Here is an 83,444-nt window from a genome sequence, read left to right on the forward strand (position 1 = left end):
CGTTGGTCAAAATGGTTGTTTTTACAGTAGCGCTAACAGGAGGCCGCCGGGTGCGTCGCGGGCGCCCTGGAGGGCGTCCGGGCGGTCCTCGGCGCCGACGGGACGCGCCGCGTGTTCCGCGCCGTGCTCACCGACAACGGCCCCGAGTTCTCCGACGAGGGCGCGATCGCCGCGCTGCTCGGCGAGGGGCGGGGCGAGACGAGGCTGTTCTACTGCGACCCTAGGCGCAGCGACCAGAAGGGCGCCTGCGAGCGCAACCACGTCGAGATCAGGAAGCTGCTGCCCAAGGGCCGCGGCCTCAGGTTCGACCGGCTCGCCCCGGCCGACCTGGCGCTGGCCATGTCGCACGTGAACTCCGAGCCCCGCGGCGCGCTCGGCTTCGCGACGCCCGCCCGCGCCTTCCGGGCGATGCTCGGCGGCGACGCGGCGGCGCTGCTCGAGGCGTACGGCGTGGAGGACGTGCCCGTCGAGGAGCTCGACCTGACGCCGGGGCTCATCGAGCGGGCGCGCGCGGAAAGGGGCGATGCCCCGCTGTCCTAGCCTAGAAGGAAAAACGGAATAGACGGACCGACCGTCCGGCTGAGTCTGGGAAGAGGCGCCGGGCGGCGGGCGGAGCATGGCCACCGGACCCATCGAAACACATCTCCACCGTTCCTTCAACTGGGAAAATGCCGCCCCCGGACCCCGGGAGGGGCCGCGGGGGCGTTCGGCTAACTGCGGGAATGGGCTATTTGCTCAATGTGTTCGGCTGAGATCGGAAATCAACCCCGTCCATACGAAGGTCGCCCTTCTCAATCAAAACGCACGCTGGCAGATGCGCTCAACCTGCTCCATGGAATGCGACACGAACAAAACCGTCACGTCACCGCTCTGGATAAAGTGCTGAATACGGGCCTCGCACTTTTGCTGGAAGAACACGTCGCCGACGGAAAGCATCTCATCGACGATCAGGATATCGGGCTCGGTAATGGTGGCGATTGCAAAAGCAATGCGCGCAACCATACCCGAAGAGAAGTTCTTGAGCGGCATGTCGACAAAGTTCTGCAGCTCAACGAACTCGATAATGCCATCAAAGTCGACATCGATAAATTCCTTGGTATAGCCGACTAGCGCAACGTTCAAATAAATGTTCTCGCGTGCCGTCAGCTCGGGATCAAAGCCAGCTCCATGCTCAATCAGAGGTGCAATGTTGCCATGAACCTTAACGCTGCCCTCGCTAGGCTCGAGCACACCAGCGATAATCTTGGGCATCGTGGACTTGCCGGAACCATTAGTACCGACCAAGCCCACGACCTCACCGCGGTGAATATCAAACGAGATGTGCTTAAGCGCCCTAAACTCCTCAAAGAACAACTCATGCTTAGCGAGCTTAATAAAACATTCTTTGAGGCTGGTCAGCGAGTCAGACGCCATGTTAAAGATCATGGTGGTGGCGTCGGCCTCGACAGCCAGAAGCTGCTCGTTGTAATCAACAACAGATTCAGTCATCACAGCATTCCTTTAGATGTAGAAGATGAATTTGCGCTCGGACTTGTGGAAGACGGCTACATCTCAGGATGCCAGGGCCAAACGGCTATACTTTCTACGTTTGAATATCAAAGGAGCATTGAGTGAATTCTGAATCTATTGCCGTCATTATCCCCTGCTACAACGAAGCCCTTACGATCGGCAAAGTCATTGACGACTTCCACCGCGAGCTTCCGCAGGCGACGGTCTATGTATACGATAACAACTCGTCAGACGATACCTCGCGCATCGCAACGGAACACGGCGCCACAGTGCGCTTTGAGCCCCGACAGGGAAAGGGCAATGTCTGCCGTCAGATGTTCCGCGATATCGATGCTGCTTGTTACCTAATGGTCGATGGCGACGACACCTATCCCGCCGAGGAAGCCAAAGCCCTCTGCGAGCCCATCCTCAACGGCATGGCGGACATGACTGTGGGCGATCGCCTGTCCAACGGCACCTATGCCGAAGAAAACAAGCGTGCGTTCCACGACTTTGGCAACAACCTAGTTCGTGCCATGATCAAGTGGATCTATGGCTACAGTTTCGACGACGTTATGACAGGTTATCGCGCCATGAACCGTCCCTTTGTCAAAACGTTCCCCGTGCTTTCCGAGGGCTTTCAGATTGAAACAGAACTTTCCATCCACGCCGTCGACCACCGCTGGCGCATCAAGGATGTGCCTATTGAGTACCGCGATCGCCCCGAAGGATCCGAATCTAAGCTTAATACCGTCAGCGACGGCATTAAGGTCGTCGCCATGATTGGCACGCTGTTCAAGGACTACCGCCCGCTCAAATTCTTCAGCCTCGTTGCGCTCCTGTTTGCAATAATCGGTCTTGCCCTGGGCATTCCCATCATTGTCGAGTATTTCCAGACCGGTCTTGTTCCGCGCTTCCCAACCGCCCTGCTCGCCGCATCGTTTATGTTCCTGTGTGGCTTAAGTCTCGCGACTGGTTTTATCCTCGACTCCGTGGCAAAGGTCGAAAAAAAGCAGTGGGAAGTCAATGTGTATAGCAAATACGCCTTCGGTGACTATCGCAACGACAACCCGAACGCAAGGTAAACCGCCATACCGCGCATTTCCATCGTCGTGCCGTGCTACAACGAGTAGGAATCGCTACCGACCTTCCTTTAGGAACTCACCCTGGGCGCATAGCGCCCAGGGTGACAGGCGAGGCAGGTTCACGCACCTGTTATAGAAAAGAGCATGTAAAGAGATTGTCCGCCGCCTGCGTGCGGTCCAGGAGTTGCCCGCATGGAAACTGAAGCCCCCACCACCATAGCCGCGAACGCCGGCCCCACCACCGGCGCGCTCATACTCATCCTTTTCGCCGCCGCGGCATAGCAGGTATGGCAGTTCTGGCGCCACCGCCGCATAGAGGTCACCACCCTTCTGTGGCAGGTTCCGTTCGTGGGTCTGCTTGGGTTCATCATCTATTGGACCGGACAAGGTTTTGTGGAAGATTGGACCGCCGATACGGGCAACACCAGCGCCACGACGGGCCTCGCCTGCGCCGCGGGCACCTGTGGCCTCGTACCGCTGCTGCGTGGACCCCTCGCCCGCCTTATAGATGCAACCAAGGCGCCAATGCGCCTGCTCGCATGCACCCTGCGCGATGCGGTGTGCATCCTCGTGGCGGCCACGCTCTCCTTCCGCGCGCTCGAGGTTGCGTGGAACAACAACGTGGGTCTGCTGCCGTGGTCGTCCGTGACGTTCTCCGTAGCGCTCATCGCCGCGTTCATGGCCGTGGCCTACTTCGCATTCCTGCGCCGCGGCGCCGGCCCCGCGCTCGCGGCCGTAGCGTGCGCCGGCGTGGGCATAGCGCAGAGCTTCATCTGGGCGTTCAAGGGAGTGGCAATTCTGCCAAGCGACCTGCTCGCCCTGGGTACGGCCGCCGCCGTATCCGCCGGCTACGACTACGTGCTCACGCCGGCGATGTTGGATGCGCTGGGGCTGCTGTGCATAGCGCTCGCGATACTGTCGTTGACACGCCCGCCGAAACTGCCGGTGGGCGGCAACATGTCAACTGAAGCAAGTTCAGTTGACATGCCGAAGGATCTCAAGGCGGGTAGCAACGCCCGCGAAGATTCTTCGACTACGGACGCTGCGCGTCCTTCGCTCAGAATGACAATCGGTTCCCTTATCAACCGTGACGCGTGTCCCTCCTCCAATACGGCGATGGGGGCGCACACCGCACTCGGTAGCCACCCTTCGCTCGAATCGAGCGCCAGGTCCGCCCTCACGCTCGCGTCACGCCGGCGTTGGAACATCGTGGCCGCTACCGCATCTGTCGTGCTCGCGGTCGTATACGGGAACAGCATTCAGGGCTGGTTCAACAACAACCAAGTCACTGATGCACTCGAGCTCGACAACACCGAAAGCCTCTACGCCGCCACGATGGACAAGTGGCGCCGCACGCAATACCTGGAGTTCGCCGAGCGCGTCTCATAACCAGTACTCCGGATGTGACCCAGAATGGCGGAAAGGCAAAGCCGCAACCGCCATTCTGGGTCACATCGAGGCGGCACATAACGATGTGTAGCCCGCTCGAGACCACAATCTGCGCAGCCTCGGGGTCGTCCCATATGTTGAACTCGGCGTACACGGTCGCGTTTCCGCCAACCGTGGTGCCGCCCATGAGGACGATGTGGTCGATACGATCGGCACGCCCCGAGTACGTACGTAGGAACAGCGTGATGTTCGTCAAGGGACCGGTTGGAACAAGCGTCATCTTGGTATCGTCGGGCAACCCGGAAATAGAGCGGGCCATCTCCACGATTGCCGGCTCATCGGACAGCTTGCGGTCGGTCGCCCCCCCTCAAGCACGGCCTCGCCCAACCCCGACACACCATGCACTCTCCTATCAGTCCGAGTATAGGACGAGCACGCCTCACGGGGGCAATCTACTTCGTGCGCTCGGAGATCAGGCCTCGAATGAGGTCGACGGTAGCCTCATAGGAATGCGGGCGGTCGAACTGTGCCGCCGCGAGCTCGCGCGCCACGCGACCCATGCGCGCGCGTCCCGCCTCGTCCTCGACAAGCTCGCAGATCACCCTGGCGAGCCCTTCGGCGTCACCCGGCACAACATTCACGCCAAAGCCGTCACGCACGACCTTCTCGCGAAACTCAACGTTCATGGACGTGTTAATCATGGGGCGTCCCGAGGCCAGGTAATCGCCTATCTTGGTGGGCACGCTCTGGGGCGCGTTCGCAACCAGCGAGTTGACCACCATGTCGGACGCCTTGAGCCAAGCCGCCATGACACGGTACGGCATGTAGCCCAAAAGCCCAGCAGGCGCCCCGGTTCGCTCAACCGCCGCCTCAACGGATGCGCGTTCGGGGCCATCGCCAAGAATCTTGAGTCTGAGCTCGGGATGCGCCTTGGCAGCTATCGCCACAGCCTCGACGAGCGTCTCCAAGTCGTATAGTGCCGAGATATTACCCGCGTAAGTAACCCAGACCTCGCCCTCGGGCTTTTCCACGGAGCCGACGTTCTCAGCGGCGCCCGCGTCGAACTCCTCGAGGTCGTTACCCACGTACACCACGAGCTTGGGGATATCCTCGGCGCGGTCGCGGAAAGGGCGCGCGGCGTACTCGTCGGACGTACCCACCACGGCGTCCGCCAACGCGTACGCGCGACGAGCTTGGCGCTCGAACGGAGCGAAGGCTATGTCGGACAGCACCGGAACGTCGAGCGCGATACGGAAGGCCTCAGGCCACAGGTCGTTCACGTCGACCACGAAGGGGATGCCGTAGCGTTTCGCGGACCGTCCCACGGCGAGCGTCACATCGTTGGGCGGAATCTGGCAGTAGATGAGGTCGTAGTCGTGGTCCACATCGAAGTACGCCGTCACGCGCTTGGCCATCACATGGTGCGCCCAGATGCGCTGGGGGCACATGTTGGCGGGATAGCTCGGCTCGGCAATGAACTTCACGTTGAACGCGTGCATGCTCGTGTCGAACGTCGCCAAATCACGCTGGCGCTTCTCCCAGTGCTGGAAGCCGCTCGTGATAAAGTCGACATTGAAGCCACGCTCCACGAGAAGCGTCGCGAGGAACGTGTAGCGCGTGGCACCCTTGACCTCATGGCCAAGCTTGGCGTCGGCGCTGAATATGGCTATTCGCGGTTTGCGGCTCATGAATCATCCCTTGGTAGCGTGCTAGTGACGGCGCTTGGAGACCAAGCGCTTGATGGAGTTGTACGAGAAGCTCAAGCGGTTGAGGAGCGTGGCCATACGGTATCGCTGCTCGCCGCGCGCCCACTGGTCTATGTCCGCACACCTCAGCTCGCGTCGAAACGCCTTGGCGCGCGCACGCCCACGGCTGCGATCCTCATCGAACAGCAACGCGATGTTGTAGTGCGTGTCCACGATGAGGTGGACCTTCTCGCGCACGTAGTAGACGGACTCATCCGAAAGCCTCTCCCCGCTCGCGGCGCATACCTCGCCATGCTCGCAGCGCTCAAGGTAGTCCAGGAGCTCCATGACCACGCGGTCGTGATCGTCCCAGCGGCGCACGTAGTTCGCCTGGCTCACGGACTGGTTCTCGTTGCCCACCAGGTACTGGTACACCTCGATATCGAGGTAGCAGATGGTAGAGGCGGGCACGCTTGCCTTGACCACGTACTCATAGTCCTCGTAGAAGGTGTGCTCGAGCAGGCTGATGCCGATACCGCGTAGGTAGTCCGTACGCGCTGTGAGCGTGTGGATCATGATCTGGAACACGGTGTCGCCGTTGGTGAGAACGCTGGAGAAGTCGAGCGCACGACCCGTGACAACGCCCTTGGCGAGCGGGAACGGACGCTCCTCGCCAGAAGTCATGTCAATCTCGCGCTTCTTGTCTACCACAAGGTCGCAATCGAGGTCGGCAAGACGCTCGAGCAGCTCGGCCATACCGTCCGTGTTCACCCAGTCGTCGCCGTCCACCACGCGGAAATAGCGCCCGCGCGCCTCGGCCAGGCCAGCGTTCACGGCCGAGCCGTGGCCTCCGTTCTTCTTGGAGATGACGCGGATCACGCCATGGCTGCGCGCGGCGAACTCCTCCGCAAGCGCACGGGTGCCGTCGGTAGAGCCATCGTCCACCACGACGACCTCGAGCTTGCCCACGAATCGCGGGTCGAGGTAGGACTCAAGACCTCGAGCGAGGTAGCTCTCGACGTTGTAAGCAGGGACAGCGACGGTAAGCTGCAGCGCGCTTCCGCCCCGACTCTCAACATCACTCATGCATACACCCCTCTCGCGGCTGACAGACCGCGCAACATCCTATCCAACCGTCTTCACGCTCGCGTATGCGCGCGAAGACCTTCCCCGCACCACATGCACGCAGCGACCCGCGGCGAGCATGAGGTGCGGATTGCCCCTGGCGAGCAGGGCATGGAGTGCGCGCGAAACGCGTCCCGACCTCGCCGGAGCCTCGACGATGAGTTCACGATACAGAGGGTCTGCCGTGAGCTCGGCGCAAAACGCACGGCGGGCCGCCGCGTCCATGCCCGCCCGCTCGTCGAACGTGCGCTCGATGGCGCTCAGCACGTACCGCGCAAACCTAAAGCCCAAGCGCGAACGAGCGTCGGTACTGTCCAGGCCCCAACCGCGCAGCAGCTCGAACAACTCCGCCACGCGCCTGCGGTGCACCTCGTAATAGCGCGGCACGAATTTGTTCGTAAGGTTTACATTCTCGCGTTTCTGATAGCGATAAAGCGGACGACATATCACGGCGGCCGAACCCACACGACGCGCAACCTCGATATTGAAGCAGACGTCCTCGATGAGCGGTACATCCTCGAACGAGAGGCCATCGAGCACCTCTCGGCGATAGACCTTGTTCCAAGCGTACCCAAAGAGCGTGAGCTCCTCGAGGACGAGAATGCTCGAGCGGTATTCGTCGCGATCCAGCAGAAACGCGCTTCGCCCCGCGGCAAGCTCGATAGCCGCAGGAGAATCCGCTGCAACGACGTGACACGTGGGGGCATCGAGGTCATCCATGCTGAAGACTGCGCCATCCAGCGCCGGCACAAGCTCTCGCGTACCCGTAACGGCCCCGTTGTCAGCGCGGTATTCCTCGCGACAACCAAACACGACGACATCGCACGGGGTATTCGGGCGAAGCGGAAAGCTCGCAGGATCGACGACGCCTCCCATAGGAACACCAGCACCCATGGCTATGGCCGCGCGACACTCCTCGAGAAGCTCGGGGTCGTACGTGTCGTCTGGGTCGGGCATCCATACGTAGGAGCCGCGTGCCGCCGCGATGCCGGTATTGCGCGCGCCGGACAGGCCTTGGTTCTCCTTGTGGCGCACAAGACGAATACGCGCGTCTTGTGCAGCGGCCGCCTCCACGATCCTAGCCACGTTATCGGGAGAGGCGTCGTCAACGCAGATGAGCTCCCAGTCCGCACACGTTTGAGCACGGACGCACGCTATGGCATCGGGCAGGTAAGCCGCCACGCCATAGCAGGGCATGATAATGGAAAAGAAGGGGCGGCGCTCGCTCGCGGCCGCCTCGTCGCACGCGCCGGACATATTAGTCGAACTGCGCCTTGTAAGCCGCGCAGACCTCGTCCACTGGGCCGATCATGCGCTCGTGGCCCTTCTCGATCCACACAGCGGAGGTGCAGATGCGCTCCACCTGCCCGATAGAATGGCTCACGAACAGCACAGTCACGTTACCGGAATCTATGAAGCTCTGGATGCGGCGCTCGCACTTCTCCTGGAAAAACACGTCGCCCACGGAGAGCGTCTCATCGACAATGAGTATGTCGGGCTCCACCACGGTGGCGATGGCGAACGCGATACGCGCGACCATACCAGATGAGTAGTTCTTCATAGGCATGTCGAGAAAGTCGCGCAGCTCGGCGAAGTCCACGATCTCGTTCAGGTGCTCCTCCATGAACTGCTTGGAGTAACCCAAAAGCGCACCGTTGAGGAAGATGTTCTCACGCGCCGTGAGCTCAAGATCGAAACCAGCGCCCAGCTCGATGAGGGGCGCGATGTTGCCACGAACCGTCACGGTGCCCTTCGTGGGTTCGAGCACGCCGGCGATAATCTTGAGCATGGTGGACTTACCGGAACCGTTGGTTCCCACCAGGCCGATGACCTCGCCCTTCTTAACCTTGAAGCTCACGTGCTCCAGAGCATGGAATTCCTTGAAGAACAACTCGTGGCGCACGAGCTTGATGAAGTACTCCTTGAGGGAGTTGAGCTGCTCGCTGGCCATGTTGAAGACCATCGTGACATCGTCGACCTCGATGGCGTATTCGGTGTTGGTAGCGTCTGCCATGGTGCCGCCTTAGACGTAGAGAATGAACTTGTGCTCGGTCTTCTTGAACACGAAGATACCGATGATGAGCGCGATGATGGCCCACGCGATGCACATGAGGAGCACCGTGGGCGTGGGGTTCTGCTGCCACAGGAAGATGTCACGCATGAACTCGAGGTAGTTGTACATGGGGTTAATCTTCACCAGCATGATGATCCAGTGCGGGGCGCCCTTGTCGATAAGCAAGGAGAGGTCCCAGAAGATGGGCGTGAGGTAGGTCCACGCGATGATGACGACGCTCCACAGATGGATGATGTCGCGGAAGAAGACGGAGAGCGCGCCGATGGCCATGCCCACGCCGATGCAAAAGAGCATCAGCAAGAACAGGCACAGGGGCAGCCAGATGAAGTGCCACGTGGGCATAACCTGAAAGAACAGCATGACGATAGCCACGGCGATGAGCGAGAAAGCGAAGTTTACGAGCGCGAACAAGACCTTCTGCACCGGGAAGATGTACCGGTTGACCTTTACCTTCTTGAGCAGGGGCGCGGCGTTGATGATACTCGTAAGTGCCGCGTTGGTGGAGTCGCTCATGAGCGAGAACGTGACGTTGCCCACGATGAGGTAGAGCGGGAAGTTAGGGACGTTGCTGCCAAACATGTAAGAAAACACGATGGACATGACGATCATCATGAGCAACGGGTTGAGAACGCTCCACAACACGCCGAGGAAACTACGGCGGTATTTGAGCTTGAAGTCCTTGGTGACGAGCTGCTCGAGGATGAGCAAGTCCTTCTTATACGGACGCGGGGCTTTTTCGGTTGCGAGAGTCTGTGAGGACACCGACGACGCCTCCCTATTGATTGCACGTTAGCGGCAGATGCCGCCCTTGCCGAACAACGTATGATAACACAGGGGCGCTTGCGCGATTTCTCACCTCGACGAGCTGCATACAATCAGGAGAGTCGGTTGCGCGCTTATGGACAGGCGGCGCTGGCGTAGCAGTCGGCGGTCGACACCGGCACGACCTTCCCGCCGTTGCCGTTAGCGGCCTCGAAGACAGCGCGGGCGATGTCGGACCAGCTCCTCACGGCGCCCGAGCCGGTGCAGCCGTAGGTGCCGTAGGGGGCCTTCGCGTCCAGCACGTGGAAGATGGCCGCGGCCATGTCGCGCGTGAAGGTCAGGCGGCCCAGATTGTCGTCCGCGACCGTAATCTGGGTAAGTTTATTCTCCGGGTCGGCGACGCGGTCGGACAGACCCTTCATGGTTTTGACGAAGTTGTGTCCCTCACCGATGACCCAACTGGAGCGCATGATGTAGTAGCGCGGGCAGCCGGCCACGGCGATGTCACCCGCTCTCTTGTTCTGGCCGTAGACGAACAGCGGGCTAAAGGGCTCCCCATCGTCGTGCGCCTCGGCCGTGCCGTCGAACACCAGCAGTCTCATGAACCGGTACCGTCAGCCAAACATCTAGCACATTGGAGACCCTCCCCTTATCTCCAGCCAGACAGCGCCGGCTACGATTCCACTCGCGATCGCACCCGGCGCACCCCGCCGCAAAATCGAATCGATTGAACAAGACGCCATGCACCCGTTGCCGGCACCGCGAGACAAGCTGAAAACCGCATAACGGCACGCAGTGTTTACGTCGATATCCATAGGGGCGTAAACCGTTGATTAAGCTAATATAAACTGCAAGTCAACAGGGCGCGGGGAGTGCAAGGAATGAATGGGACTGAAATAAACACCGAGATACGAATCGAGCCGCAAGCTGAAGCTCACAGGCATCCTCCGATTCACGAAATATCAGAAGAACCCCACAGCGTTACAATCACAAGATCGGGTATTTTGCATCAGCAAGCCAACCAGCGAGGGAAATCGGGGCTCCGTCGAGTTCTTACCTATGGTACTTTCGACCTCTTGCATTATGGTCATATTCGCTTGCTTCAACAGGCGGCTGCCCTTGGAGACTACCTCGTTGTTGCCCTTTCCACCGACGAATTCAACGCACTAAAGGGAAAGAAAAGCTTCTATTCGTATAATGTGCGAAAGGAAATGCTCGAAGCGATACGCTACGTTGACCTTGTAATCCCTGAAAATAGCTGGGAACAAAAAGCAACAGACGTAGAGACCTTTCAGATTGATACAGTCTGCATGGGAAGTGACTGGGAAAACGATCCGCGTTTTGAATCGCTGAGGGATATCTGCCAGGTTCAATACCTAAATCGAACGCCCGGTATTTCTACCAGCGACATTAAGACGAGTCTTAAAGGATAAGCAGTGAACATTCTTGATCTACTCCCATCGACACGGCGCGCAGTGCGAAACACGAGGGATTCAATAGAATCACTCAAAGACTCGATCGAATCCCTCAGGGATTCGATCGAGTCTTTGAAATGCGAAACAACGGCCCAATATGACCGCGTTTTTTCTAGAACCGAACAAGCAGACATCGGCATTAACGGACATCTTGCCTGTGAATTCGAACGGCTTGAAAAGGCGATTAAAGCCCACGATTCGAAGACCGTCATCATGCTATGGGAACTCTACAGGAAAGACGGAGAGCTGCCAGAAGATGCTCGAAAACGTTTCTTCAAAAGCATTCCGCCCGCCACAGGCCCATTACGGCTACATCAACTAGGCTGCGCACAATTATTGTCAGAATTCAATGAGCTCTGTAAAGCACACAATCTTGACTACTGGATTGCTTTTGGAACTCTCCTGGGCGCTGTCAGACACGGAGGTTTCATTCCATGGGACGATGATACAGACCTCGGGATGACTCGAGCAGATATTAAAAAATTGGTAGAAATAGTTGAGGACGATTCACGCTACTCAGTTTCCGTCGTTTACGATGCATTTGCCTTCTGCCGACAGATTCGCTTCAAATACTCCAACGAGAATATTCCCTGTTTCCTTGACCTTTTTCTCTTTGACGAGGTCAGCGACGTCACACATGCAACGTTTGAGAAGCAGGCTGCCCTGAGAGGCGAAATGATCGAACATTTCATCTCTCAGGATTGGTATCAAGAGTGGCAAGCAGCGGGGTATGTTTCCGAAAATTCAATATTAGGAGAAAAGGCCGCAGCCATCTTTGATGCCTATTTAAACCAAGCGGAAGATGATGGAATCATCTCCGCCAACGGCAGTGGGCTCATTTGGGGAATCGACAATCTGACCGATCTCAATGGATATGATTGGATATGCTCGAAAGGCGACGTTCTTCCAACTCAACGCATCGCGTTTGAAGGTGCGCCATGTGAAGCACCGGCAAATATTGAAAAGTTATTAACTGAAGTGTATGGGAACATCTACTCATTACCTGACGATATCTCAACGCACTTTGCTCACGTCGATTTAACTGACAGCAATTTGGAATCTCTTCATCTTGAGAATCCAGATACCGTTTAGCCAATGAAATACCCGTCTTTCTCATAGGACAACAAACGAGCTAGAAGAAACACGGAGGCTCCGTCAGATCCTGACGGAGCCTCCGATTGCCGCAGCCTCACAGCCAAAGAGATACGGCCTGGTACCTGATACGCTACTTCTCCGACTCAACATTCCCTAGCTCAATACGTAGAAGCTCGATAGAGTTCAGAAGCGCGACGCTTTCCTTCTGGACAAATTCTGATTCAAGATGACGTAGCGCGACAGTCCGAGACGACGGAGGAAAAATCCGACCCGCCATCTGGCGCATCTTAAGAACAGCGCCCAATGAAGCGAGCCTCTCTCGACCCCGTCGCAAAAAGTCAATGGGATTATTCCTAAGAGTTCCAAGATAGAACATCATCTTTCGACGTGGTCCAAATAGGCGACGTCGATCGATTAGTATCGCACGAGCCATCGCACCGTACTCTCTATCATGGAGGAGCGCTTTTAATTGAACGTCCGAAAAGTACGTCTCCAAGATCGACTTTAGAAAATTGGCGAGCATTGTCCTATCCTGAACAGGAGCTGTCATGACATCCATGAACACAAACTCACCAATTAAACTGAGCAATTGAGATCCAAAGCGCTCAGCATTCCCAGACTGTTTCCAATCCGAGCATATACGATCCGAGATTCGTAGATGGTCATATATCCTCAAGACCTTATCGTCATTTCTGGTTGCCATAAGGGAATCGGCTCGATTCACCCGATAGTCATACAGTTTGTCAGACAGAAACACGGTTTTCCGAGACCGAGGATAAGCCATGTAATGAAATAACTTGTCCTCTCCAAACCGAAGTTCCTCATCAAACCACAGTCGCTCTTCAATTAGAAATTCGCGACGACAAGCCGTTCTCCAAGCGAACGGCTCAGCAGCCTCGAGAGCAAAAAGAGACGGATCGAATGACGCATACATTGTGTCGCGAGGAGAAAGTACTTTATCCAGCCACCAATTAGAAAGGAATTGAGGATACACGCGCCCACCGAACGTAATCAAATCAGCATGCGTGGAATCAAAGGCGTCAGTTATACGCTTTGCAGCCGTCTTGTCCAAGAAGTCGTCAGAATCAACAAAGCAAACAATGTCACCCGTGGCACAGCGAATACCAGCGTTGCGCGCGGAAGACAGCCCCCCGTTCTCTTTACTGATGATTCGCATTCTAGGTTCGACCTTCGAATACATCTCCAGAATGTTCGAAGATCTATCGGTTGACCCATCATCGACACAGATTATTTCGATATCCCTAAATGTCTGGTTTCGAATAGAATCAAGGCAGACAGGGAGATACCGTTCAACGTTATAGACGGGAACAATGATACTCAGCTTGGTCATTCACTTCTCCGGAATTAGTTAGTGGGTCAATCGGAACAAAGCCAATCGAATTGCAGACAGCAATCCCCCCGCCCGCATCAGCCTAACAAAGCGCTCTTTTCGAGTACGTGAGCCATCCGAAGACCGAAGCACTCCATACAACTTGGAATCGTGAAGCAGAAGAATTAGATTAAGCCGCTTGGAGGGCTCGAAAATGTTGAGATCACTATAGCCTTGCTGTAGATCAGAATTCACATCCTCAACCATCCGAGGAACAAATTGCTCTCGAAGCTCAGGAGACAGCCGGTCATAGTTCCACTCATAGCTATCGAAGCGCATTTTTGCTAGGACGGATCGCAGATATATCCTGGCCTGACAATGCGAATCGAGGTATCGATGCATCTCCTCGTATTCGTCGCAGACGCAGAAAACCTTGCCAGGAGAATTGACCGAGGACTTTTCATTATCCTGGCGATAGTGTAGGAAGGCCTCATTAAGCAAGACCGCGTTATCGCACGAAGCCCATACCTTGAAGTTAAAGCCAGCATCTTGATACGAAGCGCCCGGCGAAGGCAGGAACGAAATATCGTTCTTCTCCAAGAAATCCCTTCGATAGATAGCCGACCATATCGATGGCTTTCGATAAAACACCTCTCGCTCCACTTGGGGGTTCACATGGCCTTCAAGAAGCGCATCGACCCAGCCGAACTTCTCATTGCGCTCTTCGGGAAGAGACCAGTACAGATAAAAGTCGCACTTAACCACCTGGGCGTCGCATTGCTTGGCTGCTCGATACATTGTTTCCAATGCACCTGAGTCCAAGAAATCGTCCGACTCAAGAATGCCGACGTACTCACCGGTGCACATCGAGAGACCCTTGTTCATGGAGTCGCCATAGCCAGAATTAGGCTTGTCAAGAACTCGGAAGCGAGGATCGGCTTCGACATATTCATTGATGATATCGAGGGAGCTATCCGTCGACCCATCGTTTATGCATATAATCTCGATGTTCGAAAGTGATTGTTCGCGAGCCGACTCAAGGCACTGGCGAAGATACTTTTCGACATTACAAATTGGAACCAACAATGAGACTGCAGGGGCTTCAGCCATTCAAACGACCATCCTTTAATCTGAACCAACGTATTTATGTTAGCAGGAATATAAGCACTCGGCGCCACTTCTCGCATTTCAAGTGCCGCGCATAAGCGACCTTCGCAACAATAACATCGATATCTTATCGAAGCCCCGGCCCGTGCGCGGTGAGCTTCCCCGGGGGTCATCCCCAGGTCCGCAAGGGCGCGCACGGGCCGAGAAGGCGTCTCTCGTACTCGGGCACCGCGAGTGGTTCGCAACGGCGCCCTCAATCAGTGGTAACTTACTGGCCCTGGGCCTTGTAGCGTGCCTCGGTAGCGGCCTTGACGGGCTCCCACCAGGCGCGGTTCTCGGTGTACCAGGCGATGGTCTGGTCGAGCCCCTCGGAGAAGTCCGTGTGCTTGGGCTCCCAGCCCAGCTCGCGGCGGAGCTTGGTGGAGTCGATGGCGTAGCGGCGGTCGTGGCCGGGGCGGTCGCGCACCCAGTCGAAGTCGTCGGCCGGCTTTCCCAAGCGCGTGAGTATCGCGCGCAGCACGTCGATGTTGGAGCGCTCGCCGTCGGCGCCGATGAGGTAGGTCTCCCCCATCTCGCCCTTGGTGAGGATGGTCCACACGGCGCTCGAGTGGTCGTCGGTGTGGATCCAGTCGCGCACGTTGCGGCCGTCGCCGTAGAGCTTGGGGCGCACGCCGTCCAGGATGTTGGTGATCTGGCGCGGGATGAACTTCTCCACGTGCTGGTAGGGGCCGTAGTTGTTGGAGCAGTTGGAGATGGTCGCCCTCACGCCGAAGGTGCGGTGCCAGGCGCGCACCAGGTGGTCGGAGGCCGCCTTGGTGGAGCTGTAGGGGGAGCTGGGGCGGTAGGGCGTCTCCTCGGTGAAGCGCGCGGGGTCGTCCAAGGCCAGGTCGCCGTAGACCTCGTCGGTGGAGACGTGGTGGTAGCGCACGCCGAACTTGCGCGCGGCCTGCAGCAGGCAGAAGGTGCCCTCCACGTTGGTGCGCAGGAACGGCGTGGGGTCGTCGATGGAGTTGTCGTTGTGGCTCTCGGCGGCGTAGTGGACGATCGCGTCGTGGCCGGGGACGAGCTCGTCCAGCAGCGCGGCATCGCAGATGTCACCCACCACGAGCTCCACGCGGTCGGCGGGCAGCCCGGCGATGTTCTCGGGGTTGCCGGCGTAGGTCAGCTTGTCCAGGACGGCGACGCGCACGTCGGGGTGGTTGTTCACGACGTAGTGCACGAAGTTGCTGCCGATGAAGCCGCAGCCGCCCGTGACGATGATGTTGGTGGGTTCGAAGTTCTCGGACAAGGTACGCCTTTCCCTATCGCCCGAGCTTATAACGAGACTTAGACTTTCCTTGTTTGCGAAATGAAATCAAACAAGACATAGCATCTGAGCCACACCATAGAACACGGACGGACATGTGCTCACCAGAGCGCCATAACGATCGGGAGACAACAAGATCCAAAACCCCAAGAGGATTGTCAGTCCGATAAGTGCAACCGTAATCCTAAAAATCACACCTTTACCTTCCACAAAACCAGGAGTCTGAAGCAGCACTCCAAACACAAGCAAAATCAATAACCATGAGAAGTCACTGAAGTACCGCATTGTAATACTCGCAATCTGGAAATCCGCAAAAAGGATTACCGATGCGACAATGAGCGAAAAGATGATGGCAGCCTTCTGACTCTGCTTACTCTTGGATAACACGGGCGGAATGCAAGCAAGGCCCACGAGCAAGAACGGAGCGATGGGCAGCAATCCTCCAAGATAAGGCTCATAAAACCAATAGCCCTGGAAATCAACAGCCATGTCTACACCGAAAACATACGGGTACCGTGCGCAAATACTCAAAGGCTGAACCAAATACTGGAACAAAGCGGGAAGGGACCGCGATAGGTCAATTCCTCGCGAAGTCATATCGCTACCAGTCAGGTTGTATGCGGCGCCAAAATCAAAGACCGATCCAAACCTCATGCCGTTATACAGCATGACGGGAATTGCAACGAGAATAAATGGCGCAATTACCGACACCGTGTTGCCAACGCCCTTTTTTGAGAAAAACAGACGTTCCCGAAATATCGCATTCCAAAAAATCGGGAAGGCAAGCAAAGAGACCAGCACGTATTGGGGCCGGCAGCCCAATGACAGGGCAATCAGAAATGAACCAAGGATGAGGTAGCTCTTCTTGAAGCCCCCGTGGTCTCCATCCAAACGCTCCGCAGATATCCAACACGACAAGCCCAAGAACACAACAATTAAGCCAGATAAAATAGGGACAGAATAAATCTGTGGGAGAAAAACAAGGTACAGCAGTCCACTCGCAACAAAAAATGACACTGAAGAAAGTGCGAACAGACCAAGGGAGACATCTTGTCGATAGCGCTTTGCCAAGCAATACAGCAACGCATTGAAAGCGCAAATGAAGATCACCCCCAAAGCGAGAACGACTTGATCCGTTCTAAGATCACGGCCAGTTAACAACTTGAAGGGAACAAACGCAACCAATGCCGGAAGCGCACCGAAATACGAGTAGTAATGCCCGTTATAAAAAGCATAGTCGAGGTAGTAATACTCACCAGCCTGAGATAATTCCTGAGCTCGAGCTGAAGTATCGTACGGGTTTTCCATATCAGAGAGAACGGCGGACACGGGAAGGTCTAAGGAAACCTTGCCCGACAAAAACGCTTCCGCAAGATGATTGTATTGATTGAAGTCAAATGCAACCGGCCCGCTAATTGTTGGACCGTTAGCTGGATTGTCAACAACCCCAGACAATCGGCTGACAACAACAGATCCCGCCATCTCAACGGTCATTAACGCGACAATGCATCCGATAACAACAGGGCGAATTGGAAACAATCTAGTCCTGTAAAGACTAGATGAGGGTCGGAAAGCAAGGAGCGCACAAGCCAATAATGCAACAATCCCAAATCGGATGAGCTCGAAGCAAAACGGCCTCATGGCATTAATAGACGCGCCTCGAAAATCAAAGCTGAACCCCGATTCTTCTTGAATAAGCACCCGCATCTTATGTGAAACCCCAGAAAGATGCAGGCGAAGGTATTTCGAGCTTTCCATACCGCCGCAGTAATTGTAAGAAGGAAGTTCAAAGAAAGATGAGTTCGCTTCGTCAGTAGCAAGAACCTTTATTGCTAAATAAGGGCCAGTCGACGTTCTCCATGACGAAGATGTCCAGCCTGGAACAGCGATATCAAGGTAAAGATTCTCGACACGACATCCATCGGCATCGAATTCAATATAGGCGGTTTCGGGATCTACGACCTTAATCGTCCTGTCATCCTGAATCTCCAATCCAGGACCAAGGCTCCAATCCACTTCTTTCGCGTTCCCAAATAGCAAAGATTCCCAGAACGGGAAATTGAATACGAGAATCTCCAAGGCCATTGCAATCATAAGTGAAATAGCAAAATACCGAAGAATCTTCTGCAAAATGCTGGAACCATCGTGGCTAACAGGCTCAATGTTATTTCTCGCGCACTCTATAGGAGTCATCAAGTTCTCCAAACTAAACTATGCGGACTTCGCACGTCTGGCCGGATAAAACAAACCAGACAGGAAAGGCGGCAAACAATAAACCACGCCAGCGAACAGCCCCGTGCACGCAACCTGCATCAACACCATAAGAACCCATGCATGCGGAATCTGAGACATGATCTCCCAAATCAGATCCCACCGAATCACATCTAACTCAACGAGATGCATGCAGAAAAAGGCAAGAGAGTTCTTTCCCACGAACTTTAACATGCTGGACAAGACGGGAATTTTAGAAATGTATACCTCAGAAAACTTTAGGAGGCAGATGGAGCCACACACTCCACCAATAACATCCATTGCCCCTGCAGCATACGTGTTGGAAACCATGTACAGAACACCATGGTATCTAGCGCAATACAACCAAATACAGAAGGAAAAGCCCCATAGAATTGGAGACATGCCACCCCGCCTCAAAAGAGACGATTCCTTGATCTTGAACCCAATATATAAGAACAGAACGGCGCACATTGCGGGCTGAACAGCCAAGGGCAACCAGATGGAGTCCGCAGAACCAATGCCAACGATAAAGAGGGCGAGGCATACCAAGGCTGGATAGTCAGTCTTCAACGCCGCATTTAGCAACAACCGCGACCAGAATAACGCAAGTAGAAACCAAATAGCCCCAATAGCCATTACCCCTTCTGGCATAGAGTCAAGAACAGCCCCGGATCCGTATAAAGCCGCCACGGTCCAGGAGCGGACAGTTTCGACAACTAGCCCACCGTCAAATATGGTTCTAAATACCATTAAAACAATCAGGATGAGGCTTGTCCCCAGATATGGAACTAGCAACCCACTCACACTCTTCCGAAGCAGGGCTCTCTCGTCTTCCTGCTGTTTAAAAAAGTAGCCGCTCACAATAAAGAACAGCGGCATGTGAAAGGAGTAGCACGCTTTTACAACGCCTTGGGGCACACCGGCAAAGCTGCAGTGCCCAACGACAACTGCAATCAAAGCGACCGCCTTCGCGATATCAAAAGAGGTAAGTCGTTTCGCCATATCATTCACCAACGTTCTCGCTCAAACCAGGATCAACCATTCTAAAAATTAATTTCGCTTCCGCATCGGCGACTTCATCATCATGACCGCTCTTCCCAGAATTCGCCATCCCGAGAACCCAAGGCAGCGCCAACAACAACGGCGTAGCGTATACCGGGGTTGCCATGTAACGAGGTAACGCAATTGGACCTGCGAGCAGAGACAAGTACACAGCAATAACCGGCGCAAAAGAGAGGAGGACCTCCAGAGGAGATCGCTCAGTCGTCATTCTTGCTCTAGACATGCAGTAGCAGAGCACGATTATTGGAATATACAAGGCATACGTAACCTTATGAAATAGCAGTGGAACCAGCTCGGCGATCTTGAGGTAAAGGTTATCAAAAATGTCGGAAATTCGAGCAACTACCGGAATACGGAACGAGCCGGCGAACAAAGAATCCATATCGCTCGCGGAAGCCGAACCGCCAGAATAAGACTGGATAGCCCCCACTAGCCCCGGATCCCCGGTAGCGGCCGACGCAAGGTTATCTCGATAGAAAATGAAGCTCTCATCACCCTCGGTAACCCCATCTGGATAGAACAGGGGAAGCATTGTTGCCAGAGCACCATCGAGAAATGTCTTCGGATGCTTGAGCGCCGTCCTGAAATACCAACTTAGAAATTCAATCTTTGTCTCAGTGGTCGACGACCCTTTCCAGTACATCTTCGTTGCATCAGCACGCGCAGGCTGATACACAGTCCCAAGTACTTCGGGTGAAGCATAAACGCCTTCAAGAACCCGCCAGTCATCCTGCGTCACTTCGTCCGAATATCTAGACAGGTAATACCCCACCTGCTGCGATGGAATCGACATCATCTCAGCAGAGCTGCCTTTCACAACGCCCCAAGCAGGCAGTGCGATGTTAGTCCAAACAAAAAACAGGCACACCACGGAACCCGTGAGCAGAAGAAGCCGAGCCTTATTAGCCCGACAGATAAGAATCAGGGGCACCAGAGAAAGCGCGAGCAAATATATTCCGGTCTTTTTCGTAAGCACAATAAGACCCAAGAGCAAAAACCCACCAGCAACCACACGAAAGTTCTTAAGCACTTCCCCCTTTGTGCGAACGGTCTCAAAGTAGAACAGAAGGAAAAGAACCCAAACCGCAGCAAATAACGTGTCCTTCGCCATTGTTTGTGCAAACATTGGGAAAAACGGGAGAAGAGACACGAGTGCAACAATACCCCTCCGCAAAATACTGTGTACTTCCAGCCATCTAAAATAACAAAAACAGACAGCAAACGAAATCGCAGTGAGCACAGCCTGCGACACAGAATACGCCAAGAGCGAGAAGGCATGACTGCCAAAAACATCCCCGATAGACCAAAAAAGGCCAAACAAGACAGTGTCAAACCAAGGATGGTGATCGCTTGTCAAAGCGAGGCCTCGGGTCTGGAGGAGCTGCCAAAACGTATCCGGATCTATATTTCCAGGAAAACGAATGAGCATGACCGGGAGCCAGCATGCCAGCACAATTAAAGAGTAACGAAGCAAGTTTGCTTTAAGTACACAAGAAAACGAAGAGCGACCGCGAACCTCGTCCTCATCCAGAGATTTTCCTGAGTGAGCGTCGACCCAAGTAAAGACGCAAACGATCAAGACATATAGAGCAAGGACGAGCAAGGACATCACGATAATGCAAAAGACGATAGAGCCGACACCCTGAATCAAGGACTCATTTAAATATACGGAATGATAGACCTGAAGCCCGACAACAAAGCAAACTGCAATCAGAAACGCTGCAACCAACGCAGCAACATCGATTTCGCGAATGCGCTCCTTAAAAAACATAAGCCTCCACATGCATATAGAACTTCTTGATGTCAGACACAGTCGCATCCGACGATCAGCCCTTTCATTCATTATGACGAAGTCTCCAGAATTATAATCCAGCTCGGATTCACATCATCATGGAACAAGACCGAGAGGCGTGACGTAATTACGCAGATAGCATGCAAGGCGAAATACCGGTATATTCTTAAGCAGGTTTGTTCCACTCTGAAAGGTACCTCCTTGACTATCTCTATCGACGCATCACGCGTTGCCGTCATCATCCCCTGTTATAACGAAGCCGTCACTATCGCTAAGGTAGTAGCCGACTTCCGCTCCGCATTGCCAGGCGCACCCATCTACGTCTACGACAACAACTCAAGCGATGAAACCGCAAAACTTGCGAAGGAATCGGGCGCAATCGTTCGCCACGAACCCAGGCAAGGCAAGGGCAACGTCGTGAGGCAGATGTTCCGCGATATTGACGCAGATTGCTACCTCATGGTCGATGGGGATGACACCTATCCGGCGGAAGCTGCCGCAGCGCTCGCCGCCCCAATCCTCTCTGGTGAAGCGGATATGACCGTGGGCGATCGACTCTCTAACGGTACCTACGCAGAGCAGAACAAACGCGCCTTTCATGGCTTTGGTAACGACCTCGTCCGCACAATGATTCGCTGGATCTATGGTTATTCCTTCGACGATGTCATGACCGGCTACCGGGCCATGTCTCGCCCCTTCGTAAAGACTTTCCCAGTCCTCTCCGAAGGCTTTCAGATTGAGACGGAACTCTCCATTCATGCGGTCGATCGACGCTGGAGGATTGCCGACGTCCCCATCGATTATCGCGACCGCCCAGAAGGTTCGGAGTCCAAGCTCGATACCGTTGGAGATGGTGTAAAAGTTGTGTGTGCCATCGCCAGCCTATTTAAGAACTATCGTCCTCTCAAGTTTTTCAGCCTTATCGCATTGGTACTCGCTCTCGTTGGCCTGATTCTCGGCCTTCCAGTCATTGGAGAATTCTTCGCAACCGGTCTTGTTCCACGGCTCCCCACTGCAGTGCTTGCGGTAGCCTTCATGTTCCTGTGCGGGCTCTCGCTTGCTACCGGCCTCATCCTTGACAACGTCGCCAAAACTGAGCGAAAAGAATGGGAGCTTCAGGTCTACCGAGTATTCCAAGAGGGCAGAAAAAATTAACCGTTCAATTAAGAATAGGAAAAGGCCTGAAACCAGATGGTTTCAGGCCTTTTCATTTACCCCTCTACACAAACGAACGCGCAACAGCCAGGATGGATACCACTTGCTGACATACCAATCTCTCCTAAGCTTGCGGATATATGATAATTGGAGACGTAGCCAATTACATTGGCGTTCAAATAACAGGCTAGTTGCCCAAATACTGATTTGCCTTCGCAACAAGCCAATTGACGTCTGTTCCGGCGGGGCAACTTGTTGATGAATACCACTTATGTATCCCAACGTTATCTCCCATCGTCAAATGTCTCCAACCCTTAGATCTTGCAAGTGCAGCCATGAGCTGTGCACTTGTATCAAGGGTAGCATACGAAGGCGGATTTGCCGTAGTTCCCACATGCTCGATAGACACCGAGCGTTTATTCCACTCCCAGTCGCCAACGGCCCAAGCCGTGTCATTGAGACCGACATACTGGTGAATCTGCCCTGGTGCCACGCCATAATGAGCCGAGGCTTCGCGTGTACCCCAAAAAGTATTATCAATCTGGGAAAGCGCTGTGCACTCAGAGATGTGAATCACAATCACGCTCCAGTCTTCGCCGTAGCGAGACGACGAATAATGGGCACAACCCTTCCATTGAACTCCAGTTAAAGCAGGTGGAATATAGGTAGCCTTTTCAAAGGCAAAACGCTGATTGGCGGTACCATTATCTTCAGAAAGGGCAAGCGCGCCGCCAGAAGAAGCCAAGACAAGTCCACTGGTCGACCGAATCGTATAGCCCTCTCCCCTGTTGTAAACCAAATTCCATTTTTGAGCGTTGCCTTCGTTACGGGTCCAAATTTGGACACCATTACCAGCCGACTGATTGCCGCCCTTGATATCGAGAGGCTTGCAGGATTTAGCGCTAGATATCTCATATGTTCCATCGGAATTCTTGCGAACATCCCAAATCTGAGCCGCCGTTCCGTTCGAACCATAAAATCCAACTGACGTTCCGGTAGCCGTTGATCCACCAGACACATCGAATACATACGACCGGTTCGCCATAAGCTGGATGGTATATGACCCCTCAGAAAGAACCCCGACGCTCTTTACGTTAAATCGAACACCGGGCAGCTCCAACGAATCAACCACGCCCAATGTCGAGGAAGAGCCCGAAACACAGAGATACTAACCTGTAGCTGCATTTTGCAACGCAACCTTGCCGCCAGACAGCGCACTGTGCCACCGCTGAGAATCGGCGCCGCTTGATGTCTGCTGGACAAGCTTCCCGTCATCAGCAAGGGAGAGAACCTTCGCAGAGCCGATGCACTCAATCTCAAACGTGTTGTCCAACCCTGCCACTTTGCTTACATACCATTTTTGCGCAAGCGTATCGTTCGATGTATATAGCTGGACCGGAGCGCCGTCCTCCACGGATCCGCCAGCAACATCCAAGACTTTCGAGGCCGTGGCCGACTCAAAGGAAAAAGCACCTTCACTCAAAAACTCTGTAACCTGATGAAGCGTAAACTTTTGAGCAGCGCTTCCATTGGGGAGATATGCGTCCAAATTCGCCTGAACACTGTCAGAAGCTCCAACAATATCCAAAAACAGGCCAGTCGCCTTATTAATAAAAGAGAGCGTCCCATCGCCGTTGTCGACTACAGAAAACAACTGATTAGCATTGGCCGAATCACATTCCCACTGTTGGACATTAGTGCCCGGAACGAGCTTGCCGCCATCCACGTCAAGCGCTTTTTGAGACTTTACATTACGGATTACATAGTAACCGTCGTGATATTCAAAGCTAAACAGCTGAGCAAGCGTACCGTTGCTACTGTAAAGCTGGACATTTGCCCCACTGGAGCTTGAACCACCGGCAATATCAAGGACCTTACCGGTGGAATTGCAGGCGGGACTCAGAGTGAAATACCCAGCAGGAAGAATATCCTCGCATTTAGCAACTGATGGAGAAGTACTAAACAACGCAAAGTGCGAATTGTTATCATTGACGCTCAACTCAACATTTACACCATTGGACGCACCGCCTCCCTTGGATCCAAGATAGAATCCGGGCCTAAGAGCACTCTCAATGAGATATGAGCCATCGGATTGCTTGGAAACAATCCACTTTTGAGCAAACGTGCCGTTGGAACCATACTGAGCAACATTCGTACCAGACGAGGCGTTTCCGCCGGCGACATCAATCACCTTATTGGAGCCAACGTTCGTAAACGTAACATAGCCCTTATCGTCATGGGAAACGATCCAACGCTGAGCATTGCTCATATTCGACGTGTGCAACTGGATGTTGGCACTGTTATCTTTTGACCCACCAGAAACATCCAGTACAAAGGAATAGTTCCTGCTCGAGCTGACGATATACTCGCCATCCGGCAAATCAGACATATGAGCCGCAGCATCAGCATCCTGTTCGGAGCGCAAACATTTAAAGTCGGATGGTGCAAATGCAACCGATAGCTCGCGCGCATCGCCCCTGGAAACCGTTACAAGCTTGCCAGAATCACTTACACCCAAAGCACAACCCGTTGCAGCGTTAACGATACGATATAAGCCGTTACCCGCATCTTCGACAGCCCAATCATAAATCTGCGACGAGGGCGACGGACTCCCTTGCTTAACCGCGGCCCCAGGAACAATATCCCCATCCTGAGCATATAGGTAGCGATAGGATTTCGCAGACTTTATAGCATAAAGGCCCGCTTCATCATCAAATTCAAAGCCAAACGACTGCGCAATAGTACCATTAGCGCTATACAGCTGAATGGCAGCTCCGCTATCCACGTTGCCGCCAGGTACATCAAATACGCGACCATCAGAAGCCGTTACAACAGCAGACTGAGAATCGATTGTCTGAGCCTTAGAAACTTCTCCGGCCGTATACAGACGGAATCGCTGCGCAGCGGTACCGTTATCGTCATAAACCTGGACATTCGCTCCATTTGCAGTGGAGCCTCCGGCAAGGTCCAAGACAAAGCCAGTCCTAATCGCAGAGCAAATCTTGAAAGAGCCGTCACCGCAATCGACAAGGATCCATTTCTGAGCCCAAGAGCCATTGGACGCGTACTGCTGAACATTGGCACCTGCTTTTTTGCTGCCGGCAAAAACATCTAAGACTTTTCCCGACTTCACATTCGTAATGGTCACATAACCATTCTTGTCATAGGAAAACGTCCAACGCTGAGCCTTAGTTGCGTTAGATGCATATAGCTGAAGATTGGAACCGGAATTTATAGATCCGCCGGCAATATCGAATACCTGACGCTCAGAGACAGAGCCGATGGCATATTCAACGCCCTCATTTACAAGACCCTTGCCCGAAGCAGCGAGATCATTGAGCTCCTGGCGAATAGTGCGCGCTGGCGCAAGCGTCCATTTCTGTGCATCAGATCCGTTGTACGTATAAATCTGAAGCGCAGACCCACTCACGCCATTACCGCCCGGAACGTCAATGGCTTTACCGGATTTCGAATTTATGAACGAGTATTCGCCATTACCGCAATCAACAATGGACCAATGCTGCGCGCAAGTGCCGTTGGATGAATACTGGGAAACTGCTCCACCATTGGAGACAGATCCGCCTTGAGCCTCAAAGGGCTTGTCAGAGTTAACGTTTACGATTTCGTACAAGCCATTGCCAACCTGTTTAAACGTAAACATCTGAGCCTGACTATTATTGGCGTTATAGATCTGTAGCCGCGCTCGGTTATCAGATGAACCGCCGTAGATATCCATGACAAGCTGCGGATCGAGAACGCTCTTTATGGCAAAAGCTGTATCAGTTGTTACGGCCGATGCGGAAGCGAACGTAAAACGCTGCGCGATCGATTTATTCGGAGCCCAGATACGAATCGGAGTGCCATCCGTCGTGCTTCCGCCACTCAAATCGAGCACCCAATTGCCCAATGCGGACTGGATATAGAACCCATTATCGGAAGCGCGAACGTGCCAAAGCTGACTATCGTCTTGAGCATAAGCCGCCTGGACAACCAAAGAGCCACTCTGTGCGTTTCCATCAGCCACGGTGAGATACTGCTCAGTTGACTCATTCTTGATTCGATACGCCCCCGAACCAGCTGACTCAAGGATGAAGCGCTGGTCAGCCGTTCCCTGGGCACCATACAAAGAAAGGCTTCCATCTTCGCAAACGGTAACGCTCGAGGAATCTTTTCCAATCGAGTCGATGTAATAAGTTCCATCAGAAAGAGAAAAATCGGGCAGATTGAGCACATTGATAAAATCAGCAGAAGAAAAAGCGCTCATGTCAACCGTGTTGGCAGTGATCCCATCGATGCGGACTTGCGACGTATACTGCCACCCAAACTGACCGGCGCAGCTAAACGTGGTGTTGAACTTAGGACCGTACTCCGCAATCCAAGATACACGGGGACGCACGCTGGCGGCTTTTAAATAGGTATCTGTATACCAACGTCCGGAATAAATTGAAACGTTGTTGACCCCAAAACCAGACAGCGTATTAAAGTACGCATTCACAATGCCCTCGTATGCCAAAGCGCTGTTGGGCGATATTGTATTTCCGTTGCTGTCGTAGAACGACTCGAGGTCATAAAATATCGGTAACGACAAATCGTATAGACCGTATTTGCTTACGATTTGCTGGGTGAAGTACGCCTCACTTGTAGCGTCATTCGAATTCTGGGCAGTACTAAAGATATACAGGCCAAACGGAATTCCCAGACGGCGAACCTCGCTCAAATTGCGCTCAAACTGTTTGTCAAAATGACTCGTTGAATGCGCGAAACGCAAAATGACAGCATCCACGCCTGAGTTTTTGACCCTATTCCAATCGATCGTCCCCTGCCACTCCGAGACGTCAATGACCTTAAGGGCAGGAGATGCAAACACCTCGTCGTAGCCGTTATAGAACGTTTTAGAAGCGCTAGAACCGCCCCAATACGGGGAGCGATTAGCCGAGCGAGCATCGAGTGCCGCGGCAAGCGGCTCACCTTCCATCGAGCTACCGGCAGTATGGGTACCAAGGTCATCATCGGGATGCGCCTCACCATAGGCAAGACGCTCCTCGAGAGTTGCATCGACGGGAAGCGTAGCATCGTCGGCAAAAACAGGAGCTGCCCCCAGGCTGTAAAGCAGCCCGAGAGCAACCAGAAGAGACGATGCAAGGCGGGTTTTGCTAAACATAAAATCAATCCATTCCGCTACACACACAATTACACATAGGGACGACCGGCTCCAATTGGGTTTCCGCGCTCGCAAACGCCATGTACACCAACGCCCTGATTAGGCCATAAATCAATCATACGTCCATTACCGGGCTCAGCGAGCTGTCGAGTGCCTCCGCTTGCCAAAGGTGCATCCTCGGGAAAAAGTTGAGACGTCGCCAACGGCGAAAACAAAAGACCCGTAGCCAAAACCGCAACTGATAAAGCGGCCAGGCCACGGGCATATCGACTGCAGCTCATATCGGACTCCCAATCCAAATTACCATTGAATCTATGATAGTTCATATGATCAACAAAAAAGTGGTGGTTGATTACTTAATGACGACTGCCTACGCTCCTCGCTGTTTGTAGACCCAAGCAATCCAATCCAAATCATACGTGGTGTAGCCGTCAATCGTGTCGGACAGCATAACCTTATTCATTTGGGGGTCATAGCCTTTCAGAACCACCGTGTGCGAATTTGAGCAAGCGAAATAGCCACCCTGCCGTGCATAGATATTGCCCACGTTGCCCTGATGAACGGTCGTCCAAATAATGACGGGATAGCCATCGTCCAAATACTTACAGAGATCGTAGAGAGATTCACCCGAAACATCGTATGACCTCAGCTTGCTACCCCTACTCGCCAGAAAGTTGTTCGCAGCCCTGTTGAGACCGGGCGCGCAGATTTCGTTGCCATTGTTGTAGCTATGGGGATTGCCCCAGAAGCACCAGACAAAGTCCCAAGAGCTCCGCGGAATCCAACGATCAGCCATCTCACACGGCCCGACGCCAAATCCGTAGTAGTTAAGCACGTTAGTGAGGGCGGCGGACTCACAGCCTTTGGGCAGGCCAGCAGCATACTGGTTATAGACAGGAACGGCCAAATCCACCGCTTCAGGCACATACGTGGTTTGCCTAAAAGCAAACCCCTACGCCTCGCTGCCGTTAGAGGTGAAGATCTGGATATTTGCACCATCGCTTAGCACTCCCCCGCTTATGTCCAAGGCGAGACTATCGCTGAGTGCGGAATAAATGGTAAAGGAGCCGCCGCCCGTATACGCAACGCGCCAACGCTGAGCGGCCTACCGTTTCCCTGCCACTGCTGAACGTTGGCACCCGAAACAGCCTGAGCGTTAGCGACATCGAGGTATTTTTTACTTTTGCAGTTTTGAATCGAAACGGTTCCGTCCGGGTTCGCTGTAATGGCCCATTTTTGCGCTCCGGTATTATTCGATGACCACAAGCGAACATTGGCACCATTGGAACGCGAGCCGCTTGCAACATCCAGCACTTTGGAACGGTCCGAGGAAGCAGTAATGGTATAGGTGCCCGAATCAACCAGATAGCAGCTCCACAACATTAGCGACCGATCAGAAACACCATTGAAAGGCATTACGCAAATATTAGTCCCTTTGTTGCTGGAGCCAGATGCCGTACCGAGCACATTGCCACTTGCAACGTTTACAAAAACGGCACCGCCGTTGTAAATCCGCGCCGTCCAAAACTGGGAATCGCTATTGTTAAAAGAGCGCACGCACACGTTGCCGTTGGCATCCTCGGTAAGCACCCTGCCCGAAAGCAAGCTTTCAACGGTATAGGTGTTGTCGCGATCGGGGACCTTGGCAACCTTCCACTTTTGCGCGACCGAGCTATTGGATACATAGAACTGCACGTTGGCGCCATCGCTCACCGAGCCGCCCGAAACGTCTAGAACGGCTGAAGCGGAAGACGCGCTCGAGATGGTAAAGAAGCCCTGTGGCAAGAGCGAGGTCACCTTGGTGATCGCCAAACGCTGGGACGATGAATCAGACGGGACGTCGCCATATACGTTAGCGTTATTTGCGGTCAAAACCAGACCCGTTGCCTTGTTGGTCGCCGTATACGAGCCATCATCGTTACGCACGATAGAAAACAATTGATTAGAGTTGTTGGTATTTTCACTCCATTGCTGAACATTGGTTCCCGGGCACAGGTTGCCGCCTTCAACATCGAGGACCTTACCAGATTGAGCATTGACAATGCAGTAATACCCGTTGTCGTAGACAAACTTAAAGTCCTGCGCAAACGTGCCGTTAGCGGCATAGGTCTGGACATTAGCCCCGTTGGAAGATGAGCCTCCAGCAATGTCGAAGACGCAAGCCGAATCAGCCATCGGCGAAATGGTAAACCAGCCATCAAGGCCAAAATCATCGCACGGAGGCACATCGGGCGCAGTTGAAACAAAACGAATGTTTTGAGCAGCCGTCTCATTTCTTCCATACAGCTGTATAGCCACGCCGGCACCCATCGATCCACCGGCGACGTCGAGCACGCGATGCCCCGACAAAGTCGAGGTTAAGAAATAGGTGCCCGTATCGAGGGTCGAGTAGCTGGACAGATCAGCTGCCTCGGCAGAAGATTAAGACTCGACGCCCGCGTCTTCATCGGTCGCGCTGTCGTCATGAGCAGAATCGCCCAAAGACGAATCCCGAAAAGAATCATTCACGTCTTCAGCTTTCACAGCCTCTTCCGCCGATGGACCAGCCGGAGAGACTTCAGCAAAGGCAGTCGAACCCGATTTAAGAACGACGGGCAATATTAGAAGTAGGCCCAACAAGAGCCCTGTTTGCAATGCATGCAAACGCGCTTTTTATGACGCATGACATCCCCCCAGACAGCCTCGCCAATTCCAGTAACACAACATCTGTTGCCACAAACAACTCGCATGACTCGACCATCAAATCATGCGAGGTGCACATAGCAAAACTGCCGTGCTCAAGATTCATTTAATCGCGGTTATGCGTATCATGCAAATCTTTGCGCAAAAAAGCGGAACGCAGTACGCGTTCCGCCTTCTGTCTTAGTAATTAACGACCTTCGTTCCGTAGGGAATATTGTCGTAAATCCATTTTGCATGGTCCGTTGTAAGCCTAATGCATCCCGCAGATGCGCGTTGCCCCATAGCGGGATCCATCACATTAAACGTTCCCGTATAGCAGGGTTGCGTGTGAAACAGATAGTCACCGTAGAACTGTGTGTAGTACCAGCAGGTATATCCATGCCCAAACGAAAGGCCCTTTCCGTAAACGGAATACTCACCCAGCACGGTCGGCGACTCATTCTTGCCAGGAGCGCACTGCCAGAAAGACCATAACTTCCAGTTGCCGCGAGAACCCCTAAAAATACCTGTACGGCATCCGACAGTATCAGTCAAAATCAACCACTCCGTGTTGCTGTTGTACCACTGTGCACGGTTATACATTGCTTGTTGATCAGCGGGCAACGGTTGAACATACGTAGTCGCCTTGAGCGTAAAGCGTTGCGCCTTCGAATCGTTGCTCGCATATAGAGCAACATTCGTCCCGTTTGCCGTATTACCTCCCGCAACATCAACAACAAAGGCTCCGCTGAGAGAGGAAGACAACTTGAAACCACCGGGAACATAGTCAATATGCCAACGCTGAGCAGCGCTTCCGTTTTTTGACCATTGCTGGACATTTGACCCAGAAGACGCGACGGCGTCTTTTACGTCCAGAGCTTTACCACTAGCGGCATTAATGATTGTGTAAGACCCATCACCGTTACGAGAGAAATTCCATTTTTGAGCACCCGAATCGTTGTTCTGCCAAATCTGAACGTTTGCACCGTCCGAGTACGATCCGCCAGAAACATCTAAGACCGAACCCGCGTGAGAAGCCATTCGGATGAAATACGTACCATTGTCGATGGTTGCCGAAGTAGCGCGCAGACGGAATCTCTGCGCAGCAGAACCATTGGAGGAGTGGACTTGAACGTTGGAAGTCGATGCATAATTACCGCCCTTCACATCAAGCGAAAGGCCTTGGTCATCCGCAGACACAAACTCAATACCATTGCTATCGATTCGCGCTACCCATTGTTGCGCCTTCACATCTGCCGGTGCCATCGTGCAAACATTGGTACCGGAAACAGCAAGTCTGTTAGTTGAGGAAACGGATTCAAACGTATAGGTATTCTTCGTTCCATCCACCTTTTTAAGCAGCCATTTTTGGGCGAAGGAACCATTGTTGGCATAGAGCTGGACGTTAGCGCCGGAGTCAACAGATGCACCCGCAACATCAAGCACATAGGAGGAATTTGCAGACGGATAGATTTCATAAAGGCCTTCGCTCAGCAAGTCTTCTTGCTCGGCAAAAACAAACGACGTCTGGACGGAATCTCCCGGCGTGGCAGCAACCAGATTTGAACCGGACACAGCGAGCATGAGCCCTGTGCCCTTATTGATGAACGAATAGCTTCCGTCTTCATTGGCAGTGACGCTGAAAAGCTGGTTGTCGTTGGGGCTTTCATCCCACTGCTGGACATTCGTCCCCGGAACAACGTCGCCCGCTGCAACATCGAGCACCTTACCGGAACCAGCATTACGCAGAACATAGTAACCGTCTCGATACTCAGCCTTAAATAGCTGGGACAGCGTGCCATTGCAGGAATATGCCTGAACGTTGCCCCCGTTCTTCAATGATCCACCGGCAACGTCAAAGGCAACAGAGCCATTTGAGGAGGGCGAAATAACGCACCAACCCTTGTCTTTCAAAATGTCATCGCACGGGTCAACTGACGCAGGGTTTGCGGCAATAAAAGTGAAGCGCTGCGCGGCAGTTCCATTCGAAGCATATAGCTGCACGTTTGTCCGAGAGTTCAGAGAGCCGCCGGCAACGTCAAGTGCACGCTGTTGCCAAACAGCAGAAAGAAGTCGAACGCTTCCGTCGCCATTCGGCACCGCAATCCACTTTTGCGCATAGTTCGCGTCACCGCAAGCCGTGTATTGCTGGACGTTCGTTCCCATAGAAGTTGAACCCGCGGAAACATCAAGAACTTTGCCAGACTTTACATTCGCTATCGTGAGGTAGCCGTCATCGTCATGCGAAACACGCCAACGCTGAGCGGCAGTCGCATTCGATTGATAGAACTGCACGTTTGCACCGCTCGAAGTTGAACCGCCGACAACATCGAGAACCATTCGAGACAAATTTGGACCGGCTGCAATTGCATAGTCCCCGTCTTTGACAACTTCTCGGTTATCGGAAGCGAGCTTATCGAGCTCGGAACGTACAGCCGTCGGATTCACAAAGTAGAAGGATTGGGTAGCCGTTCCATTTACGTCATAAAGCTGAAGCCCCGCACCAGAGGAAATCGATCCGCCGGGGATGTCAGCAACCTTCCGCCCATTCAAAGCCGACACAATTCGAAAGCGCTCGCCGTCTTTCTCAATAATCCACTTCTGGGCCTTGGTTCCATTGGCAGAATAGCCCTGCAGCTTCGTGCCGTTGGCATCATTCCCACCCGTCGCGTCCAGGACCGCGCCAACACCATGAATCGCAATGGTGCGATACCCGTCCGACGTAGTTGAGACATCGAACGTTTGAACCCAAGAATAAGCAAATGCACCGAATGACAAAGAGCCACTAACCGACTTCAGAGCAAACGAGTCGTTCGAAGCCAACATGGCATATGTTCCATCGGGAAGGTCAGCGAGATGCGCCGCCGCCCGATCATCGAGCTGCTGCTGCTCAGTTTTGGCAGGCGTTAGCACCCATCGCTGAGCTGCCGTACCATTTGCCTGATACAACTGCACAGCAGAGCCATTTGCGGCAACTCCACCCGCCACGTCAATGGCAAACGACTGGTTGAGCGCCGAAATAAAGGTGTAGCTGTCATCGGCCTCTTTAATTGCAATCCAACGCTGCGCAAGGGTGCAGTTATCGGACCAAAGCTGAACGGGATTTCTATTGCTCGCACTGCCGCCGGAGACATCAAGCATGCAACCCTTGACAGAAGCAATGACAACAAAGCCATTCTGATCATGAGACACTCGCCAGACCTGAGCATTCGTCTTGTTCCCACTGTACAGCTGTAGCTTTCTGCCCGCAGACGCCGTGCCACCAGGAACATCCAGTACAAAATTGCTGTTAACCGAAGAGCCAAAAGTGTACAACCCATCCGCAAGGTCATCGACGTGCTCGGAAGCAAGATCATAGACGGACCCGAGCTTCCCCGGCGCCACAGCATCAGCCGTATCCGATGCCTCGAAATCAGATACGTCGTCCAAGGCCGAATGAACACCAGAAGCATCGTCAGGAACGTTCGACTGCTCCATAGCTATAGCAGAGCTTCCATTTTGATTAGTAATTGCAGCATCTTCTGCAAACGCAGGAACAAGGCAGCACCCCAGCAGTAGCGCGCTAAATACCGAAACAAATAAGGCTTTCCAATTGCCCATAGCCGTCCCCTCTCGCGAAGTTTATTACACTTTATGGCAAGAAGCCTTCTTCGTCGTCAAAAGATTCGTGAACAGCAAGGGCTAGGCCCCGAAAGGTCAGCCAAATTAAAGAGGCGTTTCGCAACATAGCCGTGAAACCTCTGCTGCAAAGTCATTGTGAATCGGAGTCCAGCCAAGCTCGCGCCGAAGCTTACTCGCATCTATTGCGTAACGTCGATCATGTCCCGGGCGATCCCTCACCCAGTCAACGTAATCCTCACTCTGCCCCATTGCCTTAAGAATGGTCCTAAGAACCTCGAGGTTGCTATGCTCTCAATTAGCACCGATAAGATACGTCTCCCCCACCGCTCCTTTAGTCAAAATGGACCAAACGGCGCGAGCATGATCCTCCACGTGAATCCAGTCGCGTACATTCAAGCCATCGCCGTACAACTTAGGACGCTCGCCGCGCTGAATGCATGCAATCGAATGCGGGATGAACTTCTCAGAATGCTGGTGTGGGCCGTAGTTATTGCAGCAATTTGAGATTGTCGCTTTAAGGCCATACGTGCGTGACCAGGCCCTTACCAACATATCAGATGCGGCCTTAGAGCTGGAGTACGGACTGCTAGGCCGATACGGCGATTCCTCGGTAAACTTACGAGGGTCGTCAAGCGCCAGATCACCAAACACTTCATCGGTCGAGATGTGATGAAAGCGAACATTGAATGCACGGGCCGCCTGAAGGAGCGTATACGTGCCCTCAATGTTCGTCGCAATAAACGGCGCGGGGTCGGCAATTGAATTGTCGTTATGAGACTCGGCAGCATAGTGAACGATGGCATCATGGCCCGGAACCAATCGCTCGAGAAGATTCGAATCGCAAACGTCCCCCACGACAAGCTCAACCCCATCTTTAGACAACCCGGCGATGCTATCGAGGTCTGCAGCGTAGGCAAGCTTATCCAAAACGGTAACGTGCACATCGGGAGCGCTGTCCACGACAAAACAGACGAAGGCGGATCCGCAAAAACCGCAACCACCCGTCACAAGAATATTTTTATATGGTGACGCTATACGCACCGCCATCCCCCCAGCTATTGTTGACCAATTCTCCCACAATTCAGTGACATCGCGGAGAGCAACTTGGCCGGCAGCCGCGACCCAATTCGCATGCGGGCCCAGAGCGCTACAGCAATGCGGTAAAACACGTATCGAGCCGGTTGATTTCCGATCTCAGCCGAACACATTGAACGGATAGGCCGTTCCCGCAGTAAGCCGAACGCCCCCGAGGCCCCTCCCGGGCCCCGGGGGGCGGCATTTTCCCAGTTGAAGGAAAAGTGGAGATGTGTTTCGATGGGTCCGGCGGCCGTCCCCGCTCTCCGCCCGGCACCTCTTCCCAGACTCAGCCGGACGGCCGGTCTGTCTATTCAGTTTCCCCTTAGGCTAGGACAGCGGGGCATCGCCCCTCTCCGCGCGCGCCCACCCTATCAGCCCCGGCGTCAGATCGAGCTCGCCGAGCGGCACGTCCTCCACGCCGTAGGCGCCCGGCAGCGCCGCCGCGTCGTCACCGAGCATCGCCCTGAAGGCGCGGGCGGGCGTCGCGAAGCCGAGCGCGCCGCGGGGCTCGGAGTTCACGTGCGGCATCGGGAACGCCGGGTCGGCCGGGGAGAGCCGGTCGAACCTGAGGCCGGCGCCTTGGGCAGCAGCTTCCTTATCTCGACGTGGTTGCGCTCGCAGCCTCCAGCGCGAATGCTGGAGGCCCTCTCGCATCCCTCAATATCGAGCTCGCAGTGTTTCCATAATTAGCCCTCTACGATTGTCTTAGGGCCTGCGTTTATCGGTTTGTAGAGCTCGTCTAGATAAGTAGGCTTTACTCAGTTGCTCGTCTGCCGAAGAAGAGGCTATCAAATTGATAAACGATATTATATATTTCGAATCTTGTGTTTGAATTGAGTTTTCCCTAGACTGTTTATATGGCACAGAAAGGAGAACTCATGGCTGCTCCAATTATCCGCTTCGAACGGATTTCAATAGATAACCTCAAGAACGTTGGGCATGGGGAGGTGTCTTTCTCCAACTCCCGTCGTCCGGAAGGGGCCAGCGTGCTCGGAATGTACGGGCAGAACGGCTCTGGCAAGTCTACGCTTGTCGACGCCCTTCAGATGGCTCAACAGTGCATGATGGGGCGCAGGCTCGATAGGCGTTTCGCGCAACTGGTAAGTGTTGACGCGGATTTTGGTATCGTGGAATGCGAGCTGAGCGTCCGCCAGCCTGACGGCAGCAATGCCTATCGCGTGGTCTATTCATTTAAAGTGAAAAGCGATGTTGCGGAGCTAAGCGAAACCGAAGACCAACCTGAAGAAGGCGAGAAATTCGTGCTTCTAGTGTTTGACGAGCGGCTTGCCGTGGCTAATGACACGCCTGGCAAGAAGTCCCGTATGACAACACTGATTGACACGTCTGGCAACGGTGCTTTTGGTCCCGCTGCCAAATACAAACAGCTCATAGGTAAAGACTCAGAAGAGGGCGTCGAGCTGACGGTCGAGAAGAGGCTGGCGTATCGTGAGTCTCGCTCATTCATCTTTTCAAAAAAGCTAAAACAGACCATCCGTGAAAAGAATAAGGATGAGGGAGCCCCCTCTCAGACGGTCAAAGATGCTATGAACGCACTGAACGCCCTGGAGAGGTTTGCGGCAGTTCAAATGTTCGTGCTGAATACTCGTGATGTAGGAATGCTTGCTCTCGATGCGCTGCCCTTTCCATTCCGTGTTGTTGGGGGAAAGAAGATAACGGGCGGTGGAGCCATACTGCCTATGAGTGGCGCACAGACAATACCCGAGCGTATTTATGAGCCAGTGAACACTGCCATAGAGAACATGAACATCGTCCTTCGCGAACTCATTCCAGGTCTTGAGGTCTCACTTCTTAAGCTTGGCGCGGAGGTTATGAAGAGCGGTGATACTGGGGTTAATGTCCAGCTCGTCTCTGTGCGCAACGGCAAGACCATCCCCCTCAGCTGCGAGTCTGAGGGCATCAAGCGCATCGTGTCCTTCCTCCACCTCCTCATACTCATGTTCAACGATCCCTCTGTGACGGTTGTGATCGATGAGATTGATTCTGGCGTGTTTGAGTACCTTTTGGGCGAGTTGCTCAGCATCGTGTCCGAACACGGTCAGGGCCAGCTCATATTCACCTGCCACAACCTGAGGCCACTTGAAACCATCGATCGTGGCTTCATTGCCTTCACCACCACTAACCCGGCAAAGAGGTATGCCAGGATGGCCAACGTAAAGTCCTCCAACAACCTAAGGGACTTCTACTACAGGGATATCGTTCTCGGCGGACAAAAGGAGCAACTCTACGAGCCGACACACAACGGCGAGATCGAACTCGCGTTCATTGAGGCGGGTGTTACTAGTGGAGAGTAAGAAGGTCGTCCTCTTCATCGTCGAGGGTCCATCCGATCAGTCCGCATTATCCGTGATCTTATCAAAGGTCTTCGACCAAGATGAGGTCTACGTCTATGTGGTCCACGGCGATGTAACCGCGGAAAATGGCGCCACACCTCAAAACATCGTGCGCAAGGTCAACGCTTTCATCAAGGACCACATGAGCACGTACCGTCTTCGCAAAGCAGACATGCTACAGGTCGTGCACCTCATGGACACCGACGGCGCCTACGTTTCAGACAATGCGGTGACAGAGCTGGCTACGGTTCCGAAGACCGTTTACAATCCAGGGCAGATCATCGCAGCCAACCGGCAGCAAATAATCGATCGGAATAGACGAAAGAGCGCGAACATGGACAGGCTAGCGTTAGAGCCTGCCATAGGCGGCATACCGTACCTTGCAATCTACATGTCGTGCAATCTAGACCACGTCTTGTACAACAAGCTCAATAGCCATGACTCAGATAAGCGTAAGGATTCGTTAGCGTTTGCCCACAAGTACCGGAACGATATCGAGGCATTCATCTCATTCATCAATGACTCAGATTTCTCGGTGGCGGGTGATCGTAAGGAAACGTGGGAATACATCAGACAGGGTCTTAATTCCATAGATAGGCACACGAATCTTGGCCTATGCTTTCCGACGGCGAACGATGAATAAGTTTGGCGTCGCATGATGGTGGTAGGATTTGCACACATGTGAGGCAGCGGCGCCGAGGATTCCATTTCCCGTAAATGGGCCTGTGGCGTCATGATTGCTCACGGGTTTTGATTATTTAACCTTAGGGAGGATGACCTTGTGTCGTTAATCTTCTGCCCAGAGTGCCACGCGAAGATATCCTCGAGCGCATCAACCTGCCCGCATTGTGGCTTTACGGCGACACAAAGCGATGAGGCGGCAATCGTACCGATTAGCTCTTTGTCTCCAGCAAAGCTTCCTCCTAGGGTAACGGTGCTGGAGGCGACGGTGTTCGACAATGGCATGAATCTGATACCCGCTCAAACGAACGAATCGCTCGTGAAATTCCTCTCGGACGCCGACACCATGGCTAAGTTCGCGCCAGCCATCTATGACATCATCAAGAAGCTCGCCAATCGAGGAGACACGAAGTATGTCGCTGATTTTAGTGCGGCAGCTGAAGAGCTTATGAAGAGTGGGGAGCTGGTTTTTTCGGTCGAGAAGAAGACCGGTGACCTGCTGCCACAACTCAGGAGCGTGAAGACGGGCCAGATATACGAGAAGGCAAGGATTAAGGCCGAACAGTTTCCGCAAGATATGACGCAGTCAATCGTGGATGTGCAGATGCAAGTGATGATGGCGAACATCATGGATGCCATCGAGGCCGTCGCCGCCAACGTTGAGGCGCTGCGCATCGAGAACCAGGCAGACCGTATCGCATTGGCCGAGAGCGCCTGGCAACAACTGCAGCAGGCCATGCTCATCGAAGATTCGCGGCTGCGCGAGATCAAGATAATGGACATCGCGTCATCGGCCACGCAGGCGCGCTGCACCCTGCAGGGCAACTTCCAGGCAGAACTCTCTCTGGCGATGGGCAAGCAGGGCAAGGCCAGGGACTGGGGCAAGGCAGCAAACACTGCCATGGTCGACCTCACGGTGATTGCTCTTATGGCCAAGACAGAGTATGCAGCTTATCGCGTCCTTGAGGAGCCAGCAGCTGCAGATGCCGCGCTCGAACAGTTCAAGCAATTCATCCTGGAAAACAAACTCGAGCAGAAGGACACCCTGCGCTTGCTCAACTCATACAGCAAGGGCAACAGAGGCGACATAGTGAGAGGCTTCGTTCAGTTATCGGGTTCCGTTGTTGGACTGCAGATTGGGGGCCGCGAGGAGCGCGCCGGCTTGATTGAGGGCGGCGTTCTCGAATCCCTGCGGAAAGTGGCGCAAGAACCTGATGAGGTGCATCTGGTGGTTGGAGAAGATGCCCCTGAAAATCAGGCAGAAGAAGGGCAGGGGTAGATATGGCTGCTAGATGCATCGTCTGCAAGAAGGAACTGCCAGAAGGCTCTAAGCTGCCCATTTGCGAATACCACAAGGGCGTAGCCGCCGAAAAGGCCAAGCTGGCAGGCGTCGGTATGGCAGCATTAGGCGTCGGCGCACTGGTAATGGCGAAAGACGCGATAGGCCCAATCGTTAAAGACAAGGCTGTGCCAGTGGCGAAGAAAGCCGTGGGTACAATTCTTAAACACTAGGCCACTGTCAAATAACCAGCCACGCTTGCCGAGTCAATCCTCATGTACGCATAGCTCGTGTTTGAGCTGCTGTACACCGTGCCGCAGCCGCCCACGATCAGGGTGCAGTTGTAGAACGTGTACAGGCCACTCGCACCGCTCGGCAGCGCTCAGGTGGAGTCCACGTAGATCGTAACGAGGTTCCTGCAGCCAGCGAAGCAGTAGAACTAGTAGTCCATGCTCGCGATGTTCATCGCGATGTCCGAGAGGAACGTGCATGTCGTCGCGGCCCCAGCCCTCGGGGAACCGCACGTGCGACCAGTCGAACCCCTAGGCCGACTTGCGCACGGGGACCCTTGCCTGCCTGAGCAACCGCGCCCGCCTGGGCGCATGCACAGCAGTCTGAGCTGCAGCGTCGGGTCGGCGCTGTCCATCAGGGCGTCGCCCCGCTCGCGGGGGGCAGGTCGCCACGACCTCGTCGGTCGAGGGGTCGACCGGCGTGACGCCGAAGGCACCCAGTCCCACGGCGACCTCGCGGCCGGCGAGCGCGGGCCCGGCGTTGTACCGGTGGGCAGCGGCAGCAACGCGGCACAGTCGTCCTCGAGCAGCCCGGGCTGCGGGATGTCCAGGCGGCAGCGGCGCCCGTCGGATAACTCGAGCGGCTCGGCGAGCGGCTGCTCGTCGAGCCCGGCGACGTCGTGGAAGGACGGCACGGGCACGGTTCATTCGTCTGGCAGCGGTTAACAAGTAGCAGGAACCTCATCGCCCCCTACAGCCGTTGGCACACTGCGGCCACACGCTGCCCGTCAAACCCGAATCCCCAGCGCATGCGGCCAACGCCGGGTCGTGGCACTCGAATCTCGTCGATGCCGTTGCGCTCGATCTCGAGCAGTGCGTGCACCGCCAGCAGCTCCAGGCCCAGCGCGTCCACACCGGGGTCGTAAATCATGTTGATCGTTATCAGCGGGCGCTCGTCGAGCATGCCGATCGTGTCGGCCACATCGAACACATTACCCGTAGGGAATACCTGGATATCCCAGCGATCCGCGCCGCACGTTCGTCTCGAGGCAGGATTGGCATAGCCCGGCAAGCCAAAACAGAGCCCCTGCAAGAGCAGGTGATATGGCAACGGCGCATCTGGGTCAGTCGCACCGATTCCCGCATCTCCAAGTACACGGCCCAGCGCCCGCCTCACCGCATCCTCGTCCCCACGGCACAGCCCGTCGCGAAACGCGTCGATGTCTCGAACGTCCTCGGCAGCGCACTCAAACCACTCAATTATTACCAAGCGCAGCACATAGCGAAGCTCGTTATTGGGCAGCCGCAGAGCGCGGCGCAGATCACCGTTTACCGGCTCCTCGGTCATATCCGTCGTCAGAAAACCGGACAGGTACAGTGCCGTCCACGGGTCGTCGTCAGGCAAGGCATCTGGCCCCGCGGCGTCCAAACGAAGCGGAACCTCAACGCATCCATGGGCTTCGAGCAAATCGAACAAGGCCGAAAGGCGGTCGAGATTCCACCCGGCAACTACCTCACTCAGGCAATCGGCATACCCATACAGGTCGGCACGCATGGGCGGCGTGCAGCCACGGTCCAGAAAGCCGATCACACGCGCCGGACTCGAGCAATATGCCCCGCCAAACCGGTATCCCTCGAGCCATTCACGCGCATCATCCAAGCATTCCTCGCATCCAGCATGGCTCAACAGAGCCCGAACCTCGGCATCTGAAAAGCCAAACCACCGGTCACACCATGTCGAGAGCGGCGTCGCCAGGCGATACGAGCAACTGCGCGCAGATAGCGCTGCCTCGGCAGGGCCGGGACACTCCCCCATCATGCACGCCAGTCGCAACGAATCGCCCGCAGCGGCAATGGCATCGAACAGCACGCGACCGAGTCGCTCCGTCAAACCGGCGCCGCGATTGTCCGTCGCGCCCACATAGCCCAACCACGCCACGTCGTACCCGTCAACAAGCAATACAACCTGTTCATCGCAGGCCATCTCCAGCAACTCAATAAGCACACCGAGCACCAAGCCAATCTCGTCCTCGCTTGCCACGCCACGCGCAACGCGCTCGATGTGGCGCAGCTTGCCTCGAGGCAAATCAGGAGCTTCCAGATATGCCAACAGCCGAGCGCACTCGCCCATAAACGCATCACGCACCACACCGGTAACAGTGGCGCCACGCCTCGCAGCGCCAGAAAAATCCAGCGATATCACCGGATAGCACGCGCACTCATCCCGATAGCGCCCACCGCCCGCATCCCAAATCTGAGCATCGGCAAACAAACTCCGACCAGCACGATCGACCGCAGGACCGACCGCGGGACGCTCCAGAAAAGCCCTGAGCATCGACAGATTCATGCTCTTGCCAAAACCCTTGGGCCGGCAGCACACCACGACGGACGCGTCGCAATCTAGCACATCGGCAATAAACATGGTCTTGTCGACCAGAACACATCGGTTTATGGCCTCTGCAAAATCATGCACGTCGACCGGTAGCCGCCCATCATCCAAACGATTGAGCAACTGTACACCAACGTTGGTGCCCGCACCATAAATCGCCTGTTCAGACACCGTAGCTTCTCCCTTAAACGCAACACGATGCCCATTGTACCGAGCAGCCATAGCATCAACGTTATCTCCGCGCAAACGTTTCGGGCAACGGTAGCAACAGATACCCCAAAGGAACGCAATAAATCGTTGCACAACAAAAATGGGGCCCGATGCAAACGCACCGAGCCCCATCCAAAACTCTTATAAAAACGACTCAAAAGGCTACTCTTCGGAGCCATCCTCGCCGGTAGCCTTGTTCTGCTGGTCGAGCTTATGCTTGCCGCTCACGATAGACGTGGCACCCAGTGTGGCCAAGCTCGCGCTGGCAAGGCTTGCCATAACGATGAGGTCGCCCGTCTTGGGCATGTTGCCACCCGAAGACTTGGACGTCGTGGTCGTGGTGGTAGTCGTCGAGGTCGTAACGACGTTCTTCTCGTCGTCCTCCTTAGGATCAGCTTTGGCCCGCTTAGCGTCACCGTCCTTATGCTCAGCTTTTGCCTGCTTAGCGCCATCATCAGTCGAAGCCTCGCCGACCGTCTCGGATTTAGAAGCCTCGCCAGAAACATTCTCATCAGAGGGCGAGCCGCTCGTAATACCGGCTGTCAGAGAGCCCAGCACGGATCCAAGCTGCTCACCAACGGAGGGCTTGTTCTCGGTGGAAGAACTGCCCGCATCGGAACCCTTGCTCGAACCACCCTCAGAAGCATCGGAGCCAGAACCGTTAGAGGAGCCATCATCGGCAGAGGAGCCACCGGAGCCGTTGGAAGTTCCCGCATCGGTGGAGCCAGAAGTATCGCCGGCCGCAGCGCCACCAGACGTTGCTCCACCGTTACCGGCATCATCGCTGCCCGTACCGGTCGAGGGCGTATCCGTATCGCCGCTATCGCCCGCATCGCCATCGGCATCAGGCGTTGGTGCAGCGGGGGCGGCCGGCGCCATGCTCGGGCCGGGCGCCGGCGTGGGTTCAGGCTCCACAGGCGTTGCCGCGGCAGCCTCGTCCTCGGCGATATAGACCAAGCAGTCCTTGAGCTCGTTGCGATAGCGGTTCTTCCAGCCCTCGTGGTACTGGGGCTGGCTCGAGTACTTCTTCGCAACGTTATTGACCACGCTATCAGACAGCGCCGTCACAAACTCGCGGTCGGTCATGCTGCTGGAAAGATTCGCCCAACGGAAAAAGTCCTGGCAGCCACCGGTGCCGCACATGTTGGTGATGCTCCACACCATGCCCTTGACGCAATCGGCGCGCCCGGAAATGTCAATGCCCAAAGCGTTCTTAAGCCACGACTCCGTCACCGCATAGTACGAGTTGTACGCGTATGCATCCTGCAGAGCAGAGAACTCAGCCGGATCGGTGTTATACGCACCCAGGAAGGCCTCTTGCGCAATGCGGCCCAGCTCGGTGAGCTGTCCGTTCGCATACATGGGGTTGTTCGCGTTAGAAATCTCACCGCCGCGATCGATCGCGTCCTTGAGCATGCTGTACTTAGCAGAATCGTAGTTGTAGACCTGCCTCATAAACGGAATGAGCGACCACCGGCGGTCAAACTGGTAATAGCCCAGCGCGTTATAGCCATCGCCATACGAAAAGCCCTGGTTATAGTTGCCATGGCTCTCGTACTTGGTAAAGTACTTCATCTCGGGGGTAACGTTAACAAACGAAACGCCCTGGACCGACCTCAGCACGCCCGAGAAGGACTGCTGGGTATAGAGACCCTTATCGATATCGGTGGCACCCGAGGCAACGCCCGGCGTGGGCTCCTCGGCGGCAGCGGGCGCGGGTGCGGTAACGGCGCCAAACGAAAGCGCCAGCGTCAGGCCCGCGACAATCGCAGAATGCTTGGGCTGCATAAAATCCTCCCTGCATTGGTGTAGTTAAAGTGCAGTTTGCAAAGATAAAAGTAAGTATTGCAGCTCGCCCGTTGTTGCACAACAACCCCTCGGTAAACGGCAACAACCCTCCGCGAAAACTTAAGGAATTAAACAAACTGGTCGTCGGGCGCCATCAGAAGCTCGCCGTATCGCTCCATCAGCCCGTCCCTCAACTGACAAAAAGCGGGAATATATACGTTCAAGATGCGCTGAATCAAATCTTGAGCGAGCTTGTTGTCATAGATATGGACGTTCGTATTGCGGTCTTTGAGCATATCTAGCCAGGCCGCCTCATCAATAAAGTCGTAGAATCGGTAGGCCTCCTTTAAGATGGCACGAGGAGACCCCGACGCGGCAAGCGTGGCGCCCTCATACTCGAGCAGACGCTTAAGGAGCTTCCAGCTCAGTTCAAATTGAAGATTGAACTTATTAATCAAACCACTCTGAACAAAATCATTGTTGAGATCCTGATTGGGCGCATCCTCAAGATTCGCCAAGGCGCTGACAAAGTTCTCATATTTTTTCATACAGAATCACACCATCCCTGGCAATTTCATCGAGCAATTGACGCGATAAGGACTCGTCGAGATTGACGACATCTACATCTAAAAGAGTATCAAGACGCTCCTCGATCAAATATGACAACCGGCCGAAATCCCGGCAACCTGCTACGGCGATGTCAATATCGCTCTTAGGCAAGTTGTCACCTCGAGCGCGGGAACCAAACAGCACAACCTTCTCGGCGTCACATTCCCGAGCAAAAACTTCAATTTGCTTATACACCTTGTCGAGAGATGTCATTTGCAGCCCTATAGTTTGATGTCGAAGTTGATCTCGGGGACGGCAGCAAGGTCGGCCAACGTCACGCCGTCGACGTAGTTTTCGATCACGTCGTCCAGGCCGCGCCAGAACTTGACGGTTGAGCACAGATCGCTACGGGCGCAGCTGTTGTCGATGCCGTCGCACGCCACCGGAGCCGTACTGCCCTCGACAGCGCGCAGGATGTCGCCAGCACGCACCTCGGCCGGGTCCTTGGCCATCATGTAGCCGCCGCCCTTGCCGCGCACGCTCTTAAGCAGGCCAGCCTTCATAAGCGGACGAACCAGCTGTTCCAGATACTTCTGCGAAATGCGCTCGCGGTCGGCAACCTCGCGCAGAGCAATCTTGCCCTCGGCGTCACCGAGCGCCGCGATATAGATCATCAGTCGGAGGGCATAGCGGCCCTTGGAAGAAATGAGCATACCTACCCTCCCATCGTTACTGGGACAAAACCAGGCTTGTTTGTCCCAAATCCTATGCAAGCGGAACAAACAAACCTGATTATTATGTCCCTCATCTAAAAAGTCGAGTGGATTAGTCGGGTTTTCCCTTGACTAACGCCGAACCCATAGTAACTTTATTCCGAGAAGATTCCTAGGGTTTAGTACACCCATGAGTACACCATACATAGAGAGGGACAGCATGAGCGCAAATCCGCTGCTTTCCATCGAAGGTCTGACTGCCTCCGTGGACGAGAAGACCATCCTCCACAACGTCAACCTGCAAGTCGCCGCCGGCGAGACCCACGTGCTGATGGGCCCCAACGGCGCGGGTAAGTCCACCCTTGGTCACCTGGTCATGGGCGACCCCGTCTACACGGTCAACGACGGCCGTATCGTCTTTGACGGCCAGGACATCACCGAGCTCAGCACCGACAAGCGTTCGCGCGCCGGCCTGTTCCTGAGCTTCCAGGCCCCGGTCGAGATCCCCGGCGTGCCACTGTCGAGCTTTTTGCGCGCCAGTATCGCCGGCCGCCCCGGCCTGGAGATGAAGGGCAAGGAATTCCGTCGTCGCGTCAAGGAGCTCGCGGCCGAGCTTAACATGGATACCGCCTACCTCAACCGTGAGCTGGGCGTGGGCTTCTCGGGCGGCGAGAAAAAGAAGGTCGAGATGCTCCAGCTTCTGCTGCTGCAGCCCAAGCTCGCCATCTTGGACGAGACCGACTCCGGCCTGGACGTCGACGCGCTTTCCACCGTCAGCCACGGCATGGACGCCTACCGCAAGAGCTGCGACGGCTCCATGCTCATCATCACGCACAACACGCGCATCCTGGAGCACTTGGATGTCGACCGCGTCCACGTTATGGTCAAGGGTCATATCGTGCGCGAGGACGACGCCTCGCTCATCCCCTGGATCGACAAGAACGGTTTTGAGACCTTCGAGCGCGAGGCCGCCGAGCAGCGCGCCCAGGCCGAGGCCGCCGCTGCCGGGCAGCAGGCGTAAAGGGGCGACGCAATGACCAAGAACCGCACCGAGGTCGCGGACATCGACCGCAGCCTCTACGACTTCACCTATGGCGAGGAGGGATTCGAGCGCCTGGACGCCGGCATTACGCCCGACATCGTGCGCGAGATCAGCGCCAAGAAGGACGAGCCACAGTGGATGCTTGACCTGCGCCTCAAGTCCCTCAAGATCTTCAACCGCTTCCCCGATCCGACGTGGGGCCCCTCCATCGAGGGCCTGGACATGGACAACATCGTCACCTATGTCAAGCCCAACACCGACCAAAAGCACGACTGGGAGTCGGTGCCCGACGACATCAAGAACACCTTTGAGCGCCTGGGCATCCCCGAGGCCGAGCGCAGCTATCTGGCGGGCGTCGGCGCGCAGTACGACTCCGAGCTGGTCTACCACAACATGCAGGATACGGCGTCCAAGATGGGCATCGTCTACTCCGGCATCGAGGAGGCCCTGCACGATCCGCAGTGGGAGCCGCTCATCCACGAGAAGTTTATGACGCTCATCCCGCCCACCGACCACAAGTTTGCGGCCCTGCACGGTGCCGTATGGTCGGGCGGCTCGTTTGTCTACGTGCCCAAGGGCACCAAGCTCGACTTCCCGTTGCAGAGCTACTTCCGCCTCAATGCCAAGGGTGCCGGCCAGTTTGAGCACACGCTCATCATCGTCGAGGACGATGCCGACCTGCACTTTATTGAGGGCTGCTCCGCGCCCAAGTACAACGTGGCCAACCTCCACGCCGGCGCCGTCGAGCTCTTTGTTGGCAAGCGTGCGCACCTGCGCTACTCGACCATCGAGAACTGGTCCAAGAACATGTACAACCTCAACACCAAGCGTGCGCGCGTGGACGAGGACGGCGACATCGAGTGGATCAGCGGCTCCTTCGGCAGCCACGTGGGCTACCTCTACCCCATGAGCGTGCTCAACGGCCGCCGGGCTCGCTCGAGCTTTACCGGTATCACCTTTGCCGGCGCCGGCCAGAACCTTGATACCGGCTGCAAGGTCGTACTTAACGCGCCCGATACCTCGGCAACGGTCGAGACCAAAGGTATCTCCAAGAGCGGCGGCATTCAGACCTTCCGCAGCTCTATCGTGGCCACGCCCAAGGCAGAGGGTTCCAAGGCAACCGTGAGCTGCCAGTCGCTCATGCTCGATGACCAGAGCCGCTCCGACACCATCCCCGCCATGGACATCCGCGCCAAGAACGTCGACATCGGCCACGAGGCCACCATCGGCCGCATCGGCGACGACAAGGTGTTCTACCTGATGAGCCGCGGTATCTCGGAGGAAGAGGCCCGCACCATGATCGTCAACGGCTTTGCCAACCCGGTCTCCAAGGAGCTGCCGCTTGAGTACGCCGTCGAGATGAACAACCTGATCAAGCTCGAGATGGAAGGAGCGATCGGATAATGAAACAGACCACCAACACCGCTGCTACCACCCTTGAGCAGGTCAATGCGATGCCGGCTGCAACTTGGGGCTGGCTGAAGATGAATCAGACCAAGCTCGAGCTCTCTGACGAGCTTGCCGCCGCTCCCGCCGAGACCATTGAGGTCGAGGGCTTGGACGAGCAGTTTACTGGCGTGACAGACGCGTTCGACGCCGCCATGGAAGCCATGGCCGAGCGTTTCCCCGAGCGCCGCGCCTCCGCCCCCGGTGATGCCGCCGACCGCGCCCGCATCACGCCCGAAACCGAGCTTGACGTGCCCGCCACCTCCGTCTACCAGGCCGGTGCCATTAAGCTGGAGGAGGAGCTCTCCCCCGCTGAGGCCTTCGAAACCGGCATGGGCGAGGCTGCCTACGCCTACTTGGCCGAGCACGCTACCAAGCGCTTCGTCATCGATGTGCCCGCATACCAGCACGCCACGGTTACCGTGCGCGTGAGTGGCGTCGATGCCGCCGCGGCCATCGCCGCTGTCGACGTCGTCGCCCGCCCGCAGGCAACGCTTGACCTGCATATCGCCTTAGACTCGCCCGCCGAGGGCGAGGGTGTCGTGGGCTCCGTGCTACGCGTGTGCGCCCACGAGTACGCCACCGTCAACGTGACCTGCACGCAGACGCTCGACGATAGCTGGATCGCGCTCGACGACACCGGCCTGTTCCTGGACGAGGGCGCGCGCGTCAACGTGCAACACACCGTCCTGGGTGCCGGCGCCAGCGCCACCGGCCTTGCCGGCGACCTGCTGGGCGATACCGCCAAGATCACCATCGATACCGATTACCTGGGCGCCCGCGAGCAGGTGCGCGACTTTAACTATGAGCTGCGCCACCGCGGTCGCAAGACCGAGTGCGAGATCGACGCCAACGGCGTGCTGACCGGCACGTCCAAGAAGGTCTACCGCGGCACCATCGACCTCGTGCACGGCTGCAAGGGTGCAACCGGTACCGAGCGCGAGACCGTGCTGCTCGCCAACAAGGGCGTCGACAACAAGACCGTTCCCGTCATCCTATGCGATGAGGACGACGTCGCCGGCAACCACGGCGCCACCATCGGTCACGTCCGCGACGAGCAGCTGTTCTATCTCGCCTGCCGCGGCCTTGACCAAAACGCCGCCGAGGACCTGTTCATCCGCGCCAAGCTGGAGGACGCCGCGCTTTCCGCCACCGACGAGCGCACCCGCGCCGCCGTCGTCCGCCTGGGAAACAACCTGATCGACAACTTTGAAGAGGAGCTCGCATGATCGACACCGAGCACGTTAAATGCGACACCTGCACTGCCCCCGAGCCCATGGAGCTCGACGCCAGCGACGAGGCTTCGCGCGGCTGGCCCACCGTGGACATCGAGACCAACCCCTACAAGGGCCAGTTCCCGCTGTTCCAGCAGCACCCCGAGATCGCCTTCCTCGATAGCGCCGCCACCGCGCAGCGCCCTGCCTGTGTGCTCGACGCCGAGCGCGACTTCTACCAGCGCATGAACGCCAACCCCCTGCGCGGCCTGTACTCGCTGTCCGTCGAGGCCACCGACGCCATCGCGAAGGTCCGCCAGCAGATCGCTGACCTCATCGGCGCCTCACAGGCCAACGAGGTCGTCTTCACCCGCAACACGAGCGAGTCGCTCAACCTGGTCGCTAAGAGCTTTGCGCCCACAGTGCTCGAACCGGGCGACGAGGTCGTCATCACCATCATGGAGCACCACTCCAACCTGATTCCGTGGCAGCAGGTCTGCCGCGAGACCGGCGCCAAGCTCGTCTACCTCTACCCCACCAAGACCGGCCAGCTCACCACCGAGGAGGTTCTTGCCAAGGTGGGTCCCAAGACAAAGATCCTAGCCGTGGGACAGGTCTCCAACGTGCTGGGCGTCGAGAACCCGGTCAAGAACCTCGGCAAACTCGTGCACAAGTACGGCGGCTACCTGGTCGTTGACGGCGCGCAGTCGCTGCCGCACATGCCGGTCGATGTGGCCGACCTGGGCGCCGACTTCTTTGCCTTTAGTGCGCACAAGGCCATGGGCCCCATGGGCATCGGCGTGCTGTGGGGCAAGATGGACCTGCTCAACGCCATGCCGCCCATGCTTACCGGCGGCGAGATGATCGATTCGGTCACCGAGCAGAACGCTGTCTGGGCTCCCGTCCCCGAGAAGTTCGAGGCCGGCACGCAGGACGCCGCCGGCATCTTCGCCACGGGCGCCGCACTCGATTACCTGGTCAACACGGTGGGTTACGAGAACATCCAGGCCCGCGAGCAGGCACTCGTCCACTATCTGATGGGCGAACTCATGCAGCTCGACTTTGTCCAGATCATCGGCTCCATCTATTGGGACAACCACCACGGCGTCGTGAGCTTTAACGTCAAGGGCATCCACCCGCACGACGTAGCGAGCATCATGGACATGGACGGCGTCTGCATTCGCGCCGGCCACCACTGTGCGCAGCCGCTGCTCACCTGGCTGGGCGTCGAGAACCTTGCCTGCTGCCGCGCCAGCGTGGCCTTCTACAACGACAAGGCCGATATCGACAAGTTCATCGCCGGCCTGCATCACGTTTGGAGCACGTTCAATGGGTAATCTGTACACCTCCACCACGTTTATGGAGCACAACTCGCACCCCGACTACAAGTACGAGATGGACGCCCCCACGCACGAGCACGACGGCATCAACCCCAGCTGCGGAGACGAGCTCACCTTGCAGCTGCGCGTTGAGAACGACGTGATCGAGGAGGCGTCCTTTACCGGCCACGGCTGCGCCATTAGCCAGGCCAGCGCCGACATCATGGCCGACCTCATCACCGGCGAGACCGTCGAGGAAGCTCGCCGCTTGGCAGAGCTCTTCCTCGCCATGATCCGCGGCGAGCAGCTCTCCGAGGAGGACTTGGAAGACCTGGACGAGGCCGCCCAGCTCCAGGACATCTCGCACATGCCCGCCCGCGTCAAATGCGCCGAGCTCGCCTGGCGCACCCTCGACGGCATGCTCACGGGACAAAATAATCAGTAGTATTTGTCCCAAATCTTAAGAATTTTGTTGGCCGAATCGCTTGACAAGAGTGGTTCGGCCATTTTCTATTCCGAGCCCTCAGCCTGAGCATTCACCCGAACATAAGCGCGCACGATACGAGAGACGGTACTCTTGCTGATTCCCGTATATCGTTCGATCTCGCGCACCGTGTAGCCGACATCGTGCAGGGCGAAAATGATTCCATCTCGCCGCGAGGGCGCTACGGTCTTGAGTTCGTTGAGCGGCACGCCCAGGCGCTTCGCCATCTTGTCGGCAAACGCACGCCGCTCCCACTCTGTCTCATCCATATCGTGAATCACCGGATCGGAACCATCGGGCATCGACAGAGAATAATCCAGAAACCCCTTGGCAGACTCAAAGAGCTCAAGCACACAAGAAGGGTCCGAAAATCCCCTCGTCGTATCGTTGTCATACGCTCTCAGATACTCGGCAAAGCTGCTCCAGGGATAACGCTCGATCAGGGCGATACCCGCCTCCTGCGGATTAGCGTGAACATAGCGAATGGCAGCCATTAGATAACGGTCGGTATCGAGCGAGCGCCGGTCAAAACGGTTCTGGAACAGATGACCCGTGCGCCCCGTGCGCTTATTGAACCGCCGCGCGTACGTCAAAAGCAGCCGGTGCATCGCCGCGCTCATCGCGTCCTCGTAATCTGCAAGCACCAGATGCACGTGATTGCCCATAAGGCACCAGGCGATAACCGTCACGCCCGCCTCGCGGCAGCACTCGCGCATCAGCTCCAAAAACTCCCACCGGTCTTCATCGCCCTCAAAGATGAGCTGCTTGCCCACACCGCGGGCACAGACATGGTAAAAGCCGGTAACCGTTCTCCAAACGCGCTGCATGGCGCTCCCTTCGCCGGGATCTGATTGCCATCCAATACAGCACGATTGAAGCGTGCCATCAAAACATTCACGCAAAACAATACACTCGCGCGGCCAAAGGCAGTAAACGGGCGGCGAACGGCACCGTTGCAACAGGTCAACCCCTGCAACGCTTACAAGAGCTGACCAAAAGCTTGCCCAAGACGAACCCCCTCTACGGAAGTTCGCGACCACAGAACATATAGTTAAACCGTTTCAATTAAAACTTCCGGACTTCTCGCTACGAAAACTGAGCCGTTCGCCGAATATTCCGTGCATTTCGCGGTATTATAGGGGCTGCATGTCATGTCCCTTTCGAAGGGTCGCCCGGCAATCGCCAGCCACGACCCCCAGACGGGACGCCAACACGATAGAGAGGAGAGGCATGCAGTACTCACAGGAAGTGGAGAACATGTGCCCCGTTGCCAAGGGTGCATACCACGGCCCCGCACCCATCCCCGAGGAGGGCAAGTGGGTCCAGGCTAAGGAGATTTCCGACATCTCCGGTCTTACGCACGGTGTGGGTTGGTGCGCACCTCAGCAGGGCGCCTGCAAGCTCACGCTGAACGTCAAGGACGGCATCATCGAGGAGGCCCTCGTTGAGACCATCGGCTGCTCGGGCATGACCCACTCTGCTGCCATGGCTTCCGAGATCCTTCCCGGTAAGACCATCCTCGAGGCCCTCAACACCGACCTCGTCTGCGACGCCATCAACGTTGCTATGCGCGAGATCTTCCTGCAGATCGTTTACGGCCGCAGCCAGACCGCGTTCTCCGAGGGCGGCCTGCCCGTGGGCGCCTCCCTCGACGACCTCGGCAAGGGCCTTCGCTCTCAGGTCGGCACCATGTTCGGCACCAAGGCCAAGGGCGCTCGTTACCTTGAGCTCGCTCAGGGCTACGTCACCCGCATGGCTCTCAACGACAAGAACGAGATCATCGCATTCGAGTTCCTGAACCTCGGCAAGTTCACCGACGCCGTCAAGGCCGGCAAGACCCCCGAGGAGGCCATCGCTGGCGCTATGGGCCACTATGGTCAGTGGGAGAACGCTGCCAAGTACATCGACCCGCGCACCGACGAGGAGACTCACTCCGTCGCCAGCGTGTTCCCGGTTCACGAGTAGAAAGGGAGGGAAATAACTATGACTGTTACGTTCGAAGGTTACGAGCGCCGCGCTGACAAGATCAACAAGTGCCTCGCCGACAACGGCATCGCCTCCCTCGAGGAAGCTCTGCAGATCTGCACCGACAAGGGCTTCAACCCGCGTGAGATCGTCAACAACACCCAGTCCATCGCCTTCCAGAACGCCGAGTGGGCCTACACCCTCGGTTGCGCTCTCGCTGTCAAGCGTGGCGCCAAGACCGCTTCTGAGGCTGCCGCCATCATCGGCGAGGGCATCCAGGCCTTCACCGTTCCCGGCTCCGTCGCCGAGGACCGCAAGGTCGGTCTGGGCCACGGCAACCTGGGCGCTATGCTGCTCTCCGACGACACCGAGTGCTTCGCCTTCCTGGCTGGCCACGAGTCCTTCGCTGCCGCTGAGGGTGCTATCGGCCTGGCTCTGAACGCCAACAAGGCTCGCAAGAAGCCGCTGCGCGTCATCCTCAACGGTCTGGGCAAGGACGCTGCTCAGATCATCGCCCGCATCAACGGCTTCACCTACGTGAAGACCCAGTTCGACTACTACACGGGCGAGCTCAAGGTCGTCGAGACCATCCCCTACTCCGATGGTCCCCGCGCTGCCGTTAACTGCTACGGCTCCGACGACGTCCGCGAGGGCGTTGCCATCATGTGGCACGAGAACGTCGACATCTCGATCACCGGTAACTCCACCAACCCCACGCGCTTCCAGCACCCCGTCGCTGGCACCTACAAGAAGGAGCGCCTCGAGGCTGGCAAGAAGTACTTCTCCGTCGCTTCTGGTGGCGGCACTGGCCGTACCCTGCACCCGGACAACATGGGCGCCGGCCCTGCCTCTTACGGCATGACCGACACCATGGGTCGCATGCACTCCGACGCCCAGTTCGCCGGTTCTTCCTCCGTGCCTGCGCACGTCGACATGATGGGTCTCATCGGCATGGGCAACAACCCCATGGTCGGTGCCACCGTCGCCTGCGCTGTCGCCGTCGAGGAGGCCCTCAAGGCCTAATCGCGCCCGCGCGATGCTCATATAGTTGAGTTTTGGAGCCGCTACCTTTCGAGGTAGCGGCTCTTTTTGTTTGCGCTGCTGCAGGGTGGCTAATGCCGATATACCAGTTGGGGCGAAATACGAGATGAGACGAGATGGAACGTCAAAGTGTCCATGACACCCACCTGCCATAATTGCCCTTTACCGATTTGCCGAGTCTTTGCGGCCCCATTGCCGATCACCCGTGCGACAATGCGCCGGACGAGAAAGGAATCCGATGGAATCGACTGATGTACTGGTAATTGGATCTGGCATTGCGGGCCTTTGCGCCGCCATCGAAGCGGCGCGCGCGGGCGTGACCGTCACTGTGGCAAGCGCCGGCAAGACTATGAGTGGATCAAGCTTCTTCCCCGGAACCTGGGGCTTGGGGCTTATCGGACCCGTTAACGAAGACGACGAACAAGACCTTATCGATACCATCCAGACCGTTGGTGGCGGCGTCGCCGACCCCGATCTTGTCCAGACGTTTGTCCACAGCATTCCCCAGGCAATTGAATGGCTCGAGCAAGACCTGGGTGTTGAGCTCCAGCGTCCGCAAAGCGCTGAAAGCGCTCAGCAAAAGCAATTTATCCCCTGCTTTGACCACAAGACGCGCATGTGGCGCGGCCTCACCCGCAAGCCCCTTGAGGACGCTCTGACGACCCGGATCGAGTCGCTCGGCATTCGCCTGCTCCCCCGCCATGAGCTTATCGACCTTGTTGAGGACACGAACGGCAGAATAACCGGAACCATGCTCTACGACCTCACCGAAAATCGAATCGTGCCCTTTGCTGCCAAGGCCACGATCATCGCAACCGGTGGCACAGGCGGCCTGTTCGAGCGCAGCCTTACGTCGGCTGATGTGCTCAGCTCCTCGCAGGCCATCGCGCTGGCGCACGGCGCAACACTTACTAATATAGAGTTCATGCAGATGATGCCCGGCTTCATCGAGCCCAAGCGCAACCTGGTCTTCAACGAGAAAACCTGGCGCTACGTACATGTAGACCAGCCGGTAGATATTGCCGACGACAAGCTGGACGACCTGCTCGAGCAGCGCTCTGGATATGGTCCCTTCACGTCACGCTTGGCCTCCCGCGCTATCGATCTCGTCATCGATCAGGCAGGTGTCGAAGGCCTGGCACTCCACTACGACTTTCCCCGCGAGGATGTCCCAGAGTTTGTGCAGACCTTTGCCACCTGGCTGCAAGACGAGCACGGCATCGCCCCGACTGACGAGATGCGCGTTGCGATGTATGCCCACGCCGCTAACGGCGGCATCAAGATCGATAAGACCGCGCAAACGGGCGTTGAGGGCCTCTACGCTTGCGGTGAGGCGACAGGCGGCATGCACGGCGCCGACCGCATTGGTGGCTTGTCAAGCGCCAACGGCATCGTGTTCGGGCGCATCGCGGGCGCATCGGCAGCCCAAGCAGCGCTGGACGCTCCCGAGGCGGCCGCTCCGATGGATATCGCCCTCCCTCAGTATGGCATTGCCACAACAGATGCCGAACGCCTGACACACAGCCTTAAGCACACGATGAGTACCTATTGCATGATCAACAGGACCGAAGCAGGTCTATCCGAGGCACTACACGAGCTTGAGGGCTTGAAGACGGAGGCAACGACCTTGAGCACACAGAAAGCCCAGGACAGCGAAGTCGCAGCCCTCGCCCGCCTGCAATCGCAGAATCAGCTGGCAACGGAGATGGTCAAAGCCATGCGCAAGCGGACCGAAAGCCTGGGTTCGCACTATCGATCGAATTAAACTGGACACCTATCTAGAGCAGAGCACAACTAATCGATATCTATGGGCCCCGTGACCTCGAAGTGGCACGGGGCCCATTCGTGTCCGCACGGCAGCGTATCCTTATTCTGAGTACAGAGCGGGCAAAGCGCGCATAGACAATAGATCAGCGAGGAGGAGATATGGACAGTAGTGATATCGAGAAGTGGCGTGTCGAACTTGATAGCTACGCCAATGTGGAAGACGGCGTTGAGTATTGGCTCGCACGCGATTTAATGGAACCCATGGGATACACTCGATGGGAGAACTTCGCCGAAGTTGTTAAGAGGGCAAAAGTCTCGTGCGAAACAAACAAAACTCCAGTTGATTCCCATTTTCGTGACACCACGAAAATGATAACTGCCGGTGTCGCCGCTCGCGCGGTTAAAGACTACAAGCTTACGCGCTATGCATGCTATTAATCGCCCAAAACGGAGATTCAAACAAGCCAGAGATCGCGCTCGCCCAGGCATACTTTGCCGTGCAGACGCGCCGCCAAGAGCTCATAGAGCAGCGCTTCGCAGAGATTCAGCGCTTACAGGCGCGCCACTCGCTATCCGATTCAGAGAAACAGCTCTCGGGTATTGCGTTCAAACGCGGCGTGGACTCCAAAGGATTCGCGATCATCAAGTCGAAGGGCGATGAAGCATTATTCGGCGGCAGAAGCACGGCGGAAATGAAGCAGCAGCTCGGCGTACCCAAGAGCGCGGCATTGGCGGACAGGTTAGCCGATGTCCTCATCAAAGCAAAGGACCTTACGAACTCGATGACGGCCTTCAACGCCGAGGAACACGACCTGTACGGTCTGGACCAGATCAAGCAAGAGCACGTCGAGAACAACACAAGCGTGCGTGGCAGCCTCATCGACCGCGGAATTGTCCCCGAAAATCTACCACCTGCCGAGGACACAAAGAAGCTCGAGCGTCGCGTGAAGGCAGACGAGAAGAAACTCAAGGAGGGTACAGACGGCTTTACCGATCCACAGGGTAGACTCGATTTGTAAATATTCCGGGTTACTTTGGTGAGCCATCAGGGGGTCAGCCTGCTGCGCAGGCGTCCGCTGCGGCGCTTCGCGCCTTGCGCGCTGCGCTGGCAAACGCTTGCGCGTTTTCTCAGCTCCGCGCCCCGACGGGTTCGACCCCATGAAAGGTCAACAAAAAAGACGGCCAACTTTCGCTGACCGTCTTAACATGCTTTGGTGGGCCGTCAGGGGGTCGAACCCTGGACCTTGGGATTAAGAGTCCCCTGCTCTACCAACTGAGCTAACGACCCAAAGCTAAAGTCCGTGGTGGCGGACTTTAGAGGAGATATCGTGTGGTGGGCCGTCAGGGGGTCGAACCCTGGACCTTGGGATTAAGAGTCCCCTGCTCTACCAACTGAGCTAACGACCCGATATCAACACGAAGCAAGAACTGGGGTGGGTAAAGGGACTCGAACCCTCGACCTACGGGACCACAACCCGTCGCTCTAGCCAACTGAGCTACACCCACCGTGTCCTGTGCGCTTCGCGCTCGACTATTATTGCAAGGAACGCCACGCGATGCAAGCCCCAATTTTCAAGAATTTTGAAAAGAGTTTTTCGAGCCCGTTTCGAGCAAATCCCACCGGTTCCATAGGAGTAAACTTGCTCCACCCAATGCTCGAAAGGATAGGCATGAAAGAACTCTCCAACCGCACGGCGGCGTTTACCGATTCGGTCATCCGCCGCATGACGCGCATCTCCAACAAGTATGGTGCCGTCAACCTGTCGCAGGGCTTCCCCGATTTCGATCCCCCGGCGCAGCTGCTCGATAGCCTCAGCACCATTGCCACCGACCCCAAGCCGCTTTACCACCAGTACTCCATCACCTGGGGCTCCCAGGCCATGCGCGAGGCGCTTGCCGCCAAGCAGGAGCACTTTATGGGCATGCCGATCAACCCCAACGAGAACATCGTGGTCACCTGCGGCTCCACCGAGGCCATGATGGCCGCCATGATGACGGTCACGAACCCCAGCGACAAGGTCGTCATCTTCTCGCCATTCTACGAGAACTACGGCGCCGACACGATCCTTTCGGGTGCGGAGCCTATCTACGTGCCGCTCAACCCGCCCACCTTTGACTTTGACCGTGAGGTCCTGGAGGCGGCCTTCCGCGACAACGATCCCAAGGCGATCGTTCTATGCAACCCGTCCAACCCCTGCGGCAAGGTCTTTACCCGCGAGGAGCTCACCCTTATCGCCGACCTGTGCAAAAAGTATGACGCCTACTGCATCACCGACGAGGTCTACGAGCACATCGTCTACGCGCCCCACGAGCACGTGTACATGGCCACGCTGCCCGGCATGTTTGAGCGCACCATCAGCTGCAGCTCGCTATCCAAGACCTACTCCATCACCGGCTGGCGCCTGGGCTACACCATCGCTCCTGCCGAAATCACCGAGCGCATCAAAAAGGTTCACGACTTCCTCACCGTGGGCGCCGCCGCTCCCCTGCAAGAGGCCGTCGTCACCGCCCTCAACTTCGACGACAGCTATTACCAGGAGGTCCTCGACCTCTACACCGCCAAGCGCGACCTATTCTGTCAGGGACTCGACAGCATCGGACTCACGCACAACGTGCCGCAGGGCGCCTACTACGTGATGATGGATATCTCGGAGTTTGGCTATAACAGCGACCTCGACTTCTGCGAGGATTTGGCCTCCAAGGTGGGCGTGGGCGCCGTGCCCGGCTCGAGCTTCTTCCGCGAGCCCGTCAACCATCTGATTCGTTTCCACTTTGCCAAACGAGACGAGACGCTTAACGCGGCACTGGAGAACCTCAAGTCTCTGCGTGATAAAATCGAACCGCGCGGGTAAGGACGGTCAGTAACTAAAGGCACTAAAGAAACCTCGTGAACCCGTTGGGCCACGAGGTTTCTTTTTATAGCGACCTCATTTATTTTTTTGAGCGCTATACTTTAGTCACGGAGCAACTCGTCCCAGAGAGGAATACTATGGCAGAGCAGCTTATCGGAGCGCTCGAGGCCGGCGGCACCAAGATGGTCTGCGCCACGGGCTATGCAGACGGTATAGTCCTGGAGTGCGAGCAGATCGCGACCACGACCCCGCAGGAGACCGTCGAGGCCGTCAACGCATGGTTTGCGAACAAGGGCATCGCCGCGCTGGGCATCGGCGCCTTTGGCCCCACCGCAGTCAACCCCGCCTCGCCCCAATACGGCAAGATCCTGGAGACGCCCAAAACGGCATGGCGCTACTTTGACCTGCTGGGCACCATCCAAAACGAGCTCAATATTCCCTGCGGCTACGACACCGACGTCAACGTCGCCTGCCTGGGCGAGGTCACCTTTGGTTGCGCCCAGGGCCTCACTGACGTGGTGTATCTGACCATCGGTACCGGCGTGGGCGCTGGCGTGCTCTCGGGCGGTAAGCTCGTGCACGGCATGATGCATCCCGAGGCCGGTCACATCCTGGTCACGCGCGACCCGCGCGACACCATTGGCGAGCACAGCGCCTGCCCCTTCCACGACAACTGCCTCGAGGGCCTCATCGCCGGCCCCGGCGTTAAAAGGCGCTGGGATGGCAAGAGCGCCGGAGACATGGCCGATGACCCGGAGGCCATGGATCTGCTCGCCGGCTATCTGGCGCAGGCGCTCATGACCTACATCCTGTGCTATGCGCCGCAGAAGATCGTCATCGGCGGCGGCGTGGCCGACCACACCCCCATCGTACCGCTCGCGCGCAAGAAGTGCGCCGAGATGCTCAACGGCTATATCGTCACGCCCGAGGTCAACGACATCGATACCTACATCGTCAACAACAGCCTCGAGGGCAAGCAGGGCATCATGGGCTGCCTGGCCCTAGGCGCACAGGCGCTTCAGTAACAGACGCACCCACAGGGCGTGGCGCACCCGGCAAATCCGACCTATGGAACGACGCCGCCACACCTCATATAAGCCCTCCAATAAAAAAGGCCGCCTAGGACCAAACAATGCGTCCTTAGGCGGCCTTTTTGGCGCACATCAGCGACCGTAAGAGATATCGGAGCACAACGCCCGTTGCCGCACCACAGCAGTCGATCATCACATCGGTGATCATGCCGGCGCGTCCCGGCACAAAGAGCTGAATCGTCTCGTCGATCGAGGGAATCAGCAGCAGGAACACCGCCGTGGGCAGCAGCACGTCAAAGGTGCGCCGGCCCTCAAAATCAAAGGCGTGCGTTGCCAAGATGCCGAGCACCATATACTCGGTAAAATGCGCGCACTTGCGAACAACAAAGTTGGTCACCCATTCATATGGAAGTCCCACGCCGTGCAGGAAACCGCGGATAGCTTCCATGACCGTTAGGCTCAGCGAGCCCGACCCCGAGCCGGGAACCAGCGAATTGCCCCAGATCAAGAGCGCCATCAGGCAGGTCACGACCGCCCATTTTCGATTGATCTTAACCATGCAGAAGTTATGCCTCCGCACGGAGCGGCGCGAAGCTGGCGGTACCGCCCTCGATAACGCTCAGATAAGCACGGCCCGTACGCTTGGCGGTAGAGGACTGAAGACGCTCGATCTCTTCCTCGAGGATCTGATTGACGCGCTCGTGACGACGATTTTCCATAATGCCGGCGGCAATAGCCTCGGCCCGCTCGATGCTCTCACGCGAGATACGGGCAGTATCCTCGGGGAACACAGCGCTGTGACGGCCGACATAGGCGGGGGCAGCAGGCTGAGGGGCAGCGACGGGAGCGGGGGCTGAAACAGGAGCAGGCTCGTCAATCTCATCCAGAATCGCGGTGGCGGCGGCCCACATACCCTCGTGGCCCGAGTAATCGGCCATGGGGACATCAACCTCGAGCGAGGCGTCCGGAAGGTCGCCGGTGTCGATGCGATCTTGGGCATCAATCGATGCGGTGATGGCTGCAGGCTCATCGAGGTCATCGAGATCGATGCCCGCGGCACCGGAGATGATAGGCATGCTGGCGAGGTTTGCATTGTACGGCGCAGCCTCAGCCGCCTGCTGCTGGGCAGGAGCGCCCCAAAGCGAGCTTTCGGCGGCACGGCGGGCGGCAACAGCCTCCTCGTCCGCGGTCATGGCTTCATCAACGTACGAATTATCGGCAGAAGCGTTCGCGTCCGCCGAGGTAGCGCTGTAGGCGTTATTGACCGCCGCATTGGCAACGAGTGCCACGAAAGCCGCCGTGCTGCCCGCAGGGGCGGCCTGGGAGCCCGACACGGCGCGTGCCGCGGCGGCGATATCATCGCGATTGAAGGAGCCGGTCTGCCCGCCGTTGGTGAGCTCGTCGATGGCGACTTGATAGACGTCGCGCGAGCGTGCAGGGTCGCAGCTCACCGGCGAATCGTCGTCGAGCATGCTGTCGATCATGGACCAAGCCTCGGCCTCGTCCATAGCATCTGCGGCTCGAGCGATGGTAGGGACACCATCATCGGCATGACGGCGCTGGAACGCACCAGTCAGGCCGGAAAGGAATGCCGAGGTAGACTGCTCCGACTGAGCCTGAGAAGCAGAAGCCGCAGCGTACGGAATCGCATCCTGCTGCTGAGCTGGAATCGAGGCGGTCTTGAACTCGCTTTGATGCTGATTGAGATTGGCGGCACCGCCCATGGCATCGGGCTGGAACAGACGCTCTTCACGCTGCGCACGATACTCGGAGATACCCAGCGAGGCGGCATAGATACCCACGCCCGCCACCGCGCCCACGGCGAAGGGAACTGCACCCGCCACGACCGTCTCGTTCACCGACGAAAACGGCAGCGTCGCGGCATACATAACCACGGGAGCGGCAAGGCCGATCCCGCACGAAAGTCCGGCAAGGACTGCTCGTTGTGTTGCATCAGAAGAAGCCATGAGCTCTCCCCATCTTCCAGCACCCAAATCGCATCATTCAGTTGGCTGCGCGAGAGAAGATGAAGCGGGGCTATGCCCCAAAGCAACGGTATATGGTTCGTTTCATCTGCGTTTTCCGTCGCGAAGCTTAAAAGTTATTATGCGAAACCGTCCTGTCGATTGCAAGTGACGATGTCGGATTGAAACGGGAAACCTGCTGCTCGTCGGTCTTACGGTCAAAAATAAGCGCGGAGCGGCGCTATAGAAAAGGGCCGAGGCTCAAAGCCCCGACCCTTTATCGCATTGATGCCTATCGCTGCGCGTGGATGACAACCTAGAACGTCTGCTCGTAGTCGCTGTGTTTTTTGGCCGAACGCACCAGGAACTCCTGGTTGGTGTTGGTGCCCTTAAGACCCTTGATAAACGATGCGGCTGCGCGCTCGGTGTTGTTCATGCCGGCAAGAATGCGACGCAGACCAAAGACAAACGGACGCATCTGCTCGTCGACCAACAGGTCCTCGTTACGCGTACCGGAGGCAACGGGGTCGATAGCCGGGAAGATGCGGCGGTCGGCCAGGTCGCGGTCGAGCTTAAGCTCCATGTTGCCGGTGCCCTTGAACTCCTCAAAGATGACTTCGTCCATCTTGGAACCGGTGTCGATGAGGGCAGAGGCCAGGATGGTAAGCGAGCCACCGTTCTCGATATTGCGGGCTGCACCCAGGAAGCGCTTGGGTGGATATAGGGCCGCCGAATCGACGCCGCCCGAAAGGATGCGGCCCGAGGCGGGCGCCGCCAAGTTGTAGGCGCGGGCGAGGCGCGTGATGGAGTCGAGCACCACCACGACGTCGCCACCCAGCTCTACGATGCGCTTGGCGCGCTCGATGACGAGCTCTGCCACGCGGGTGTGGTTGTCGGCAGGCATATCGAAGGTCGACGCCACAACCTCGCCCTTGATGGAACGCTGCATATCGGTGACCTCTTCGGGGCGCTCGTCGACGAGCAGGCAGATGAGGTGCACCTCGGGGTTGTTAATCGAGATAGACTGGCAGATCTTCTTGAGGATCGTGGTCTTGCCGGCCTTGGGCGGGGACACGATCAGGCCGCGCTGGCCCTTGCCGATCGGTGACACGATGTCGATGGCGCGGCCGGTAATAGAGTCCTTGCCGTGCTCCATGCGCAGCGGCTCGTTGGGATAGACCGGGGTGAGGTCGCCGAACTTGGGACGGTTGCGAATCTGCTCGGGGTCCAGACCGTTGACGGTCGTGATTTTGGCGAGGCCGGCGCGCTTGTCGCCGCCGCGCGAAGGACGCAGCGAGCCCTCGATGACGTCGCCCGTGCGCAGGCGCGCGGAGCGGATGAGGTAGGCGGGCACGAAGGCGTCGTCGTTGGACTTCATGTAGCCATGGGCGTGGATGATGCCGGAGCTGTCCGGGCGAATCTGCAGAATGCCCTTGATGTCGCGGAAGCCCTCGGCCTTCGCAGCGGTGACGTAGATTTCCTCGACGAGCTCGGCCTTCTTCTTGCCGGTCGTCTCGATCTCGAACTCCTTAGCCTTCTCGCGCAGCTCAGCGACCTTCATGGCCGCGAGTTCCTCGCGCGAAAGCGTGGGCTCGGTGGGAGCGGCATTACGCTCCTTGTTGCGCTGTTTGCGATCGCGCTGGCGGTTGCGACGGTCGTTGTTGCGGTCGTCCTTACGCTCGTTGCGCTCGTCGTTGCGCTTGTGCTGGCGACGGTTGGGACGAGTGCCGTCTTCGCCCTCAGCGGGGGCGGCACCATCGGTTGCGGCGGTGCCAACATTGGCCGCGGCGGCGTCATTGGCCTCGGCGCCAGAATCAACCTGCGCTTCGACATCAGCATGCTGCTCGGCGGCCTTGGCCTTAACGGACTTCTTGCGACCGCGCTTGGGCTTCTCGGATGCAGGCTGTTCGACGTCCTGGGGCTCGGCGGCATCAGTCGATACATCGGCGGTCGTCTCGGTGGAATCCTCGGACGCGCCCTTCTTGGCAGCCTTAGCCTTGGACGTGCGCTTAGCAGCAGTGCGACGCCTGCGACCGGGACGGACGTCGGCGGGCTCGGCATCGGCAGAAACGGCCTCGGAAGTCGTAGCATCCTGGACGGGTTCATCGGCAGCAGTTGAGGACTTGGCGGTCGCCGCAGCATCCCGAGCGGCGGCGGCTGCGGCTGCGGCCTTCTCGGCCTCGACAAAGGCCTTAGGCTTGCGACCGCGACGGTGCGGGCGCAAAGCCGGATCGACAACGGGAACTTCGCTGGCCTCGACAGGCGCAGCGGGCTCAACAGACGATGCACCCTCCCCTGCCGCGGAACGGACCGAAGTCTCAGTGGGCTCGGGGACTACCTGTTCCGCAACCTGCTCGGCCTTAGCAGCCGTGCGACGGCGTGTGCGCGGTGCCAGCTTCTCGGTCGGCTGGTCGGCGGCAGGAACCTCGGTGGCGGCAGGGGTCTCGAGTACAGACGGAGCTGCAAGCTCGGTCAGAGCCGCGGCCTCGCGCTCGGCAGCACGACGGCGGGCGCGCACCACCTGAGCCTCGCTAATCTGCGCCAACGCACGTGCCTGCGCGACCTCATCGGAAATCGGCGCCGAGGAGTCAGCTGCAACGGTGAGCTTGGCGCGCGTCGTGCGCGTGGTACGGCGCTTTGGCTTGGTGACCTCCTCGCCGTCAGCGGCAGGCTTGGCCGTGCGGCGCGTGCGCTTGGGCTTTGCCGGAGCAGCCTCCTCACCAGTTGCAGGCACGGCCTTCTCAGCCGCTACAGGCATAGGCGTCGAAGCAGCCTTAGGCGTCTCAGGAGCCGAGGCTTGAACGGGCGCCGCGACCTGGTCCGACGCAACCGGTGCAGCGGGAGCGGCCTGCGTCGTCGTTATTTCGTTTTCTTGCTGTTGATCAGACACAGTGTTTGCTCAACTTTCTTTTCAAGCCCTGTGATCACATGCTCCCTGCATAAACCTTCAGGGCGGCTAAACAGTCTAGTTCCGCTCAAAACGACGGACATCATTGATCTGTATCGAGATGATTGCGTCAACTACGCAGCGTTAGTGTAACACAACCGCCGCCACCTGCAACTTAGTCATTGGGGACGTTCTTAAACGACTAGTCAAAAGGGACACTCTTTGTTTGCCACCCACAAATCTGACTGCCTCCGCCAAAACTATGGCGGTTTACTACGATGAATCGCTCAACCGCGACCACTCCGAAACTTGTTGAACTAAAACCGCAGGTAGATGCCTTGCACTTTTTAGCAAAACGCCGGCGTGGTTAGAATTCCTCAATTCATCGTAGTAAACTGGCATAGTTTCGTATTTCCAGCAGTTCCAAATTCATCAATACGTCAGCGTTTGCGAAAAAAGCCCGACCTCCGTAGGAGATCGGGCTTATAGGGCTCAGTTAAACCAAACCTACACGGTCAAATGACCCGCAGATTACATCTGCTCGGGCGCGGAAACGCCAACGAGGGTAAGCACCAGGGCGAGCGTCACGCGGACAGCGTCGCAAGCTGCCAGACGGGCGCGCGAAAGCTCGGGGTCGACGGGACGGCCCTCGCTCGGCAGAACCTGGCAGGCAGCGTAGAAGCTGTGGAAGTCGCCGGCGAGCTCCTCGGCAAAGTGGGTCAGACGGAACGGAGCGCGATCGCGAGCACAGCTGGCGATCAGGTCGGTGAGCTCGTTGAGCTTGCGCGAAAGGGCGAGCTCGGTCGGGTCGGTCAGCAGCGAGTAATCGACGTTCTCACCGATGGCCTTGGCGGCAACGGCCTTCATGCCCATCTCGTCGGCCTGCTCGGCGGTAACGTCGGCGGCACGGCGCAGGATGGAGCACACGCGGGCGTGAGCATACTGCACGTAATAGACCGGGTTGGAGTTGTCGCGCTTCTTAACGGCCTCGATGTCGAAGTCGACCATCTGGTTGGAGCTCTTGGAGATGAGCGTGTAGCGAGCGGCATCGGAGCCGACCTCGTCGACGAGCTCCTGCAGGGTCACCATGGTGCCCTTGCGCTTGGACATACGGACGGGCTTGCCGTTACGCAGCAGGTTGACGAGCTGGCCCAGCAGAACCTCAAACTTGCCGGGGTAACCCAGAGCGTCGCAGACGCAGCGTACGCGCTCGATGTAACCGTGGTGGTCGGCGCCCCAGATGTCGATGACGTGATCGACGCGCTGGAACTTATCCCAGTGATAGGCGACGTCGGAGGCGAAGTAGGTGTACTCGCCGTCGGACTTGATCAGGACGCGGTCCTTGTCGTCGCCCAGATCGGTGGAGCGGAACCACAGGGCGCCGTCCTTGGTGTAGAGGTAGCCCATCTTGTCGAGCTTCTCAAAAGCGCGGTCGACGGCGGAGGTGCCGGCGGTCTCGCCCTCGGTGTCCTTCACATACAGCGAGCGCTCGGAGTACCAACGATCGAAGTCGCAGTTGACGGCGTGGCAGAGGTCGCGCATGTTATCGACCATCTTTACATAGCCGCGCTCGCGGAAGCTCTCCATGCGCTCCTGAGGATCGGCGTTGACCCACTTATCGCCGTCGGTGCGCCAGAACTCGGCGGCCTCGTCGATGATGTAGTCGCCGCCGTAAGAGTCCTTGCCCAAGGTCTCGGCAAAGTTGTCCTGATACGGATGGGTCTCGGGGTGCTCGTCGTTCTCGTCGGCAACAAAGGCGTCACGGTCGGCGATCAGCAGCTTGTGAGCCTCGTCGATATCAACGCCCTGCTTGGCGATGATGTCGGCAAGCTGCATATAGCGCGTGCTGATGGAGTTGCCGAAGGTGTTCATCTGAGAGCCGTGGTCATTGATGTAGAACTCACGCTGGATCTCATAGCCGGCGTGGTCCATAACGCGGCAGAGCGAATCGCCCAGCGCGGCCCAGCGGCCGTGGCCGATGTGCATGGGGCCGACGGGGTTGGCGGAAACGAACTCGACCTGGGTCTTCAGGCCACCACCGACGTTGGACTTAGCGAAGTCCATGCCCTTCTCGCGAGCCTCGCCAAAGATGGCATTCTTAACGGCAACGGAGAGGTAGAAGTTGATGAAACCGGGGCCTGCGATCTCAACCTTCTCGATCGCGGGATCCTCGGGCATATGGGCAACGATGGCCTCGGCGATCTTGCGCGGGGCGCAGTGGGCCAGCTTGGCGGACTTCAGGGCCATGGTAGAGGTCCACTCGCCATGAGAAGTATCAGCCGGTCGCTCGATGGCGCAATCGTCAAGTTCAAATGCGGAAAGGTCGCCGGCCTCCTGGGCCGCAGCAAGCGCAGCGCGTACCAGCTCTTCAATCTTCTCGGGCATAGATCCTCCTTGTGTTAAAGCCCCCGAGCTCTTGGTCACTCGTAGGGCAAAAGCCAGAGTTTGTAGCACTCTATCACAAGCGACGCACACTGTCGCAGGGTAAAGCCAATCGATTTTGCATATGCACAAAAATGACTACTGCTCTTGCACGGCTGTACAAAGTTGGCGGTTTTCCTGCAGATTATGCACGCGTTTGAACTGCATAAACATGTGAATGAGCGGTGCATCATATCGAATACTCTTACCTATCGGAGTTGTGTGCTTTTCCTGCATAAAGTCAGGGTTTGCGCACGTCAACGTGGTATTCTAGACATACGCAAATTCGTATAAGTTGGAGGTAGCATGTTCTCAATCGGTCAACACGTCATTCATCCGGGTCAGGGAGTCTGCACCGTCGTCGGTTTTAGGGACGACACGCCGCAGCCCATGTTGTTGCTCGAGACCAAGCAGGGACATGCGCAGACGATCCTTATGTACCCCGTGGCGCAGGCCGATCGTTTGCATGCCGCCATCTCCCAGCAAGATGCCGAGCATCTGCTAAGCCACTATGACGAGCTCGAGTGCGACACCTTTACCGAGCGCAACAGCTCGCTGGAGGAGACACACTTTAAGCAGCAACTTAAGCTGGGCGCACCCGAGACGGTCCGCGTGGCAAAGACCATGATGCACCGCATTCGCCAGGCCGAGGAAGCAGATAAAAAGCCTAGCTCTTACTACATGCGCGTACTCAAGGAAGCCAAGCGCCGCTCTATCGAGGAGTTCGCCGTGGCCCTGGGCGTCACCGAGGAGGACGCCGAAGCCCGCCTATCCCAAGCCGCCCTCAACTAACCCACCCGCGCCAAAAACCACCACAAAGGGGACAGGCACCTTTGTGGTGGTTTTCTTGTTCTAGTAGCATTCATTCATTAGCGATACCCACGAGTACAAGGAGTCACTTATGGCAGAGCCGCTTACCGCCGGAATCACCCGCGACCGCGCGTTTGAACTGCTCAACGAGCACAACAAGGACCCGTTCCACATCACCCACGGCGAAACGGTCGAGGGCACCATGCGATACTTTGCGCGCGAGTTCGACCCCGAGAACGAGGAGTTTTGGGGCATCGTCGGCCTGCTGCACGACTTGGATTGGGAGGAGCATGAGGACGACCCCATGAACCACACCATCTATGCCGCCAAGATCCTCGAGGGCGAGGGCGCATCGCCCGAGCTCATTCGCGCCATCCAAACGCACACGTCCGATTTCAACTCTTCGCTGCCCAAGCCCGAGCTGCAGATGGAAAAGATTCTGTTTGCCTGCGACGAACTCACCGGCCTGATCGGTGCTGCCGTGATCATGCGCCCAAGCAAGAGCGTCATGGACTTTACGACCAAGTCGCTCAAGAAGAAGTTCAAGGACAAACGCTTTGCCGCCGGCTGCTCGCGTGACGTGATTACGCAGGGTGCCGAGATGCTGGGCTGGGAGCTCCCCGAGCTCTTCGACCGCACCATCGCGGCCATGCAGTCCTTCGCCCCCGACCGCGACACCTTCCAGGCCTAACCGCCCACGCCACCTATAACCACCGCAAAGGGGACAGGCGCCTTTGTGGTGGTTTTTCGTTTGCAACAGGTTTAGGGACGGACCTGGCCGGTGCCGCGGAGCTTGTATTTGTAGGTGGTGAGGGCCTCGGCGGCAAAGGGGCCGCGGGCGTGGAGCTTTTGGGTCGAGATGCCGATCTCGGCGCCCAGGCCAAACTCGCCGCCGTCGGTAAAGCGCGTGCTGGCGTTGGCGTACACGGCCGAGGCATCGACCGCGTCCAGGAAGCGCTCGCAAGCATCCGTGTCCTCGGCAACGATGGCCTCGGAGTGCATCGTGCCGTAGCGGTTGATGTGCGCGATGGCCTCGTCCTCGTTTGCCACGACCTTCACGCTCATCTCGAGCGCCAGATACTCGCGACCCCAGTCCTCCTCAGTCGCGGCGGCGTAGTCATCGCCCTCCACAAAGCCGGCGTCGGCGCACGCGGCGCACGTGGCCTCGTCGCCGTGCATGAGCACGCCGTGGTCATGCAGCACGGCAACGACCGCGGGCAAAAACGCATCGGCCACGGCACGGTCGACCAGCAGCGACTCGGCGGCATTGCACACGCCCACGCGCTGCGTCTTAGCGTTGACGATAATATTGAGCGCTTTATCGAAGTCGGCGGATTCATGCACATAGATGTGGCAGTTGCCCGTGCCCGTCTCGATCACCGGCACGAGCGACTCGCGCATGCAGCGCTGGATCAGGCCCGCACCGCCACGCGGAATGAGCACATCGACAATACCACGGAGCTTCATGAGCTCGCCGGTGGCCTCGCGGTCGGTAGACTCGATCATCGAGACGGCCTCGCGCGGGAAACCCTGGGCCTCAAGCGCATCGGCCAGCAGCTCGGCAATCATGGCGCACGAGTGATAGGCCAGCGAACCGCCGCGCAGGATGCAGGCGTTGCCGGTGCGGATGCAGATGCCCGCGGCATCGGCCGTCACGTTGGGGCGCGCCTCGTACACCATGGCAACCAGACCCAGCGGCACGCTCACGCGGGTAAGGTCCACGCCGCTTGCAAGCACGCGATGGTCGAGCACGCGGCCGACGGGATCGGGCAGCTCGGCAAGCTTCTCCAGGCCGGCGGCCATGCCCTCAACGCGCTCGGGCGTCAGCAACAGGCGATCGAGGAGCCCTGCCGAGGTCCCCGCATCGCGCGCGGCGGACATGTCGAGCTCGTTGGCGGCGACGATGGAGTCGACACCATCGCGCAGCGCCGCGGCCATGACGCGCACGGCCTCCTGGCGCTGGGCATCGCTCGCCGTGGCAAGCGCGGCAGAAGCGGCCTTGGCCTCGACGGCAAGATCGTGGACATACGTGGCTATATCGACCGACATGGACGGCCCTTTCTCTTAGATGTTTGCCCACCATGGTAGCCGATTTACGCGCATCCTCGCCGACGGAGGTAGAATTGGTCAACCCGAAACACCGCAACGAACGGAAGTAACGCATGGCCCTCATCACTTCGTACCACGTCCCCGGCCTCTATGTCGAGGACCACAGCATCGACATCCCCTTGGATTGGCGCGGCCTGGAGCCGATGCTGTTGGCCGTCGGCAGCACCATGCGCCGCGGCGCCATGCCGGCGCCCATCGCCGGCGCGCCCGAGAGCATTAAGCTTTTCTACCGCGTGGTCTGCGCACCTGACCGCATCAACGACGATCTGCCGCTGCTCCTGTTTTTGCAGGGCGGCCCCGGTGGCGAAAGCCCGCGTCCGCTGTCGCCCACGAGCGACGGCTGGATCGAGGAGGCCGTCAAGCATTTCCGCGTCGTGCTGCCTGACCAGCGTGGCACCGGACGCAGCAGCTGTGTTGACGGACGCACGATCGCGGCCCTGGGCGAGCGCGCCGAGGCAGCAGGAGCCAATGCGGCCCACTCACAGGCGGACTTCCTCAAGCGCCACCTCGCCAGCTCCATCGTGCGCGATTTTGAGTACCTGCGCCTGGTGGGCTTTGGCGGCAAGCCGTGGGTCACGCTCGGCCAAAGCTACGGCGGCTTTTTGACGCTGAGCTACCTGTCGCTCTTCCCCGAGGGCGTGGCGGCGAGCTTTACCTGCGGTGGCATTCCCCACGTCCCGGCAAGCGCCAGCGAGGTCTACGCACACACCTTCCCGCGCATGACCGCCAAGACGCAGCAGTATTACGACCGCTACCCCGCCGACGTCGAGCGCGTGGCGGCCCTGGCAGATGCCCTCGAGGAGCAAAAGCCCGTGCTACCCGACGGCTCGCCGATGACGGTCGAACGCCTACAGCTCATGGGCAGCGACTTTGGCATGAAGCCGAGCTTTGAGCGCATGCATTGGATTATCGATCATGCTTTTGTTGACGGCGACGGCACGCTGGCCTGCGGCGCCTCGGTATCTGACAGCTTTTTGATGCGCGCCTTCGAGCGCACCAACACGCGCACGAATCCGCTGTACTGGACGCTTCAGGAGTTCATCTACGCCGACGGCGACACCATGCCCATTCGCTGGGCCGCGGCAGAAGAGAAGGCCCGTCGTGCCGAGTTCGACACGCTCACGCGACCGCTCATGTTTACCGGCGAGGCCATGTTCCCGTGGATGTTTGAGCAGATGCCCGAACTTAAGCCCTTCAAGCCGGCGATGGATCTGCTTATGGAAGACACAAGCTGGGACAAGATCTACGACCCGCAGCGCCTGGCGTGCAACGAGGTGCCCCTGCAGGCCGCGGTGTACTTCGATGACATGTACGTGGACTCGGGCATGCAGCTCGATACGCTCAGTCGCGTGGGCAACTCGCATGCCTGGGTGACCAACGAGTTCGAGCACGACGGCTTGCACGGCAGCGTGGTGTTCAAGCACCTCTTCGACGAAGCCCTCAACCGCGGAGACCTGCGCCAGATCTTCTAGCAAAGGAGTGTCCCCGTCTGCCGGCACAATAGGAACGTCCCCAAGTGCCGGCAACGACAATGCCGCTGGTAGAGGACAGAAAGCGAAAACGCCCCTAAGCGAGCAAGGTGACGTGAAAGAGGAGGGCATTGACCTTTTGGTCATGCCCGACGATTGAACGTCAGATTGCCGCTTAGGGGCGTTTGCAGCGTCAATTGGTTAGGCGAACACTATCAAGTTGTCCCTATGGATTGCGGGCTTCTCTGCCAGATCCGCCAGCAGGCGGTTGCTGACGATCTGGTCCTGGCGGCGGCCGGCTGCAAGTTCCAGCACGTCCGAATCGGCCTCGGCGATACCGCGGGCGACGACCATGCCGCTCGGGTCACACACGTCGAGTACATCGCCTTCGGCAAAATCACCATCGACCTCGCGAATACCCACTGCAAGCAGCGACGAGCCACGACTGACCAGCGCTTTCGCGGCGCCGTCATCGACCGTCACCGAACCATGGGCCTTATCGCCCAGCGCAATCCACAGCTTGCGGGGCGCAATGTCCAGGCGCTCCGCCGGCGGATCGAACAGCGTACCCACGCTCTCGCCGCGGGCGAGACGCACGAGCGCATCGGGCTCCTCGCCCGAGCAAATCACGCTCTGAATGCCAGCCGTCATGAGAATGCGGCTTGCACGGATCTTGGTGATCATGCCGCCCGTACCCACCGAGGTCGAAGAATCGCCCGCCGAGGCAATGATCTTGGCATCGATCTTATGCACGACCGGGACAAACTCGGCCGTCGGGTCCTCATGCGGATTGGCGGTGTAGAGGCCGTCGATGTCCGAGAGCGTCACGCACAGATCGGCAGAAACCAGGCAGCTCACAAGCGCCGCCAGCGTGTCGTTGTCGCCAAACTTGATCTCGTCGACGGTAACGGTATCGTTCTCGTTGACAACAGGCACCACGCCAAGCTCCACCAGGCGCAGCAGGGCGTCGCGTGCGTGCAGGTAGGACGTGCGGCGGGCCGTGTCGTGGCGCGTGAGTAGCACGAGCGAGGTGAGCAGATCCCGTGCATGGAACTCCTCGTCGTAGGCCGACGAGATGATGCACTGACCAGCCGAGGCGCACGCCTGCAGGCTCGGCAGGTCGCCGACCGGCTTGTGGTCGAAGCCCAGCACGGGATAGCCACAGGCGATAGCGCCCGAGCTCACCACGACCAGGCGCCAGCCAAGCTCGCGCAGCGCTGCGGCCTGATCGGCAAGCCCGCCGATAAAGGCGCGGTTGACCTTGCCGTCGGCGCCCACCACCGTAGACGAACCGATCTTTACCACCATCGTTTTATAAGAAGTCGTCATACGTCAAACCAATCGAATGTTCAGCGAACGGGCGAACGGGCCGAGCGAGAAAATAATCCGTGTTCCTCCGTCCCCTTCGGATTATTTTGCCCAGGGGAAGGCCGAAGCCGCGGCCATGTTCTTGCGCACGAGCTCGTCGCGCACCTGAGCCAGGCCCTGTTCCATGCCCACCACATAGGTCTGCGGGTACAGGAAGCGCTTGAAAGCTGCGTCCAGATGATCGAGTGCCCAAGCACAGCGCTCGCGCGCGTCCTGGATGCTCTCACGCGGAGCCACCGCGCTGCCATCGCGCACGATCGGCACCAGCAGCTCGCGATACTCAAGTTCGGACACGTCGGTCACCAGGGCGGCATCATTCACGGCCACGAGGGTATTGCCGCGCGCGGCGCCCTCCCCCGCCAGATGGTCCTCGTCGTAGATCATGTCGCAGACCGGGCCGCCAAAGCCGTCGTAATAACGGCGCACGCGTTGCACACCCGGGATCGTGCGCTTGTATGGCTGCTCAGAGAGCTTGACCACCGGCGTCCATGGATCTGCCTCGCTCGCACGGCGGGCGGAAAGCTTGTACACGCCGCCCAGCGCCGGCTGGTCATAGCAGGTCGCAAGCTTGGTACCCACGCCAAAGCTATCGATGGGCGCGCCCTGGTCGAGCAGCGACTGAATCGTGTACTCATCCAGATCGTTAGAAACCGAGATCCCCACATAGGGCAGGCCCTCGGCATCAAAACGGCCGCGCACATACTTGGAGAGCTTGGCGAGGTCGCCGGAGTCGATGCGAATAGCCGACAGACGCTCGCCCACCGCCTCCATCTCCTTGGCAACCGTAATGGCATGCTCGCAGCCCTCACGTACGTCGTAGGTGTCGATGAGCAGCGTGCAGTTCTTGGGACTCGACTTAGCAAAAGCCCGGAATGCCTCGAGCTCGGAATCGAAGCTCATCACCCAGCTGTGCGCATGAGTGCCAAAGACGGGAATACCGTAGCGGCGGCCGGCGAGCACATTGGATGTAGAGGAGCAGCCGGCAACGTAGCTCGCGCGCGCGACGGCCAGCCCGCCATCGGGACCCTGGGCGCGGCGCAGGCCAAACTCGGCAACGGGACGGCCGTCCGCCGCCAGCACCACGCGCGCCGTCTTGGTAGCGACAAGCGTCTGGAAGCCGACAATGTTGAGCAACGCCGTTTCGAGCAGCTGGCACTCCAGCGCGGGGCCGGTGACGCGCACCATGGGCTCGCGCGGAAAGACGAGCTCGCCCTCGGGCACGGCGTCAATGTTCACATGCGCGCGGAAGTTGCGCAGGTAGTCGAGGAATGCGGGCTTAAACATCGAGCCGCCGGCCGGAGCCTGGAGCGAAGCTAGATAGTCGATGTCCTCGGGCGTAAAGCGCAGGTTCTCGACAAGCTCGGGCAGCTCGGCGGTGCCGCACATGACGGCATACGCGCTGCCGAAGGGATGGTCGCGGTAAAACGCCGTAAAGCAACCCTGCTCATTGGCCTTGCCGCTCTCCCACAGGCCCTGGGCCATAGTGAGTTCGTACAGATCGGTGAGCATTGCAATGTCGGTGGGATGCGAGATGTCGGTCAAAGCCATGGGGCGACCTTTCGGATGCGTTGTGCAGAGGTTGAGGGTTGGCGAGGCGGGCGTGCGGGCATGGAGCCCAGCGCGAACAGGCTAAAGCAGGCCCATGCTGGTCAGGATCGTGTAGCCCATAAAGATGACAAACGCGATGAGGGCAAGGACAATGATGATTTTTTGAGCCGGCGCCATACCGGGGATCTCGTTCTCACCCGCAGGCTCCTTGGAGGTAACCATGCGCTGGGCAAAGCTCATCTCGTCACGGCTCGGCTTGGGATCGACGGACTTGGGACGAGCGGCCTTTTTAGGCTGAGGTTTGGGCGCGGCAGGTGCAGGCTTCGCAGCAGCGGGCTTGGGTGCGGGCGCGGGCTTGGGCTCGGATGCAACCTTCGCAGCGGCCTCCTCGGCCTTCTCGCGCTCGGCACGCAGGGCGGCCAACTCCTCACGCTCGCGGCGTGCCTCTTCCTGGGCCTCGCGACGAGCTTTCTCGGCGCGGAGCTCTTCCAACTCGGCGCGTTCCTCGGCAGACAGTGGTTGGGACTCAAGCTCGGCCATGGTACAGCCCTTTCTTTTAAAAAAAGCCGCCGACACAATGTCAGCGGCTTATCAAATCCAAGGGTGGAGACGAAGGGAGTCGAACCCTCGGCCTCTGCCATGCGACGGCAGCGCTCTCCCAACTGAGCTACGTCCCCAAGACAAGTTGATATTTTACCTACGGCTCGCCAACTGTCAACGCCCAATACCCAGTCTTTTTGGGACGCGGCTATTTTGACAACTTTTCGAGCAGGCGATCCTCTCGATGATTTTTTAATCCCCGTCCCAGAAAAATCATCGGCGAGCGCACTACTTTGCGCTGGTGAGGACGCCGGTGGTGTCGAACGCCGGGGTAAAGCTCTCGTCTACCGCTCCGCCTTCTTGCCAAAACATCGTCGTAAAGCCCAGGTCGTCGGCATGGTCGAGCACCTGCTCGTACTCCTCGCGCGTCACGGCGCGCGCCAGGTCGCCGCCTTGTTCGCGCATGAGGGCATTGGGCGTGTACTGGTTCATGACCGAGATCGGCACGTCGCCCACCGTCTGCCACACCAGGTCCAACACGCGGCACGAATCGTCCGCATGCCCCGGCAGCACCAGATGACGCACGATTATGCCGCGCCTCATGAGCCCGTCCTCGTCTACCAGCTCTCCCCCGCGGCGCTCAATCTCGCGCGCCATCTGGGCCAGACCCGACACGGCCACGCGCGGGTAGTCCTTAATATGAGAAAGCGACTGCGCAAGCCCGGCATCGGCATATTTAAAGTCCGTAAGCCACACGTCGACCAGGTCGCCCAGCGCTGCCACGGCACTCGCGCGCTCGTAACCACTCGTGTTGTAGACAATTGGGATGACCAACCCGCGCGTCCGTGCCGCGGCAATCGCGGCAGGCAACAGGTGCGCATAGTGCGTCGCCGTCACCAGGTTGATGTTATTGGCGCCCTGGTCCTGCAGCTCCAGCATAATCTCGACCAAACGCTCGGGCGAAATCTCAAGACCGAAATTGCCCGTCGAGATCTCGTGGTTTTGGCAGTAGATACATTTGAGCGAACAGCCGCTAAAGAAAATCGTACCCGAGCCGGCCTCGCCCGAAATGGGCGGCTCCTCCCACATATGGAGCGCCGCGCGGGCGACCTTAAGCGTGTTGTCGGCGCCGCACACGCCACGCGCGCCCTCGTCGCGCGCCGCACCGCAACGGCGCGGACACAAATGGCAGGCGGGCGAAAAAAGTTCGGTCAACGGCGTCGGCATAAAAACATGCTCCAAAACAATGATTCAGCAGCTCAAACGTAAAGGGACCAACCGCACAGACGGCTCGAGCCCAAGGCGCCGTAATCGTCCGACACGATTTTTATAATGTCAAGACTGGAATCGACAAAGTGCCGCTTTATGATGTAGGTATTCCGCCCCCCGCGGAGCAACTGGGTGAACCGTCGCGTTTATTTAGGGAGCCCACACAGTCGTACCTAGTACAGGTATCCTTCGTTGTTAAGGACGCTGGAACAGTCGATGAGGGCACCCACCTGTTTTAGGTGGGTTCATTTTCGTAACGTGGGGGGTGGTTTTCATTTGCCGAAAACCACCGTTACAGCCCATATGGATCCCCGCCGGTATCCCGACAAGCCATCGACAACATCCCAATATCTGGTAAGCGCGTGATTATCGCTGCATGCAATTCCATGCACCCCCCGTGGTCGAGTATCATGGTTCGGCTATGCCCTTTGCGCATGGCGTTCTTCTGACCTTTTCCTTCGACGCTTGGCGGTTTTTAGATTCATGGCTTCATCCCCGAGCTACATACCGTACCTATGCGTGGCAGCGGCGGCCTTTATCACGACCTTCCTCATGGTGCCCCTGGTCAAGCGCTTGGCAATTAAGCTCGACGCCGTCGACTATCCTTCCAAGCGCCGCATCAACACCAAGCCCATCCCGCGTTTGGGCGGAACGGCGGTGTTTTTGGGCCTGGTCGTTGCTTGCATTGTGCAAATCCTAGGCACCTGGCACCTAGGCTGGCCGCCCGTCCTGGTGCCGCACCCGCGCCTTCACATTAGCTATCCCATGCTAGCGCTCTCCTTTACCGTCATCTTTGCGACCGGCGCTATCGACGACGTCATCCAGCTCAAGCCCAAGCAAAAGCTGGCCGGACAGGTCCTCGCTGCGCTCATCGCCTGCGTGGGTGGCCTGCGCATCGGCGTCATCGTCAACCCGTTTGCCCCCGGCGAAATCATGCTCGGATGGCTCGCCTACCCCATCACCGTGATCTATCTGGTGGCATTCACCAACATCATTAACCTCATCGACGGCCTCGACGGCTTAGCCACGGGCATCTGCGGCATCGCGTCGTTCACCATGTTTTCGATGGCCGTTCTCTCGGGCCGCATCGACGCCGCCGCGCTCTCCATTGCGCTCTTTGGCGCCTGTCTGGCCTTTTTGCGCTACAACTTCAACCCCGCAAGCATCTTCTTGGGCGACTCGGGGTCGCTGCTTCTGGGCTTTGCGCTGGGCTCCATCTCGCTACTCAACGTGAGCCGCACCGCCGCGCTCACCTCGCTTATCATCCCGCTCATCGTTGCCGGCGTGCCCATCATCGACACGTTTAGCGCCATCGTGCGCCGCAAGCGCGCCCACATTAGCATCGGGCAGGCCGACAAGGGCCACATCCACCACCGCCTGATCCAAGAGGGCTACAACCAAAAGCAGGCAGTGCTCCTCATCTACGCCTGGTGCATCATGCTTTCGGCCGGCGCCGCCGCGATTAACCAGGTCGAGGTGCCCATGCGCGTGCTCATCTTTACCGTACTCGCCATTGGCTCGGCGGCCTTTGCCAAGCACCTGCACCTGTTTGAGCCCGTGCTGCGCCACCATTACAACAAGCGCACGCACGAGGACGAGCTCGTCACCCCCGACGATCCCGCCTTTAAGCAGGAGGAGCAGGCGGCAGAAGAACGCAGGGAGGAGCGCCACCACAGGCGCTAGGGTAAGCTGCCGAGGCTGCGCCCAGGCGCCGCCGGCCAAACGCGCAGCCACGCCGCGCCCATCGCACATGCCGCCGCTCTCCCGCCCCTCGCGTACTTACGCCCCGACCCTCCAATAAACGCGTTATCATCTTGACCCATGAACATACGTTAGGAGCAATCATGCCAAACGAGAACAGCTACGAAGTCGCGCTGCAAAAGAGCAACGCCATTCGCGAGGGCCTGGCCAAAACGCCCGAGAAGTTCACCATGCTCACCGGCGACCGCCCCACCGGCCGTCTGCACCTGGGTCACTACTTCGGCACCCTCAAGGGCCGTGTTGAGCTGCAGAACATGGGCGCCAAGACCAACGTGCTCATCGCCGACTACCAAGTCATCACTGACCGCGATACGACCGAGCACATCCAGGACAACGTGTACAACATGGTCATGGACTACCTTGCCTGCGGCATCGACCCCGACAAGACCATGATCTACGCGCACTCCGCCGTACCCGCCGCAAACCAGCTCATGCTGCCGTTCCTGTCGCTGGTCTCCGAGGCCGAGCTGGCGCGCAACCCCACGGTCAAGGCCGAGATGGAGGCCTCGGGCCACGAGCTCACCGGCCTTCTGCTCACCTACCCGGTGCACCAGGCCTGCGACATCCTGTTCTGCAAGGGCAATGTGGTGCCCGTCGGTCGCGACCAGCTGCCGCACATCGAGCTCACCCGCACCATCGCCCGCCGCTTTAACAACCGTTACGGCAAGGTGTTCCCCGAGGTCGACGCGCTGCTGTCCGAGACCCCGCTGCTGCCCGGCCTGGACGGGCGCAAGATGAGCAAGAGCTACGGCAACGCCATTAACATCTCGATGACCGCCGAGGAGACGGCCAAGCGCATCAAGAAGAGCCAGACCGACTCCGAGCGCATGATCACGTTCGATCCCGAGAATCGCCCCGGCGTGTCCGGCCTGCTTTCAACCGCCGCCATCTGCACCGGCCGTTCCGAGGTCGAGATTGCCGAGGAGATTGGCATGGGCGGCTCCGGCCAGCTCAAGAAGTACGTGACCGAGGCCGTCAACGAGTACTTCGCGCCGATCCGCGAGCGTCGTCAGCGCTATGAGAACGATCTGGACTATGTGAAGGACGTGCTGCACGAGGGCAACCGTCGCGCCAACGAGATTGCCGAGCAGACCCTGGCCGAGGTTCAGGACGCCATGGGCATGGTGTACTAGGCAAAGCGCCTTCGCACAACATAGACGGTGAGGCTGAATCCTCACCGAAACAGGAACAGGCCCGCTGGCAGATAGTTGCCAGCGGGCCTGTTCCCGAAGTACACCGTTGAATCGCACAGAGGGGAGGAATGCGAATCAAACTCAACAGGGCAGGCTTTTTCATCGCCTATTGCCTGCTCCGTTGCTGAAAACAATATAGTTCACCGTGGTTTACTTTGCTGCGACAAACCGCGCCGCCATACCTTCTCCATAAGTTAACCTCGGTAAACCTGCCAAAACCACCACAAAGGGGATAGGCACCTTTGTGGTGGTTTTAACCACGGCAGAGCCGCTAGAGCCCTGCAGGCCAGCGACAGGCGGCCAAGTCGACGTGCATGTCGTCCTTAAACGCCACACCCTCCCCTAGCAAAAGCTCACGTTGAGCATCGGGACCGCCAAAAGCAAAACCATCGCATATGCGGCCATCGGCAAACACCACGCGGTGACAGGGAATCTCGCCGGGGCGCGGATTGCCATGCAGGGCATACCCCACGTACCGCGCACTTCGTGGACGTCCAGCAAGCAGCGCCACCTGACCATACGTGGCGACCATCCCCTCGGGAATCTGCTCGACCACCTCGTACACCCGCTCAAAAAAGCCCTCAGACGCCATTGCTCGCTCCCTTCCACCCGGAATAGCATAAACCACCACAAAGGTGCCTGTCCCCTTTGTGGTGGTTTTGGCAGGTGGGCTAGTTAACGGGCTGGAAGAAGGCTACGGCTACGGCGCCGGGGCCTACATGGGTGCCGATGGTGGCGCCGATGGTGTGAACGGGCAGTTCGCCCTCGGTGTGGCCAGCCCACAGTGCCGCGCTGTCCTCGATATACTTCTTGAGCACCGCATCCGAAAGGCCCGTATAGCCGAGCGCCAGCGGCATGGAAAAGTCGATGCCGCCCGCCTTTTCGACCTTCTGGTTGAGCAGGTTACGTCCGTTCTTGGAACCGCGCGCCTTGCCCAGCTGCACGATCAGACCGTCCTCGGCAGCCACCACGGGCTTTACGTTGAGCAGCGTACCCACGGCACCGGCCGCAGCAGACAGGCGACCGCCGCGCACCAGGTACTCCAACGTCTCGAGCAGGCCGATGACGACCACGCGGTCGCGCACGGCCTCGACAGCCGCCGCAACCTGAGCCGCGCCCTGGCCCTCGTCCACCAGGCGCAGCGCATACTCGACCAGCACGCGCTCGCCCAAGGTCACGTTATTGCTGTCCACGACGAACATGTCGCCGCCCGGCGCCTCGGCAAGTGCCGTACGAGCACTCTGGTTGGTGCCCGAGAGCTTGGCTCCCACGGTAATAATCACGGCCTCATCGCCGGCCTCACGCGCTTCGGCAATCGCCTGCGAAAAGGCGTACGGGTTGACCTGACCGGTCTTGGGCAGCTCATCGCGCTCCACAAGCATCTCGTAAAAGCGCTGGTGATCGATGTCGACGCCATCCATATACACATCGGTGCCAAAGGTGACGGACAGCGGCAGAACACGCAGAGCGGGGTGCTCCGCCGGCGACATATCGCTTGCGGAATCGGTAATAATGCGGACGGACATAACGAATCCTTTCTTGCGCAGGTCTCGCGCAGGGAATTTTGACAGCAATGTCCCGGCACGGCGTACGCGCTCAAACGGGACGATGCAGTTCTTGGCTGAAAGCTAGCGCCAGCGCGGCTCTAGATCTCGCGCAGGGTGTTGAGGATCGTGCGCAGCGATGCATACATCTGCTCGCGCTGCTCCACGCCCATGGCCTTGCCGGTGGTATCGAGCACCTCGCGAATGATGCGATCGGCCTCGCTCATGCTCTCGCCGCCCAGGGCAGTCAGGCGCACCGGAGCACGATACTTGACGGCCGCATCACCCGAGTCGTCAACCTCGACGTAGCCGCCCTCCTCCAGATGTGCCAGTGTGCGCGAAACGGCGGCACGGGTAACGCCGGCCATGCGGGCGAGGTCGGCGCCAGTCAGGCCGTCCTTGCTGCGCTCAAGATAGTACAGGCACATAACGTCGGAGCCCTTGAGGCCCAGCCTTGCGCCTTCGGACGTCTTGATACGCTGAATCTCCTTGTAGAGGCCGCTGATCAGTCCGACAAAGTCCTCAAAACGTGTCTCGTCGTTCTGCTGCATGGTGACGACCGCCTTTCGCTTACATGATGCTAACGGGTAAACATCTTAGCCGCACAAGGCAACACCCGTACCCAAATATCCCATTTGTTAACCCATCAACATAAAAACCACCACAAAGGGGACAGGCGCCTTTGTGGTGGTTTGGGGCATCGAGTTTGATCCGCAGACTTCGCTACAGCCCCACGCAAGGATTGTCGCGGGTCACAAGCGTTTTAACGACAACCGTCGCTCCCAGATAGCGCTCGAGCAGCTCGGCTAAGCGATCGATCGCGGCCTGGCAATCCCCCATCCGCTCGGGCTCCACGCACTCAATCGCCAGGAAAGCATCGGCCGAATCATCGGACAACGCCGTTCGAACGCCATCGCGCCAGTTCCAGCAGCGGCATACGGCGCCCGCATCATCGATGTAGGCGAGCTCGCCGGGCAGCGTCGGGTCATCTGTCTCCTCGCCAAGCGGCAGAAATGAATCGCCACCGTCGGTCACCTTCAGGCAAAGGTCTCCCTCAATCGCGTGCAAATCCTCGCCGCCTACGGGCAGCGCGTAGGACAGCGACACCGTGTTGTAGATGTCCACCGCGGGCGTAATGTGGCCCACCGGCTTTCCTTTGAGCACGCGCTTGAGCAGGTTCTCAATTGAGCAACGCGCGCCCTTCTTGGTCTTGAATAGGCGATATGCCTCGCGCCATGCCTTAACCGGCGCATTCTCGCTGATGGTATCGCTGGTCAGATGACGCTCCGCGTCGATATTGGCGCGGTCGAGCAACGCGGCAATCGCATCAACGTCCTCTTGAGGAATCTGAGCCGCGGGCTTCATGCCCTTTACGACCACAACACCGACAGCCGCCTGCGGAAATAACTCCCAAAACGAATCCTCGGCAACGAAACTCTTCATGTGCTCTCCCTTCATAGCATGCGCCCGAGCCCGGGTGCCTAAACAAAAAGCGCCCTTACGACGGCCACCTTCAAAGTCCTACGGTGCCGCCACAAGAGCGCTTACGCTGCCCCCATCCGGAGAAGGGGGCGATATGTCAGGCGTATTGTAACCCGAGTCATTCGCCCAAGCAAAACCGCCACAAAGGTGCCTGTCCCCTTTGTGGCGGATATGGACTCGCGGCGACGCTAGTGTCGGAGTCCCAGCAGGCCGCGGCCGCGATGACGGGCGTCGGCGTGCACCTGAGCGTGCGGACCGGCGGCCTTCACGGACTCGGGCAGGTGCGAGTACTTCTTCTCGAAGTTCTCCTCGAACATCACGGCCAAGTTGTGCGCCGCCTCGTCGTAGCGCGCGGTGCTCTGCCAGTACTGGCGCGGCACCAGGATGCCGTCGGGCACGCCGTGGCACGTGGTGGGAATGTCAACGTTAAAGATATCGTCATGCACGAATTCGCTGTCCTCGATGGTACCGTCGAGGGCGCGGGCCACCAGGGCGCGCGTGTAGGCAAGCTCGATGCGATGGCCCACGCCGTAGCCGCCGCCAATCCAGCCGGTGTTGACCAGGTACACACGCGTGCGGCCGTCGGCGATGCGCTCACCGAGCATCTTGGCATAGACCATGGGGTCGAGCGGCATAAACGGCTCGCCAAACAGCGAAGAGAACGTGGGCGTGGGCTCGGTGACGCCGACCTCGGTGCCGGGGATCTTGGCCGTAAAGCCCGTCACAAAGTGATACATGGCGGCGTCGGCCGTCAGGCGCGAGATGGGCGGCAGCACGCCAAAGGCGTCGCAGGTCAAAAACAGCACGACGCTCGGAGTGGTGCCCATGCCCTTGGTCCACGCGTTGGGAATGTGCTCCACAGGGTAGGCCACGCGCGTGTTGTGCGTGACCGAGACGTCATCGTAGTTGGGCTTGCGGCTCTCGTCGAGCACCACGTTTTCGCAGATCGCGCCAAAGCGGACGGCGTTGAAGATCTCAGGCTCGTGGAACGCGTCCAGGCCCTCGCATTTGGCGTAGCAGCCGCCCTCGATGTTGAAGATGCCCATGTCGGACCAACCGTGCTCGTCGTCGCCGATCAGCAGCCGCGTGGGGTTGGCCGAAAGCGTGGTCTTGCCGGTGCCCGACAGGCCAAAGAACACCGCGGTCTCGTGCGTGACGGGATCCATACTGGCCGAGCAATGCATGGGCAGCACGTCGTCCTCGACGGGCAGCAGGTAATTCATGACGCTGAAGATGGACTTTTTGATCTCGCCGGAGTAGCCGGTACCCGCGACCAAAATCACGCGCTCCTGGAAGTTGATGACCACGGCGGCGCTGGAGTTGAGGCCCTTGATGGCGGGATCGCACTGGTAGCCCGGCGCGGCGAGCACACAGAAGTCCGGCTCGCCGGTGCGCGCGATTTCGCGGGCAAGCGGGCGGGCGAGCATCTGCTTAATGAAGAGTGCCTGGCTGGCGCGCTCGCAGGCGACGAGCAGTCGGCGCGTGTGGTTGCGGTCGGCGCCGGCCATGCCGCGGGTGACGAACACGTCGCGCTCGTTGAGGTAGTTGACGATACCGGCCTTGATGGTCTCGTAGCTCTCGATCGAAAGCGGTCGGTTGACGGCGCCCCAGGCGATCTTGTCGTGCACGTCGGGCGTGTCAACGATAAAGCGGTCATTGGGGGAACGACCAGTGCGCTCCCCCGTCTCGATCACCAGCGCGCCGTTGGATGCCATGCGGCCTTCTTCGCGGCGGATAGCGTGCTCGACGAGCTCCGCGGCGGGTAGATCGACCAGCAGACGGGGCTGATTCTCGGCGGGATCTTCGACCAGCGTAATACCAAAGTTGGACAAAACATCTGCAGGGGTAACACCAGGCATGGGGCCTCCTTTAAAAGCGCGACACGTGGACGCGGCGCGCACTTTACTCACGTAAAGCCCGTTGTACCCGATATGCAAAAACGTTTTTGCGGCAAGGGCGGCAAGCCCGCCCAACGGTCAAAAATCGCAGGCAAGCGGCCTAGTCATTGGGTGTTCCTATAGTTTTGTCAACCTTCGATGCTACTCC

At 57.7% G+C, this 83,444-nt stretch carries 67 protein-coding genes, 4 tRNA genes and 2 pseudogenes; 27 read left to right on the forward strand and 46 right to left on the reverse strand.

Annotated features, from left to right (window positions below; genetic code table 11):
- Positions 1-111: 111 nt before the first annotated feature.
- Entirely contained in the window at positions 112-540 is a 429-nt protein-coding gene (locus DXB86_RS07540; protein ID WP_233504178.1) for a hypothetical protein, read from the forward strand.
- Between the two features lie 187 nt (positions 541-727).
- Here DXB86_RS07540 and DXB86_RS07545 read toward each other — a convergent pair.
- A pseudogene (locus DXB86_RS07545) lies at positions 728-1,488 on the reverse strand (ABC transporter ATP-binding protein).
- Between the two features lie 122 nt (positions 1,489-1,610).
- Here DXB86_RS07545 and DXB86_RS07550 point away from each other — a divergent pair.
- Both DXB86_RS07550 and DXB86_RS07555 read left to right on the forward strand, forming a co-directional pair.
- On the forward strand, positions 1,611-2,573 hold the full coding sequence (locus DXB86_RS07550) for a glycosyltransferase family 2 protein (RefSeq protein WP_117736695.1): 963 nt from the start codon (positions 1,611-1,613) through the stop codon (positions 2,571-2,573).
- A 348-nt stretch (positions 2,574-2,921) separates the two neighbouring features.
- A complete protein-coding gene (locus tag DXB86_RS07555; protein ID WP_117736696.1) occupies positions 2,922-3,962 on the forward strand; it encodes a hypothetical protein in 1,041 nt (346 codons plus the stop codon).
- On the opposite strand, the gene DXB86_RS10205 is transcribed toward DXB86_RS07555, so the two are convergent.
- The 7 genes from DXB86_RS10205 to DXB86_RS07590 all read right to left on the reverse strand — a co-directional run bounded on the left by DXB86_RS10205 (position 3,859) and on the right by DXB86_RS07590 (position 10,210).
- Entirely contained in the window at positions 3,859-4,308 is a 450-nt protein-coding gene (locus DXB86_RS10205; protein WP_369831486.1) for a nucleoside hydrolase, read from the reverse strand. The genes DXB86_RS07555 and DXB86_RS10205 overlap by 104 nt on opposite strands.
- A 106-nt stretch (positions 4,309-4,414) precedes the next feature.
- A complete protein-coding gene (locus tag DXB86_RS07565; protein ID WP_199411018.1) occupies positions 4,415-5,650 on the reverse strand; it encodes a glycosyltransferase family 4 protein in 1,236 nt (411 codons plus the stop codon).
- A 21-nt stretch (positions 5,651-5,671) separates the two neighbouring features.
- The gene (locus DXB86_RS07570) at positions 5,672-6,733 is read right to left on the reverse strand and encodes a glycosyltransferase family 2 protein (RefSeq protein WP_117736698.1); all 1,062 of its coding nucleotides are present in this window, start codon (positions 6,731-6,733) and stop codon (positions 5,672-5,674) included.
- Positions 6,734-6,772: 39 nt separating this feature from the next.
- Positions 6,773-8,029, reverse strand: coding sequence for a glycosyltransferase family 2 protein (locus DXB86_RS07575; protein ID WP_117736699.1), 1,257 nt, complete (start codon positions 8,027-8,029; stop codon positions 6,773-6,775).
- Between the two features lies 1 nt (position 8,030).
- Positions 8,031-8,786 carry an ABC transporter ATP-binding protein gene (locus tag DXB86_RS07580; RefSeq protein WP_117736700.1) on the reverse strand — a complete coding sequence of 252 codons (756 nt, stop codon included), beginning with the start codon at positions 8,784-8,786 and terminating at the stop codon, positions 8,031-8,033.
- Between the two features lie 9 nt (positions 8,787-8,795).
- On the reverse strand, positions 8,796-9,608 hold the full coding sequence (locus DXB86_RS07585) for an ABC transporter permease (protein ID WP_117736701.1): 813 nt from the start codon (positions 9,606-9,608) through the stop codon (positions 8,796-8,798).
- Between the two features lie 134 nt (positions 9,609-9,742).
- Entirely contained in the window at positions 9,743-10,210 is a 468-nt protein-coding gene (locus tag DXB86_RS07590; RefSeq protein ID WP_233504180.1) for a sugar nucleotide-binding protein, read from the reverse strand.
- A 279-nt stretch (positions 10,211-10,489) separates the two neighbouring features.
- Between DXB86_RS07590 and tagD the strand changes: the two genes are divergently transcribed.
- Both tagD and DXB86_RS07600 read left to right on the forward strand, forming a co-directional pair.
- Positions 10,490-11,041, forward strand: a complete 552-nt coding sequence (gene tagD / locus DXB86_RS07595) for a glycerol-3-phosphate cytidylyltransferase (RefSeq protein ID WP_117736702.1) — start codon at positions 10,490-10,492, stop codon at positions 11,039-11,041.
- A 3-nt stretch (positions 11,042-11,044) separates the two neighbouring features.
- Positions 11,045-12,175 carry a phosphorylcholine transferase LicD gene (locus DXB86_RS07600; RefSeq protein ID WP_117736703.1) on the forward strand — a complete coding sequence of 377 codons (1,131 nt, stop codon included), beginning with the start codon at positions 11,045-11,047 and terminating at the stop codon, positions 12,173-12,175.
- Between the two features lie 133 nt (positions 12,176-12,308).
- Here the strand turns inward: DXB86_RS07600 and DXB86_RS07605 are convergent, their stop codons facing one another.
- From DXB86_RS07605 to DXB86_RS07630, 6 genes are all read right to left on the reverse strand, one after another.
- Entirely contained in the window at positions 12,309-13,529 is a 1,221-nt protein-coding gene (locus DXB86_RS07605; RefSeq protein ID WP_117736704.1) for a glycosyltransferase family 2 protein, read from the reverse strand.
- An 18-nt stretch (positions 13,530-13,547) separates the two neighbouring features.
- A complete protein-coding gene (locus DXB86_RS07610; protein WP_117736705.1) occupies positions 13,548-14,618 on the reverse strand; it encodes a glycosyltransferase family 2 protein in 1,071 nt (356 codons plus the stop codon).
- A gap of 265 nt (positions 14,619-14,883) precedes the next feature.
- Positions 14,884-15,903, reverse strand: coding sequence for a dTDP-glucose 4,6-dehydratase (gene rfbB, locus DXB86_RS07615; protein WP_117736706.1), 1,020 nt, complete (start codon positions 15,901-15,903; stop codon positions 14,884-14,886).
- 66 nt (positions 15,904-15,969) lie between these two features.
- Positions 15,970-18,114, reverse strand: a complete 2,145-nt coding sequence (locus DXB86_RS07620; RefSeq protein WP_117736707.1) for a hypothetical protein — start codon at positions 18,112-18,114, stop codon at positions 15,970-15,972.
- Between the two features lie 18 nt (positions 18,115-18,132).
- A complete protein-coding gene (locus DXB86_RS07625; RefSeq protein WP_117736708.1) occupies positions 18,133-19,155 on the reverse strand; it encodes an acyltransferase family protein in 1,023 nt (340 codons plus the stop codon).
- Position 19,156: 1 nt separating this feature from the next.
- On the reverse strand, positions 19,157-20,986 hold the full coding sequence (locus DXB86_RS07630; protein ID WP_117736709.1) for a DUF6020 family protein: 1,830 nt from the start codon (positions 20,984-20,986) through the stop codon (positions 19,157-19,159).
- 222 nt (positions 20,987-21,208) lie between these two features.
- Between DXB86_RS07630 and DXB86_RS07635 the strand changes: the two genes are divergently transcribed.
- The gene (locus tag DXB86_RS07635) at positions 21,209-22,162 is read left to right on the forward strand and encodes a glycosyltransferase family 2 protein (RefSeq protein WP_233504181.1); all 954 of its coding nucleotides are present in this window, start codon (positions 21,209-21,211) and stop codon (positions 22,160-22,162) included.
- 187 nt (positions 22,163-22,349) lie between these two features.
- Here the strand turns inward: DXB86_RS07635 and DXB86_RS07640 are convergent, their stop codons facing one another.
- From DXB86_RS07640 to DXB86_RS07675, 8 genes and pseudogenes are all read right to left on the reverse strand, one after another.
- Complete coding sequence (locus DXB86_RS07640; RefSeq protein WP_147330831.1) at positions 22,350-23,282, reverse strand: RICIN domain-containing protein; 933 nt, start codon at positions 23,280-23,282, stop codon at positions 22,350-22,352.
- Positions 23,283-23,330: 48 nt separating this feature from the next.
- Positions 23,331-27,323 (reverse strand): RICIN domain-containing protein, encoded by a 3,993-nt coding sequence (locus DXB86_RS07645; RefSeq protein ID WP_117736712.1) that lies wholly within the window; start codon positions 27,321-27,323, stop codon positions 23,331-23,333.
- Between the two features lie 370 nt (positions 27,324-27,693).
- Entirely contained in the window at positions 27,694-28,248 is a 555-nt protein-coding gene (locus tag DXB86_RS07650) for a C39 family peptidase (RefSeq protein ID WP_117736713.1), read from the reverse strand.
- Between the two features lie 27 nt (positions 28,249-28,275).
- Positions 28,276-28,380, reverse strand: coding sequence for an RICIN domain-containing protein (locus DXB86_RS10210; protein ID WP_369831487.1), 105 nt, complete (start codon positions 28,378-28,380; stop codon positions 28,276-28,278).
- A complete protein-coding gene (locus DXB86_RS07660) occupies positions 28,341-29,657 on the reverse strand; it encodes an RICIN domain-containing protein (RefSeq protein ID WP_147330832.1) in 1,317 nt (438 codons plus the stop codon). The genes DXB86_RS10210 and DXB86_RS07660 overlap by 40 nt, the downstream gene beginning before the upstream one ends.
- A 528-nt stretch (positions 29,658-30,185) precedes the next feature.
- Entirely contained in the window at positions 30,186-33,584 is a 3,399-nt protein-coding gene (locus DXB86_RS07665; RefSeq protein ID WP_117736715.1) for an RICIN domain-containing protein, read from the reverse strand.
- 105 nt (positions 33,585-33,689) lie between these two features.
- Positions 33,690-34,652 (reverse strand): annotated as a pseudogene (rfbB, locus tag DXB86_RS07670) (dTDP-glucose 4,6-dehydratase).
- Positions 34,653-35,009: 357 nt separating this feature from the next.
- Positions 35,010-35,210 (reverse strand): hypothetical protein, encoded by a 201-nt coding sequence (locus DXB86_RS07675; protein WP_199411019.1) that lies wholly within the window; start codon positions 35,208-35,210, stop codon positions 35,010-35,012.
- A gap of 350 nt (positions 35,211-35,560) precedes the next feature.
- Between DXB86_RS07675 and DXB86_RS07680 the strand changes: the two genes are divergently transcribed.
- From DXB86_RS07680 to DXB86_RS07695, 4 genes are all read left to right on the forward strand, one after another.
- Positions 35,561-36,994: an AAA family ATPase gene (locus DXB86_RS07680; RefSeq protein WP_158555300.1), complete on the forward strand. Its 1,434-nt coding sequence runs from the start codon at positions 35,561-35,563 to the stop codon at positions 36,992-36,994.
- A complete protein-coding gene (locus tag DXB86_RS07685) occupies positions 36,984-37,676 on the forward strand; it encodes a hypothetical protein (RefSeq protein WP_117736717.1) in 693 nt (230 codons plus the stop codon). Before DXB86_RS07680 ends, DXB86_RS07685 begins: the two co-directional genes overlap by 11 nt.
- A gap of 138 nt (positions 37,677-37,814) precedes the next feature.
- Positions 37,815-38,993 carry a zinc ribbon domain-containing protein gene (locus DXB86_RS07690; protein WP_158555301.1) on the forward strand — a complete coding sequence of 393 codons (1,179 nt, stop codon included), beginning with the start codon at positions 37,815-37,817 and terminating at the stop codon, positions 38,991-38,993.
- Between the two features lie 2 nt (positions 38,994-38,995).
- Positions 38,996-39,226 (forward strand): hypothetical protein, encoded by a 231-nt coding sequence (locus DXB86_RS07695; protein ID WP_117736719.1) that lies wholly within the window; start codon positions 38,996-38,998, stop codon positions 39,224-39,226.
- Between the two features lie 748 nt (positions 39,227-39,974).
- Here the strand turns inward: DXB86_RS07695 and DXB86_RS07705 are convergent.
- The 5 genes from DXB86_RS07705 to DXB86_RS07725 form a co-directional block, all read right to left on the reverse strand.
- Positions 39,975-41,783, reverse strand: a complete 1,809-nt coding sequence (locus DXB86_RS07705; RefSeq protein ID WP_158555302.1) for an AAA family ATPase — start codon at positions 41,781-41,783, stop codon at positions 39,975-39,977.
- 201 nt (positions 41,784-41,984) lie between these two features.
- Complete coding sequence (locus DXB86_RS07710) at positions 41,985-43,610, reverse strand: hypothetical protein (RefSeq protein ID WP_117736722.1); 1,626 nt, start codon at positions 43,608-43,610, stop codon at positions 41,985-41,987.
- A gap of 128 nt (positions 43,611-43,738) precedes the next feature.
- Positions 43,739-44,158: an HI0074 family nucleotidyltransferase substrate-binding subunit gene (locus DXB86_RS07715; protein WP_117736723.1), complete on the reverse strand. Its 420-nt coding sequence runs from the start codon at positions 44,156-44,158 to the stop codon at positions 43,739-43,741.
- Positions 44,145-44,432, reverse strand: coding sequence for a nucleotidyltransferase family protein (locus DXB86_RS07720; protein ID WP_089572006.1), 288 nt, complete (start codon positions 44,430-44,432; stop codon positions 44,145-44,147). The genes DXB86_RS07715 and DXB86_RS07720 overlap by 14 nt, the downstream gene beginning before the upstream one ends.
- A gap of 8 nt (positions 44,433-44,440) precedes the next feature.
- On the reverse strand, positions 44,441-44,872 hold the full coding sequence (locus DXB86_RS07725) for an Rrf2 family transcriptional regulator (protein ID WP_117736724.1): 432 nt from the start codon (positions 44,870-44,872) through the stop codon (positions 44,441-44,443).
- Between the two features lie 220 nt (positions 44,873-45,092).
- Here DXB86_RS07725 and sufC point away from each other — a divergent pair, with 220 nt between their 5' ends.
- The 5 genes from sufC to sufU are packed head-to-tail and all read left to right on the forward strand — an operon-like array spanning position 45,093 to position 50,338.
- A complete protein-coding gene (gene sufC, locus DXB86_RS07730) occupies positions 45,093-45,893 on the forward strand; it encodes a Fe-S cluster assembly ATPase SufC (protein WP_117736725.1) in 801 nt (266 codons plus the stop codon).
- A 12-nt stretch (positions 45,894-45,905) separates the two neighbouring features.
- On the forward strand, positions 45,906-47,318 hold the full coding sequence (gene sufB / locus DXB86_RS07735; RefSeq protein WP_117736726.1) for a Fe-S cluster assembly protein SufB: 1,413 nt from the start codon (positions 45,906-45,908) through the stop codon (positions 47,316-47,318).
- Positions 47,318-48,589, forward strand: coding sequence for a SufD family Fe-S cluster assembly protein (locus tag DXB86_RS07740; RefSeq protein WP_117736727.1), 1,272 nt, complete (start codon positions 47,318-47,320; stop codon positions 48,587-48,589). Before sufB ends, DXB86_RS07740 begins: the two co-directional genes overlap by 1 nt.
- Entirely contained in the window at positions 48,586-49,911 is a 1,326-nt protein-coding gene (locus DXB86_RS07745) for an aminotransferase class V-fold PLP-dependent enzyme (protein WP_199411020.1), read from the forward strand. Before DXB86_RS07740 ends, DXB86_RS07745 begins: the two co-directional genes overlap by 4 nt.
- Positions 49,904-50,338: a Fe-S cluster assembly sulfur transfer protein SufU gene (gene sufU / locus DXB86_RS07750; RefSeq protein ID WP_117736728.1), complete on the forward strand. Its 435-nt coding sequence runs from the start codon at positions 49,904-49,906 to the stop codon at positions 50,336-50,338. Before DXB86_RS07745 ends, sufU begins: the two co-directional genes overlap by 8 nt.
- 65 nt (positions 50,339-50,403) lie before the next feature.
- Here sufU and DXB86_RS07755 read toward each other — a convergent pair whose 3' ends face one another.
- The gene (locus DXB86_RS07755; RefSeq protein WP_117583739.1) at positions 50,404-51,204 is read right to left on the reverse strand and encodes a transposase; all 801 of its coding nucleotides are present in this window, start codon (positions 51,202-51,204) and stop codon (positions 50,404-50,406) included.
- A 403-nt stretch (positions 51,205-51,607) separates the two neighbouring features.
- On the opposite strand from DXB86_RS07755, the gene DXB86_RS07760 reads away from it, so the two are divergent.
- From DXB86_RS07760 to DXB86_RS07775, 5 genes are all read left to right on the forward strand, one after another.
- Complete coding sequence (locus DXB86_RS07760) at positions 51,608-52,342, forward strand: iron-sulfur cluster assembly scaffold protein (protein ID WP_006235554.1); 735 nt, start codon at positions 51,608-51,610, stop codon at positions 52,340-52,342.
- 18 nt (positions 52,343-52,360) lie between these two features.
- Entirely contained in the window at positions 52,361-53,365 is a 1,005-nt protein-coding gene (locus DXB86_RS07765) for a GGGtGRT protein (RefSeq protein ID WP_055252290.1), read from the forward strand.
- A 256-nt stretch (positions 53,366-53,621) separates the two neighbouring features.
- Positions 53,622-55,148 carry an FAD-dependent oxidoreductase gene (locus DXB86_RS07770; RefSeq protein WP_117736729.1) on the forward strand — a complete coding sequence of 509 codons (1,527 nt, stop codon included), beginning with the start codon at positions 53,622-53,624 and terminating at the stop codon, positions 55,146-55,148.
- Positions 55,149-55,309: 161 nt separating this feature from the next.
- The gene (locus DXB86_RS10065; RefSeq protein WP_197032112.1) at positions 55,310-55,588 is read left to right on the forward strand and encodes a BRO family protein; all 279 of its coding nucleotides are present in this window, start codon (positions 55,310-55,312) and stop codon (positions 55,586-55,588) included.
- Positions 55,579-56,169 carry a hypothetical protein gene (locus DXB86_RS07775; protein ID WP_199411021.1) on the forward strand — a complete coding sequence of 197 codons (591 nt, stop codon included), beginning with the start codon at positions 55,579-55,581 and terminating at the stop codon, positions 56,167-56,169. The genes DXB86_RS10065 and DXB86_RS07775 overlap by 10 nt, the downstream gene beginning before the upstream one ends.
- A 193-nt stretch (positions 56,170-56,362) precedes the next feature.
- Here the strand turns inward: DXB86_RS07775 and DXB86_RS07780 are convergent.
- The 3 genes from DXB86_RS07780 to DXB86_RS07790 all read right to left on the reverse strand — a co-directional run bounded on the left by DXB86_RS07780 (position 56,363) and on the right by DXB86_RS07790 (position 56,656).
- Positions 56,363-56,438 (reverse strand) — tRNA-Lys (locus DXB86_RS07780).
- 43 nt (positions 56,439-56,481) lie between these two features.
- A tRNA-Lys gene (locus DXB86_RS07785) sits at positions 56,482-56,557 on the reverse strand.
- 22 nt (positions 56,558-56,579) lie between these two features.
- Positions 56,580-56,656: transfer RNA gene (locus tag DXB86_RS07790), tRNA-His, on the reverse strand.
- Between the two features lie 164 nt (positions 56,657-56,820).
- Between DXB86_RS07790 and DXB86_RS07795 the strand changes: the two genes are divergently transcribed.
- Positions 56,821-58,002 (forward strand): pyridoxal phosphate-dependent aminotransferase, encoded by a 1,182-nt coding sequence (locus DXB86_RS07795; RefSeq protein ID WP_117736730.1) that lies wholly within the window; start codon positions 56,821-56,823, stop codon positions 58,000-58,002.
- A 137-nt stretch (positions 58,003-58,139) separates the two neighbouring features.
- The gene (locus tag DXB86_RS07800; protein WP_117736731.1) at positions 58,140-59,027 is read left to right on the forward strand and encodes an ROK family protein; all 888 of its coding nucleotides are present in this window, start codon (positions 58,140-58,142) and stop codon (positions 59,025-59,027) included.
- Positions 59,028-59,142: 115 nt separating this feature from the next.
- On the opposite strand, the gene DXB86_RS07805 is transcribed toward DXB86_RS07800, so the two are convergent.
- The 4 genes from DXB86_RS07805 to argS all read right to left on the reverse strand — a co-directional run bounded on the left by DXB86_RS07805 (position 59,143) and on the right by argS (position 66,269).
- Positions 59,143-59,592 carry a VanZ family protein gene (locus DXB86_RS07805; RefSeq protein WP_006235485.1) on the reverse strand — a complete coding sequence of 150 codons (450 nt, stop codon included), beginning with the start codon at positions 59,590-59,592 and terminating at the stop codon, positions 59,143-59,145.
- Positions 59,593-59,599: 7 nt separating this feature from the next.
- The gene (locus DXB86_RS07810; RefSeq protein ID WP_117583743.1) at positions 59,600-61,000 is read right to left on the reverse strand and encodes a hypothetical protein; all 1,401 of its coding nucleotides are present in this window, start codon (positions 60,998-61,000) and stop codon (positions 59,600-59,602) included.
- A gap of 313 nt (positions 61,001-61,313) precedes the next feature.
- The gene (rho, locus tag DXB86_RS07815; RefSeq protein ID WP_369831485.1) at positions 61,314-63,887 is read right to left on the reverse strand and encodes a transcription termination factor Rho; all 2,574 of its coding nucleotides are present in this window, start codon (positions 63,885-63,887) and stop codon (positions 61,314-61,316) included.
- 528 nt (positions 63,888-64,415) lie between these two features.
- A complete protein-coding gene (argS, locus tag DXB86_RS07820) occupies positions 64,416-66,269 on the reverse strand; it encodes an arginine--tRNA ligase (protein WP_117563961.1) in 1,854 nt (617 codons plus the stop codon).
- A 342-nt stretch (positions 66,270-66,611) separates the two neighbouring features.
- Here argS and DXB86_RS07825 point away from each other — a divergent pair, with 342 nt between their 5' ends.
- Both DXB86_RS07825 and DXB86_RS07830 read left to right on the forward strand, forming a co-directional pair.
- Positions 66,612-67,097, forward strand: coding sequence for a CarD family transcriptional regulator (locus tag DXB86_RS07825; protein WP_117736733.1), 486 nt, complete (start codon positions 66,612-66,614; stop codon positions 67,095-67,097).
- A 109-nt stretch (positions 67,098-67,206) separates the two neighbouring features.
- On the forward strand, positions 67,207-67,806 hold the full coding sequence (locus tag DXB86_RS07830; RefSeq protein WP_117736734.1) for an HD domain-containing protein: 600 nt from the start codon (positions 67,207-67,209) through the stop codon (positions 67,804-67,806).
- A 71-nt stretch (positions 67,807-67,877) separates the two neighbouring features.
- Here the strand turns inward: DXB86_RS07830 and DXB86_RS07835 are convergent, their stop codons facing one another.
- Positions 67,878-69,164 carry a glutamate-5-semialdehyde dehydrogenase gene (locus tag DXB86_RS07835; RefSeq protein ID WP_117736735.1) on the reverse strand — a complete coding sequence of 429 codons (1,287 nt, stop codon included), beginning with the start codon at positions 69,162-69,164 and terminating at the stop codon, positions 67,878-67,880.
- Between the two features lie 113 nt (positions 69,165-69,277).
- Here DXB86_RS07835 and DXB86_RS07840 point away from each other — a divergent pair, with 113 nt between their 5' ends.
- Positions 69,278-70,696 (forward strand): alpha/beta fold hydrolase, encoded by a 1,419-nt coding sequence (locus tag DXB86_RS07840; protein ID WP_117736736.1) that lies wholly within the window; start codon positions 69,278-69,280, stop codon positions 70,694-70,696.
- A 198-nt stretch (positions 70,697-70,894) separates the two neighbouring features.
- On the opposite strand, the gene proB is transcribed toward DXB86_RS07840, so the two are convergent.
- The 5 genes from proB to DXB86_RS07865 all read right to left on the reverse strand — a co-directional run bounded on the left by proB (position 70,895) and on the right by DXB86_RS07865 (position 75,376).
- Entirely contained in the window at positions 70,895-72,022 is a 1,128-nt protein-coding gene (gene proB, locus DXB86_RS07845) for a glutamate 5-kinase (protein ID WP_117736737.1), read from the reverse strand.
- Positions 72,023-72,103: 81 nt separating this feature from the next.
- A complete protein-coding gene (locus tag DXB86_RS07850; protein WP_117736738.1) occupies positions 72,104-73,609 on the reverse strand; it encodes a nicotinate phosphoribosyltransferase in 1,506 nt (501 codons plus the stop codon).
- Positions 73,610-73,690: 81 nt separating this feature from the next.
- A complete protein-coding gene (locus DXB86_RS07855) occupies positions 73,691-74,149 on the reverse strand; it encodes a hypothetical protein (protein WP_055252324.1) in 459 nt (152 codons plus the stop codon).
- A 64-nt stretch (positions 74,150-74,213) separates the two neighbouring features.
- A tRNA-Ala gene (locus DXB86_RS07860) sits at positions 74,214-74,286 on the reverse strand.
- Positions 74,287-74,437: 151 nt separating this feature from the next.
- A complete protein-coding gene (locus DXB86_RS07865) occupies positions 74,438-75,376 on the reverse strand; it encodes a radical SAM protein (protein WP_117736739.1) in 939 nt (312 codons plus the stop codon).
- 525 nt (positions 75,377-75,901) lie between these two features.
- Here DXB86_RS07865 and DXB86_RS07870 point away from each other — a divergent pair.
- Both DXB86_RS07870 and trpS read left to right on the forward strand, forming a co-directional pair.
- A complete protein-coding gene (locus DXB86_RS07870; protein ID WP_117736740.1) occupies positions 75,902-77,101 on the forward strand; it encodes an MraY family glycosyltransferase in 1,200 nt (399 codons plus the stop codon).
- A 161-nt stretch (positions 77,102-77,262) separates the two neighbouring features.
- The gene (trpS, locus tag DXB86_RS07875) at positions 77,263-78,312 is read left to right on the forward strand and encodes a tryptophan--tRNA ligase (protein WP_089572045.1); all 1,050 of its coding nucleotides are present in this window, start codon (positions 77,263-77,265) and stop codon (positions 78,310-78,312) included.
- 331 nt (positions 78,313-78,643) lie between these two features.
- On the opposite strand, the gene DXB86_RS07880 is transcribed toward trpS, so the two are convergent.
- The 5 genes from DXB86_RS07880 to pckA form a co-directional block, all read right to left on the reverse strand.
- Complete coding sequence (locus tag DXB86_RS07880; protein ID WP_089572047.1) at positions 78,644-78,964, reverse strand: MGMT family protein; 321 nt, start codon at positions 78,962-78,964, stop codon at positions 78,644-78,646.
- A 79-nt stretch (positions 78,965-79,043) separates the two neighbouring features.
- Entirely contained in the window at positions 79,044-79,898 is an 855-nt protein-coding gene (locus DXB86_RS07885) for a DegV family protein (protein WP_117641033.1), read from the reverse strand.
- 119 nt (positions 79,899-80,017) lie between these two features.
- Entirely contained in the window at positions 80,018-80,467 is a 450-nt protein-coding gene (locus tag DXB86_RS07890; protein ID WP_022093866.1) for a MarR family winged helix-turn-helix transcriptional regulator, read from the reverse strand.
- Positions 80,468-80,639: 172 nt separating this feature from the next.
- Positions 80,640-81,359, reverse strand: coding sequence for a B3/4 domain-containing protein (locus DXB86_RS07895; protein ID WP_117641034.1), 720 nt, complete (start codon positions 81,357-81,359; stop codon positions 80,640-80,642).
- 227 nt (positions 81,360-81,586) lie between these two features.
- Complete coding sequence (pckA, locus tag DXB86_RS07900) at positions 81,587-83,257, reverse strand: phosphoenolpyruvate carboxykinase (ATP) (RefSeq protein ID WP_199411022.1); 1,671 nt, start codon at positions 83,255-83,257, stop codon at positions 81,587-81,589.
- Positions 83,258-83,444: the final 187 nt, after the last annotated feature.

It is taken from the genome of Collinsella sp. OM06-18AC, from assembly GCF_003438785.1.
GTDB lineage: Bacteria > Actinomycetota > Coriobacteriia > Coriobacteriales > Coriobacteriaceae > Collinsella.

Coding starts and splice junctions, on each gene's coding strand:
- DXB86_RS07575 (WP_117736699.1), bottom strand. CDS start 8,029: ATGTCCGGCGCGTGCGACGAGGCGGCCGCGAGCGAGCGCCGCCCCTTC.
- DXB86_RS07630 (WP_117736709.1), bottom strand. CDS start 20,986: ATGTTTTTTAAGGAGCGCATTCGCGAAATCGATGTTGCTGCGTTGGTT.
- DXB86_RS07620 (WP_117736707.1), bottom strand. CDS start 18,114: ATGACTCCTATAGAGTGCGCGAGAAATAACATTGAGCCTGTTAGCCAC.
- DXB86_RS07850 (WP_117736738.1), bottom strand. CDS start 73,609: ATGGCTTTGACCGACATCTCGCATCCCACCGACATTGCAATGCTCACC.
- tagD (WP_117736702.1), top strand. CDS start 10,490: ATGAATGGGACTGAAATAAACACCGAGATACGAATCGAGCCGCAAGCT.
- DXB86_RS07825 (WP_117736733.1), top strand. CDS start 66,612: ATGTTCTCAATCGGTCAACACGTCATTCATCCGGGTCAGGGAGTCTGC.
- DXB86_RS07680 (WP_158555300.1), top strand. CDS start 35,561: ATGGCTGCTCCAATTATCCGCTTCGAACGGATTTCAATAGATAACCTC.
- DXB86_RS07580 (WP_117736700.1), bottom strand. CDS start 8,786: ATGGCAGACGCTACCAACACCGAATACGCCATCGAGGTCGACGATGTC.
- DXB86_RS07800 (WP_117736731.1), top strand. CDS start 58,140: ATGGCAGAGCAGCTTATCGGAGCGCTCGAGGCCGGCGGCACCAAGATG.
- DXB86_RS07715 (WP_117736723.1), bottom strand. CDS start 44,158: ATGAAAAAATATGAGAACTTTGTCAGCGCCTTGGCGAATCTTGAGGAT.
- DXB86_RS07725 (WP_117736724.1), bottom strand. CDS start 44,872: ATGCTCATTTCTTCCAAGGGCCGCTATGCCCTCCGACTGATGATCTAT.
- DXB86_RS07765 (WP_055252290.1), top strand. CDS start 52,361: ATGACTGTTACGTTCGAAGGTTACGAGCGCCGCGCTGACAAGATCAAC.
- DXB86_RS07745 (WP_199411020.1), top strand. CDS start 48,586: ATGATCGACACCGAGCACGTTAAATGCGACACCTGCACTGCCCCCGAG.
- DXB86_RS07770 (WP_117736729.1), top strand. CDS start 53,622: ATGGAATCGACTGATGTACTGGTAATTGGATCTGGCATTGCGGGCCTT.
- proB (WP_117736737.1), bottom strand. CDS start 72,022: ATGACGACTTCTTATAAAACGATGGTGGTAAAGATCGGTTCGTCTACG.
- DXB86_RS07605 (WP_117736704.1), bottom strand. CDS start 13,529: ATGACCAAGCTGAGTATCATTGTTCCCGTCTATAACGTTGAACGGTAT.
- DXB86_RS07870 (WP_117736740.1), top strand. CDS start 75,902: ATGGCTTCATCCCCGAGCTACATACCGTACCTATGCGTGGCAGCGGCG.
- pckA (WP_199411022.1), bottom strand. CDS start 83,257: ATGCCTGGTGTTACCCCTGCAGATGTTTTGTCCAACTTTGGTATTACG.
- DXB86_RS07755 (WP_117583739.1), bottom strand. CDS start 51,204: ATGCAGCGCGTTTGGAGAACGGTTACCGGCTTTTACCATGTCTGTGCC.
- trpS (WP_089572045.1), top strand. CDS start 77,263: ATGCCAAACGAGAACAGCTACGAAGTCGCGCTGCAAAAGAGCAACGCC.
- DXB86_RS07865 (WP_117736739.1), bottom strand. CDS start 75,376: ATGCCGACGCCGTTGACCGAACTTTTTTCGCCCGCCTGCCATTTGTGT.
- DXB86_RS07665 (WP_117736715.1), bottom strand. CDS start 33,584: ATGGGCAATTGGAAAGCCTTATTTGTTTCGGTATTTAGCGCGCTACTG.
- DXB86_RS07775 (WP_199411021.1), top strand. CDS start 55,579: ATGCTATTAATCGCCCAAAACGGAGATTCAAACAAGCCAGAGATCGCG.
- DXB86_RS07570 (WP_117736698.1), bottom strand. CDS start 6,733: ATGAGTGATGTTGAGAGTCGGGGCGGAAGCGCGCTGCAGCTTACCGTC.
- DXB86_RS07885 (WP_117641033.1), bottom strand. CDS start 79,898: ATGTCCGTCCGCATTATTACCGATTCCGCAAGCGATATGTCGCCGGCG.
- DXB86_RS07840 (WP_117736736.1), top strand. CDS start 69,278: ATGGCCCTCATCACTTCGTACCACGTCCCCGGCCTCTATGTCGAGGAC.
- DXB86_RS07610 (WP_117736705.1), bottom strand. CDS start 14,618: ATGGCTGAAGCCCCTGCAGTCTCATTGTTGGTTCCAATTTGTAATGTC.
- DXB86_RS07810 (WP_117583743.1), bottom strand. CDS start 61,000: ATGGCTTCTTCTGATGCAACACAACGAGCAGTCCTTGCCGGACTTTCG.
- sufU (WP_117736728.1), top strand. CDS start 49,904: ATGGGTAATCTGTACACCTCCACCACGTTTATGGAGCACAACTCGCAC.
- DXB86_RS07830 (WP_117736734.1), top strand. CDS start 67,207: ATGGCAGAGCCGCTTACCGCCGGAATCACCCGCGACCGCGCGTTTGAA.
- DXB86_RS07675 (WP_199411019.1), bottom strand. CDS start 35,210: ATGCCGCACGTGAACTCCGAGCCCCGCGGCGCGCTCGGCTTCGCGACG.
- DXB86_RS07625 (WP_117736708.1), bottom strand. CDS start 19,155: ATGGCGAAACGACTTACCTCTTTTGATATCGCGAAGGCGGTCGCTTTG.
- DXB86_RS07710 (WP_117736722.1), bottom strand. CDS start 43,610: ATGCAGCCCAAGCATTCTGCGATTGTCGCGGGCCTGACGCTGGCGCTT.
- DXB86_RS07805 (WP_006235485.1), bottom strand. CDS start 59,592: ATGGTTAAGATCAATCGAAAATGGGCGGTCGTGACCTGCCTGATGGCG.
- sufC (WP_117736725.1), top strand. CDS start 45,093: ATGAGCGCAAATCCGCTGCTTTCCATCGAAGGTCTGACTGCCTCCGTG.
- argS (WP_117563961.1), bottom strand. CDS start 66,269: ATGCCCGAGAAGATTGAAGAGCTGGTACGCGCTGCGCTTGCTGCGGCC.
- DXB86_RS07760 (WP_006235554.1), top strand. CDS start 51,608: ATGCAGTACTCACAGGAAGTGGAGAACATGTGCCCCGTTGCCAAGGGT.
- DXB86_RS07835 (WP_117736735.1), bottom strand. CDS start 69,164: ATGTCGGTCGATATAGCCACGTATGTCCACGATCTTGCCGTCGAGGCC.
- DXB86_RS07720 (WP_089572006.1), bottom strand. CDS start 44,432: ATGACATCTCTCGACAAGGTGTATAAGCAAATTGAAGTTTTTGCTCGG.
- DXB86_RS07695 (WP_117736719.1), top strand. CDS start 38,996: ATGGCTGCTAGATGCATCGTCTGCAAGAAGGAACTGCCAGAAGGCTCT.
- DXB86_RS07880 (WP_089572047.1), bottom strand. CDS start 78,964: ATGGCGTCTGAGGGCTTTTTTGAGCGGGTGTACGAGGTGGTCGAGCAG.
- DXB86_RS10065 (WP_197032112.1), top strand. CDS start 55,310: ATGGACAGTAGTGATATCGAGAAGTGGCGTGTCGAACTTGATAGCTAC.
- DXB86_RS07565 (WP_199411018.1), bottom strand. CDS start 5,650: ATGAGCCGCAAACCGCGAATAGCCATATTCAGCGCCGACGCCAAGCTT.
- DXB86_RS07590 (WP_233504180.1), bottom strand. CDS start 10,210: ATGAGACTGCTGGTGTTCGACGGCACGGCCGAGGCGCACGACGATGGG.
- DXB86_RS07740 (WP_117736727.1), top strand. CDS start 47,318: ATGAAACAGACCACCAACACCGCTGCTACCACCCTTGAGCAGGTCAAT.
- DXB86_RS07895 (WP_117641034.1), bottom strand. CDS start 81,359: ATGAAGAGTTTCGTTGCCGAGGATTCGTTTTGGGAGTTATTTCCGCAG.
- DXB86_RS07855 (WP_055252324.1), bottom strand. CDS start 74,149: ATGGCCGAGCTTGAGTCCCAACCACTGTCTGCCGAGGAACGCGCCGAG.
- DXB86_RS07645 (WP_117736712.1), bottom strand. CDS start 27,323: ATGTTTAGCAAAACCCGCCTTGCATCGTCTCTTCTGGTTGCTCTCGGG.
- sufB (WP_117736726.1), top strand. CDS start 45,906: ATGACCAAGAACCGCACCGAGGTCGCGGACATCGACCGCAGCCTCTAC.
- DXB86_RS07795 (WP_117736730.1), top strand. CDS start 56,821: ATGAAAGAACTCTCCAACCGCACGGCGGCGTTTACCGATTCGGTCATC.
- DXB86_RS07890 (WP_022093866.1), bottom strand. CDS start 80,467: ATGCAGCAGAACGACGAGACACGTTTTGAGGACTTTGTCGGACTGATC.